The following is a 109,789-nucleotide window of genomic DNA, read 5'->3' as shown; positions in this document are numbered from 1 at the left end:
CCGATCCACTGCCGCCGGAAGCCCCGTTCCCGCGCATCAGCCTGACCCTGCCGCGCCTGCTGCACGCAGGCGACGTGCACCTGGTGGTCGGCGGGCAGGACAAGCGCGCGGTGCTGCGGCGCGCGCAGCAGGATCCGCATGCCCCCTTCCCGGTCGCCGCGCTGCTGCATGCCGCGCAGGCTCACCCCATCCACATCCACTGGAGCCCCTGATGCCCAACGTCGCGCTGCATCCCGTCGTCGAACGCGTCACCGCCCGCATCGTGCTGCGCAGCCAGGCCACGCGCAGCGCCTATCTGGCGCGCATGGACGCGGCGCAGCAGGCCGGCCCCTACCGCTACAAACTGTCCTGCGGCAACCAGGCGCACGGCTTCGCCGCCGCCGGTGACGACAAGCCGGCGCTGCGCTGGGGCAAGGGCGGCAACATCGGCATCGTGACCGCCTACAACGACATGCTCAGCGCGCACCAGCCGATGGAGCAGTACCCCACGCTGATCCGCATGGCCGCGCGCAATGCCGGCGGCAGTGCGCAGGTGGCCGGCGGGGTGCCGGCGATGTGCGACGGCATCACCCAGGGCCGTGCCGGCATGGAGCTGTCGCTGTTCTCGCGCGACGTCATCGCCATGGCCACCGCGGTATCGCTGTCGCACGACAGTTTCGATGCGGTGCTGTGCCTGGGCGTGTGCGACAAGATCGTGCCGGGCCTGCTGATCGGCGCGCTCAGCTTCGGCCACCTGCCGGTGATCTTCGTGCCGGCCGGGCCGATGGGGTCCGGCATTCCCAACCCGGAGAAGGCCAAAGTGCGGCAGCGCCATGCGCTGGGCCAGGCCACGCAGGACGAGCTGATGGATGCGGAAGCGGCGTCCTACCACGCCCCCGGCACCTGCACCTTCTACGGCACCGCCAATTCCAACCAGATGCTGATGGAAGTGATGGGCCTGCACCTGCCCGGCACCGCCTTCGTGCCGCCGAACACGCCGCTGCGCAGCGCGCTGACCGTGGCCGCCGCCGAACAGGTGCTGCGCAATACCGCATTGGGTGATCGCTACCGTCCACTGGCGCAGACCGTCGACGAGAAAGCCATCGTCAACGCGATGGTGGGCCTGGCCGCCACCGGCGGTTCCACCAACCATGCCCTGCACCTGGTGGCGATCGCGCGCGCCGCCGGCGTGATCATCGACTGGAACGACCTCGATGACCTGTCGAAGGCCACCCCGCTGCTGGCGCGCGTGTACCCCAACGGCTCGGCCGACGTGAACCATTTCGAAGCCGCCGGCGGCATCGGCTTCGTGATCCGTGAACTGCTGGATGCCGGCCTGCTGCACGAGGACATCGCCTGCGTGCACGGCGGCAGCCTGCGCCAGCAGGCGCAGCAACCGTATCTGGACGACCTGCAACTGCGCTGGTGCGACCCGCCCACCACCTCGCGCAACACCGACATCGTGCGCCCGGTCGCCGCGCCGTTCGACGACGAAGGCGGGCTGCGCTGCCTGAGCGGCAACCTGGGCCGCGCGGTGGTGAAGATCTCCGCGGTGGCCCCGCAGTTTCGCCGCCACCAAGCGCCGGCACGGATCTTCGCGTCGCAGGACGCGCTGCTGGCCGCGTTCAAGGCCGGCTCGCTGGAGGGGGATTTCATCGCCGTGGTGCGCGGCCAGGGCCCGCGCGCCAACGGCATGCCGGAGCTGCACAAACTCACTCCCACGCTGGCGGCCTTGCAGGACCGTGGCCAGCGCGTGGCGCTGCTCACCGACGGCCGCATGTCCGGCGCGTCCGGCAAGGTGCTGGCCGCCATCCACGTGACCCCGGAGGCGGCCGACGGCGGTGCGCTGGCGAAGCTGTGCGAAGGCGACATCGTGCGCATCGACGCCGAAGCCGGCAGCATGGACGTGCTGGTGGACGCCGCCGAATGGCAGGCGCGCGAGGCAGTGCTGCCGGACCTGGCCGGCAACCGGCACGGCATGGGGCGCGAGCTGTTCGGGTTGCTGCGCGGCAGTGTCGGCTCCGCCGAGCACGGTGCCTGCGCACTGTTCGGGAACGACGCATGAGCCACGACACCCTGGCCCTGGTGGGTGACATCGGCGGCACCAATGCGCGCTTCGCACTGGTCGACCTGGCCGCACCGACGCTTGAACTGCGCGAGTCGAAATCGCTGGCCAATGCCGATTTCGCCAGCCTCCAGCACGCCATCGAACACTATCTCGCCACCGTGTCCGCGCGCCCCGCGCGCGCCGCGCTGGCGGTGGCCTGCCCGGTGGGCAGCGATGAAATCCGCCTGACCAATCGCGCCTGGGCGTTTTCCCGCAGCGAGCTGCAAGCCACGCTGGGGCTGGCGCAATTGCGCATGCTCAACGATTTCGGCGCGGTGGCGTGGGCGGTTCCCGCGCTGGGCGATGCCGACATCGTGACGTTGCACGGCGCCTTGCAGACACCGCTGCGCGGGCCGGTCAGCGTGCTGGGCCCCGGCACCGGGCTGGGCGTGGCGCTGCTGGTGGGCGCGGCGGACAGCGGCTGGCAGGTGGTGGAAACCGAAGGCGGCCACATCGGCTTCTCGCCGGTGGGCGATGAAGAGCAGGCCATCGCTGCGTGGATGACCGCACGCCACGGCCGCACCTCCACCGAACGCCTGCTGTGCGGCAAGGGCTTGTCGGAAATCGATGCGGTGCTGCGCGGCGAGGATGCCCTGCACACCCCGCACCTGCGTGACCCGGCCGACATCGTGCAGTTGGCGCTGGACGGCCATGACCACACCGCGCGCCGCACGCTGGCCCGCTTCTGCGCCGCACTGGGCAGCGTGGCAGGCGACTGCGCGCTGATCCAAGGCGCACGCAACGTGGTCATCGCCGGCGGCATCATCCCGCGCTTCCTGCCGTTCCTGCGCAGCAGCGCGTTCCGCGAACGCTTCCTCGCCAAGGGCCGGATGGCGGCATTGCTGGAAGCGGTGCCCATCCACGTCATCACCCACCCGCACCCCGGCCTGCTGGGGGCCGCCTGCGCATTGCGCGCCACGGAGCGTTGAAGATGTTCGAGACCCACCGCCACAACCACCTGGTCGATGCCGTGTTCGCCCGCGCGCCGGTGGTGCCGGTCATCACCATCGAACGCATCGAGGACGCACTGCCGCTGTGCCGCGCACTCGCCGACAACGGCCTGCCGGTGCTGGAAGTGACCCTGCGCACCGCCTGCGCGCTGGAGGCCATCGCCCTGCTGGCGCGCGAACTGCCGCAGGCCTGCGTGGGTGCCGGCACCGTGCTGAACGCCACTGACCTGCGCATGGTCGCAGCGGCCGGCGCACGGTTTGCCATCTCGCCCGGCTGCACCGATGCGCTGTATGAAGCCGCGAAGGCGTGCGCAACGCCGCTGATCCCCGGAATAGCGACGGCCTCCGAGCTGATGCGCGGGCTGGAACATGGCTGGCAGCGCTTCAAGTTCTTCCCCGCCGAAGCCAGCGGCGGCGTGGCCGCCCTCAAGGGCTTCGCCGGCCCGCTGCCGATGGCACGCTTCTGCCCCACCGGCGGCATCGACCTCGTGAAGGCACCAGCCTATCTGGCCCTGCCCAACGTCGCCTGCGTGGGTGGCTCGTGGATGCTGCCCAATGACGCCATCAAGGCCGGCGATTGGGAACGCATCGGCCAGCTTGCGCGCGAAGCGGCGGCACTGAAGCGCTGACCGACGGGCCGCGCACAATCCACGCCACAGGCCACACCGATACCGCGCTGCATCGCGATGCCCGAAAAAGAAAACCCCCGCCATCACTGGCGGGGGCAAAGGGAGTTACGCATTGGAAATCGATCAGAACTTGTAGCTGGCGCCCAGCAGCAGGGTGCGGCCCCACTTGATGTACTCCAGCGGGCGGTCCTTGGTGCCGGCATAGGTGCGGTAGGCGGCATCGTTCAGGTTGCCGAGTTGCAACAGCAGGCTCAGGCCCTTGAGGCTGGAACCTTCGGCGAAGGAGTAGCTGACCTGCGCGTCGGTGATGTTCTCGCCGACCACGTAGCGCAGGGTGCGGTTGCCGTCGAAATTGCCGATCTCGCCGATGAAGTCGGAGCGGCGGCGGTTGTTGACGCGGAACTCGAAGCCGCTGCGCTCGTAATAGGCGGTGAAGTTGTAGACCTGCTTGGACAGGCCCGGCAGGGCGATCGGCCCGCTGCCCACGCTGCTGGCGCTGTCCGGGTCCACGATCTTGATGCTGCTGTCGGCAAAGCTGGCGCTGGCCACCACGCCGAAGCCCTGGAACGCATCCCCGAACACCATGTCCAGCGGAATCGAGGCGGTCAGCTCCAGGCCCTGCAGCTTGCCGCCCTTGCCGTTGAACGGGGCGCTCATGGTGCCCGTGGTCAGTACCGGCACGGTCATGCCTGCCGGCTTCACCCAGCCCTGCAGCAGCGCGGTGAAGTCATAACCGTCGCGGGTCTGGGTATAGATGTAGCTGGTCAGTTCCTTGTAGTAGTAGGCGGCGGAGATGTAGGCCTTGTTGCCGAAGTACTTCTCCCACGAAATGTCGAAGGCATTGGCGCGCCACGGATCAAGCAGGGGGTTGCCACCGCCCGCACCCGGCTTGCCGGTGGCGGTGTCCACGCCGAACTCCACCGACGCGCGCAACTGGTCCACGCGTGCACGTGCCACCTGGCGGGCCAGCGCCACGCGCAGCACCTGGTCGTTGGCCAGCGAGAACGCCAGGTTCAGGCTGGGCAGCACGTCGGTATAGGTCTTGCCATTGCTGTACGGGCGGATTTCATGCCCGGCCGCCTGCGAGTTGTCCCACACGCGCGAGTCGGACGACTGGTCGGTGTGCTGCACCTGCACGCCGACATTGCCGCGCACCGGCACCGAGCCCCAGACCGTGTCGATGTTGCCCTGCACGAAGAAGGTGCCGATCTTCTCGTTCACCGTCCATGCCTTCGGGATCAGCCACGGCTGGTTGTCCACCGGGTTGAAGGTCATGTACTTGCCGACCGCGCCCGGCACGTTCCACGACGGGATGTAGCCCACGCCGGCAAAGCCCAGGTCCACCAGCCCGTACTGGAATTCGCTGCCCACCGGGGTGATGCCCTGCGCACCGAGGTTGATGTTGCCTTCAGGCTGCCATTTCTGCTTGCTGCGGTCGGCGTAGTTGGCGCCCACGCGGATGCTGCTGAAGGCGTTCCCCAGTGCGGCCGGGGCCGGGAAGTCGGCATCCAGGCGGAAGCTCCTGAGTTCATCCACCACCTTGGGCACCTTGCCGTAGCCGGAGCCGTAGATGGTGTTGGCGAGGAACAGCTTGCTGGGATCGGAATAGTCCAACCCCGGGTGCAGCTGCGAGAACCCGTTGGAGTTGAACGACAGCGCCACCGAATCGAGCTGCGGCGCCGGCATCAGCTGGGTGTTGTTTTCCAGGTTCAGCTCGTCGCGCTTGGCCCGCGACCAGCTGGCATCGGCGGTCAGCTTGACCCCATTGCCGAAGAAGAACTCATTGCGCCAGCCGGCCGCGTCGATGGTGTCCTTGCGGTTGTTGTACATGCCGCGCACCAGCGGATAGACGTTCTGCGCGGTGCCGCCGGTGAAGGTGGTGTTGCCATTGATCTGGGTACCCACCACATTCAGAGAACCATAGCCACCGTTGTAGTTGCCGAGGTTGACTTCGAACTGGTTCGCGGTGTTTTCCTGCCGCGCCTGCGAATGGAACACGTCCAGCGTGCTGATCCACGCATCGCTGGCGCGCACTTCCAGCGTGCCCATGACACCGTCGCGCTTGGTGTAGCCGGTGCGGCGCAGCGCCTTGATGCCGTCGGAGAAGTAGGTGCAGTTCACATGCGAGTCGGGGCAACCAGCGCCTGAAGGCACGCCAGGACGCCAACTCGCACCAATCTCACGCCACGGCTCGTACAGGCCCACCTGCTCTTCCTGCACCGGGGTGTAGGAATGCGCATAGCCGAGCACGAAGCCCACCTTGTGGTCCGCGGTCTGCCCGATGTAGCTCAGGTTGATGCGGTTGCCGTCGGCACTTGCGTTGGCCGCCGAGCCCAGCGAGTTGCGCTGCCAGCGTCCGCTGATCGCGAACACCGGCTTGTCGTAGTCCAGCGGGCGCACGGTACGCATGTCCATGGTGCCGGACAGGCCCTGCCCCACCAGCGCGGCGTCGGGCGTCTTGTACACGGTCACGCCGGCCATCAGCTCGGACGGATATTGGTCGAACTCCACGCTGCGGTTGTCGCCGGTGCTGACCAACTCGCGACCGTTCAAGGTGGATGTGGAGAAATCCGGAGACAGGCCGCGCACGCTGAGCACCTGCGCGCGACCGGCAACCCGCTGCGCCGCCAAGCCGGGCAGGCGCGCCAGCGATTCGGCGATGCTGACATCGGGCAGCTTGCCGATGTCTTCGGCGGACACCGCCTCGACGATGGATGTAGCGTCCTTCTTGATGTCGATGGCGCGCTCGATGCCGCCGCGGATGCCGGTGACCACCACGGCATCGAGGTTCCTGGCATCGTCCTTCTTCTTGCCCTTGGCCGGCGCATCCTGCGCTGTCTGTTGCGCGTCCTGCGCATGCACTTGCATGGTCAACATCAGCGCGGCAGACGCCAGCGCCACGCTCAACAGATTTCGCTTCAACTGCACCATTTTCCCCTCCAGAAAAATTCGGAATGTGTCAGCCGGCCGGTTCTCCGCCGCCAGCGCCGTCATGCATCGCAACGTGAAAAAAGCATGAACGCGACGATGGTGTGACAGCGCCCGTGCAAACGAAAGGGCCTGCATACGTATTCATTGCAGGGCTTTTGAAATATCCGTGAAACACGCGCCACAACACGCTTTCATGGCTTCCAAAGGTGCCCGCTGGAGGCGCTCCCGGCGCATCCGCGGAGGTCGACGGGTGGCCCCGCCGCGGGGCGTCAATGCGCCAGCGGCAGCAACCGCACCGCCGCGCCACCACCACCGGCCAGCCACAGCGACAGCTGGTCGCCACGGGCCACCGTCTTCACTTCGTGCACGAAGCGGAAACGCGCCGCACCGTGCCAATCGGCACCGTCGCCATCGCGGTAGATCTCGGCGCGATAGCGCTTGCCTGGCTCGAGGAAATCCAGCGTGAGCGACAGCGTGCGCGGATGCTCGTCGTTCATCGCGCCCAGGAACCACACCGGCGCGCCGCGCTGCTTGCGTGCGATGGCAACGTACTCGCCCACCGCGCCCGCCAGCACATGGCTTTCGTCCCAGTCCACCGCCACGTCCTTGATGAACTGGAACGCCTCCGGGTGCGCGGCGTAATGCTCCGGCAGGTCTGGCACCATCTGGATGGGGCTGTAGATGCCCACGTACAGCGCCAGCTGGCGTGCCAGCGTGCTCTGGATTTCCTGCCCATTGCGGCCGGTGAGGCTGAGGATGCCGGGGGTGTAGTCCATCGGCCCCGACAACATGCGCGTGAACACCAGCGTGACCTCGTGCGCGGGCGGGTTGGGCGGGTTGCCCCAGGCGTTGTATTCCATCCCGCGCGCGCCTTCGCGCGACACCCAGTTGGGATAGGTGCGGCGCAGGCCGGTGTCCTTGATCGGCTCGTGCGCGTCGATCGCCACGTGGCGCCTGGCGGCTTCCTGCACCACGCGCAGGTGGTGGTTGCTCATCCACTGGCCTTCGTGCCATTCACGCAGGACGGGGCCGTCGGGGCTGTCCTGGCGCTCGATCTGCCCGGCATCGCAGACATAGCCGGTCTTCACCACGTCGATCCCGTTGCGCGCATCCAGATCCAGCGCCGCGCCGAGTTGCGATTCGTAGTGGCTGACCGCGCAGCCTGTTTCGTGATGGCCGATCAGGTGCACGCCCTTGCCGGCGGCGTATTTCGCCAATCCGGCCAGGTCGAAATCGGCAGCCGACCGGGTGTAGTCGAACCCCCAGCCATTGGCGAACCAATCACCGTCCCAGCCGGGGTTCCAGCCTTCCACCAGCACGCCGCGCAAACCGTTGCGCGCGGCGAAATCGATCGCCTTGCGCGTGTTGGCGGTGGTGGCACCGTGTTTGCCGCCGGTGGCCCAGCTTTGCAGGTCCAGGTGCAGCGACCACCACACGCCCGCATATTTGCCCGGCGTGAACCAGCTCACGTCGCCCAGCGCATTGGGGGCGTTGAGGTTGAGGATCAGGTTGGATTCCACCAGCGCGCCGGCGGTGTCGCCAAGGGTGATGGTGCGCCACGGTGTGACGAACGGCGTTGGCCGCACCACCGGCACGGGGCTGCCGGGTGTCAACATGGCGCGCAGCACGCCGTTCTCGCCATGCAGCAGGTTCATGCCGGCGTAATCCACCAGCGCCGCTTCGTGCAGGCTGATGTGCAGGCCATCGTCGGTGCGCAGGGTCAACGGCGTTTGTGCGATGCCCACTTCAGCCAGCGGGGTGCGGTGGTACAGGTATTCCTCGCGGTTCCATTCCAGCGCCGGGATCCACCAGGCGGTGGCCGGCCGGGCGATGGCAAATTCGGTGAGTTCCTGCACGATCTGCGCCTCGCGCAAGGCGGGTTGCGCGGGCACGTCGTAGCGGAAACCGACACCGTCGTCGAACACCCGGAACACCACGTCGAAGCGCCGGTGGTCCATGTCTTTTTCCACCAGGGTCGCGCGCAGTTCGTTGTAGTGGTCGCGCACGAAGCGACGCTCGCCCCACGGCTGTTCCCAGGTGTCGTCCTGGCTGCGCGACTGCTGCGCATCCAGTCGCAGGTTGCGCAGCAGCTGGCGGCCGTTGCGGAAGATGAAGCCCAGCCGCGAATCGTTGATCACCGGCTTGCCGTCGCGCAGCACACGATAGGCCAGTCTTCCCTCGCCATTGATGTCCAGCTGCACCACGGTGCGCCCGTCGGGCGACGCCACCTGCGCCACCTGTTCCGCCAGTGCCGGACCCGGCAACACCCAGGCCAGCCACAACGCGGCCACCCATGCACCCGACATCACTTTCCGCATGCCCCCCTCCTTGTCCATGACGGGCACGTTCATGCCGCCAGCACGGCACAGGCCACGCCACGCGCGGGCACGTGCAGGGTGCCGTCGGCCTGCGTGGCGGCCACCACACCCGGCACGGCCAGCCAGTCCACCGCGGCCGGCAACGGCCATGTACAGGCATCGGGTGACAGGTTGAACACCAGCAGCAAGCGCTGCCCCGCGTGCTCGCGCTCGAACGCCAGCAGCTGCGGTGGCGCATCGACAAAGCGGATGCTGCCGTGCACCAGCGCTGGCAGCGCCTTGCGCCAATGCAGGAACGCGCGGGTCGCCTGCAACACCGAGCCCGGGTCGTTTTCCTGCACCGCCACGCTGCGCAGGCGATGCGCCTCCGGCACCGGCAACCACGGCGGCGCGGCACTGAAGCCGGCATGGACATCGGTATTCCACGGCATCGGCGTGCGGCACCCGTCGCGGCCCTTGAAATTCGGCCAGAACGCCTTGCCATACGGGTCCTGCAATGCCTCGAACGGCACCTCCGCTTCCGGCAAGCCCAGCTCTTCGCCCTGGTACAGGCACACGGACCCACGCAGGCTGCACACCAGCGCCACCAATTGCCTGGCCAGGGGATCATCGGCCTGCGCGCCGCCCCAGCGCGTCACCGCACGCACCACGTCGTGGTTGGAAATGGCCCAGCACGGCCAGCCTTCGGTCATCTTCGCTTCCAGTGCCTCCACCGTGCCGCGGATGTAGGCCGGGCTGCATTCCTCGGTCAGCAGCTCGAAGCTGTAGCCCATGTGCAGGCGCTGCGGCGTGCAGTATTCGGCGGTGGTGGCCAGCGAATCCTCCGAGGAAATCTCGCCCAGCGCGCCCACGTCCGGATAGCGGTCCAGCACCGCGCGCAGGTCCTCCAGGAAGCCCAGGTTTTCCGGCTGGGTATTGTTGAAATGGTGGTACTGGAAGGCGTAGGGATTGTCCGGGCTGAAGCCGCGGCCGGTGCGCAGCTCCTCCGGCTTGGCGGGGTTGTCGCGCAACAGCGCGTCGTGGAAGCAGAAATTGATCGCGTCGAGGCGGAAGCCATCCACGCCGCGGTCGAGCCAGAAGCGCACGTTGTCCAGTTGCGCGCGGCGCACCTCGGGGTTGTGGAAATTCAGGTCCGGCTGCGACGGCAGGAAGTTGTGCAGGTAGTACTGCCCGCGTCGCGGCTCCCATTGCCAGGCACCGCCGCCGAACAGCGACAGCCAGTTGTTGGGTGGGGTGCCGTCAGGCTTGGCATCGGCCCACACGAACCAGTCCGCCTTCGGGTTGTCGCGGCTTTGCCGGCTTTCACGGAACCACGGGTGCTGGTCGGAGCAGTGGCTGAGCACCTGGTCGATCATCACCTTCAGGCCCAGGCCATGGGCGCGTTGCAGCAGGCGGTCGAAATCGGCCAGGGTGCCGAACAGCGGGTCGACGCCGCGATAGTCGGCGATGTCATAACCGAAATCGGCCATCGGCGAGGTGAAGAAGGGCGAAATCCAGATCGCGTCCACGCCCAGCGACGCGATGTGGTCCAGCCGCGCCAGGATGCCGGTCAGGTCACCCACGCCGTTGCCGTCGGTATCGAGAAAACTGCGTGGGTAGATCTGGTAGACCACCGCGCCGCGCCACCAATTCTGCACTGCCTTCCCCTGCCGTTGCTGCATGCTCGAAACCGACTATGCCGTCCCTCGCGCGTGTTGCAGAGGCCTTGCGGCGTGAATACGTTTACATGCGGATGCCCGCGCATGCAGTGCGGTATATCTAGCCCGCCGCCCGCACGGGGCGGCCATCGCGCGCCCAGGGGACTGCATGCACACGACCGCCAAACCGCCGCTTTCGTTCTGGCAGATCTGGAACATGTGCTTCGGCTTCCTCGGCATCCAGTTCGGCTTCGCGCTGCAGAACGCCAACGTCAGCCGCATCTTCCAGACCCTGGGCGCGGGTATCGACGACATCCCCATCCTGTGGGTGGCCGCGCCACTGACCGGCTTGCTGGTGCAGCCGCTGATCGGCTATCTCTCCGACCGCACCTGGACGCGGCTGGGGCGGCGGCGGCCGTTTTTCCTGATCGGCGCGGTGTTGGCATCGCTGGCGCTGTTCGCCTTCCCCAACGTGCCCACCCTGTGGGTCGCAGCCGGCATGTTGTGGGTGCTGGATGCGTCCATCAACGTGTCGATGGAGCCGTTCCGCGCCTTCGTCGGCGACCAGCTGCCGCCCGCGCAACGGCCGACCGGCTTCGCGATGCAGAGCTTCTTCATCGGCGTGGGCTCGGTGGTGGCCAGCGCGTTGCCGTTCGTGCTGGAACACGTCGGGGTGGCCAATACCGCCGCCACCGGACAGATCCCGGACACCGTGCGCTATGCCTTCTACGCAGGCGGCGTGGCGCTGCTGGGGGCGATCGGCTGGACCGTGCTGCGTACCCGCGAATATCCACCCGAGGTCTTGCAGGCCTGGGACGAAGCGCCCGTGCAAACGGTGCGCAGCCAGCACGCACCCATGCTGCGGCTGCTGGCCGGCGGCGCGGTGCTGGTGGGCGGCGCGCTGGCGCTGTGGGTCTGGCGACAGGGCCTGGACAAGGCGCTGTTCATCCTCGCCGGCCTGCTGGTCGGCTTTGGCATGGCGTTCCTGGTGCGCGGCATGTTGCGCGGCGACAACGCCTTCACCCGCATCCTCGACGACATCCGCGACATGCCCCCGGCGATGGCGCAACTGGCGGTGGTGCAATTCTTCTCCTGGTTCGCGCTGTTCGCGATGTGGATCTACACCACCGCCGCCGTCACCGAAGTCCACTACGGCAGCACCGACCCGGCCTCGGCCGCGTACAACACCGGCGCCAATTGGGTGGGCGTGCTGTTTGCCGCCTACAACGGGTTTGCCGCGCTGGCCGCGCTGGCCATTCCGGCGATGGTGCGCCGGCTGGGCCTGCGTGGCAGCCATCTGCTCAATGCGGTGCTGGGCGGGCTGGGCCTGCTGTCGATCGGCTGGATCCACGACCCGCGCTGGCTGCTGCTGTCGATGCTGGGCGTGGGCTTTGCCTGGGCCTCGATCCTGTCGCTGCCCTACGCGATGCTATCGGACACGGTGCCGGCGGCGAAGATGGGCACCTACATGGGCATCTTCAACTTCTTCATCGTGATCCCGCAGCTGGTGGCAGCCAGCCTGCTGGGGTTCCTGTTGAAGTCGCTGCTGGGCGGCCACCCCATCCACGCACTGAGCATCGGCGGCATCAGCCTGCTGGTGGCCGGTGCCTGCGTGCTGCTGGTGCGCCTGCCCACCCCCCGCCACGCCTGAAGGATTTCCCATGCGCCGCATTCCCGTTTCGCTGCTCGCGCTGTCGCTGCTGGGCACACTCACCGCCCATGCCGGCACCGGCACGCCGCCGCCCGCCCGGGAGTACTACGGCACGCTGGAGCCGTTCGCGCGCGAAGCCGTGTACTTCGTGATGACCGACCGCTTCGTCAACGGCGACCCCGGCAACGACCACCGCGACCAGGGCGGCGCGCACCGCACCTTCGACATCCCGCTGGCGCCGTGCAACGGCGTGGCCGGCAACATCGGCTACCTGGGCGGCGACTTCAAGGGACTGGCGGATCACCTGGACTACATCCGCGAGATGGGCTTCACCTCGGTGTGGATCACCCCGATCGTGGACAACCCCGACGAGGCCTTCACCGGCGGCACCGCCCCCAGCTGCAAGGGCTTCCTCTCCGACAAGGGCAAGACCGGCTACCACGGCTACTGGGGCGTGAATTTCTACAAGGTGGACGAACACCTGCCCAGCCCCGGCCTGGACTTCAAGGGCCTGGCCGACGCCGTGCACGGCAAGGGCATGAAGCTGGTGCTGGACATCGTCGGCAACCACGGCTCGCCGGCGTGGGACATGGCCTTCGACCAGCCCAAGTTCGGCAAGCTCTACGACAAGGACGGCACGCTGGTCGCCGACCACCAGAACCTGCCGCCGCAGCGACTGGACCCGGCCCACAACCCGCTGCACCGGTTCTACAACACGGTCGGCCCGGTCGATGGCGCCAAGGGGTCGATCTTCGACGGCAACCTGGCCCAGCTGTCCGACCTCAATGAACGCAACCCCGCGGTGCTGGACTACCTGGCCGGCGCCTACGAGCAGTGGATCGACCAGGGCGCGGACGCATTCCGCATCGACACCATCGCGTGGATGCCGGACAGCTTCTGGCAGGCATTCACCACCCGCATCCGCGCCCGCCACCCGGGCTTCTTCATGTTCGGCGAGGCGTTCGATTACAACGCCAACACCATCGCCCGCCACACCCTGCCCGGCCACGGCGAGACCAGCGTGCTGGACTTCCCGATGAAGCAGGCGATGGAGGAGGTCTTCGGCCACAAGCAGGCCGGGTTCGAACGGATGGCACCTGCGCTGCACCTGACCGGCGGGCCATACGCGAACCCTTACGATCTCACCACCTTCTACGACAACCACGACATGCCGCGCCTGGACGCCAGCGACGCCGGCTTCATCGACGCGCACAACTGGCTGTTCACCGCGCGCGGCATCCCGGTGGTCTATTACGGCTCCGAGATGGGTTTCATGCGCGGCCGCCCCGAGCACGGCGGCAACCGCAACTACTTCGGCATCGCGGGCATCGCCGCGGCCAAGGCCAGCCCGATCCGCACGGCGCTGGCCCGCATCGCGCAGGTGCGCGCCGCCTCGCCCGCGCTGCAGCGCGGCCTGCAGGTGAATATCGAATTGCAGGGCCAGCGCGCCGCGTTCTACCGGGTGGTGCAGCACGCCGGCCAGCATCAGCTCGCGCTGGTGCTGCTGAACAAGGGCGATGCGCCGGAGCGCTTCGAACTTGGCGCACTGCGCCAGCCCGGGCAGTGGCGCAATGCCTTCGGCGGCAGCTCGCTGGTGGTGACGGTGGGCAACACCCCTGCCATCGAGGTGCCGGCGCACGGCGTGCAGGTCTACCTGCTGGATGCCGAGGTCACCGCGCCGGCACTGGCCAACGCGCTGGATGCGGCGATGGCCGGCGCACGGCTGCCGCACTGACCGTCCCCCTCCCCGCCGTGCGGGGAGAAGGCTGATTCAACCACCGCTGGAAGCGCGCACTTCCAGCGTGGGTTGCAGCATCAGGCCCTGCGCCGGTTGGCCGCGCACCTGCTGCAACAGTGCCTGCACCAGCAATTCGCCGGCCTTGGACGTGTCCTGCACCACGGTGGACAGTGGCGGGTTGGCCGAACGTGCCATCGAGGTGCCATCGAACCCCACCACCGCCACGTCTTCGGGAATGCGCAGGCCGGCGTCCTGCAACGCATGCATCGCCCCGATCGCGATCAGGTCGCTGGCCGCGAACAGGGCATCGAACCGCAGCCCCCGCGCCAGCAGCGCGCAGGTGGCGTCGTACCCGGCCTGCTCGGTGCTGTCGGCATCCACCTGCAACTCCGGCCGCATGCCTGCCCCGGTTTCGCGCAGGGCCGCATCGCAACCACGGTAGCGGGCGTAGAACTCGGGGAAACGCTCCGACGCATGGCCGACGAAGGCCACCCGCTGCCGCCCGGCCTCGCGAAGATGCCGGCCGACCAACAGGCCGCCGGCGTGGTTGTCGCAGCCGATGGTCACCCCCGGCTGGTCCGGCCACACATGCCCCCAGCGCACGAAGTGGGTCCCCTGCGCCACCAGTTGCGCCAGCTTGGCCTCGTAGGCCAGATAGTCGCCATAGCCCAGCAGGATCAGGCCATCGGCCTTCATGCTGTCCTCGTAGTCGGCGTGCCAGTCGTCCGAGAGCTGCTGGAACGACACCAGCAGGTCATGCCCATGGCGCGCGCAGGCACGGGTGATCGAGCCCAGCATCGACAGGAAGAACGGGTTGATGTGCGAATCGTCGGAGGTGGGGTCTTCGAACAGCAGCAGTGCCAGCGTGCCGGCGCGCTGGGTGCGCAGGCTGGACGCATGGCGGTCGACCTTGTAGTTCAGTTCCTTGACCGCATGCTCCACCCGGCGCCGGGTCTCGGCGTTGACCAGCGGGCTTCCCGCCAGCACCCGCGACACGGTGGCCTGCGACACCCCCGCGCGATGGGCGATGTCCAGCGAGGTGATGCGGGATTTTTTCCGGGAGCGGCTGGGTTCCTGCATGACCGGAGTGTAGCAACCGCGAGGGGCGGTCATTCGTCGCGGCGGCGACGCGCCAACTGGTCGCGGTCGAGCTGCAGCAAATAGCGGAACAACTTGCGTTGCACGACCGGGGACAGGTTGACGAACTCGCAGCCGGCCTGCAGCGCATCGTGGCCTATGTGGCCGCGGTTGAGGATATGGCGGATCTGCAAATCCACTTCCACCTCGCCGATGTCCGGCAGCTCGATGCGGCAGCCCATCAATACGTCACCCACCTGGAAACGCACCATCGAACGAATTGCCACTACTGCCAGGCCGCCCCCGCCGATGTCGCGGATGGTGGCATCCACCTCCTGCCCGTCGATCAGGTGCAGATGGCAGGCCAGCGTGCCCGCCGGCGGCTCGCGCCGCATGAACTCGCGCCGTTGCAGGTAAAGCACCCGGGTGGGGATCGGCACCTGCAAGGCCGGACGGTCGCCGTGCACGCCCAGTCGGGCCGGACCACTGGGGAACCGCAGTGCAGCGCGATTCAGCGAGCCCTCGAAGCGCAGGGTGGTGGCCGCCATCCACGCATCCAGCAACGCGCGGTTGTTGGGCACGTCGATCCAGAACCCGCTGGTATCCACCCGCAGCAGCATCGTCGCCATGCTGTCGTTGCTGCCCTCCGCATGCACGGTCAGCGCGCAATGTTCACCTACCAGCCGTTGCAGGTGGTGGCGGATTTCATCGGCATCGTGGACGTAGAACTTGTCGTAGTAGCCGTCGATGTCGGCCACGTCCGCGGCGGAATGAGCAGGAGAGTCGTTCATCTATGCCAGCTTAACGGCTAACGGGGGGCACTGCTTGAAGTCTTCGGCTCAGCCGGCTTGGCCGGCATCGCGGTCGGCCGCGTCACCGTCGACCACCCCCACGTTGCTGGAGGCCGCATCGAACACGCCCTTGTCCAGCAGGCCGGTCTCGCGCGCCACCAGCACCGGCACCAGCATCTGCCCGGTCACGTTGGTCATCGTCCGCATCATGTCCAGTACCCTGTCGATGGCGTACAGGTAGCCGATGACCTCCAGCGGCAGCCCCGCCGCACTCAGCACCACCGTGGCCATGATCACCGCGGTGCCCGGCACCCCGGCGGTGCCGAAGCTGCCCAGCACCGAGGCCAGCGCGATGATCAGGTATTGCGTCAGTGACAGCTCGATGCCGGCGTACTGCGAAATGAACACCGCCGCCAACGCCGGATAGATGGCGCCGCAGCCGTCCATCTTGATGGTCGCACCCAGCGGCACCGCGAACGCGGCGTAGTCCTTGTCCACGCCCAGGTTGTGGGTGGCACTGCGCAGCGACACCGGCAACGCCGCGAAACTGCTGGACGCCACGAACCCCACCTGCATGCCGGGCGCGGCACCACGGAAGAACTTCAACGGATTCAGCCCGTGCGCCAGCAGCAGGCCGCCGTACACCACCACGATGTGGAAGGCGCAAGCCAAATACAACGCCACCACGAAGTTGAGCAAGGGCCGCAGCTGCTCGAAACCGTAGCCGCCCACCAGCGCCGCGATCAGGCCGAAGGTGCCGAAGGGCGTGAACTCCAGCACGTAGCGGGTGACCTGGATCATCACCTCGCTGGCCTCGCCCACCAGCTTGCGCACGCCGGCCACCTTCTCGCCCAGCTTCACCATCGCGAAGCCCACCAGCCCGGCGAAGAAGATCACCTGCAACACCGTCCCGCTGCGCGGCACCAGCACCTTGGTGCCGTCGGCCAGCTTCGCGCTCGCCGCCCCGCCCAGTGCCTGGAACGGATTGGCCGGCACCAGGTTCAGCAGCATGTCCAGCGCGCCCGGCACGTCCTTCGGGGTGTAGTCGGAAGCCACCTTGAGCACGCCGACACCCGCTCCCGGCTGCACCAGCCAGCCAAACAGCAGGCCCACGCCCACCGCCAGCACGGCGGTAAGGGCAAACCAGAGGAAGGTGCGCCCGGCCAGCGCGGCGATCGACTTCTGCCCGCTCAGCGACGCCACCGCGTTGATGACGGCGAAGAACACCAGCGGCACCGCGATCATCATGATCAAGGTGACGTACAGATCACCGATCGGCCCGAACCAGCGCTCGGCGTCCGCACCGAACCGCCAGCCCGCCAACGCGCCCAGCACGAAGCCAAGCACCACACGCTTCCAGAACCTGATGCGGAACCACCAATCGAACATGCGGACCATTTCCACGGCAAACCGTGCGCCACGATACCCGAGCCGCCACCGCCGCGTCAGTGCCATGCGCAGGCGCATCCCGCCATGCCCAGCCGGCATAATGACGCCATGACCATCACGCCTGCCCTTCCCCGCTGGCTGCCGCTGGCCGGCAGCGTCCTGCTGGCCGCCTGCGCCAGCCTGGCCCCCGTGCCGCCTGCCGCCGCACTGCACGTGGATGTCCCCGTCGTGGCCCATCCCGCTGGCGAAACCCCCGCATGGTGGTACCGCGACGGTGCCGCGCAGGCCGCCGGACGCGGCGCGATGGCCGGGCGGGCGAAGAACATCATCGTCTTCCTCGGCGACGGCATGAGCCTGACCACGGTGGCCGCCGCACGCATCCTCGAAGGCCAGCGCAATGGCAGCAGCGGCGAAGAGCATCTGCTCGCCTGGGAAACCTTCCCCGCCACCGCCTTCAGCAAAACCTACAACACCGACTCGCAGACCCCCGATTCGGCCGGCACCATGAGCGCCATCACCACCGGCGTGAAAACCCACATGGGGGCCATTGCGGTGTATGCCGGCAGCGAAAACGACTGCACCGACAGCCTGGGCAAGCATGCGCAGACCTGGCTGGAACTGGCCGATGCCGCCGGCATGGCCACCGGCGTGGTCAGCACCGCCCGCATCACCCACGCCACTCCCGCCGCCACCTATGCGCACGTTCCCAATCGCGGCTGGGAAAACAACGCCGCGCTGCCGGCAGCGGCGGTGGCCGCAGGCTGCAAGGACATCGCCCTGCAATTGATCGAAGCCGGCCGCGCCGGCCACGGCCCCGGCATCGTGCTGGGGGGTGGCCGCAAGGAGTTCCTGACCCGCGACCAGAGCGACCCGCAGCAACCCGGCCAGCGCGGCCTGCGCAGCGACGGCCGCGACCTGATCGCCGAATGGCAACGCGACCATCCGCAAGGGGCCTACGTCACCGACGCCGCCGGACTGGCGGCTGCGGCCGGCGCACCCAGCGTGCTGGGCCTGTTCAACTACGACCACATGCAATACGACCACGACCGCATCGCCACCGGCAGCGGCGAACCCAGCCTGGCCGCCATGACCCGCGCCGCGATCGCCCATCTGGCCCGCAATCCCAACGGCTATGTGCTGATGGTGGAAGGCGCGAAGATCGACATGGCCCACCACGACGGCAACGCCTACCGCGCGCTGGATGAAACCATCGCGTTTTCGGATGCCGTGCGGGCGGCAATGGAGGCCACCTCCAGCGAGGACACGCTGATCCTGGTCACCGCCGACCATTCGCACACACTCAACTTCGTCGGCTATCCCACGCGTGGCAACCCCATCCTCGGCAAGGTGCGCGGCCGCAGCAGTTTCGATGGCGAACCCGGCGCACTGGCCAAGGGTCTCGACGGCCTGCCTTACACCACCCTGGGCTATGCCAATGGCCCCGGCAACACCGGTGCCAGCGATGCGCAGCCCACCGGCTCGAAGCGCTATCCACACGGGCCGAAAAAACTGCTCGCCCCCGCCACCGGCCGCCCCGACCTGACCGCTGTCGACACCTCCGCCCCGGACTACATGCAGGAAGCCCTGGTGCCGCTGGCGGCCGAATCCCACGGCGGCGAAGACGTCGGCATCTGGGCGCGCGGCCCCGGCAGTGGCGCGGTGCGCGGCACGCTGGAGCAGAACGCGATCTACCACATCCTCGTGCAGGCCGCCCCGCGCCTGCGGGCAGCCCTGTGCGGCAAGGGACTGTGCGACGGCAACGGCGTGCCGGTGGAATTGCCAGGCGGCAACCCGTAGCGCGACAAGCGCCTCAGAACGGCTTCGCCAGCACCAGCCAGACGACCATCACCAGCAGCGGCAACGGCAATTCGTTGAACCAGCGCAGTGCCCGCGGCGACGGCAACGGCCTGCCCGCAGCCACGGCCTGCAATATCCGCCCGTTGAGGATGTAGTAGGCCAGCAGCATCCCCACCAGCAGCAGCTTGGCATGCAGCCACCCGCCCGTGATGTGGAAATGCAGCCACAGCGCCATGCCCAGCGCCAATGCGATGCCGAACATCACATGCCCGAAGCGGTACAACCGCCGCCCCATCAGCAGCAGCCGTTCGCGCACGGCGGGCACCTCGCCCGCTTCGGCCAGGTTGACCAGGATGCGCGGCAGGTAGAACACCGAGGCCATCCAGGCGATCACGAACACCAGATGGAAGGTCTTGATCAGCAGGTAAGCCATGCGGTCGTTCCGTGGATGTTGCAGCCTGTCATTCCCGCGAAGGCGGGCATCTTTTCACAGACGAATGTCGGTGTATCCATGGACTTTGATTTTAAATGGACTAACGTCCAGGGATCCCCGCCTTCGCGGGGATGACGATTTGTTCAGGGGTGCCTAGGATGCCACGATGACCAAGACCTACGACCGCGCCTATTTCGACAAGTGGTACCGCCGCGGCGGCATCGGCCACGCCGCACGGCTGGCGCGCAAGGTGCAGCTTGCGGTGGCAACCGCCGAATACCATCTGGAGCGGCCGCTCCGCAGCGTGCTGGACATCGGCTGCGGCGAAGGCGCCTGGCGCGCGCCGCTGCTGAAGCTGCGCCCGCACGTCCAATATCTCGGCTTCGACAGCAGCGACTACGCCATCGCCCGCTATGGCAAATCCCGCAACCTGCACCACGCCCGCTTCGCCGATTTCCAGCACCTGCGCCCCTGCGCGCCGGTCGACCTGCTGGTCTGCAGCGACGTGCTGCATTACCTGGACACCCGCGAACTCGACCGCGGCCTGCCCGCACTGGCCGAGCTGTGCGGCGGCGTGGCCTTCATCGAGGCGTTCGCCCGCGGTGACGGCGCCGAGGGCGACGAACACGACTTCAAGCAGCGCCGCGCCGCGTTCTACCGCGACCGCCTGCGTGCGCTCGGCCTGCGCCCGCTGGGTTCGCATTGCTGGCTGTCGCCGGCACTGGTGGCACACGCCACCGCACTGGAACTGCCGGACTGATGTGAAAACCGCGACCGCCGTCACAGCCGCGCACCTTCCATCCGGTATGCTGCATTGCCGCAAAACGGGTTGACCTTCAGCAATGCTGCTCTATCAATGGCACGAACTCTGGCGCGCCAGCCTGGCGCCCTGCACCTATTGGGCGGATGCCGGGGCCAAGATGTTTTCCGGCAGCGACAGCTGGCTGTCCAGCCTGCCCGGTGCCCAGCGCACCGCCGCCGGCTATGAGCTGCTGTACCGGCTGGGCAAGGACTACGAAAAGCCCGCATTCGGCATCCACCAGATCGAGGTGGAAGGCCTGTCGATCCCGGTGGTCGAGCGCGTCGCCCTGGAGAAGCCCTTCTGCCGCCTGCTGCGCTTCAAGCGCTACCACGACCAGGCCGACGGCCTGGCGCGGATGAAGGACGACCCCACCGTGCTAGTGGTCGCCCCGCTGTCCGGCCACCACGCCACGTTGCTGCGCGACACCGTGCGCACCCTGCTGGCCGACCACAAGGTCTACATTACCGACTGGACCGACGCGCGGATGGTGCCGGCCAGCGTCGGCGCGTTCACCCTCGACGATTACGTCGGCTACGTGCAGGACTTCATCCGCCACATCGGCTGCGACAACCTGCACGTGATCAGCGTCTGCCAACCCACCGTGCCGGTGTTGGCCGCGATCTCGCTGATGGCTGCGCGCGGCGAGGCGTTGCCGAAGTCGATGACGATGATGGGCGGGCCGATCGACACCCGGCAGTCGCCCACCGCGGTCAACAACCTCGCCACCCGCCAGCCGCTGTGGTGGTTCGAAAGCAACGTCATCCACACCGTGCCGGCCAACTACCCCGGTGCCGGCCGCCGCGTGTATCCCGGCTTCCTGCAACACCTGGGCTTCGTGGCGATGAACCCGGAACGCCACGGCCAATCGCACTGGGACTTCTACCAGGACCTGGTCAAGGGCGACCTCAGCTCCGCGCAGTCGCACCGCAAGTTCTACGACGAATACAACGCGGTGCTGGACATGCCCGCCGAGTACTACCTCGACACCATCCGCACCGTGTTCCAGGACCACCTGCTGCCGCGCGGCCTGTGGGACGTGGCCGGCGAGCGCGTGGATCCTTCCAGCATCACCGGCTGCGGCCTGCTCACCATCGAAGGCGAGCTGGACGACATCTCCGGCCAAGGCCAGACCCGCGCCGCCCACGACTTGTGCAGCGGCATCCCCACCCGCCACCGCCAACACCTCACCGCCCAGGGTGCCGGCCATTACGGCATCTTCAGCGGCCGCCGCTGGCGCACCGAGATCTACCCGCAGGTGCGCGCGTTCATCGCCGCCCACGCCGGGTAACGGCCAACCTCCGGCACCGCGAGCGCCGGCCTCAATCGTGTGCCGGCAGGCTCCGGGTGGCCTGCGCCACCGCCACCTGCAATACACCCAGGTAGACCTTGCGCGCCGGCGTGGCCTCGCGCACCACGGTCTCCAACCCCTGCACATACGCCCGCAGCAGTTCCCCGGCATTGAACTGCTGGCCAAGGTCATGCACCGTCCGGGCCACGGCATCGCGCAGATGCAACTCCACGCTGACGCCGGTCTCGGCCTGCCGGGCAAGGTCCATGACGCGCAGGACATGCGGGGTGACAAGACCGACGACGGTGGGCTTCATGGCTTCATCCTGATGCACGCTGGACGGCGAAGATAGCGCAATCGGCCGGAAGCCGGGCTGACTGCGGCCTCCCTTCGCCCTGGTCATGCCGACATGCCCAACCTTCATGCCCACGCCACGGTGGCCGAGGGATGATGGCGCATCCCCCCAATTCCCCACCGCCATGGCCGAATTCATCCCGCCCGGCACCCGCTGGTTCGATCTGCCCTCGCCGTTTCCGATGAAGCGCGGCGGCGCGCTGCATGGCGCACGGCTGGCGTATGAAACCTGGGGCACGCTGGATGCCGCCGCCGGCAACGCCATCCTGATCCTCACCGGCATGTCGCCGGATGCGCACGCCGCCAGCAACCCGGCCAACCCCGCGCCGGGCTGGTGGGAATGGATGATCGGCCCCGGCAAGCCCATCGACACCCAGCGCTGGTTCGTGGTGTGCGTGAACGCGCTGGGCAGCTGCAAGGGCAGCACCGGCCCGGCCTCGCGCAACCCGCAGACCGGTGACACCTATCGGCTGGAGTTTCCCGAGCTGTCCATCGAAGACGGTGCCGACGCCGCCGCCCTGCTGGTGCAGGGCCTCGGCATCGAGCGCCTGGCCTGCGTGGTCGGCAACTCGATGGGCGGCATGACCGCGCTGTCCCTGCTGGCACGCCACCCCGGCATCGCCCGCAGCCACGTCAACATCTGCGGCGCGGCGCGCGCATTGCCGTTCTCGATCGCCATCCGCTCCCTGCAACGGGAAGCCATCCGCCTCGACCCGCACTGGGACGAAGGTCGCTACAGCGAGGCGTCCTACCCTGAAAACGGCATGCGCATGGCACGCAAGCTGGGGGTGGTCACCTATCGTTCGGCGCTGGAATGGGATGGCCGCTTCGGCCGCGTGCGGCTGGATTCGGAGCGCCGCGAGGATGACGATCCGTTCGGGCTGGAATTCGAGGTCGAAAGCTACCTGGAAGCCCACGCCCGCCGCTTCGTGCGCAAGTACGACCCCAACTGCTACCTCTACCTCAGCCGTTCGATGGACTGGTTCGACCTGGGCGAAGCGCATGCCGGCGACACCGCCCACGGGCTGGCCGCCATCACTGGCGTGCAATCGGCACTGGTGATCGGGGTGAGGACCGACATCCTGTTCCCGCTCCAGCAGCAGGAGGAGATCGCCGCCGGTTTGCGCAACGCCGGTTGCGACACCCGCTTCCTGCCGATGCCGTCGCCGCAGGGGCACGATGCCTTCCTGGTCGACGAAACCCGCTTCGGCCCGGCAGTTGCCAGCTTCCTGCGCACGCTGCCAGCCACGCATTTCATCGCCGGCATGGTGGCATGAGCGCGACTTGACGCTATACTTCGCGCTTCCGTGCCGGAGTGGCGGAATCGGTAGACGCAGCGGACTCAAAATCCGCCGCCCTTAAAAGCGTGTGGGTTCGAGTCCCACCTCCGGCACCAATTGCGATTCCGCACAGCCCGCCACCCTTGGCGGGCTTTGTTTTTTGGACCTTGCGGCAACAGGCCGAAGTGCAACGCGCTAAAATCGCCGGATGAAGAAAGAACTCGCAACCTTGCTGCGCAACAATCAGGATTGGGCCGACCGCGTCACCCTCGAAGACCCGACCTTCTTCGAACGCCTCTCCAGGCAGCAGGCCCCGGAGTACCTGTGGATCGGCTGCTCCGATTCGCGCGTACCGGCGAACCAGATCATGGGGCTGGCACCCGGCGAAGTATTCGTCCACCGCAACATCGCCAACGTGATGGTGCATACCGACCTCAACTGCATGTCCACCATCCAGTTCGCGGTGGACGTGCTGAAGGTGCGGCACATCCTCGTCGTCGGCCACTACGGCTGCGGCGGCGTCGGTGCGGCCTTGCACGGCACCCGGCTGGGACTGGCCGACAACTGGATTCGCCATGTCGGCGACGTGGCGCAGAAGCACGCCGCCCTGCTGGACAAGCTGCCGGAAGCCGATCGCCACGACGCGCTCTGCGAGCTCAACGCCATCGAGCAGGCCGAGAACGTATGCCTGACCACGGTGATCCAGGATGCCTGGGCACGTGGCCAGCAACTGGCCATCCATGGCTGGGTCTACAGTTTGAAGGACGGCAAGGTGCGCGAGCTGGGCATGGACGTGGATGCTCCCGATACCCTCGAAGCGGTCTACGCCTGGGCGGTGTCCGGCGTGAGCGAGCGCCGCGCCATCCCGATCTGATTCCCCTTCGCTGCCCGGCCCGGCACGCGCATCAAGCCGGCATCCGCGACTCAAAAAAAACGGGCCTTGCGGCCCGTTTTTTTCATGCCGTGTGGCAGGCGAACGCTTACGCGCCCTCGCCTTCGGTCACCGCCTTGATCGACAGGCGGATGCGGCCCTGCTTGTCGACTTCCAGCACCTTGACCTTGACCAGATCGCCTTCCTTCAGCACATCGGAGACCTTCTCCACGCGCTCGCTGGAGATCTGCGAGACGTGCACCAGGCCGTCCTTGCCGGGGGCGATGGTCACGAACGCGCCGAAGTCCATGATCTTGGCGACCTTGCCTTCGTAGATGCGGCCCGGCTCGACGTCCGAGGTGATCTGCTCGATGCGCGACTTGGCGGCCTGGCCGGCAGCGGCATTCACCGATGCAATGGTGATGGTGCCATCGTCCTGGATGTCGATCTGGGTGCCGGTTTCCTTGGTGATCGCCTGGATCACCGAGCCGCCCTTGCCGATCACTTCGCGGATCTTGTCGGGGTGGATCTTGATGGTCAGCAGACGCGGCGCGAACTCGGACAGCTCGCCGCGCGGCGCGGTCAGCGCATTGGCCATTTCGCCGAGGATGTGCAGACGGCCGGCCTTGGCCTGCGCCAGCGCGACCTTCATGATTTCCTCGGTGATGCCCTGGATCTTGATGTCCATCTGCAGCGCGGACACGCCGTTGCTGGTGCCGGCGACCTTGAAGTCCATGTCGCCGAGGTGATCCTCGTCACCGAGGATGTCGGACAGCACCACGAAGTCGTTGCCTTCCTTGACCAGGCCCATGGCGATGCCCGCGACCGGCGCCTTCACCGGCACGCCCGCGTCCATCAGCGCCAGCGAGCTGCCGCAGACCGAGGCCATCGAGGAGGAGCCGTTCGACTCGGTGATCTCGGAGACCACGCGGATGGTGTACGGGAACGCTTCCATGGTCGGCATCACCGCCAGCACGCCGCGCTTGGCAAGGCGGCCGTGGCCGATTTCGCGGCGCTTCGGGCCCATCATGCGGCCGGCTTCACCCACCGAGTAGGGAGGGAAGTTGTAATGGAACAGGAAGTGTTCCTTGTACTCGCCGGCGACGGCATCGATGACCTGGCCGTCACGCGCCGTGCCGAGGGTCACGGCGACGATCGCCTGGGTTTCACCACGGGTGAACAGCGAGGAGCCGTGCACGCGCGGCAGCACGCCGACCTTGGAGGTGATCGGGCGCACGGTGTCCAGCGCGCGGCCGTCGATGCGCACCTTGGTGGCCAGCACCGAGCCGCGCATGGTCTGGTACTCCAGCTCGCCGAATTCCTTCGAGGCTTCGCCCGCGCTCCAGCCATTGGCTTCGATCTGCGGGGCCAGCTCGGCCAGCACCGCCTTCTTCAGCGCGGAGATGGCGTCCTTGCGCTCCAGCTTGTCGCGCACCTGGAAGGCGGCGGCGAGCTTGTCACCGATCGCGGTCTTCAATGCGGCGATCAGGGCATCGTTCTTGGCCGGGGCAACCCAGTCCCACTTCGGCTTGCCGGCGTCGGCAACCAGCGCATTGATGGCGTCGATGGCGGCCTGCATCTGCTGGTGACCGAACATCACCGCACCCAGCATCACGTCTTCCGACAGCTCGGCGGCTTCGGATTCCACCATCAGCACGGCGTCACGGGTACCGGCAACCACCAGTTCCAGCTGCGAATCCTTCAGCTCGCTGACGGTCGGGTTGAGCAGGTACTGGCCATTCTTGTAGCCGACCTTGGCGGCACCGATCGGGCCCTGGAACGGGGCACCGGTGAGCGCAACGGCGGCGGAGCAGCCAATCAGCGCCAGGATGTCGCCATCCACTTCCGGGTTCAGCGACATGACGGTCGCGATGACCTGCACTTCGTTCTTGAACTCTTCCGGGAACAGCGGGCGCAGCGGACGATCGATCAGGCGGCTGGTCAGGGTTTCCTTTTCAGTGGCGCGGCCTTCGCGCTTGAAGAAGCCACCCGGGATGCGGCCACCGGCGTAGAACTTCTCCTGGTAGTCAACGGTCAGCGGGAAGAAATCCTGCCCTTCGCGCTGGGTCTTGGCCGCCACCGCCGTGCACAGCACCACGGTGCCGTCGCAGGAGACCATGACCGCACCGCCGGCCTGGCGGGCAATTTCGCCGGTTTCCAGCGTGACCTGCTGCGTGCCGAACTGGAATGACTTGGTGATTTTCGCCACTGTGGGAATCCTTGGTTTGTCTTGATTTCGTCAACGCAGGCAAGCCCCGCTTGCTGCGCTGCATCGCGCATTGCGATGCGGGAATGCGGCATGGCCGCGAGCATGGGAAACAACTACCGCAAAAACGAACCGCGGCGCATTCCTGCGCCGCGGTGGGTGTTCAATCAGCGACGCAGGCCGAGTTTGCCGATCAGCGCCTTGTAACGCTCCGCATCCTTGCGGTGCAGGTAGTCGAGCAGGCTGCGACGACGGTTGACCATCATCAACAGGCCGCGACGGCTGTGGTGGTCCTGCTTGTGCGCCTTGAAGTGCTCGGTGAGCATTTCGATGCGGGCGGTGAGCAGGGCGACCTGCACTTCCGGCGAACCGGTATCGTTGTCGCCGCGCTTGTGTTCGTTGATGACTTTCTGGGAATCGATGGACATGGTTGCCTCGTAGTCGCGTGACCGGCAGGAACGGGCGTATCAGGCCGCACCGCGCGGTTCGTCGGATGATGGAAAGAAAAAACTGCCCGAGTGAGCAGCGGAATTATAGCGCGCTTGCGTGATGACCGGCAATGCAGGCGTTCAGGTGGCCGCGGTGCCGGCGGGCCCACCCGTGACTGCCGCCCAGCGGAACAGCCGCGACGGACGCAGCGCGCCATCGGCGTCCACCTCCCCCAGCCCCAGGCCACGGCCATGCTCGTCCAGCATCGCCACCTGCCGGCCACGCGGCGGATACGGCCCGCGCAGGCCCTGGCCGCTGCCCAGCCGCTGCGCCTGCGCGGCATTCACCTGCACCGACGGCCACGAGGCCATGCCGGCCTCGATCGGCAGCAGGCAGGCGTCCAGCACGCGCTCGCCGGCGTGCTCCAGCAGGTCGGCCAGTGCCTCCAGCGTCCACATCCGCGGCTCACGGAACGGATCCACCCACAGCCGGCGCAGCTCGGCGACGTGCGCGCCGCAGCCCAGCAACTCGCCAAGATCGCGCACCAGGCTGCGCACATAGGTGCCGGAACCGCATTCCACATGCAGGCGCAGGTTGGGGGTGCCGGCATCCAGCAAGTCGGCGGCATTGAGCAGGTCGAACGCGTGGATCTCCACCTCGCGCGGCTCCACCTCGATGGTTTCGCCGCGCCGCGCCTTGGCGTACAGCGGCTCGCCGCCACGCTTGAGTGCGGAATAGATCGGCGGGCGTTGCCGGATGCGGCCAGTCAGCGACTTCAGGGCCGCGTCGATCGTTTCGATGGACAGCGCCGGCACCTGGCGCTCGCGCAATGGCTGGCCTTCGGCATCGTCGGTATCGGTAACGATGCCCAGCCGCGCCACGGTTTCATAGGCCTTGCGCGCACCCAGCAGGCCACCGGCGATCTTGGTGGCCTCGCCGAAGCAGACCGGCAGCAAGCCGGTGGCCAGCGGGTCCAGGCTGCCGGTGTGGCCACCTTTTTCGGCGCGGAACATGTGCCGCACGCGTTGCAACGCCTGGTTCGAAGACAAGCCCTGCGGTTTGTCCAGCAGCAGGATGCCGTCCAGGCGACGGAACACGGTGCGCGGGCGGCGCGGCTGGTTATTCGCCGTCGCCACTGGGCTGCAGATCCGGCAGGTCGCGCAGCAGGTTGTCGATGCGTTCGCCGCGATCCACCGATTCGTCGTAGTGGAAATGCAGTTCCGGTACGTGGCGCAGCTTCACCGCACGCGCCAGTTGGTAGCGGATCTCCGGTGCCAGCGCCTTCAGCGCCTTCACCGTTTCGACGGCACGTTCCGGCTGCAACACGGTGACGAACACCTTGGCGTGCGCCATGTCGCGGGTGACTTCGACGTCGGACACGCTGGCCGACGCCAGCCCGTGTTCGCGCACGAAGGCGTGCACCAGCGTGCCCAACTCGCGACGGAGCTGGGCGGACACGCGGTCGGTGCGATGGAAGGATTTCTGCGCCATGGGGGAAGGCACGCCTTACAGCGTGCGCTGCACCTCGATGCGCTCGAAGCATTCGATCTTGTCGCCGGGCTTGACCTGGTCGTAGCCCTTCACGCCGATGCCGCATTCGGTGCCGTTGCGCACTTCGTCCACGTTCTCCTGGAAGCGACGCAGCGAATCCAGTTCACCCGAGAAGATGACGGTGTCGTCGCGGAGCACGCGGATCGGCTTGCCACGGCGGATGACGCCCTCGACCACCACCGAGCCGGCGATCGCGCCGAACTTGGAATGGCGGAACACCTGCTGCACTTCGGCGGTGCCGATGATTTCCTCGCGTACTTCCTTGCCCAGCACGCCAGAGGCAATTTGCTTCACCTGGTCGATCACGTCGTAGATGATCGAGAAATAGCGCAGGTCGACGCCATTGCCTTCGATCACCTTGCGCGCGGACGCGTCCGCACGCACGTTGAAGCCGATGACGGTGGCCTTGGACGTGGCCGCCAACTGGGCGTCGGACTCGGTGATGCCGCCCACGCCGGAGCCGATCACGCTGATCTTGATCTGCTCGTTGGACAAGCCCACCAGCGCCTCGCGCAGCGCCTGCATGGTACCGTGCACGTCGGCCTTGACCACCAGGTTGAGCGAGAGCTGCTGGGTGCTGCCTTCGCCCATCTGCGCCAGGATGTCCTCCATGCGGTTGCCGGCCGACGCCACCAGGCGCAGCTCGCGGCGCTTGGTGTCGCGCTGCTGGGCCACGTCCTTGGCCAGGCGCTCGTCGGCGACGACGACGAAATCATCGCCCGCTTCCGGCACCCCGGACAGGCCGAGGATCTGCACCGGGATCGACGGGCCGGCGGCTTGCACCTGCGCGCCATTTTCGTCGAACAGTGCACGCACGCGGCCGTACTGGATGCCGCACACCAGGTAGTCGCCCTTCGCCAGCATGCCCTGCTGCACCAGCACCGTGGCCACCGGGCCACGGCCCTTGTCCAGCGCGGACTCGATGACCACGCCGGTGGCGCGGCCTTCGAACACCGCCTGCAGGTCCAGCACCTCGGATTGCAGCAGGATGGCATCGAGCAGGTCATCCACGCCCTGCCCGGTCTTGGCAGACAGCTCCACCATCTGGATGTCGCCACCGAACTCCTCGGCCACCACTTCGTGCGCCAGCAGGTCGTTCTTGACCCGCGACGGGTCGGCGGAGGGCTTGTCGATCTTGTTGATCGCCACGATCAGCGGCACCTTGGCCGCCTTCGCGTGCTGGATGGCCTCCGCGGTCTGCGGCATGACGCCGTCGTCGGCCGCGACCACCAGCACCACGATGTCGGTGAGCTTGGCGCCGCGCTGGCGCATCTGGGTGAACGCCGCGTGGCCGGGGGTGTCGAGGAAGCTGATCACGCCCTTCGGCGTGGTCACGTGGTAGGCACCGATGTGCTGGGTGATGCCGCCGGCTTCGCCGGTGGCGACCTTGGTGCGTCGAATGTAGTCCAGCAACGAGGTCTTGCCGTGGTCGACGTGGCCCATGATGGTGACCACCGGCGGACGCGGGGCCTTGTCGCCCTGCACTTCCTCGGCGTGCGCCAGCAGTTCGGACTCGGCGTCACCCGCATCGGCATGCACGACCTTGTGGCCGAGTTCCTCGGTGACCAGCGCCGCGGTGTCGTGGTCGATGGTCTGGGTGATGGTGGCCATCACGCCCATCTTGAACAGCGCCTTGACCACTTCGCCGCCCTTCAGTGCCAGCTTCTGGGCAAGGTCGCCGACGGTGATCGCGTCGCCAATCGCCACCTCGCGCACCACCGGCGCGGTGGGCCTGTTGAAGCCGGTGCCCGTGCGCGACTGGTCCATGCCGCGCTTGGCCGGCTTGGCCTTGCCGCCGCGTGGCGCGCTGCTGCGGCGCGCCCGATCGGAGGCGGACAGGTGCAGCTGGCCGGCAAAGCGCGCGGTGCTGTCGTCGTCCTCGACGCCGGTCTGCATCACATGGGAGCCGCGATGCGTCTTGCCCTTGGCTGCGCCACCCTTGTCGGCTTCGCGCACCGGCGCCGCCGCAGGCTTGGGATGGGGATGGGCGTGGCCATGCCCCTTCGCCTTGCCCGCGTCCTCCTGCGCGACCTCGGCGGCCGCCGCTGCGGCTGCCGCCGCGCGATTCGCATTTTCCAGCTCCTGGCGCTTGCGCTCGGCAATCTCCTCCGCTCGCTGGCGATCTTTTTCCGCCAGCGCCTGCTGCTCGGCCAGGTTGCGTGCGCGCGACTCTTCCAGCTTGCGCAGCGCATCGGCGCGCTCGGCGTCCAGGTTGTCGGCACCGCCGGCAGCCCCCGGCTTCAGGGTGATTTTCTTGCGCGTCACCACCTCGATGGTGCTGCCGCCGCGCCCCGTCTTGCCGGCACCACCCACGGTGATTTCCTGCTTGCGGCTGCGGTTCAGGGTGATCTTGCTCGGCGCGATGGCTTCATCGGCAGGCTTGTCGGCCTTGCCGTGGGCACGCCGGAGAAACCCGTGCAGCTTCAATTTCTCTGCACTGGTGATGACCTGATCGGGGCCGCTGAATTTCATGCCGGCCTCGGCCAGCTGCTCCAGCAATTTTTCGACCGGGGTATTCACCAGTTCGGCCAACTTGCGGATGGTGGTTTGCTGCGACATTCGGGTTCCGGTGTCATGGGCCACCTAGCGGTGGCCGAATTGGTGGATTGTAGGACGGGGACGAACCCGCCCGCCAACCAGGCATACGCTTCAAGCCACGGTCATTCGAACCAGTGCTTGCGCGCCTCCATGATCAGGGCCGCCGCACGCGCCGCGTCCATGCCGTCGATGTCGGCGATTTCGTCGGTGGCGGCCTCCGCCAACGCCTCGCGGTCATGGATGCCGCGTTCGGCGAGTGCGTAGGCCGTGGCCTCGTCCATCCCGGCCAGGCCCAGCAGGTCCGCCGCCGGCTGGTGTTCCTCCAGCCCTTCCTCGGCGGCCAGCGCCTCGTTCAGCAGGGCGTCGCGCGCGCGCGAGCGCAGCTCCTCGACGATGTCCTCGTCGAAGCCCTCGACCGCCAGCAGTTCGGCCATCGGCACGTAGGCGACCTCCTCGACCGTATTGAAGCCCTCGCTGACCAGGATGCCGGCGATTTCCTCGTCCACTTCCAGCTTGTCCATGAACAGCTTGCGCGCCGCACCCTGCTCGGCCTCGGACTTGGCCTGCACCTGGTCGGCGGTCATCACGTTGAGCTGCCAGCCGGTCAGGCGGCTGGCCAGGCGCACGTTCTGGCCACCGCGGCCGATCGCCTTGGCGAGGTTCTCCTCGGCCACGGCCAGGTCCATCGAGTGCTTGTCTTCATCGACGATGATCGACTGCACCTCGGCCGGCGCCATCGCGTTGATGACGAACTGGGCGGGGTTGTCGCTCCACAGGATGATGTCCACGCGCTCGCCGTTGAGCTCGTTGGTCACTGCCTGCACGCGCGAGCCGCGCATGCCGATGCAGGCACCGATCGGATCGGTGCGGTTGTCGTGCGCCAGCACCGCGATCTTGGCGCGGTCGCCGGGGTCGCGGGCGCAGCCCATGATCGACACCAAGCCCTGGCCGACTTCCGGCACTTCCAGCTTGAACAGCTCCATCATGAATTCCGGCGCGGCACGGCTGATGAACAGCTGCGGGCCGCGCGGCTCGCTGCGCACGTCGAACAGATAGCCGCGGACGCGGTCGCCGGTGCGCAGCACGTCGCGCGGAATGCCCTTGTCCTTGGCGATGATCGCCTCGGCGTTGCCCCCCAGGTCGACGTAGATGTTGCCGCGCTCGACACGCTTGACCACGCCGGTGATCAGCTCGCCCACGCGGTCCTTCCACGCATCCACCACCTGCTGGCGCTCGGCCTCGCGCACGCGCTGCACGATCACCTGCTTGGCGGCCTGCGCGGCGATGCGCCCGAATTCGGGGTTCTCGATCTGCTCCTCGATGTAGTCGCCCACCTCGGCATCGTCGCTCTCGTCCAGCGCGTCCATCAGGCGCACCTGGCGGTCCGGGGATTCCATCACCACATCGTCGGCCACCACTTCCCAGCGGCGGAACGTCTCGTAGCTGCCGTCCTTGGGGTCGATCTGCACGCGCACCAGCACGTCCTGGTCGACGTAGCGCTTCTTCGCCGCCGACGCCAGCGCGGCCTCGATGGCCTCCAGGATCACCGATTCCGGCACACCCTTCTCGGCAGCCACCGCATCGACGACCAGCAACAGTTCCTTGCTCATGCCCGCTTACTCCGCATCGGACGGCTTGCCCGCCGCCTTGTTGGTTGAATGTCGCTCGACCGCACCCGGCTTGCCCGCGGCGTCGGCTTTCCTGTTCGATTTCTGCTTGCCCGGGCGCGCATCGCGCCCGGACTTGTCCTGCGCGGGTGCCAGCCCCAGTGCCACCCAATCGGGTACCAGCCGGGCCTTGTCCACGTTGGCGGCATCCACGCCGAACTCGGCGCCATCCACCTCGAATGCGATGTGGGTGCCTTCCACCCGCAAAATCCTGCCCTGCAGCCGGCGGCGCCCGTCCTGCGGCAGCTTCAGCGCGACCTTCGCGGTTTCACCCACGAAGCGCGCGAACTGCGCCGCGCCGAACAAGGGGCGATCCAACCCCGGCGAAGACACTTCCAGCGTGTAATTGCCGGCAACCGGATCCTCCACGTCGAGCTGCGCCGACACCTCGCGGCTGACCGCCTCGCAGTCCTCGATGCCGACTGCGCGCACTTCGCTCTCCGCCTGCGGCACGTCGATGTACAGGCGCAGCGTGGCACCGCCTGCCGCCGGCAGGTACTCGATGCCCAGCAGCTCCAGCCCCATCGAGGACACGGTGGGGGCAAGCAATGCGGCGATGTCGTCGGCCTTGTCAGTCACGTGGTACCCGTCGAGCACACTTTGGAAAAGGAACCGGCAGCGAAAAAATCGACGCCCGGAAACGAAAAAAGGACCCGGCGGGCCCTTTTCCGATGACACTGGATTGCGAAAGCCCTGGAGATGCTTTCACGGCCCGAGCCCGGTGTTGCTTGCACAACACTGAAACTTGGTAGCGGGGGCAGGCTACGTGCGTTCTCTGACAGCCGCGCCGTTCAGCATCGCCCTACGCTAGAGCCGCGCAGTCTAGTCCAGACTTGCCCAATTTTCAACAAATATCAGGCTCAACATCCATCGTTGTCAGGCCGGCGAGCATCCGCGCCCACTCCAGACTCCGCCCATCCGTGGGTAGCCAGCCCGTCGCCAGATCCCAAGCCCAACGGCAGTCCAGCAGGTAACGGCCACGCCTGCCAGCACCACTATAGCCCCACATTTTTCGACCTTCGGAAAAAGGTGATTTGATGGTAACCAGATTACCTTTCACTTTTTCAGAAAATCACCGTAGATCACCATGAAATCACCGTGGAATCACCCCCTGTGGTGATCCCGGAAACGTAGCTGTGATAAGGCCTACAGCGATTTCGCCAGGCACTGGTTACCAAGATCACCTTTTTCCGGCACCCAATGAATTGTCAGGGGGCTATGGCGTTTCTGGCGCGCACCTCCGGTGCCGACATCACCATGAGCCCTGCGGGCATTTGCGGGTAGCCCGCCGCCACCGCGTCCATCCCCGCAAAGCCTGCTGCGCAGCGGCCTGCCGTCCCCGGCGGGCCGTTGTCGTGGCTGGGCGAAATGCATCCTATGAAGCGGGCAGGCGTGGAGTGGGGACAAGCGCGCGCGCCTTCGCCAGCCAGCCTGGCCTTCGGCCCACTCGGTTGTACGGGCTCTGATGGTGGGGTGCCACCAAGCGGCAGGCACAAAAAAGGCCGCGCTGGGCGGCCTTCAGGACAGCGCTGCGGTGGGGCGCTATGGACTGGGGGTCTGGGCTGGCGTGGCAAACCGCACCACCTCTACACCCAGCCAGTCGTTGAGCTCGCACAGGCGAGCCTGCAGTGGCTCGATCTCATGACGGAAGAACACCGCCGCTGCCTGCTCGATGGAACCGAACCCTCCCGCATTCTTCGGCACGATGCCCAGCAGCGGCGGCGGTATCCACGCCAACGCCTACGAACTGCAACTGATCGCGCTGGCAGACGCCAAGCGCGCACTGAAGCAGGTGCAGTCGGTGGAGCGCAAGGCGGATGTCAAGCGCCGCGTGCTGCCGCAGTTCCAGGACTGGATCGCAGGCGTGCTGGAAGCCGGAAAGCCCGGGCAGGACGATGTGCTGATGACCTGCATGGTCTGGCAGATCGATGTGGGGGACTTCGATGCCGCCCTCAAGAGTGCCGCCCACGCCCTGGCGCACGGCCTCACCCTGCCCGACCAATACAAACGCGACGTGGCCACCCTGGTGGCCGAGGAAATCGCCGAGCAGTCATTGACCGCGCTGGTCAGTGGCCGCCAGGTTGGCCAACCCGGACAACCGCGACAAGATCACGTTCGAAGCTGACATCCTGGCCAACGATGCCGTGGACCTGTCCATCAAGATTCCGCTGACAGAACGCGTGGGCGTGCACCCGCGCACCGCTGGCCATGGCCACGATGTCCAGCACTACCCGGAGCCCGTCATGGACGCCGACGGGGCCGCCAGCACCCCGCGCGAACTGTGGTTGGACGGCGTGCTGATCGCCAGCTGGTGACATGGCCGACGACCTCACCCGCTTGGAGACATGGGCCGCCCCGCTGCTGGCCAAGCTGGGCCCGCAGGCGCGCAGCAAAGTGGCACGCACCATTGCCCGCCAACTGCGCCAATCGCAGGCTCGGCGCATCGCCATGCAGCAGAACCCCGACGGCAGCGGCTACGAACCCCGCAAGCCCCGTGCCCGCGCCAAGAAAGGCCGCATCCGCAACAGATTGATGTTCGGCAAGCTGCGCACCAACAAGTTCCTGCGCATCAAGTTCAACCCCAACGAAGCCGCCGTGGAATTCACCGCCCGCGTGCAGCGGCTGGCCGGCATCCATCAGGAAGGCGGCGTGGACCGGGTCAGCAAAACCGGCCCCAAAGTGCGCTACCCGCAGCGCCAACTGCTGGGCTTCAGCCCGGCGGATGTGCGGATGATTCAGGATGTGCTGGTGGAGATGTTGGCGCCGTAGCGGCTCACGCCGCCTGTGCCATCGCCTGCTGCGCCGCCTTGGCCAGAAAGCCGCTGCGGCTCATATGCGCCGCTTCGGCGGCGCGGTCGATGCGCTGCACCAAGTGCGCCGGCAGCGAGATGTTCAACCGCACCGGCTTCGCGTTGACCTGCGCAAGGTCAATGTCCACCAGCATCCAGAAGCCGCCTTGATAGTCCGGGTGATCCGTCCACTGGTCGATGTTGCTGGGTTCCGGCACGTCCATGTCCTCGCCCTCGAAGAAGGCCTCCACCGCTTCCTGCGCCATGGCGGGAAGATCGGCCAGCTCGTCGGCTGCGGTGAAGCAGCCCGGAACGTCCGGGAAGATGCCGCCGTAGGCGCTGCCAGGTTCGTGATGTACGTAGAGGGGATACAGCATGGCGGTCTCCTATTTCCAGTCCCAACCGGCTTGCCGGTAGATGCCGCGCACCGTGCCGGTGGGCAAGTCGCGCTTCGGGTGAGGCACCACAACATGGCCTTGCTTGGCGGGGTGCTTGAACTTGTGGTGCGAGCCGTTCACGTGCGCTTGCTTCCAGCCCTCGGCTTTCAATCGGCGTATCAGGGCTGCGCTGTCCATGGGCCAATTATACACACAAATACACAATAACGCCAGCATTGCACAGCCGCGGCAGCCGTGTGCGCCCCCCAAGCCCCGCGCTACTTCCGCTGGTAGCTCTTGTCCCCGCAGGCGTCAGGCAATGGCCTGCATGAAGCGCTCCCAGCGGCTCAGTGGCAGCGTGTAGCTGTAGCGGCCCGCGCTGCGCACCACGGCGTTGTAGGCGGGTTTGTGCAGGCCGTTGATGGTGGTGGGTGCATCCGCATCGATGGCATGCGCGCGGCTGTCGATGGCGTCCAGCGCCAACGCATCGGCCTGCGCCAACAGGGTCGCGCACTGCTGCATCGCCCCGCGTGCGGCACGGGCCCGTGCGGAAAAGTCGAACACCAGCCCGGCCAGTGCCGCCGCAGCCACCGCCAGCGCGCAACCTTGGCTGAGCGCCAGATGCCCGGCAGTCACCGCGTAGAACGCGCCGCTGCCGGTGAACACCTCCAGAAAGCGCACGCCCTTGTCCAGCCGCCCGTACAGGCGTTCGTGCAGGGCGTGCAAGCGAGCGCGATACGCAACATCCAGCTTGGCTTCGTACACCGTGCGTGGGTAGTTGGCATCGTCGGTCATGGCGTCACTTCTTTTCAGGCGGGGGTGGTGGCGGTGGCGGCGGCATCCGCGCCGGTAGCGATTCATGTCCGTGCTTGTGCACCTCGCCCGCATTGTCGCGCTTGTCTTCCTGCTCGCCCATTGCCGCCCCCTGCCCGTGTTGTTGTTGTGCGCGCTACAGCGGGCACGCCGCTGCCCAGGTATTCGGCACCGCCCTACTTGCGCATCCAACACTGGCGGTCAACATGCACCGGCATCCACGCCTTGCCGTCCTTGGGTGCCCGCCACGGGTCGCCAAAGGCGCGGGTGGGCGGCACCGCAGCGTCATCGCCCGTACTGCCCAGCGTTTGCCGTACCGCACTGCGCTCGCGCCGGTGTTCCGCTGCCTTGAACGGCTTGTCACTGCGCGCTGTGGTCATGCCCATTGCCGGGCTTTTTCGGTGGCTGCGGCTCATGGGTCAGGCCACCGCAACGTCCAACCTGCGCCCAAGCGCGTGCAGTGCAGTTTCCGCATGTTCCAACCGGCTGGCGTGGTGCAGATCAAGCAGCCGGTCAACCTGCGGCATATGCCAGCCCAAGCGACGCGCCAGCTCGCTTTTGCGCACGCCTTGCACGCGCATGGCTTCGTAGATGCCCAGCTTGATGCAGGCTTGCGCGCACGGACGCACGGTGTGCTGGCCGCGCTTGGGTTTGCTGGCCTTCGGCAGCGCCTTCCCGGCGGCGGTGTAGAACTCCAGCGCGGTTTCCAGCGCATCGGCTGCACGCAACAGGGCTTCATCCAGATCATCGCCTTCGGTAATGGCTTCGGGGACATCCGGAAAGGTGACGGTGTAGCCGCCGGCCTTCTTGTCCGGGATCAGTTCAATGGGGTAATTCAGGTTCATGGTGTGCCTCACTTCAAGCCCAGTTGCTTTTTGATGCCTTCGACGGTGCCGGTTTTCATCTCGCCGGAACTCATCGGCAGCACCGATTGTTTGTCCTTCAAGAACACTTTCAGGTGGCCGCCCTTGCCGGGAGCGAAAGTTGCGCCTTGTTCGGCGAGCCACTTCTTGAATTGCTTGCTGTTCATGTCGTTAATTATAACACAAGTGTTGTGCCTTGTAAACACTTCTGTTGTTTTCTTTCCGTTGGATCACTCTCCGGCCATCCCGCCACGCATGGCGAAACATTCGCCACATTGCACAACTTTGGATAACCGTGTACAGTCCACCCCAAGGAGCTTCAAAACTCCGATCCAGCGGTGCCGCACCCGACAGCCTTGCGGTTTTTTTGCGCCTGTCGTTTACGCTACCGGAACACCGGTGCAGGTTTCTGCGCCGGGAGGCAGCCGAATACAACACCCGCAAGGGGAATCAGGCTGGCCGACTGGATCGGTTTTGAACCTCCCGGCATCCCCTGCGCAGGCGCATCAAAACGTCTCCGCCGGGGTCATTCCTCAATCCAGGAGACACCCCATGCACACCACCACCCAAGCCGCGCCTACGCCCACCGATGCCCTGCGCACTGCCATGCAGCGCGCCTGGGGGATCAGCGTCGATTGCAGCCCTGAAGAACACGCCGCCCACCTGCTGATGTGCGCGCTTGAGCCCCTGACCGACCGCGACGACGACGCCAGCATCACCCTGCCCGCTGTCGCGTTGCAGTCCGTGCTGGAAGGGCTGGTGAACACCCTGTACGGCCAGCGCGCCGCCATGCAGGGCGTGTGCGATGTCATCAACACCGCCCTGCGCGCCACCCCGGCGGAGGTGCAGCCATGAGCCGCTTCATCATCGAGGAAGACCAGCTGGCCAAACTGGAAATCGTCCGCGGGCTGGCCAGCCTGCAAGCGTGGATCTTCGAGGAGATCGAAACCACCCCCGGCGGGCGCGGCCTGCCCGGCGTGGAAATCAGCGCCCTGGGCCAGGCCATGCACCACCTGCTGAGCCAGGCACTGGACTCCGCGCAGTTCAGCGCAGGGGCGGCCACGGGCTGACCACTGGCGAACCTGCAAGGCACCCATTGGCGAACCCGCGCGAAACTCCGGGTTCGCCAATGGCCTCACGCCGCCTTGCGTGCTTGCTCCAGCACGATGCGGCAGCCCAGCGCCACGGCGATGCGTTGCAGCGTCTCCATGCGCGGCTGCGCACCCGCGGCCAGCGCCTTGTAGATGCCGGCGCGGGTCAGCCCGGCATCCCGCGCCAGCTGCGCCACCGGTACCTGTTGCGCCCGTTCCGCCAGCGCCGCACGCAGGTCTTGCTGGGCCGCCATCACGCGGCCTGCTGCTGCAACGGCCACGCACCGGTGGCGCGGGCGTCCAGAATCACCACCTCCACCACGCTGCCGTCGGCGGCGTAGCTGATGCAGGTGTTCCAGTCCTGCGACACCTCCCGCACGATGGGCTTGTCGCTCATGCGCAGGGTCAGGATGTCGTCGGCTTCATCGTAGATGGTGCGCATGCTCAATCCTCCAGCGCGAAGTGGTGCATCACGGTCTTGACCACCAGCAGCGTCTCCAGCACCACGGCGGCACACAGCAGGTTGTCGTTGCGCTCGGCATACGCCTTGAACACCCACAGGCGGGCGTCGTCCTTGTGCTTCACCGTGCCGGTGTCCAGCAGATCAAGCAGCAGCACATCGTCCATGCCGCGTTCTGCCATCCGCTGCGCGGCATGGCGGGTGATGTGGACGGTGCGCTGGAAGCGTTCGCTGAACATGGGGAAAGTGTAAACAATCGTTTCCACACTGTCAACGATCGTTTGCACATGGCCGCGCCGCGCGCCGGGCTTTCCCATGCCCGGCATGTAACCGCCTCCGCAACACCAGCCGCCACCTACCCGCGCGCACGGTCGGCCATGACCATGCCTGCATGCCTGGCACCTTCACCGCCGTTGACCTCTCCCGCCTGCCGTTCCCGGCGGTGGTAGAGCCGCTGGACTTTGAAATCATCTTCGCGGCCATGCTGGCCGACTTGCGCGCCCGCGCGCCGGAGTTCGATGCACTGGTGGAATCCGACCCCGCCTACAAGCTGCTGGAAGTAGCCGCCTACCGCGAGCTGATCCTGCGCCAGCGCGTGAACGAGGCCGCCAAGGCGGTGACGCTGGCCTACGCCGCCGGCACCGATCTGGATCATCTGGCCGCCAACGTCAACGTGGCGCGGCTGCTGATCACCCCCGCCAATCCAGACGCCCTGCCACCGCTGGCAGCGGTGTACGAAACGGATGCCGACCTGCGCCGCCGCGTGCAGCTGGCCTTCGAGGGGCTGAGCACTGCCGGCCCGGTGGGCGCTTACTTGTTCCATGCCCTGGGTGCGCACGGGGATGTGCTGGACGCCAGCGTGGAAAGCCCCACCCCGGGCGTGGTGGTGGTGGCGGTGCTGTCCCGCGTGGGGGACGGCACGGCCAGCCCGGCGCTGCTGGATGCGGTGGGTGCCGCGCTGAACGCCGAAGACGTGCGCCCGCTCACCGATTTGGTGCAGGTGCAAAGCGCCAGCATCGTGCCCTATGCCGTGGATGCCGCGCTCACCCTGTACCCAGGCCCCGATGCCGCCGTGGTGCTGGCCGACGCGCAAGCCCGGCTGGCCGCCTACACCGCCTCCAACCACCGGCTGGGCCGCGACATCACTCGCGCCGGCCTGATTGCTGCGCTATGCACCGCTGGGGTGCAGAACGTGGCGCTGGCCACGCCCATCACCGACATCCCCATCACCCCGGCGCAAGCGCCGTGGTGCACGGCGGCCACCGTGGCCATCGGCGGCTACGGTGAGTGACCCCGTGCACCTGTTGCCCCCCAACGCCAGCGCGGCGGAGCGCGCCATCGCCGCCGCCACGGCCAGGCTGGCAGACCCCGCGCCGCACTGCCGGCAGCTGTGGAGCCCCACCGCCTGCCCGGATGCGCACCTGCCGTGGCTGGCGTGGGCATTTTCCGTGGACGAATGGGACACGACGTGGAGCCCTGCGCAAAAGCGCGCCGTCACCGCGTCGGCCTTCGCCGTGCACCAGCACAAGGGCACCGTGGCCTCGATGCGCACTGCGCTGGGTGCGCTGGGTTACAGCATGGACATCACCGAGTGGTTCCAGGAGGCCCCACCCGCTGCGCCCTACACCTTCGCACTGACCGCCGACGTGAGCGGGGAAGGCTTGCCGGCAGGCCTGTGGGACAGCATCGAGGCCGTGGCACTGGCCGCCAAGAATGCCCGCAGCCACCTGCGCACCATCCGCCTGCGCAGCGGTGTTGCGGGGACGCTGTATCTGGGTGGCGTGGCGATGGCGGCGGAGGTCACCACCCTCGAGCCCTATCACCTGGGCCTTGCCAGCGTAGTCGGCACGCTGCATCTGGGGGCCGCTGCGTGGGGCTACGAGACGGTGGAGCTGCGCCCCTTCGACCCCAACCAAATGGCCGTACTGGCACTGACCGACGGCACCCCCCTGCAACTCGCCAACGGCGCACCCCTGCGCCTGATGAATTGACCCATGACCACGCCGATCTTTCTGGAAGACCTGCCACCCCTGTCCGCCGCCTCCGCGCCATGGGTGTATGCCAAGACCCTGGGTGCGCCCGAGTCGCAGCAGGATGGCCGCCTGTCGGTGGCCATGCCGGAGGGTCTTGCCCCGTTGGATGCCAACGGCGTCGTGCCGCCGGAACACCTGCCGCCTCCGGCGTTCGTGCCCACGCTGATCCCGGCCGGCACCACCTTCACCGTGCCCGCAAACACGCAGGCGCTGTATTTCATCCCCATCCGCATCGACGGCGATCTGGTCGTTGACGGCACCCTTGTGGAGATTCGCTGATGAGCATCCTGTTGAAACTGGACGATGGCACCAACCCGCCGGAGCAACCCGGTTACCTGGCGCTGGTGGCCGATGACACCGGCCCGGACCCTGTGCTGGCGGTGGTGGATCCAGCCGGGAAAAGGACCGTGCTGGGTGCTGCCCCGGAGGTTGACATTGCATCCGGCGGCTCGCAGCGGGCAGTCAACGGGCCTTTCGAGGGGGCCACAAACGTTGAGCTGTGCGTGGCGTGGGATGTCGTTGAGCCCCCTGCCCCGGACGCGGTTGATTCGTGCATCGTGTGGAGCAGGGTTGGGCGGGCTGTCAGCGTGTCCGGATATTCGGACATCGTCGCCACCGCCGCTGCTGCTGGCCGAATTCTGTCCCATCCGACAGCCGCGCCCGCCGGCGGCTTTGCACCCATCATTGGCCTGCAACTAGGGGAATCCCCAGCTGCTTTCGGCACCGTCGTTGTTGAAGATGCTGATGCGTCATCCCCCACGTTTGGCCAGGTGGTAGCACACGGCTACATGCACGCGGATATCCATTTCTCGGTGCCGGCAGCTGGCACGTACCGCGTGCATTTTTCCGGCCATCTGTCGGTGACGGCAGAGCCCTATGTGCCGGGGGCATGACCATGACAACCTACTGCATGCTGCCGACCCAGACCGGGCAGGCGAAATTGGCGGCGTTCCTTGCGGGGGGTGACCCGTTGGCGCTGGTGGCCATGGCCGTGGGCGATGGCGGCGGGGTGCCGGTGGTGCCCACCGACACCGTGGCGGCGCTGGTGCGCGAGGTGCACCGGCAGCCATTGAGCAGCCTGACCACGCACCCGGTGAACACCAACTGGGTGACGGCAGAAACCGTGCTGGCCCCCGCTATCGGGGGCTGGACGATCCGGGAGTTGGGGGTGTTCGATGCCGATGGCGACCTGATCGCCTACGGCAACTTCCCGGAGAGTTACAAGCCCATCCTGAGCGAGGGCAGCGGCAAAGAGCTTGTCATCCGCGCGATCCTGGAGGTCTCCGACACCGCTGCCATCACCCTGACCGTGGACAGCAGCGTGCTGTGGGCCACGCAGGCATGGGTGGATGCCAAGGGGTATGCCACGCAAACATGGGTGACCTCGCAGGCCTTCGCCACACAGGCGTGGGTGAGCTTGCAGGGCTATGCCACGCAGGCATGGGTGAACACGCAGGGGTTTGCCGTCACCGCCGGCAACCTGGGTGCGGGCGGTGGGCAACTGTTTTCCACCAAGGCGGGCAGCACGCTGCAATTTCGCAGCATCAAGGCGGGCAGCAACGTCACCGTGTCGCAGACCGGCACCGAGATCACCATTGCCGCCGCCAACGGCGTGGACAACACCGCCAGCAACCTTGGCGCGGGTGCGGGGCAGGTGTATGCAGCCAAATCCGGTGCCGACCTGCAATTCCGCTCACTCAAGGCGGGCAGCAACGTCACCGTGTCGCAGACCGGCACCGAGATCACCATTGCCGCCACCAACGGCGTGGACAACACCGCCAGCAACCTGGGCGCGGGTGCGGGGCAGGTGTATGCCGACAAGGTGGGTGCGGACCTGCGCTTTCGCAGCATCAAGGCGGGCAGCAATGTCACGGTGTCGCAAGCCGGCAACGAGATCACCATTGCCGCACAGACCCCGCCCGCCTACACCAGCGCCGCGCATGTGCGCATCCCCGGACAGGCGGGCAATGACTGGATGATCCAGACCGGCACGGCCACAGCGCCGGCCTCCGGCACCTATTCCACCAGCAAGGCAGTGACATACCCGTTCCCGTTCAAACCCGGCGCATCGCCCAACGTGTGCATCACACCGGTGGCGGCCAGCACATCTGGCGGGCCACCCGTGCCCGTGCTGGCCGCGCCACCCAGCGCCACCGGCTTCATGGTGCTGTTCGACATCGCTGAAGGCGGTGGAGATTCGGCCAACATCGGCACCCCCATCGCATTCCAATGGGTTGCCCAGGGGGTCGTGGACGGCAGCGGGTGGCTGTCCGGTGCAGCCATCACCTACACCGCTGCTGCGGGCACGCCCGCCACGGCCACGGTGTCGGTGACGGCGGGGACCTACACCAACGGCGTCACGTCGAAGGCGTATGACGCCAGCACTGCGGCGTTGAGCGGAACAGGCGGCAGCTCCATCACCTACTACTTGTACTACGAAGACCCTGCGTTCTCCGGCGGGGCCAAGACGCTGAAAACCACCACGGATTCAGGGGTGCCGTTTGCAACCGCCGGCAACATCGTGGTGGGCCAGGTGACCGTGGCCTACCCATCCAGCGGTACCGGCAGCGGCGGCGGCGACCCAGGCGGCGGTGGCGGTGGCGGTAGTTGCCCCAGTGTGGATGCGTTCGTGATTGGCCGTTCCGGCCTTCTGCGTGCTGGCGATGTGCGCGTGGGCGATGAGCTGCTGCTGTGTGACCCTGCCAACGGGGAGGAGTGCTTCGGCGTGGTGACGTACAGCGCGCCCGCCATTGCCGACGGCTGCCGCCTCGCGTTCGGCGCTGGCTCGCTGACCTGCTCCACCACGGCCCCCATCCCCACCGAGCTGGGCTACCTGCCCGCCCCGCAAACGCCTGGCCACATTGTCCCCACGCGCACCATCCACGGTACCCGCGCAGATTCCACGGTGGCAGACGCCATATCGCTGGGAGCGATCACCGTGCAGCACATCACCGTGGGCGATCGGTGTTTCTGGGCCGGCGATGATGGCGTCGCCTTCGTGCTGCATCACAACATCAAAATGGCACCGTACTGATGACCATCACCATGGTGCCCGTGATTGGCGCGTTCGCGTATCGCGATGCTGCTGCACCGCCCCCTGCTGGCGACGTGCATTTCCTGCCGCGTACGCCGGTGGTGGTGGATGGAGCCACCATCACTCTGCCGGCAAAACTGAGCACCACGCTGGTGGGTGGGGCCATCCCGTCCGGATTTGCGCTGCCAACGCTGGCGGGCGGCGTGTACTACACCGTGCGCGAACTGGTTGCTGGCGGGCGCGACGCCTACACCATCCAGGTGCTGCCAACGGATGCCGTGATTGATCTGTCCACGGCGGCCCCAGCAGAGCCACAGGACGTGCTGGTGCCGCGTCAACCGGCGATGACGTGGCTGCACGCATCCACTGCCATGGCGGCGGCGGGCGGAGTGACATCCGTCAACGTCACCGGCCCGGGCGTCGAGGCGTCGATCGCCGGCACGGCGTTGACGCTGGCGTTCACCGGCGGCGCAGGCGGTTTGTCCGCCGACCCGGCGCAGCCGCTCGGCACGGCATCCGCCGGTGCCTCGCCCTACGCCGCGCGTGCAGACCACGTCCACCCGCTGCCACCGCCGCCAGCACCACCGACGGCAGCCGACATCGGGCTGGGCAGCGTTGACAACACCGCCGACGCGGACAAACCGGTCAGCACGGCGCAGGCAGCGGCCATTGCCGCAGCCATCACCACGTGCGACCCCGCCGGTGCCGCCGCTGCCGCCCAGGCGGCCAGTGACCCGGCCGGCACCGCAGCCGCAGCGATGGCCGCGCTGGGCAGCGCCGCGATGGCGAGCACCAGCGCGTTTGCGACTGCCGCGCAGGGGGCGAAAGCGGACGCCGCCGTGCCGCAGACCGCTGTCGGCACCAGCGTGGCCTCGCTGGTCGGTGGCGTGGTGCCCACGTCGCAGATACCGGCCATCGCCGTGACAGAGTTCCTCGGGCGGGTGGCCTCGCAGGCCGCGATGCTGGCGCTCGACGGACAGCCTGGCGACTGGGCGATCCGCACAGACCTGGGCACGACGTGGTTCGTGACTGCCGCAGACCCCACGCAGCTGTCCAGTTGGACGCAGCTCGAATACCCCACCGGCACCGCTGCCGTGGCTTCCGTCAACGGGCAGACGGGCACGATCGTGCTGGGCCCTGCCGACGTCGGCGCGGACGCAGCCGGCGCGGCAGCGGCAGCGCAAGCGGCGTCCGCGCCGGCCAGCCACACCCACACCGCCAGCGCGATCAGCGACAGCACGGCCACCGGGCGCAGCGTGCTGACCGCCACCGACGCGGCGGCGGCGCGTACGGCAATCGGTGCGGGCACGTCGTCGTTCGACGGCACCTACGGCGCGCTGACCGGCAAACCGACACTGGGCACGGCGGCGGCCACGGACTCCAGCGCCTACGCCACGGCAGCGCAGGGCAGCAAAGCAGACACCGCCTACGGCTGGGGGAATCACGCCGCCGCCGGCTACGTCGGCACCAGCGACAGCCGCCTGGCCGACGCGCGCGAGTGGACGGCCAGCACGGTCTCGCAGGCCGCCGCCGAGGCCGGCACCAGCACCACGCGCTACGCCTGGACACCGCAGCGGGTCAAACAGGCCATCGTGGCACTAGGGGGCGCTACGTCGCCAGCGGTCAGTACGCGGCTGTTCGATGATTTTCTGACCGGCTACGCGACGACGACCGCAACGAACATGGCGACCGTTTTCCCGGCGTCGCGCAGCGTCGTCGCGTGCCTCAGCGCCACGACCGGCGCGTCGGTCACACAGACCGTCGAGGCGGGGGCCCCCGGGCTGCTGACGCTCAGTACAGGTACTGCATCGAATGGTTACGCGCGCCTGTGCAGCACCAACGGCGCGGTGGTGAAACTGGGCGGCGGAGAAGTGAGGTTCAAACAGCGGTTCAAAATACCGACGCTGCCCGATGTCACGGATGATTTTTTCGTGCAGGTCGGGCTGTTCAACACATTTGTCGGAGCCGCCGACGTAGTGCGTGTGTTTTGCCAGGCGTCCGGGGCCTATGGACAGTGGCAGGTCGCGGCGGCTGTGGGCGGGGTTGGATCGCCGGCAATCAGTACGCCCATCACACCGGTAGCCGGTACCTACACCACCATTGAGGGGGTCATCAATGCGGCTGGCACGGAGTGCAAAATCTATATCGACGGCACGTTGGTTGCCACCATGACAGATCCGCTACCAACTGCCGCGCTCGCGCACATGACGCTGCTGATCAAACTGGCGGGAACAACGGCGCGCACGCTGGTTGTGGACTACCACGAGCTGGTGATGACGCAGGCGCGGTGAGGGTGGTGTTACGCCCGGCGCTACATCCGCGACGTGCTGCGCGGGCGCGCCGCATGGCCCAGCATCGCGGGCATGCATGCTGCCGCTGAACAACGCCGCCTAACCGGCAACTTGATCCGCCTGGGCACTGTCGCCGAGGTGGATCATGCCGATGCACGGTGCCGGGTGACCACGGGCGCGCTCACCACGGGGTGGGTGCCGTGGCTGGTGCCGCGCGTGGGCACCACCATCGAGTGGAGCGCCCCGAGCGTTGGCGAGCAGGGCGTCGTGTTGTGCCCCGATGGCGACACCAGTGGCGCGGTGTTCCTGCGCGGGATGTATTCCGATGCGCTGCCGCCGCCAGCAGCGGATGCTGCTGTGCACCTGGTGCGCTATCCGGATGGCACCACGCTGCGCTATGACGCCACGGCCCACGCGCTGGATGCCGTGCTGTGCAGCGGCGGCAGCGCATCCATCACCGCCAGTGGCGGCGTGACGATCAATGCCGACACCACCATCAACGGCAACGTGCAGGTCAATGGCGATATCCAGGCAACCGGCACCGCCACGGTGGCCACCGATGTCATCGGGGGCGGCATCAGTCTGAAATCCCACACCCACGGCGGCGTGGACGCCGGCACGGACAGCACGGGTGCGCCGCAATGATCGGCATCGACGCCACCACTGGCCGCGCGCTGTCGGGAATGCAGCACCTGGCGCAATCCGTTGCCGACATCCTGACCACCCCGCTGGGCAGCCGCGTGATGCGGCGCGACTACGGCAGCCTGCTGCCGGAGCTGATCGACCAGCCGTTCAACGACGCCACCCGACTGCGCCTGTACGGCGCGGCGACGCTGGCGCTGATGCGCTGGGAACCGCGCATCCGCCTGATCCGCGTGCAGCTGCACCAGGGCGATGCCCCGGGGCGCTGCGTGCTGGAACTGGAGGGCGTGTTGCTGGATGCCAGCCGCGCCACCGACCGCACCCGCCTGACCATCCCCCTGCTCTACCGCACCCACTGACCCCGGAGCCGCCCCCATGCCTACCGACTACCACCACGGCGTACGCGTCATCGAAATCAACTCGGGCAGCCGCCCCATCCGCACCGTCGCCACCGCCATCATCGGCCTGGTGTGCACGGCCAGCGATGCCGACGTGGCACTGTTCCCGCTTGACAAGCCCGTGCTGCTGACCAACGTCCGCCAAGCCATCGCCAAAGCGGGCACGCAGGGCACCCTGCGCAACAGCCTGCTGGCCATCGTGGATCAGTGCGACCCGCTGGTGGTGGTGGTGCGCGTTGCCGACGGTGCTGGTGCAGACCCGGAGGCCATTGCCGCCGACCAAACCAGCAAGGCCATTGGCGGCGGCAGTGGCGGCACGTACACCGGCATGCAGGCTCTGCTGGCGGCGCAGGCGCAGCTGGGCGTGAAGCCGCGCATCCTGGGCGCACCCGGCCTGGACAACCAGGCGGTGACCACCGCGCTGGTCGCCGTTGCGCAGAAACTGCGGGCGATGGTGTACGCCAACGCATTTGACTGTGCCGACGTGAGCGCGGCGGCGCTGTACCGCGACGAATTCGGTGCACGCGAGCTGATGCTGATCTGGCCGGACTTCGTGGCATGGAACTCCACCACCAGCGCCAGCGAGCCCGCCAGCGCGGTGGCGCGGGCACTGGGCCTGCGCGCGAAGATCGACGAAGAGATCGGCTGGCACAAGACGCTGTCGAACATCGCCGTCAACGGCGTCACCGGCCTGTCGAAGGACGTGTTCTGGGATCTGCAGGATCCCGGCACCGATGCCGGCATGCTCAACGCGGCAGCGGTCACCACCCTGGTGAAGGCCAACGGCTACCGCTTCTGGGGCAGCCGCACATGCAGCGATGACCCGCTGTTTGCATTCGAGAGCGCCGCGCGCACGGCGCAGGTGCTGGCAGACAGCATTGCCGACGCCATGTTGTGGGCCATCGACAAGCCGATGCAGCCATCGCTGATCCGCGACATCGTGGAAACCATCAACGCCAAATTCCGCGAGCTGAAAGCGCTGGGTTACATCATCGACGGCAGTGCCTGGTACGACGCCGACGCCAACACCAGCACCACATTGGCCGACGGCAAGCTGTACATCGACTACGACTACACCCCTGTGCCGCCGCTGGAAAACCTGCAACTGCGCCAGCGCATCACCGACCGCTACCTGGCCGACTTCGCCACCCGCGTGAACGGCTGACCCGCCCCTGACATATCGAGGATGCCCCCATGGCCCTGCCCCGCAAGCTCAAGAACCTGAACCTGTTCAACGACGGCCAGACCTACATTGGCCAAGTGGGCGAAGTGACGCTGCCCAAACTCACCCGCAAAATGGAAGACTGGCGCGGCGGCGGCATGAACGCGCCGATCAAGATCGACCAGGGCATGGAAGGCCTGGAATTCGAAGTGGTCTGCGGAGGCCTGATGCGCGATGTGTTCGCGCAGTTCGGCATCGCCCGCCATGACGGCGTGATGCTGCGCTTTGCCGGGGCCTATCAGCGCGACGACACCGGCCAGGTGGACGCGGTGGAGGTGGTGGTGCGTGGCCGTCACGAGGAGATCGAGGCCGGCAAGGCCAAGGCTGGCGATGACACCGAGTTCAAGTTCAAGACGGTGGCCAGCTATTACAAGCTGTCGGTCAATGGCCAGACACTGGTGGAGATCGACATCCCCAACTTCGTTGAAGTCATCGATGGCGTTGACCGCATGATGCAGCAGCGCATGGCCATCGGTGCCTGACCCGTCCAACACCCCGCAAAGGAGCCCCCATGAAGCAACCAACCACCCCTGCCGGCATCACCCTGGAAACCCCCATCACCCGGGGTGAGCAGAGCATTGCCGCCGTCGCCCTGCGCAAGCCCGCCGCCGGCGAGCTGCGCGGTATCGCCCTGGCCGACCTGCTGCGGCTGGACGTGGCTGCACTGATCGCCGTGCTGCCGCGCATCACCACCCCCACGCTGACCGCACAGGACGTGCAGCAACTCGACCTGGTGGACATCACCGCCCTGGGCACGGAACTGCTGGGTTTTTTCATGAGCAAGGCGGACAGGGCGAACCTGCCGGCCTCCCAAACCACGTAGAAGACGCCATGGCCGACATCGCGGCGGTGTTTCACTGGCCCCCCGCCGCGATGCAAGACATGGATTTGATGGAGCTGATGGCATGGCGCGAACGGGCACGGCAACGGTGCGAAGCGGAGTAGTGGTAGGATCGGCGCATGGACGTTCTGGTCTTCATCGCGGCGTTGCTGTTGGCCATTGGCGCACTGTCGGCCATCGGCAATATCCTGCGCTCGGTCACGAACTGGCTGGCACCGCCTCCGCTGGATGTGCCGGAGCCACAGCATGCCGAGCCCGCAGACAGCGAAATCCTGCGCCACATGGACGACGGCACCGTGATGACATGGGGCCAAGCACGCCAACTGGGGCGCGCAATGAAGCGCATTTCTGTGAAGCCCACACCGCCGCCAGCGCAACGCGCATTGCCGGATGGACTGCGCGCCGTGCGCGAGCTGCTGGAAGCGCAGGGCCGCACTGCCAAGCCACAGTAACCCCGCCCGGGGGGGGCGCGCATGGGCGCTAATTCCCTCAAGTTGCAGGTGATACTGGACACGGTTGACAAGGTGACCGGCAAGTTCAAGGCCATCAACGAAAGCAGCACCAGGCTGTCAAGAACCCTGCGCGCAACACGCGACAACCTCAAGGCGCTGGAAGCCCAGCAAGGGCAGCTGGCCAAACATCGCGACCTGGAAACCCGCACGGCAGCCACCGCACAGAAAATGCTGGCACAGCAACGCGCTCTGCGCGCACTGCAAAACGCCTACAACGCCACCGAAAACCCGACGAAGAAACTCACCAAGGAGCTGCGGGAGCAGTCCGCAGCAACGGCAAAACTGGTGCGGCTGGAGCAAGCCCAGCGCGGCGAGCTAGTACAGTCACGCGCCGCATTGGCTGCTGCCGGCTTGGGCACTGACAAGCTGGCACACCATCAGGATAGGCTGGCGCACGAAATCACGGCATCCACCCGCCAGATCGACAAGCAGAAGGCCGCACTGGACAAGCTGGGAGCGGCGCAAAAGCGCGCGGCAGGTTGGCAGAGCAGCGGCGCGGCGATGACAGTCAAGGGTGCCGCCGCATTCGCTGGCGGAAGCATGGCACTGCAACGCATGGGCGAGGCCACAATGCCAGGCGTGCAACTGCAATCGCAGGTGCGCGACATCGCTATTACGGGCGGATTCAACCCCCAGCAAGAAGCCGCACTCAATGCGCAGATTCGCGGCGATGCGGTGAAATTCGGCCAAACTACAGAGGTTATTTCGCAAGGACTGCAAGTGCTGGTGGCCAATGGCGTTTCCTCCGCTGAGGATCTGCGCTACTACTCTGGCCTGCTGGCCAAAAGCAGCGTAGCAAGCGGCGCGGAGGTGGAAGACCTCAGCAACCTGATGGTGAGCCTGCAGCAAAACCTTGGGCTTACCCGCGAGCAGATGCCTGGGGCCATCGATGCGCTGGCCTATGCAGGCAAGCAGGGCAGCTTCGAACTGCGCGATATGGCCAAATGGATGCCGACACTGACCCCGATGATGGCCTCGCTGGGCGTACATGGGCGCGATGCCGTCAACCAATTGGGTGCAGCCTTGCAGGTGGCGAAACTTGGTGCCGGCAGCACCGATGAGGCGGGCAACAACCTGAAAAACTTCCTCATGAAAATCAGCTCGCCGGAAACGCTTGGCAACTTCAAGCGGGTCGGAATCGATCTGAAAAAGCGCCTGATGGAGCTGCAAGCGCAAGGCATCGCACCAATGGAGGGCTCGCTTCAGTTGATCACAGAGTACATGGGCAAGAAGGGTCCGGAGGCATTGAAGTCCCTGCGGGCGGCAATGTCACTCAAGGATGACGAAGAGCGCCAACAGGCATTGCAGCGGGTGGCAGAGGCATACGCGCTTGGCGATTTGTTCCGGGATCAGCAGGCTGCGGCGTTCATTCGGCCAGCCCTGGAACACGGCGACCAGCTGAAAAGCATCCAGCAAGGTGCGGCGGGAGCTTCTGGCGTGCTGGATGCCGACTACATCAAGCGCATGAAGTCCGCGCAGAAGAAGCTGGATATGTTCCAGATCAAGCTCACGGAATTGAAACTCAAGGCATTCGACGCACTTGAACCAAGCCTGACGACCCTGGCCGACAAGGCCGGGGTGCTGTTCGACAAGATCGGCGCGTTTGTTGCCGACAACCCGGAGCTGGCCTCGTTGATCATCAAGGTGGCTGCCGGCTTTGCACTGCTGCTGGTTGCGGCAGGGTCCGTGCTGGTGCCGCTGGGTTTCCTGGCCAGCACCATCGGCACCATCATGGAGGTGGCCGGTACCCTGTCCGGCGCGCTGGAAGGGGCCGGCATCGCCGCCAGCAGCATCGCCGCACCATTGCTGTTGGTTGCCGGCATTGGCCTGCTGATCTGGAAATACTGGGACTACGTGAAAGCTCTGTTATCCGGATTTTGGGATGGCTTCGTCGAGGCGATGCAGCCGGTCATGCCGGCCCTGGACATGCTGGCGGACACATTCAACAAGATCATGGCCCCTGCCAGCGCCAGCAAGGAAACGCTGGCCAAATTTGCAGCCGTTGGGAAATTCATCGGCAAGGTCTTCGGGGCGCAGCTGAGTGTGGTGCTGGTGGTGTTGGCCATCGCCCTGCAAACGGTTGCAAACGTGTTCAAGTGGGTTGGCGAATTCATTGGCAACACCATCGGGTTCATCGTCACCGGCCTGGGGAACCTGTGGGATGTCATCTCTGGCATCTTCTCCGGTGACTGGGGCCAGGTCATGGCCGGCCTGCGTGGGAATTGGGAAAACATCAACCAGTATTTCGGCGGGCTGCCGGCAAAATTCCTGCAATACGGCATCGACATCGTGAAGGGCCTGATCAATGGCATCACCTCGATGTACGGCGCAGCCAAGAAAGCGATCGGCGGGCTTGGTGATGCGGTGATCGGGTTCTTCACCGGCCCCAAGCAACTGGACATCCACAGCCCTTCGCGCACGTTTGCGCGCTTCGGTCACTTCACCATTGCCGGCTTCACCCAAGGCCTGCTGGGCGGCGAATCCGGCGCGCAACAGGCGCTGGGCCGCATCGGCAATGGCTTGCGCACCACGGCAGCCGGCATCGCCATCGGTACCGCCGGCATGGCCACCGCCGGCAATGCAGTGCCGCTGGACATGCGGCCCGCCATGGCAGCGGGCACGCAGGCGGGCGGTGCACCAACCTACAACATCACCATCAACGCGCCGGCAGGCGCACAGGCGCAGGACATCGCGGCGCTGGTGCGCGCGGAGATCGAGCGCCTGGAGCACCGCCGCGCCACGGGCCGGCGCGCGGCGCTGAGCGATTACGACTGAGGCCACCGCCATGCCGATGATGACCCTGGGCACCTTCGTGTTCGCGCTGCCCACCCTGGCCTACGAAAAGCTGGCGCGCAGCAACGAGTGGCGGCACGCCAGCAGTGAGCGGGTGGGCGTGCGGGCGGCGCACCAGTATGTGGGGCCCGGGGAGGAAACCATTGAGCTGACCGGCACCGCGATGCAGGAATTGACGGGCGGTGAGGTCAGCCTGAACACCCTGCGCGACCTGGCGGAAGATGGCCGCCCGCTGCCATTGGTGGACGGTCGCGGCTACGTGTACGGGGCGTACGTCATCAAGAGCCTGAGCGAGGGCAAGACCCTGTTTTTCCCGGACGGCGCGGCGCGGCAGATCGAGTTCGGTATTTCGCTGCTGCGGGTGGATGAAACATCGCTGCAACAGCACGCGTCATGACCGCCGCCTACCCCATCCCCGCATGGCGTGTCTCGCTGGACGGCACCGACCTGACCGCACGCATGGCCCCGCGCCTGCTGGAATTGACGCTGGAAGAAGCGCGCGGCGATGAGGCGGACCAACTGGACATCCGCATCCATGACCACGACGGCCGCATGGCCATCCCGGCGCGCGGGGCTGTTTTGCAGGTGGCCATCGGCTGGGCAGGCAGCGGGCTGGTGGACAAGGGGCAGTTCACCGTGGATGAGGTGGAGCACAGCGGCTCACCCGACATCATCAGCATCCGTGCGCGCAGTGCGGATTTCACCAAGGCCATGCGCACGCGGAAGGAAAAGAGCTGGCACAAGACCACCCTGGGCGCGATCCTCAAGGCGATCGCCGGCAAGCACGGCCTGAAGGCGAAGATCGACGCGGCGCTTGCGGCCATCAAGATCAGCCACCTGGACCAGACCAACGAAAGCGATGTGCACTTCCTGACCCGGCTGGCCAAGCGCTTTGATGCCATCGCCACGGTGAAGGCGGGCGCATTGCTGTTCTCTCCGGTCGGGAAGGGCCAGACCGCCGATGGCACGCCGCTGCCCGATGTCACCCTGGCCAGGCGCGACGGCGACCAGCACCGCTACAGCATTGCAGGGCGCGACAGCTACACCGGCGTGCGCGCATTCTGGGCCGACAAGAAGGGAGCCACGCAGCACGACGTGCTGGTGGGCGACGACGAAAATGCCAAGCGCCTGCCGGGCACCTACCACAGCGAACAAGAGGCCCGCGAGCAAGCCGAAGCCGCCAACAAACGCATCCAGCGCGGTAGCGCTACCATGAGCTACACCATGGCTCTGGGCCGCGCCGACCTGTACCCGGAGCAGCGCGCAACGGTAACAGGCTTCAAGCCGGAGATCGATGCCACCGAATGGCTGATCGTCAAAGCCCGCCACCAGATCACCGGCAGCGGCGGCTTCACCACGCAGGTGGAGCTGGAGACGGCGTTGGATGGCCCTGGGGACGACAGTCAGCCTGAGGGCTGATCAGGCCACAGCACGCAGCTCGAACTGCACCTTGACCCGGTCGAACGGGAACACGTATTTCCCGTCGTCGGCGCGATCGACCACGCCGGCCACCACCAGCGCATTGACGTCGTTATGCACGCCCTTCACATCACGCCCCACGCGGCGGGCAAGCTCGCGCACCCCCAACGGGCCGGCGCCGGTCATCACCTCGATCACCCGCCAGCGCGATGGCGTCATGGTACGCGCCATGCTTTCGGCAGATTCAAACGACATGTGCGCGTAGCGATCCGGCTTGCCGGAGGCCAACACCGCCTGCACGCGCGCAAACACATCGTCTGCGGTGGCCACTTCAAACAAGACCGTTTTCATCTTTCCACCTCTGGATGTCGGTGCGGAAATCCGCAATCAACGCGGCAATGCTGGTGAAGGCGTACGGCAGCTCGGCACCACCAAGATGCTTGTGGTCGCCCTTGCCGGTTTCGTTGTCGTAACGCAGCACGCATTCATCGGCCACCACGTACACCAGCCGGTACTTGAACAAATGGGTGCTGCCCGGAACAGGCTGCGGCACCTGCCAGATCACCATTTGCAAAAACGCGGTTTCACCGTCGTTTTTGCGTTCGTTGATGAGTTGCGCGGCCTTCATGTTGTACAGGTTACAACATGCGGCAATGCTGTCAAGCGTTCAACACTTGAGCCAGCCAGCAAGGCCGAGTCATGCCACGCCCGCAGCCTTGGTCACTTCCGCGCGGACGATGTCCGGCATCCTGCGCTGCGGCGAATGCGGTGGCCCAATGGTCGCCGTTGACCGCTACCGCTATGGCTGTGCGCGCGCCAAGGAATCCGGGATCTGCAAGAGCCGCCTGCGCATCGTCCGTAGTGATGCCGAGCGCGCCCTGGTGGCTGGCATCACCCGCGAACTGCTATCCGAAGAAGCATTCAGCGCCTTCCACAGGGCGGCGCTGGACGCGCTCAAGCGCAACGCCCCAGACCTCGCCGGCCTGCAGCGCGACTTGGCCAAGGCGAAGGCCGAACACGCCAACCTGATGAAGGCGATCAAGGCCGGCATCTTCACCGCATCCACCAAGGCCGAGCTGGAAACCTGCGAGCGAGCAGTCGATGCCGCAGAAGACGCCTTCAGTGCCGCAAAGGCAACCGCACCCGTCCGGATCCTCCCGGCGGCTCGCACAGTGTGGGATCGGTACGCCCGCGACCTGTCCAACTACACCCGCGACATCCACGCCGCACGCACAGCGTTGCGCGGCCTGCTGGGCCGCGACATCCCCGTGCGCCAGAACGAAAAAGGCGACCCCGTTGCCGAGATCGCCAATTCGTCTGTGCAGATAAATGTGGTAGCGGGGGCAGGATTTGAACCTGCGACCTTCGGGTTATGAGCCCGACGAGCTGCCAGACTGCTCCACCCCGCAGCAGAGTCGCGCATTGTATGGAACCCGCGGCCACATTGCAACTGCAATTTGCAGGGAGGGCAGCATGACGTCCAAACCGGCATAGACCATGCGGGCTACGCCGTGCAGCTTCCGTGCAGCATCGCGATGGGTATAGTGCGTCAGGTAAGGCCGGCGCGGTGCCTGGCCACGAATCACGGAGCGATGCCATGGGTCTGATACAGGCGGTGAAAGGCGCAGTGGGCGGCATGCTGGGCGACCAGTGGAAGGACTTCTACACCATCCCCGACGGCCTGCCGCCAACCGCGGCGCTGTTCGCGGCGGTAGCGCACGGCACCAATGCCGGCCGCGGCTCCAACACCCACGGCTCCTCGAACATCATCAGCAACGGCTCGAAGATCATCGTGCCGGAAGGCTATGGCCTGCTGCTGTTCCAGGACGGCAAGATCACCGGCTTCGCCGCCGAGGCCGGCGCCTACGAATGGAAGTCGGACGACCTCAACTCGAAGTCGATCTTCGCCGGCGACGGCCTGGTCGATTCGCTCATCATGCAAAGCTGGGAGCGCTTCAAGTTCGGCGGCCAGCCGGGCTCGCAGCAGGCGGCCTTCTTCGTCTCGCTGAAGGAGCTGCCGGACAACCGCTTCGGCACCCAGTCGGAAATCTACTGGGATGACGGCTTCCTCAACACCCAGGTCGGCGCGATGACGCGCGGCTCGTACACGATGAAGATCGTGGATCCGATCCTGTTCGTGAAGAACTTCGTGCCGGCCACCTACCTGCAGCCCGGCCAGGTGTTCGACTTCACCGACATCGACAACGCCGCCGCCAGCCAGTTGTTCAACGAAGTGGTGGGCTCGCTGGCACCGGCGTTCAGCCTGTACACCAACGACCCGTCCAAGGGCAACCGCATCACCAAGATCCAGCAGGATTCGATCGGTTTTGCCAAGAGCCTGTCGGATGCGGTGGAAAACGCCTACCAGTGGAAGTCCGATCGCGGCCTGGTGATCGCCAAGACCGCGATCGTCTCGATCGAGTACGACGCCAACACCAAGGAGCTGCTGAAGACCGTGCAGCGCGCCGACGCGCTGTCGGGTGCGCGCGGCAATTCCAACTTGCAGGCCAGCGTGGCCGCGGGCATGCAGGCGGCCGGCGAGAACGGCGGCGCGGCGGGCATGATGGGGATCGGCATGGCCTCCGGGATGATGGGCGGGATGGCCGGCCTGCAGCAGCCGGTGGCACCGCCCGCCCCGGCGGCCGACGACCCGGTTGCCAAACTGAAGAAGGCCAAGGAAATGCTCGACCTCGGGCTGATTTCGCAGGCCGATTACGACGCGCTGAAGAACAAGGCCCTGGGCCTGTAACCCGCCACCCGCAGGCCCCCGATGTCAAACACGATGCCACCGCCACTCCCGCCCTCCGGGGCGGGAACACCGCCGCCGTTGCCCACCGGCCCGGGGTCGCCCCGCGACGTGCCGCCCTTGCCGGGCAGCTTCCCGATCGACCCGGGCACCCTGCCCAAGCCCATCCGCGACGAGCTCACAGCGCCCGATCCGGTCGCCATCGACACCTCGGCGCAGGAGCTCAAGGATGGCCAGAACCATTGCCCGAAATGCGGCTCCACCGAGATCAAGCAGCGCCCCGGCACCGACCAGCTGATCTGCCTGTACTGCCGCAACGAATGGACGGCGGAACGGGTGGAAGAAGCCTTCGGGCTGGGCGAGAACATCGACCAGCTGGAAGGCACGGTGGTGGCGTCGGGCGCGCAGGACATCGCCGCCGACGTGAGCAGCATGGTGACCTTCAAGTGCACCGGCTGCGGCGCCGAAGTCACGGTGAATACCGAAAACGCGATGACCGCGCGCTGCCATTGGTGCCGGCATGTGTTCGGCGTGAACGAACAGGTGGCCAATGGCGCGGTGCCGGATGCGGTGCTGCCTTTCCATATCAAGAAAGACGACGCCGTGGCGCGCATCCGGCAGTTCGTGGACAAGCGCCGGCTGTTCGCATTGGAAGCGTTCAAGAACCAGTTCACCCCCGAGAACGTGGTGGGTGTGTATCTGCCCTACATGATCGTGGATGCCAAGGCCAGCGCCGATGTCGCCGGCTGCGGCGAAATCGAGACCCGCCGCTACACGCAGGGCAGCGGCGACAACAAGAAGACCTATTACGACGCCGACGTGTACGCGGTGGAGCGGCACGTGGACTTCACCGTCGACGACTTGCCGATGGAATCCTCGTCGATGCGCGGCAACCTCGATACCCGCCACAACACCAACAACATCATCAACGCCATCCTGCCGTTCGACACCAAGAACGCGGTGAAGTGGAACGCCTCCTATCTGTCCGGCTTCAGCTCCGAAAAACGCGACCAGAACGTGCAGCAACTGATGCCGCACCTGGAAGACCAACTGCTGTCGATCACCCGCGCACAGGTGGAAAGCTCGGTCAGCCGCTACGACCGCGGCGTGCGCTGGGAACAGGAGCAACTGGAAGTGCACGGCTCGCGCTGGGTGGCGATGTACCTGCCGGTGTGGCTGTATTCCTACCACCAACCCGGCAGCAACGGCGGCATGCTGCACTACATCGCGGTCAACGGCCGCACCGGCGAGACCATGGGCAGCATCCCGATCCAGCAGTGGAAACTGCTGCTCGCTGCGCTGACCGTGGGCACCATCCTCGAAACCCTTGCCATCTTCATCTTGAGGTGACCATGAGCGACCACGGCACCTGGCTCCTGTTGCTTGGCCCGGCTGGTAGCGCCGGTTTCTACTGGGCGATGTACCGGTACTACCGCAACACCGACAAATCCCACGCCTTCGAGCGCGAAACCGCCGTCGACGCCAAGCCCGTCACCGGCATGCAAGACGACCACAAGATCGACGAAGTGCACGGCACCCGCGAAACCCGCATCGACGGCGACAACGTGCGGGAATATCGCAAGCGGGTTCAGCGCATCCGCAGCAACTCATCCTGAGTGCCGCAAGCCTCAGCCGGAAGCCGAAGCCGCGTGCCCGTCGTCGCGCTCTTCGCGGTCCAGCGAGTCGTACACGACGGTGCCGAACAGGTACATCTCGCCCGGCTTGATGACTTTCGGGAAACGCTCGTTGCCGCGCCACCACGGACGGTAGACGTGGACTGCCAGCTCGCTGCAGTAATACCGGTCGGGCTGGTTGAAGCCGATGGTGCCGAGGAAGTCGTAACTTTTCCCCACCAGCGCATCCGCCGCATCCCAGGCCTTGCCGGCATTGTCGTCGCTGCGCCAGCGCGGACGGATCACCAGCACCCGGTCGGCGCGCGCGACGAAATCGGCCAGCGCCTCCCGCTGCACGCCCTTGCCTTCCGCGCCCACCACGACACGCAAGTCGGCGTTGTACACCGCCACATGGCTCAGCGGAATGCCGGTGGCATTGGCCACCAGCGCGTCGGTGGCGTGGTAACCGCGGATCACCAGCCAGTCCCCCGTCTTCGCGGTGGCCAGCACGGCCTGCGCGATCGCCTGCGTCTGCACCTCGCGCGCCGCGTCCCGCGCCGGTCGCACCAGCGGCCGCGCCAGGCAACCGGCCAACGCCATGGCGATGCAGGCACAGCCCAGCAACCGCGCACCGCTGCGCCATCCGATCATGGTCATCCGCTTGCCTCTCGTCCGGTCCAGGGCCCGGCATCCGACCCCGGGGCCGCGGGAAAGTTCCGGCATGCCGCGCCCGCGGAAACCCGAGGCGCGCTTCGGTGTCCGACCCGATCGGTACTCAACCGGCAGCCAGGCCCGCCTTCCGCTGCGTGCGGGTCATCCTTGCGCGGGCGATGATGCGCCCGGTACCGGCGCGCAAATCGTCCAGCAACGCATAGATGGTGGGCAGGAACAGCAGGCTGACCACGGTGGAGAACGCCAACCCGCCGGCGATGGCACGCGCCATCGGATAGTACGGCGGGCCGTCGCCGGCCACCTGGGTGGTGGACAGCGCGATCGGCACCATCGCCAGGATGGCGGTCCCCATGGTCATCATGATCGGGCGCAGGCGCTCGCGGCTGCCCTCCACCAGCGCCTCGATGCGCGGCAGGCCGCGCCGACGCAGGTTGTTGATGTGCTCGATCATCACGATCCCGTTGTTCACCACCACGCCCATCAACACCAGGATGCCGATGAAGGCCATGATGTTGAACTCGGTGCCGGTCAGCCACAGCGCCCAGTACACGCCGAAGATCGAGAACACCACGCAGCTCATGATGGCCAGCGGGAACAGCAGCGACTCGAACACCGCGGCCATGACGATGAACATCAGCGCCAGCGCGATGAACACGTTGCGCAGCATCTGCTGGTTCATGTCCATGTTCATGCCGAAGCCGCCGCCTTCGAAGGTGGAACCGTAGCCGGGCGGAAAGTCGATCCGCTTCAGGGTTTCCTCGATTTCCTTGCGCGCGCCCGGCATCGATGCCCCGGGGGCCAGGCTGGCCTGCACCTTCAGCATGGTCTGCCGGTTCATCCGCTGGATGGTGTTGGCCGAAGGCTTGATGCCAACGTCCACCATCGCCAGCAACGGTACGCTGCGGCCATCGGCGGCGCGCACGGTGAATGATTGCAGGTCGGCGGTGCCGTAATGCTCCGCGTCCTTGAAGCGCACGCTGACCGGCACTTCCACTTCCTCGCGGTGGAACGCCTGCAACGAAGCCCCGCGCAAGGCCATGCCCACGAATTGCGCCACCTGCTGCGCGCTGAAACCGTAGGCGGCGGCGCGCTCGCGGTTCACCCGCACGTTGAGCTCGCTGTTGGCGTCGCCGGTGTCCACGCGCACGTCGCGCAGGTTCTTGCTGCGGGCCAGGATGGGCAGGATGTCGTCTGCCAACTCACGCAGCACCTGGGTGGAATCGCCAGTCAGGCTGAAGGAAATGCTCTTGTCATCCGCACCCATGCCTCCTTGCCGGCCCATGCCGATGTTGGCACGCGCGGACTTCGGCAGGCCCTTGCGGATCTCGTCGGCGATGGCCTTGGCCTTGGTCGGGTCGTGCGTGTCCAGCGTCACCTGGGTCATCGCCCAACCCTGCTCGGCGTAGCGCGAATACACCTGCTTGACCGCGAAGCGCTTGCGGTTGGCGTTGATGTATTTCTCGACCTCCGCCACCACCTGGCCCATCTGCTCCTTCGAATAGGACCCCTGCCACTGGTAGAACAGCCCCACCTGGGTGGGGTCGCTCTCGTCGCCGCCGTCGTCCTTGGAGAAATGGATCGGCACGAAGCTCAGCGCGATGATCAGCAGGATGCCGGCCACGCTCCAGCCGCGGTGCTCCAGGCTCCAGCGCAGCACGCGGGCGTAACGCGATTGCAGGCGGGTGATGAACGGCGACTTCAACGCCGGCGGGGTTCGCATGCGCGCCGACAGCATCGGGATCAGGCTGATGGCCACCAGCCACGACGCCAGCAGCGACACCGAAATGGTCACCGCCAACTGGGCGAGGAAGATGGTCAGCATGTTCTTCTCGCCGAACATCATCGGCAGGAACACGATGCAATGGCACAAGGTGCCCGCGGACAGCGCGATGGCGACATGGCGGGTGCCGATCACCGACGCCAGGCGCGGCTGGCCCGGATATTTCTCGCGCTCCTGGTAGATGCTTTCCACCACCACCACGGCGTTGTCCACCAGCATGCCCACCGCCAGCAACAAGCCCATCATCGACAGGATGTTGAGGGTGATGCCGGCGAAGTACATGAAGCCCAGCGTCATGATGAAGCAGATCGGGATCGCCAGCGTCACCATCAACGTCGACGGCCAGTGGCGCAGGAAGAAATACAGCACCGCCACCGACAGCAGCAAGCCGATCGCGCCAGCCTCCGCCAGCGCCGTCAGCGAACTGATGACCTGCTCGCCCTGGTCTTCGGTGACCTCGATGTCGATCCCGCGCATCGCCGGATCACGCTTCAACACTTCCAACTCGGCATGCACCGCCTTCGACAGGTCCACCAGGTTCGCCGCACGCTCCTTGTAGATGTCCACCCCGACGCTGGGGCGGCCGTCCATCTGCCGCACGTAGGTCATGCGCTGCGGTTGCAGGGCGACGCCGGCGATGTCGCCCAGCCGCACGCCGCGCGCGTTGATCGGCAGGCCACGCAGTTGGTCGAGGTTGAGCAACTCACCCTTGGGCTGGATGCGCAGGCGGCGGCCGTCATCGGTGATCTGCCCGCCGGAGACGGAGAAGTTGGCCGATTGCAGGCGACTGACCAATTCGTTGAGCACCACGCCATTGGCATTCAGGCGGTCAGGCTCGATCGCCACCACCACCTCCTGCACCGGCACGCCTTCCACTTCGATGCGGGCCACGCCGGGCAAGCGTTCCAGCCGGCGCTTGATGCTCTGGTCGATCAGTTCGCCGCGCGAGGTCAGGTCTTCCTTGCTGCTCAGGCGCAGGCTGATCGCCTCCTGGTCGCCGGTACTCCAGCGGCGCACGAAGTAGCGGCGGAAATCATCGGGCAACTGGTCGCGGATCGCATCGATGCGTTCGCGGGCCTCCGATGCCGCCACCGCGACGTCGCGGCCCCAGTCGCTGAACTGCACGAACACGCCACCCCCATCGGCGCTGGCGTTGGCGTTCATCGACTTGATGCCGGTCATGGTGGCCAGCGCCTCTTCCACCGGCCGCACCAGGTTGCGTTCGGTCTCCTCCGGGGTGGAGCCCTGGTAGGGCAGCTGCACGAAGAAGAACGGCGCCGAGGCCTCCGGCTGCGATTCCAGCGGCAGCCGGAAACCGGCGATCAGGCCGATCACCACCATCGACACGAACAGCATGATGGTGGTGACGGGACGACGGATGGACAGCTCGGTGATGTTCATCGCATCAACCCTTCACGCCACCGTTCAAGGGGTCATGCTCATGCGAGACCACGCTTGCCACCGCCTCGGCGTCCTTGCGCGCGCGGCGGCCGCGTTCGACGTAGAACGCGTCGGGCTTGCGGTCCAGCAGGTCGTACACCACCGGAATCACCACCAGGGTCAGCAGGGTGGACACCAGCAGGCCACCGATCACCGTCACCGCCATCGGGCTGCGCACCTCGGCACCGTCGCCGAAGGCCAGTGCCAGCGGCATGAAGCCGAACACGGCGCACAGCGTGGTCATCATGATCGGGCGCAGGCGCGAACGCGCGCCTTCCACCAGCGCCACGCGCTTGGCCACGCCCTCCTCGCGCAACTGGTTGACCTTGTCCACCAGGATGATGGCGTTCTTCACCACCAGCCCCACCAGCAGGATCAGGCCGATGAACACCACCACCGACACCGGCGAACGGGTCAGCACCAGCGCGGCCACCGCACCCACCAGCGCCAGCGGGATGGTGAACAGGATGACAAACGGGTGCAGCAAGGATTCGAACTGCGAGGCCATCACCAGGTAGACCATGAACACCGCCAGCGCGAAGGCGAACAAGAGCGAGCGCAGCGACTCGTCCAGCTCCTGGCCCTGCCCGCCGATCTGCATGCCGATGTTCACGCCCAGCGGTTCCCTGGCCACCAGCGTTTCCACTTCGCGGATGGCCGCGCCCAGGTCGATGTCGCGCAGGTTGGCCGACACGATCGCCACGCGCCGATGGTCGGCGCGGTGGATTTCACTGGGGCCGCTGGTGGCGATCACCTGCGCCACCGCCTGCAATTCCACCGGCGCCCCCTTGGCCGAACTGACGATCAGGTGGCGGATGTCATCCACCGAGGCGCGGTCGCTTTCGCGGGTGCGCACCAGCACGTCGATCTTGCGGTCGCGGAAGCTGTAGCGGGTGGCCACCTCGCCGGCCACCTTCTTGGTCACCGCATCCGCGACTTGCCGGGTGGTCAGGCCCAGTGCGGCGGCGCGATCCTGGTCGAACACGATCTGGATCTCGGGGAAGCCCTGCTCCACCGTGGACTTCACGTCGGCGTAGTGCGGGTTGGCGCGCAGCATCCGTGCCAGCTTGTTGCCGGCGGTGCGGATGACGTCGAGGTCATTGCCCTCCACTTCGATTTCCAGCGGTGGCGACAGCGAGAACAGTTCCGGCCTGGCGAAGTCCACCTGCACGCCGGGATGCTCGCGCAAGGTCTTGCGCAGCGCCTCGGTCAACGGTCCCTCGGCGTCGTTGCCGGTCATCACGATATCGAGCTTGCCGATGTTCTCGCCGCTCTCGGTGGGGTTGGCGTCCAGTCGCGTGCCGGTACCGGACACGCCGTACAGCAGGCGCGCGCCGGCATCCTTCGCGTGCGCCGCCTGCACCTGCCGGATCAGCGCATCGGTCTTCGCCAACGGCGTGCCCGGGGCCAGCTTGGCGGTCATCTCGAACCGGTCCTGCGCCAGCTGCGGGATCAGGTCGGTCCCCAGCAACGGCAACACCGCCAGGGTGGCCGCGAACGCCGTGCCCGCCACCAGCAAGACCGGCACCGGACGCGCCAGCGCGATCGGCAGGATGCGCAGATACCCGCGCTCGGCGCGTGCATAGGGGGCCATCGCCAGATCGCTGGCACGCCGCATCACCGGCCCGACCACGGCCCCCATGCCACGCCAGACGCGGACGATGGCCCACACCACGCCGAAGAACCCGTAGCGGAACAACGCACCCACGCCGCGCCCGGCATACATGGCCGGCATCTGCCAGGTGCTTGCCGCCTGCCAGCGCGGCTGCAGTGCCTCCTCGGGGAAGCCCATCGGCGCGCGCCCCTTCAGCGCACTGAGCATCGGGATCAACGTCATCGCCACCACCAGCGAGACCGCGATGGCAATCGCCACCGTCAGCGCCTGGTCGCGGAACAGCTGCCCGGCGATGCCCTGCACGAACACCAGCGGCAGGAATACCGCGATGGTGGTCAGCGTGGACGCCACCACCGCCATGCTGACCTCGCGGGTGCCGGCGATCGCGGCGTCGAGGATGCCCAGCCCGCGCTCACGGGCTTTGGCAATCGATTCCAGCACCACGATCGAGTCGTCCACCACCAGCCCGGTGGCCAGCGCCAGGCCACCCAGCGACATCACGTTCAGCGACAAATCCAGCCGCCCCATGAAGAAGAAGGTGGCAATGATCGACACCGGCAGCGACAGCGAGATGACGAACGTGCTCCAGCCGTCGCGCAGGAACAGGAAGATGATGAGGATCGACAGCAGGCCGCCGATCACGCCATCCACCTTCACGTCATGGATGGCGTTGCGGATGAAGATCGACTGATCTTCAATGGTGGTCAGCTCCACCCCGCGCGGCAACGTCTCGCGGATGTCCTTGAGCTTTTTCTCCAGGGCATCGGCGGTGGCCACGGTATTGGCATCACCTTCCTTGTAGATGGCCAGCTCCACCGCCTCGCGGCCGTCGAGGCGGATGATCGACTCGCGTTCCTTGTACGCCTGCCGCACCGTGGCCACGTCGCCCAACCGCAGCGCTTCGGTCCCGGCGCCGGCATTGTTGCCGCCACCTTGCGCAAGCGCCGCCATCACGCTGGCATTGCCGCTGGCCGCCGCCACCCGCATCGCCTGCTGGGTACCACTGTTGCTGCTGGCCGCGGCGCGGGTGGTCAGCAACATGTTGCGGATTTCATCGACATTGGCGAACTGGTTGACGGTGCGCACCAGGTAACGCTGCGACCCCTCTTCCAGGCGGCCGCCGGAGATGTTCACGTTCTCCTGCTGCAAGCGCTGGATCACGGCATCGATGGTCAGGCCCAACTGCGCCAGCTTGCGCTGGTCCACGTCCACCTGCACCTCGTCTTCAAGCCCCCCCCCGACCTTCACCGCCGCCACCCCGGTGACCGGCTCGAGCTTGCGCTTGAGGTCTTCGTCGGCGTACCGGCGCAGCTCCATCAACCGGCGGATGTCATCCCCGCCACCGCCGGCCTGCTTGGGCGACAGCGCCAGCCGCATGATCGGCTGGGTGGACGGGTTGAAACGCAGCAACACCGGTGCCTTGGCTTCCAGCGGGAACTGCAGCGATTCCATCTTGTCGCGCACGTCCAGGCTGGCCTGGTCCATGTCGGTGCCCCAGGCGAACTCCAGCACCACGTCGGACTGGCCGGTGCGCGACACCGACTTCAGCTTGCGCAGGCCCTTCACCACGCCCAGCGCTTCTTCCGCCGGCTGCGAGATCAGGGTTTCCACCTCGGCCGGCGCGGCACCCGGGTAATCGGTACGGACGGTCAGGGTGGGATAACTGAGGTCCGGCAGCAGGTTCACCTTCAGGCTGCCCAGCGCGATCAGGCCGAACAGCACCAGGGTGACGGTCATCATCGCGATGGTGACGCGGCGGCGGGTGGCGAACTCCACCAGGCTGAAACCGCCGTCGGGTGCCACCAGCGGGTCGTGGCTGTCGTTCGGGCTCATCGTGCCGCCTGCGCCGCCGGGGCCGCGTCCATTTGCAGTACCTTCACCGCCGTGCCCTCGCGCAGCGCGGCCTTGCCCGCCACCACCACCTGGTCACCGGCCCGCAGGCCGTTGCGCACTTCCACCCATGGGCCATCGTCGTAGCCCAGCTTCACCGTGACCCGCGCCGCCTTGCTGCCGCGCGCCACGAACACCGCCGGCTCGCCGCCATCCTCCAGTAACGCCGCCCGCGGAATCACCAGTGCATCGGCACGCTGGTCGTAGCGGATGCGGATGCGGCCGAACATGCCCGGTTGCAGCAGGTCGTCGCCGGCAAACGCGCACACCACCCGGAAGGTGCCGCTGCCGGCATCCACCACCGGCGACACGCGATCGATGCGGCCGGCGAAGGTCTTGCCCGGCAGCGCGTCGGCCGCCAGCTCCACCGCCTGGCCGGGCTTGAGCGTCTCGATCTCGCGCTCCGGCACGTTCAACGTGGCCTCCAGCCACGAGGTATCGACGATGGTGAAGATCGGCGTGTTGATCTGCACGAAGTTGCCGGGCTTGATGTCACGCGTGGAAATCACCCCGGAAATCGGCGCGGTGACATTGCCGTAGGACAGCTCCAGTCGCGCCATGCGCAACTGGGCACGGGCGTTGTCGAGGTCATAGCGCAACTGGTCGACGTCATTGGCACTGACCATTTTCTGCTCGGCCAGCTGGGTGGCGCGCCGGTAATTGGCTTCCAGCTTGCGCACCTGCGCATCGGCCTGCGCCTCCTGCAACACCGCGCGGTCGCGGTCGATGCTCACCAACGTCTGTCCGGCGACGACATGCTGGCCCACGTCGGCCAGCACCTTCAGCGCGATGCCGGAGGTTTTCGAGACCACCTGTGCATCCCCGCGTGCTTCCAGCGCGGCGGTGCCGTTGTAGCTGGCGGAAATCGAGCGCCGCGCCGCCTTGGCCACTTCCACCGGGATGGCCTCGTCGGCCTTGTCGCCTTTCTTGTCGGGCATGCCCGTGCCCTGGCCGCCCTTGCAGGCCACCAGGCCGAACGCGAGCAGCGCACCGAGACAGGCGATGGGAAGGGTGCGACCGAAGCGGAAAGCGGGGGTCGGGACGAAATCGTGCATGGGGGAGGCGCCAATGACTGGTGTTGTAGTCAAGTATATCAGTAGGCAATTTGCCGATTGCATCCGCCGAAGGTCATGCCTGCCATCGGTCATGCCTGCCGTCGGTCATGTCGGAACTCCTACGCACCCCGGCACCCTGTGGATGCGGATGAGACGCATATGAAGCAAAGCGAAACCGCCGCTATACTCTTGGGCACGCCGTGCCGCCCCACCGGCATTCACCCCTTCTCCACCCGGAACCGCCCGATGATGCGACCGTTGCCGATTGCCGCAAGCTTGGCCCTGCTGCTCATGGCCTTTGCCGTCACTGCCCAGGACCCGCCCGCCGCGCCCGCCGCGGCACCGTCCCCCGCCGCCGCGCCCTCCGCACCCGCGGTGGCCGCCACCGGCGACGCCGCCCGCGGCAAGGGGCTCACCTACACCTGCCGTGGCTGCCATGGCCTGACCGGTTACAAGAACGCCTATCCCAGCTACCACGTGCCGAAGATCGGCGGGCAATCGGAAACCTACCTGCGCAACGCGCTGGGCGAATACCGCACCGGCAAGCGCAAGCACCCGACGATGCAGGCACAGGCGGAGAGCTTCTCCGAGCAGGACATCGCCGACATCGCCGCCTACCTGTCCAGCATCAAGTGAGCCGCGCCATGACCAAGACTTCCGTGACCCTGCTCGCCCTCACCTGCGCCTTCACCCTTGCCGCCTGCGGCGGCAACCAGGCGGAAGGCGAACACGCCGCCGGGGCCGCGCAGGCCTCTTCCTCGGCCGGCCTGCCCGCAGGCCACATCGAAGCCGGCATGACGCTGGCCAGCAAGGGGGGCACCGGCATCGCCGCATGCGCGTCCTGCCATGGCGCGGAAGGCAATGCCCCGATCGACGGCATGTACCCGAAGCTGGGCGGCCAGTACGCCGACTACATCGCCCATTCCCTGCAAGCCTATCGCGGCGGCACTCGCGCCGGCGGCAATGCCGACATCATGGCTGCGCAGGCGAAGGCGCTGAGCGACCAGCAGATCGCCGACCTCGCGGCGTATTTCGCCAGCGTCCCCACCCAGCTGCGCGACCTGCAAAACGCCAACTGAGCCGGCCATCTGCCGGATCATCACGAAAGGGGCCACCAGGCCCCTTTCGCACGTCTGCGCAATGCAAACGGCACGCCCCACCCGAATCGCGGCCCCGGTTGACCCGGGTCATGGCAGGCCGGCACCCTCGCATCGACACTGGCGGCGTTCCCCCGCCACATCGCACGCATGGCCAAGCCCATCCACCTTGCACTCAATCCGACGTTCGAAATCGAGATCGATGCCGGCCCGATCGCAGACGCCCTCGGGGTGACGCAGGACATCTTCTTCACCCTGCTGGAGCAACGCCGGATCAGCCAGTTGTGCGAACGCGGCACCGGCGAGGACGCAGGCAGCTACCGTGCCTCCTTCTACCTCGATGACAAGCGCGCGCGCGTGGTGGTGGATCGCAATGGACGGATGCTGGGCACGGTGGAACGCCGGCCCTGACGGCAGCCCGAAGCGCCGCCGCGACGGCACCCGGATGCCATCGTGTTCACATCGCGCACGCTGCAAAAAAACAAAGGCCAGCAATTGCTTGCTGGCCTTCGAAAGTGGCGCCCGAAGTTGGACTCGAACCAACGACCCCCTGATTAACAGTCAAGTGCTCTAACCGGCTGAGCTATTCGGGCGAAGTCGCGCATTTTAGGGGGTGATGAGCGCGGTTGCAACATCGAATCGAAAACAATGCATGGTTCTCACCACGCCCTGCCCGTCGCGCGGCATCAATCCGCGGGCCGCGGGGTGATGGAGATGCGGATGCGCAGCCGGTTGCCCGGGTCGGCGTCCATGCGGGTGCGGAACTTGCTGCCGCGATACATGTAGTCGACGTCATAGGCGATGGCGCGGCGGTATTCCCGGGCCACCGGCTCCATCCGGCAATTCTGCACGGGCGCGGCGGCCTTGTCGGCGCCGGAAAGATGGTCCTTCACCGCGGTCACGACCCGCGACAACGGGTTGCCACTGCCGCCGTCACAGACGCGCTCCATGCCGGTGGTGCGCAAGACCTGGTAGACCGGTCGCACCGCCAGCACCTGCGCATAGTCGTAGCGCACGTTTTCAACCGGCAACACGACCTCGCGTGAAGAGTCCTGCGCGAACGCGGCTGCGCACGCCAGCAACCCGGCTGGCAGGCACAACACGGTCGGGATTCTGGACACAGGCATGACCGCAGTTTATCGACGCATGCCCGCCAGCGGCTGAATCGCCGCTGTCGCAGAGATGCGCTGCCTTCGCCCGCTACAATGGATCACCCCACGCATCCATCGCCATGAGCCTGCATCTCTACAACACGCTGAGTCGTCGACCGGAGCCTTTCGTGCCACTGGTCACACATTGCCCCACGATGTACGTGTGCGGGCCCACCGTCTACAACTACGTGCACATCGGCAACGCCCGCGGGCCGGTGGTGTTCGGGGTGCTGGCCGCGCTGCTGCGGCGCCGCTACGGTGGCCTGCGCTACGCCCGCAACATCACCGACGTGGACGACAAGATCAACGCGGCGGCAAAGGACCTGGGCACGCCCATTTCCACGATCACCGACAAGTACGCCGCCGCCTATCGCGAGGACATGGCGGCGCTTGGCGTGGCCGGTGACTTCGCCCCCGACATCGAGCCGGCGGCCACCGCGCACATGCCGCAGATGATCGCGATGATCGAGCGCCTGATCGCCGACGGCCACGCCTACGCGGCGGAAGGCCACGTGCTGTTCGCGGTGGCAAGCTTCCCCGGCTACGGCAAACTCTCGCGCCGCGACACCGAGGAAATGCTGGCCGGTGCGCGGGTGGAAGTGGCACCGTACAAGCGCGATGCCGGGGATTTCGTGCTGTGGAAGCCGAGCACGGACGACCTGCCGGGCTGGGATTCGCCCTGGGGGCGCGGCCGTCCCGGCTGGCACATCGAATGCTCGGCGATGGCCGAGGCCCACCTGGGCGAGACCATCGACATCCATGCCGGCGGCGTGGATCTCGCGTTCCCGCATCACGAGAACGAAGTGGCACAAAGCGAGTGCGCGCACGGCGGCCAGCCGTTTGCGCGGTTCTGGCTGCACAACGGCATGCTGAATTTCGGCGGTGCCAAGATGGCCAAGTCGGTCGGCAACATCCAGCGCGTGCACGACCTGGTGCGGCAGCACCCGCCGGAAGCACTGCGTTACGCGCTGCTCTCCGCGCATTACCGGCAGCCACTGGAATGGTCGGACGGGCTGATCGAGCAGTGCGTGCGCACGCTCGACCGGCTGTACGGCACCCTGCGCGATCTGGCGGATGTCGACGCCGGGCCGGCCACCCCGGCCAGCATCGAAGCGGCGCTGGACGACGATCTCAACACCCCGGCGGCGCTGGCGGAGGTCGCCCGCATCGCCGGCGAAGCGCGCAAGGCCACCTCGACGCAAGACAAGGCTGCATTGAAGGCGCAACTGCTGGGTGCCGGCAAGGTGCTGGGTCTGTTGCAGCAATCGCCGACGGACTGGTTCGCGCGCGGTGCCGGCAATGACGACGACGCCCGCATCCAGGCGCTGATCGACGAACGCATCGAAGCCAAGAAATCGCGCGACTTCGCCCGCGCCGACGCCATCCGCCAGCAACTGGCCGACGAAGGCATCCTGCTGGAAGACACGCCGCAGGGCGTCAGATGGGTGAGGAAGCGCGCATAGCCGGTGCCCTATCGGCACCGGCTGCGCTTCCGAACGCCCGGCCACGGATGGCCGGGCCGAACGATCCGAATCATGGATGCAGCGCCACGGATGGCAGCCAGCAAGTTCCCAGGAACGACATGACCAATTCCCCCTTCCCGCTCGAATCCACCGCCGCCGACGCCCAGGCCGCCATTGCCGATGAATTCGGCTTCTTCGGCGACTGGTCGGAGCGCTATCAATACCTGATCGACCTTGGCCGCAAGCTGCCGGACTTCCCGGAAGCGTGGAAGACCGAGGAGCACCGCCTGCAGGGCTGCCAGTCGCTGGTCTGGATCGTGGCCGAAGGCGACGCCCATCGGCTCGATTTCCATTCGGTCAGCGACTCGGCCATCGTCTCCGGGCTGGTCTACCTCGCGCTGCGGGTGTACTCCGGGCGCAGTGCCGCCGAGATCGTCGCCACCGCACCGGACTACATCGCCGCCATCGGCCTGTCCAAACACCTCTCGCCCACCCGCAGCAACGGCCATGCAGCACTGCTGGCCTTCATCCGCGAACGCGCGCAGGCCGCCTGCGCGGGATGAGCCCGGCCCTGCCCTCGCCGCTGCGCAGCGTCGGCTTCCGCTGGCTGATGCTCTACCGGATCTGCACGCTGCTGTCCTACCAGGTGGTGGCGGTGACGGTGGGCTGGCACGTCTACGAGATCACCCACAGCACGCTGTCGCTGGGGCTGGTGGGGCTGGCCGAGGTGCTGCCCTATTTCTGCGTGGCCCCGTTTTCCGGCTATCTGGTCGATCACCTGCCACGCCGCCGGCTGGGTGCCGCCGCCTGCACCCTGCTGGCGGTCAATGCCGGCGTGCTGGCACTGATCGCATCCGGCACATTGGCGACGCAGGGCACTTGGCCAATCTACCTTGCCGTCGCGGTGGGCGGGGCCGGCCGTTCGTTCCTAGGCCCCATCTACAACGCGCTGTTCGCCCGCGTGCTGCAACGCGAACAATTCCCCACCGGGGCCAGCATGGGCAGCGTGGTGTTCCAGATGGGGCTGGTGCTGGGGCCGGCACTGGGCGGGGTGCTGGTGGGGGCGTTCGGCAAATCCTTGTCGTACGCCGCGGCCACGGTGGTGGCACTGGCGGCGGCCGGTACCTTGCTGGCGATGCCGGTCACCGAGCCGGCCAGGACGCTGCAACGCGGGCCGATCTTCGCCAGCATCGCCGAAGGCGCACGCTTCGTCGCCGGCAACCAGATCATGCTGGGGGCGATGGCGCTGGACATGTTCTCGGTGCTGCTGGGGGGCGCAGTCTCCATGCTGCCGGCCTTCATCAAGGACATCCTGCACCAAGGCCCCGAGGCGCTGGGCATCCTGCGTGCGGCACCGGCGATCGGCTCGATCGTCATCGCGTTGTGGCTGACGCGCCACCCCCTGCAACGCCATGCCGGCCGCGTGCTGCTGCTGGCGGTCGCGGCCTTCGGCGCGTGCACGATCGCCTTCGCGCTGTCGCGGCACCTGTGGCTGTCCTGCACCCTGCTGGTGCTGTACGGGATGTGCGACGGGGTGTCGGTGGTGATGCGTTCCACCATCATGCAGTTGGTGACACCCGACGAGATGCGCGGGCGGGTCTCGTCGATCAACGGCATCTTCGTCAGCTCGTCGAACGAGCTGGGGGCGTTCTACGACGGCGTGATGGCCCGCCTGCTGGGGTTGATCCCGGCGATGGTGCTGGGTGGTTTCGTCACCCTCGGGGTGGTGGGGGCCACCGCGAAACTGGCACCGCGCCTGCGCCGGCTGGACCTGCGCGAGCTGCAGTAACGCGAAACCCCGCCGCAGCGGGGTTTCGGGCCATGCGCGCGGGGCAGACGCCCTTCAATCGCCCATCAGCTTCTGCGAGTGCTCCCAGCGCTCCTGCGCATCGATGGTGCGCTCGGCGGTCAGCCGCGCCTCCATCCGCTCCAGGCCGATCTCTTCGCCGGTATCGACGCAGAAGCCGTACTCGCCGCTGTCCACACGCTTGAGCGTGCTGTCGATCTTGCCGATCAGCTTGCGGTAGCGGTCGCGGGTGCGCAGTTCCAGCGAGTTCTCGGTCTCGCGGGTGGCGCGCTCGGCCTCGTCGCCGATGTCGCGCACTTCTTCCTTCAGGTTCTCGATGGTCTGCTTGGACTCCTCCACCAGGTCGGCGCGCCATTGCAGCAGCCGCTGGCGGAAGTACTCCAGTTGCAGCGGGCTCATGTATTCCTCTTCCGGCGACGGCTTGTAGCCTGCCGGCAGGATCGGCCGGCCGGTCGCCTCGTCGGTCTTGTATGCAACCACTTTGTGCTTGCCCTTGGGTGCGGGCTGCCCTTCGGTTTTCTTCTTTACTGCCACTACAACTTTTCCTGTGGGTTTGGGTGCAACGAAACCCGGCTTCTTGACCGGGTTGGCCGCAGACTTCGCGGCGTCCTGTTTGGATGCAGCCATTTTGGTGGGTGCGGGCTTGGCGGGTGCGGGCTTGGTGGCCGGCTTCGCCGCCGCAACGGGCTTGGCCGGTGCCGCTGCCTTCGCCGGTGCGGGTGCCTTCGTGGCAACGGGCTTGGCAACGGGCTTGGCAGCCGCCGGCTTCTTCACAACGGGCTTGGCCACCGATTTGGCGACGGGCTTCGTTGCCGGCTTCGTTGCCGGCTTCGTTGCGGGCTTGGCGGCCGCTTTTGCGACCGGCTTGGCCGCCGGTTTGACGACCTTGCCAGCCGCGGGCTTCTTGGCGGCAACCGCCTTTTTCACTGGCGCAGCCTTCTTCACGACCGGCTTGGCAACCGCTTTCCTGGCAGCTGCCGGCTGTTTTGCGGGGGCGGCCTTTTTGGCCGGCTTGGCGGCCTTTTTCGCTGGTTTCTTCGCTGCCACGTCGAGGTATCCCTTCAGTCATCCCTTGAGGCGGGAAGGCGCGCTGTTATACCCTGCCACGCGCAAGGCGGCAACCTCACCACGCCGCCGCACCCCCGTCTCGTGACCGGTCCGTGATCGACAGACTCCTCATCGCGCTGCTGCGCGGCTACAAGCGCTGGATCAGCCCCCTGCTGGGGACGCGCTGCCGGTTCGTCCCGACCTGTTCGGAATACGCGATGGACGCCATCGGCCGCTTCGGCGCGTTCAAGGGCGGCTGGCTGGCGATCCGTCGCATCGGCCGCTGCCATCCCCTCCATCCCGGCGGGCACGATCCCGTGCCGCCCCCCTAAGGAAGCCCCCATGTCCTCCACCCTGATCGTCAACGCCCGGCTGGTGAACGAAGGTCGCGAATTCGACGGCGACCTGCGCTTCGGCAACGGCCGCATCGAAGCCATCGGCAGCAGCCTGGCCACCAGGCCCGGCGACACCGTGATCGACGCCAACGGCCGCCGGCTGCTGCCGGGCATGATCGACGACCAGGTGCATTTCCGCGAACCCGGCATGGAATACAAGGCCGACATGGCCACCGAGTCGGCGGCGGCGGTCGCCGGCGGCCTGACCAGCTTCATGGACATGCCCAATACCCGCCCGCCGACGCTGGACAGCGCCGCGCTGGAGGACAAGTACCGCCGCGCCGCCGGCCGCGTCTGGGGCAACTACGGCTTCTACCACGGCGCCTCCAACGACAATCTGGAAGCGATCCGCGCGCTCGACCCGAAGGCCGCGCCGGGCATCAAGGTGTTCATGGGCGCGTCCACCGGCAACATGCTGGTGGACGATCCGGACACCCTGGACGCGATCTTCCGCGACACCCCGGTACCGATCATCACCCACTGCGAAGACACCCCGATGATCGACGCCACCTTCGCCGAGTACCGGGCGAAGTACGGCGACGCCATCCCGGTGGAATGCCACCCGGACATCCGCTCGCGCGAGGCATGCATCAAGTCCACGCGGCTGGCGATGGAGCTGGCGCGCCGCCACGGCACCCGCCTGCACGTGCTGCACATCAGCACCGCCGACGAACTGGCGCTGTTCGAGAAGGGCCCGCTGATCCGTGCTGATGGCAGCCGCAAGCAAATCACCGCCGAGACCTGCGTGCACTTCCTGCACTTCGCCCGCCCCGACTACGCGCGGCTGGGCAACCTGATCAAGTGCAACCCGGCGATCAAGGACGTCTCCGACCGCGACGCCATCCTGCGCGCGCTGGCCGACGACGTGCTGGACGTGCTCGCCACCGACCACGCGCCGCATACGCTGGAAGAAAAGAACAAGCCCTACATCGACGCACCCAGCGGCCTGCCGCTGGTGCAGTACGCGCTGAACCTGGCGCTGGAGAAGGTACACGATGGCCTGCTGACCACCGCGCAGGTGGTGCAGAAGTTCGCCCATGCGCCGGCCCAGCTGTTCGATGTCGAACGCCGCGGCTTCCTGCGCGAAGGGTATGCCGCCGATCTGGTGCTGGTGGAGGACGCGCCGCTGACCGTCCGCCGCGAGGACGTGCTCAGCAAGTGCGGCTGGTCGCCGTTCGAGGGCATGACCTTCCGCTCGCGCATCGCCTCCACCTGGGTCAACGGCGTACTGGCGTGGGACGGCGACAAGCTGGTCGGCAGCCCGCAGGGACAGCGGCTGACGTTCGACCGCTGAGGGTCCTCGAACGGCTCACCTCCCCTGTCGTGCAGGGGAGGACAGGCACGGCCTCAGGTATTCCTGCCGCTGACGCTGGCGACGGCGTCGTGCGGGTGCAGGCTCTCGAAATGCGCCACACGGGCGCTCCACGCGGCGATGCGGGAATCACTGGCAAGCACCGATGCCACCCGGCGTGCGGCATCTTCGCAAAACATCAGATTGGCCGCATTGGCCAGCGCGAAGGCTTGCTCGTCTTCGCGCTTGACCGCCGTCTGCACCGGCGTGCCCAGCGCGGTTTCCAGCGCGTCCACCAGCGATGCCAGCGGCAGCTCGTCGAACGCCGGCCGCAGTTCCACGCGCACGTCGGCGCGGCTGCGCTGGGCGTGCGGGGTGGCGGCCATGCCGCGCTCGCCGGCCAGCCAGTCGTGCACGGCGGCCACCGACAGCGACTGTGCGGCGGCGAAATCCTCGGCGAAGCGCTGCGCATTGGCCTGCCGCGACAGCGCAGCAGACGCCGGACAGGTGCTGGAGTATTCGACCGAAAAGCCCAGGGTCAGCCGCAGGTGGCCGTCGGCAAGCTCCGCCTCGATCTCCACCGGGTACCGCTTCCAGCCGGCGTTGTCGCTCAGCAGGGCGCGGCGCAACAGCAGGTGGTCGAAGCGCAGGCGCAGGCGCGCGCGTTCGGCCAGGCCCTTCTGCGAGGCGATGCAGGCGTCCAGCAGCCGCCGCAGCGAGGGCGCGCCCAGGGTTTCGTTCGCAAGGCCTTCCTGCAGCTGCAGGTACAGCCGCGACATGTGGATGCCGCGGGCATCGGGATCACGCAGGTTGACCGCCACGTCCACACTGGCGGGCACCAGCAGCGGTGTACCGCCCTCGCCAGGCAGGCGGATGGGCAGGGCCATGCCGTCCATGCCCACCCAGTCCAGCGGGCGCGCCAGCGCCACCGCGTCAAAAGCGACATCGGGCAGGGGGGCGGGGGAAACGGTCTTGTGCATCGCGGCATTGTAACGGGCCAGATGTGAGTACCCGTGCAACGCTGTGGTTCAGCCGCGCGCGGCACGCCAACTGGCCAGCAGCACGCGCCAACGCGACCTCGCGCCTTCGCGCCCTGCGGCACGCCGCTGCAAGCGCATGCGCAGCAAGCTGGCATGCAGGCGCTCGGGACGGGAAGCATCGGCCAGCGGCGGCAACCGCAACAGCCCCCGGGCCCCCAGAGCCCCCTGCACGCCACTGGGAGGCAGGCGCAACGCGCGCTCGGCCAGCAGGGTCACGGCCACGTCCTGGGGCTCGGCGGGAACGCCGCCGAACAACGCCGCCGCCACCTCGGCCAACCCCAGTGCTGCGGACTCCAGGCCGCGCACCGCGCTGCCCAGATCGCCCTGCACGCTGCGGCTGGCGGCCAACTGCGGCAATGCATCCGCCAGCGCCGCCCAGGCGGCCGGTTGCTTCTGCAACAGCTGGCCCAGCGGATGCCGGTAGGCACCGCGCGCCCAGCCGCGCAACTCTTCCTGCCACCACGCCAGCTTGGCCATGCCCGGCGTGGGATCTTCGCCGGCCCAGGCGGCGTCGGCCCATTCCCCGCGCAATGCCAGCCAGCCACGCGCCAGCTCGCGCTGCGCGACCGGAATGAACGCCTCGGCCACCGTCCACTCCGGCCAGTGGGCCTGCCATTTGTCGAGCACGTCCCGGTACGGTGCGCGCGCGCTCATCGCAATGCGTCCCAAAACGCCGGCCGACGCAGCTCGGACACCGATCCCGCCAGCACATCCGCACCCCACTCCCGCGGGTCGTCGCCGTCCGGCCGATAGCCCCACAGGGCGGCGATCGCGCGCATCCCGGCAGCGCGGGCGGATTCGATGTCGCGCCGGTCATCCCCCACGTACGCGCAATCGGCAATCGCCGTGTCCAGCACCTGCGCGGCGTGCAGCAGCGGCAGCGGATGCGGCTTGCGTTCGGGAAGGGTGTCGCCGCCGATCAGGAGCGCGCAGCGCGCTTCCCAGCCCAGCCCCGGCAGCACCTGCCGCGCCAGGTATTCCGGCTTGTTGGTAACGATGCCCCAGCGGCTGCCGGCGGCTTCGATGGCCTCCAGCAACTCGGCCACGCCCTCGAACAACACGCCGTGCTGGCCCAGCACCTGTTCGTAGGTATCGAGGAACTCGCGCACCATCGCGCCCGGCACCTCGCCGCCCAGCTCCGGGAACGCCACCGCACTCATCGCCCGCGAGCCCTTGGACACGTGCGGGCGCAACGCCTCCAGCGCCATCGGCCCCTGCCCGCGCGCCGCGCGCATGCGGTTGACCGTGGCCAGCATGTCCGGCGCGCTGTCGAGCAGGGTGCCGTCGAGGTCGAACAGCACCAGCTTCGGAAACACTGCGCTCATTCCGGCTTGCGCGCGCAGGCGAGGTAATTGACGTCGGTGCGCCGCACCACCCGCGCGGCGTTGCGCCACGGCTCGTACAGCAGGCCGCTGACGTCTTCCAGCACCAGCCCGGCCTCGCGCAGCAGCCGCGCCAGCTCCGACGGCTTGATGAAGTCGCGGTACTGGTGGGTGCCCTTGGGCAGCAGGCGGGCGATGTATTCCGCGCCGACGATGGCCAGTGCGAACGCGGCCGGGGTGCGGTTGAGGGTGGACAGGAACAGGCGTCCACCCGGCTTCAGCAGGGTCGCGCAGGCGCGCACGACGGACGCCGGATCGGGCACGTGCTCCAGCATTTCCATGCAGGTGACGACATCGAACGAGGCCGGCGCCTCTTCGGCCAGTGCTTCCACCACCATCTGCCGGTATTCGACCTTCACCCCCGGCTGTTGCTGGGCAAGTTCCAGGCCGTGCAGACGCGCGACCTTCAGCAGGCTGGGGGCCAGATCGATGGCAGTGACGCGGGCGCCGGCCTTGGCCAGCGCCTCGCTGAGCAGGCCGCCGCCGCAGCCCACGTCCAGCACGGCCGCATCGCGCAGCGCCGCCCGCTCCGCCACGTAGCCCAGCCGCGCCGGGTTCAGCGCGTGCAACGCCTTCTGCGGGCCGTCGGGGTCCCACCAGCGCTGGGCCAGCTCGTCAAACTTGTCGAGCTCGGGCTGATGGAAATTGGCGTGGGGTGTTGCAGTCATGGCGTTTTCACCTTGGCGATCCGCTGCCGCCACTGCCGCGCGTTGGCAACGATGGCATCGCAATCCATGCCCACCAGCACGCGCTGACGCAGCTTGGCCACGCCGTCGATCCAGACGTCACTGACCTGCTGGCGGCCGGTGGCGTAGATCAGCTGCGAGACCACGTGGTGCAGCGGCTGGGTTTCCAGCTGGGACAAGTCCACGCACACCAGGTCGGCGCGCTTGCCGACCTCGAGACTGCCGATGGCGGCATCGAAGCCCAGCGCCCTGGCACCGCCCAGCGTGGCCGCATGCAACGCCTCGAAAGCATCGAAGCCGGCGGCATCGTGGGCCACCGCCTTGGCCAGCAGTGCGGCGGTGCGGGTTTCGCCGAACATGTCGAGGTCGTTGTTGCTGGCGCAGCCATCGGTACCGATGGCGAGGTTCACGCCCGCCTTCAGCAAGGCGCACACCGGGCTGAAGCCGGAGGCCAGCTTGAGGTTGGATTCCGGGCAATGCACCACGCTGACGCCGCGTTCGGCGCACAGGGCGATCTCGCCATCCGTGAGCTGGGTCATGTGCACGGCGATCAGGCGGTCGTTCATCAGCCCCAGGCGCTCGATGCGGGCGATCGGGCGCTGGCCGTGCAGCTGGATCGAGTCGCTCACCTCTTGCGCGGTTTCGTGCAGGTGCAGGTGCACCGGCACGTCCAGCTGGTCGGCCAGCATGCGGAGGCGTTCGAAATTGGCGTCGCTGACCGTGTAGGGCGCGTGCGGCGCGAACGCGGTGCGCACCAGCGCATCATCGCGCCAGTTGTCGTGCAGCTCGCAGGCGCGGTCGAAGTACTCGTCGTCGCTCTTCGCCCAGGCGCTGGGAAAGTCGATGATCACCGCACCCACCCGCGCGCGGAAGCCGTACTTCCTGTACACGGCGGCCTGCACGTCGGGGAAGAAATAGTTCTCGTTGGCGCAGGTGGTGCCGCCGCGCAGCATCTCGGCGATCGACAGCGCGGTGCCGTCGGCCACGAATTCCGGCCCGATCACCGCCGCCTCCACCGGCCAGATGTGCTCGCGCAGCCAGGTCATCAGCGGCAGGTCGTCGGCGATCCCGCGCAGCAGGGTCATCGGGTTGTGGGTGTGGGCGTTGATCAGGCCGGGGATCAGCGCGGCATCCGGGCGCGACACGGTGTCCTTCGCTGCGAAGCGCGCGCGCGCTTCGGAAATCGGCAGCACGGCGACGATGGCCCCGGCAGAAACGGCAACGGCGTGATCCGGGAGGACCACGCCGTGCGGCACCACCGGGACCACCCAGCCGGCTTCGATCAGCAGATCGCAGGGCTGCGGGGCGGCATCCGTCATGGCTTACTTCACCCGGCTGACGTATTCGCCGCTGCGGGTGTCGACCTTGATGATTTCGTCCTGGCCGACGAACAGCGGCACGCGCACCACCGCGCCGGTTTCCAGCGTGGCCGGCTTGCCACCGGTACCGGCGGTGTCGCCCTTCACGCCCGGGTCGGTCTCGACGATCTTCAGCTCGACGAAGTTCGGCGGGGTCACCTGGATCGGGTTGCCGTTGAACAGGGTGACCACGCAGTCTTCCTCACCCTTGATCCACTTGGCGGCATCACCGACGCCGGCCTTGTCGGCCTGCACCTGCTCGAAGGTCTCCTGGTTCATGAAGTGCCAGTACTCGCCATCGGTGTACAGGTACTGCATGTCGGTGTCGACGACGTCGGCGGCTTCCACCGAATCGGTGGACTTCATGGTGATTTCCTGCACGCGGCCGGTACGGATCTGGCGGTAGCGCACGCGGGTGAAGGCCTGGCCCTTGCCCGGCTTCACGTAATCGGTTTCGAAAATGACCGCGGGCTCGTTGTTGACCAGGATTTTCTGGCCGGATTTGACGTCGTTCATGCCCAGAGTGGCCATGGGTGCTCCTTGGGGCCACCCGGCAGGGCGGCTAAACTGTTGGGATTCAAGTATTCCGGGGCCACCGGAACCGTGTAATTGCAGCCGCCTATGATACCCGCAGCCCCCACTCCAATGCAGCAAGCCACCCCGCCCAGCTGGCAGTCGCTATGGCGGCAGGCCGTGCGCGACCCGCGCGAGCTGCTGGCGCTGCTGGGGCTGCAGGCGCTGGCGGCCGGCCAGTCCGAGACCGCCGCCACCCAGTTCCCGCTGCGGGTGCCGCGCGGCTTCATCGCGCGCATGCGCCACGGCGACCCGCTTGATCCGCTGCTGCGGCAAGTGCTGCCGGTGCTGGACGAAGAGCGCATCGTGCCCGGCTTCGCCCTGGACGCGGTGGGCGATGGTGCCGCCCGCAGCGGCCACGGCGTGATCCAGAAGTACGACGGCCGCGCCTTGCTGATCGCCACCGGCAGTTGCGCGGTGAACTGCCGCTACTGCTTCCGCCGCCACTATCCCTATGCCGAGGACACCGCAACGGTCGATGGCTGGCGTGAAGCGGTGGCGCTGGTCGCGGCCGACCCGTCCGTGCACGAGGTGATCCTGTCCGGCGGCGATCCGCTGTCGCTCGCCGACCACAAGCTGGCCGAGCTGACCGATGCACTGCGCGGCATTCCGCATATCCGCCGCCTGCGCATCCATACCCGCCTGCCGATCGTGCTGCCGGAACGGGTGGATGCCGGCCTGCTGGCGTGGCTGCGCAGCCTGCCGTGGCCGGTGGCGGTGGTGGTGCACGCCAACCACGCCCACGAATTCGATGCATCGGTGGATGCGGCGCTGGCGGCGCTGCGGGCGGCGGGCGTCACGCTGCTGAATCAGGCGGTGCTGCTGCGCGGGGTCAACGATTCGGTAGCCGCACTGGCCGCACTGTGCGAACGCGGCTTTGCGGCCGGCGTGCTGCCCTACTACCTGCACCAGCTCGACCGGGTGGCGGGTGCCGCCCACTTCGAGATCGACGACGCCACCGCGTTGGCCCTGCACGCGGCCCTGTCCGCCCGCCTGCCCGGTTACCTGGTTCCCAGGCTGGTGCGGGAAATCCCCGGCCAACCCGGCAAGACCCCGCTGGCGCAAGCCGTTGCGACGGGCGCAGGATGATGTAGCCTTTCCCCATCCCTCCGCATTCCTCCCCCGACGCATGGCCACAAGCAAGGACACCGCACTGCGACTGATGCTTGTTGCCGATCTGGTCAACGAGGCCGAGGCCATGGTCAGTCGCCTGCGCAACGCCGGCACCGCGGTGCGCCCGCTGCGCCCGGAATCGCTGGACGAGCTGGTCGAAATCCTGGCCCGGCAACCCGTCGACATGGTGCTGGCCGACTACCGCGCCGTGATCATTCCGTTCGACCAGGTGGCGAAGGCGGTGATGGGCTGCGGCAAGGACGTTCCCTTGCTGGCCGTGCTGGACGGCGTCAGCGACGACATCCTCGAAAACGTGCAGGCGCTCGGAGCGCAGACGGTGGCCCTGCGCGATCGCGCGCAGCAGTTCCTCAAGAGCGTGCAGACCGAATGGAACGACCTCGAGGCCCGGCGCTCGCAGCGCCGGCTGGAGGCGCAGATGCGCGAAACCCAACGCCGCTGCGACATGCTGATCGACTCCTCGCGCGAGCCGATCGCCTACATCCACGAGGGCATGCACATCCGCGCCAACCAGGCTTACCTGGAGATGTTCGGCTTCGAGTCGTTCGAGGACATCGAAGGCATGTCGCTGCTGGATCTGGTGGCCCCCGCCGATGTCGATGCGTTCAAGGCGCTGCTCAAGAGCCTGTCCAAGGGCGAGGAGGCACCCCCGCGCCACGAACTCACCGCCCATGACATCGATGGCAACCAGTTCCCGGCAGTGATGGAGTTCACCGCCGCGCAATACCAGGGCGAGCATTGCCAGCAGGTGATCTTCCGCCACCAGGCCCCCGAGGTCGACCCGGAGCTGGCGCTGGAACTGGAAAAGCTGCGCGAACGCGACCAGGCGACCGGGCTGCTCAACCGGCCCACCTTCATGCGCGTGCTGGAAGACGCGGTGGTGGATGCCGGGCAGCGCCAGGCCCAGTACGGCTTCCTGCTGCTGGAGCCGGACAACTACCAGCGCATCCTGCACGAGATCGGGCTGGACAATGCAGACGCCCTGCTAGCGGCGATCGCCGATTGCATCCGCGGGGTGCTGGGCGAGCAATTGACCGACGGCGGCGCACACGCGGCCCGCTTCAGCGAGCACAGTTTCGCGGTGCTCATCCGTGGCGACCACGCCAGCACCAACGCGCTGGCCGAACGCCTGCGCGCCGGATTCGCCGCGCAGGTGTTCGAAGTCGGCGGCAAGTCCAGCGCCATCACCACCAGTGTGGGCGGCGTGCAGATTGGCGAAAAGATCGCCAGCGTTTCGCAGGTGCTGGCCAAGGCCAACCACTGCGTGCAGTCCTCGCAGGGCGTGGGCGGCAACCATTTCGAGGTCTTCGACCCCAGCGCCGTCGACCGCGCCGAGGAAGAACGCATCCAGGCCTGGGTGGAGCGCCTGCGCGACGCGCTGGCCAACGACCGCTTCCTGCTGCACTACCAGCCCATCATCCACCTGCTGGGCGAACCGCGGGCGATGTACGAGGCCTATCTGCGGCTGGAAACCGGCAGCGGCGAAACCGTCACCCCGATGAGTTTCCTGCAGATCGCCGAGGAACACGGTCTGCTGGGCCAGATCGACCGCTGGGTGATCGGCCATGCCATCGCCGCGATCGGCGCGCGCGCGCGCGCCGGCAAACCGGTGACGCTACTGGTCAAGATCACCCAGTCGTCGTTGCAGGACAACGACCTGCCCGCCTTCATCGCCGAGCAGCTTGCCGCACACGACGCCAAGGGCGAACACCTGCTGTTGCAACTGCCGGAATCCAAGGTGTTCATCAACCTGCGCGCGGCGCAGGAGTTCGGCGCTGCCGTCGGCAAGTGCGGCTGCAAGCTGGTGCTGGAGCAGTTCGGCGCCGGGCTGGACTCGTTCCAGCTGCTGACCCATTTCGTGCCCGGCTACATCAAGCTGGACCGCAGTTTCATGGAAGACCTGCCGAAGAACGCGGCCAACCAGCGCAGGATCCGCGAACTGGCGCAAAAAGGGCGCGAGCTGGGCTGCCTGACCATTGCCGAATACATCCAGGATGCAGCCAGCATGAGCATCCTGTTCGGCTGCGGGATCGACTATGCCGAGGGGGATTTCCTGGCCGTGGCCACGCCGGACATGCACTACGACTTCGACGCCTGAGACGCCACGGCCCGCCACGGGGCGGGCCGCGTGCGGGCCATCCCGGGTGGCCCGGTCAGCCGCCCTGCCGCAACGCGGCGATGCGCACCTCCAGCGGCGGGTGGCTGCTGAGCAGGCCGCGCATGCCGCCACTGATGCCGAACGCGGCCACCTGCTTGGGCAGGGTGCTTTCGCCGTGCATCTGCGCCAGCCGTTCCAGTGCGGCGATCATTTTCTGCCGGCCGGCCAGATGGGCACCACCGGCGTCGGCACGGAACTCGCGATGGCGCGAGAACCACATCGCGATCATCGAGGCGAAGATGCCGAACACCATTTCCAGCACGAACACGATGATGTAGTAACCGAAACCCGGGCCACGGTCGCGGTCACCGCTGATCGCGCCATCCACCACCCGCCCCACCACCCGCGCCAGCACGATCACGAAGGTATTGAGCACCCCCTGCAGCAGCGCCATGGTCACCATGTCGCCGTTGGCGACGTGGCTGACCTCATGCCCCAGCACCGCCTCCGCTTCGTCGCGGCCCATCGACCGCAGCAGGCCGGTGGACACCGCCACCAGGGCGTTGTTGCGGTTGGCGCCGGTGGCGAAGGCGTTGATCTCCGGGGCATCGTAGATCGCCACCTCGGGCATGCCGATCCCGGCGGCCTGCGCCTGCCGCTGCACCGTGGCCAGCAGCCAGCGTTCGGTTTCGTTGCGCGGCTGCTCGATCACCTGCGCACCGGTGGTGCGCTTGGCGATCCACTTCGACATCAGCAGCGACACGATCGAGCCGCCGAAGCCGAACAAGGCCGCCATCACCAGCAGGCCGCCGGTTTGTTGCGGGTTCACCCCGAGGACCGACATCACGATACTGACCAGCGCCAGCACGGCGAGGTTGGTGGCCAGGAACAGGAACATGCGCTTGAACATGGATACTCTTGCCTCGTGCACGGGATGTGCCTTCCATCCGGTAGTGTGGTCTGCCACCCGGGAATTCAATCCGGCATCCTGAACGCATGTTGATTCCGCGCTACCAAGGCCGCTTCGCCCCTTCGCCCAGCGGCCCGCTGCATGCCGGTTCCATGCTGGCGGCGCTGGGCAGCTGGTTGCTGGCCAGACAGGCCGGCGGCAGCTGGCGGGTACGGATCGAGGACATCGACCCGCCACGCGAAATCGCCGGCATGGCGGCGGCGCAACTGGCCACGCTGGATGCCTTCGGCCTGCACCCGGACGGCGCGGTGGTGTACCAAAGCCAGCGCCATCGGCGGTACCAGCAAGCGCTCGACACGCTGCTGGCGCAAGGACTGGCGTTCGAATGCCATTGCAGTCGCCGTGCGCTGGCCGCCACCGGCGGCATCCACCGCCACTGCGTCGCCACCCGCAAGCGCCCGGACCCGGCCATCCGCCTGCGCGTGGCCGACGGCTGCCAGGTGGCTTTCGACGACGCCGTGCACGGCCGCATCGTGCAACGCGTGGATGTCGAGGCGGGGGATTTCGTCCTGCGCCGCAGCGATGGCCTGTGGGCCTATCAGCTGGCGGTGGTGGTGGACGATGCCGCGCAGGGCATCACTGATGTGGTGCGTGGCGCTGACCTGCTGGACTCCACCCCGCGCCAGATGTTGCTGCAACAGGCATTGGGACTGCCCGCGCCCGCCTATGCGCACCTGCCGCTGCTGCTGGGCGAGGATGGGCGGAAACTGTCCAAATCCGCTGCCGCCCTGCCGGTCGACCGCCAGCACCCGGTCCGCGTGCTGGCCATGCTGTGGGCCTGCCTCGGACAGGCGGCGCTGCCGCAGGAGGCGTTGCGCTCGTTGCCGCACTTCCTCGAGGCCACCGTCGCAGGTTTCCGTCTGGCCGACGTGCCGGTCCAGGCCATCCCGCTATCCGCCGCGCTGCACAACACAAATTCAGCACGGCATGCCTAGAATCAAACCCGACCCTCTTCCATCGCAAGGAGCACCACCATGACGTCCCGAGTTGCATTGGTCACCGGCGGCACCGGCGGCATCGGCACCGCCATCGTCAAGCGTCTGGCCGACATGGGCCACAAGGTCGCCACCAACTACCGCAATGAGGAAAAAGCGCGGGCATGGCAGGACCGGATGAAGGCCGCAGGCTACGAGGTGGTCCTGGCCCGGGGCGACGTCACCTCGCCGCAGGACGCCGAGGCGATGGTGCGTGAAGTCGAAGCCCGGCTCGGGCCGGTCGAGATCCTGGTCAACAACGCCGGCATCACCCGCGACGGCACCTTCCACCGGATGAAGGCCGACCAGTGGACGGACGTGATCAACACCAACCTCAACTCCTGCTTCAACGTCACCCGCCCGGTGATCGAGGGCATGCGCGAGCGCAAATGGGGACGGATCATCCAGATCAGTTCGATCAACGGGCTCAAGGGCCAGTACGGGCAGGCCAACTACGCGGCGGCCAAGGCCGGCATGCATGGCTTCACCATTTCGCTGGCGCGTGAAAACGCCAGGAACGGCGTCACCGTCAACACCATTTCGCCCGGCTACATCGCCACCGACATGGTGATGGCGGTGCCGGAAGAGGTGCGCGCCAAGATCATCGCCGACATCCCCACCGGCCGCCTCGGCACGCCGGAGGAAATCGCTTATGGCGTGGGCTTCCTGGCCGACGAGCAGGCCGGCTGGATCACCGGTTCCAACCTCGACATCAACGGCGGCCATCACATGGGCTGGTAAGGTAATCTGCCGCCACGCAGCCCCGCATCCCTTTCCGGAGAACGCATGTCCACACCCGACCCCACCCCCCGCACGTCCAACGCCGGCCGCTACCTGTTCATGGCCATCGTCGGCCTGACCGTGGGCGTCGGGGCCACGATCGCGATGCCGCGCATCTGGAGTGCGCTGGTGGGCGAAGCCGATCCGTTCCCGCATGCGCTGATGGAGGTGCAGGGCTGGCACATGGGCCAACTGAGGGCCGCCATGGATCAGAACCGTTGCACCGCCAGCGACGTGATGCCGCACCTGCAAGCGCTGCGCGCGATGTCCGGCGACCTCGAGCCGGGCTTCCCCAAGCTGCGCGACGATGAACGCTTCAAGAGCGCCGCCGCCGCCATGCGCGGCGCGGTGGACAAGGCCATCGCCGCACCGCCGCTCAGCTGCGAAAGCCTGGCCGGGACGATGAAGGCGATCGGCGACACCTGCAAGGGCTGCCACCGCGACTTCAAGAATTGAGCTTTTCCGGCATCCACGACCAAGGCCACCCTTGCGGTGGCCTTTGTTTTTCGCCTCCGTCCCCCACATGCTGCTGACATGGACTGGAATCTGCTGCTGTATCTGCTGGCGGTGATGTGCGTATTGGCTGGCTTGGCCGGCGTGCTGCTGCCGGTGCTGCCGGGGGCACCGCTGGTCTTCGTCGGCCTGCTGCTGGCCGCCTGGGCCGATGGCTTTGCGCATGTCGGCTGGCCGGCGCTGGCCCTGCTGTCCGTGTTGACGGTGCTGGCGCTGGTCGTCGATGTCTGGGCCACCGCCCACGGGGCCAAGCGCGTGGGGGCCAGCCGGCTTGCCATGCTGGGGGCCACGCTGGGCACGGTGGCCGGGCTGTTCTTTGCCCTGCCCGGCCTGCTGCTGGGCCCGTTCATCGGTGCCGTGGCCGGCGAGTTGCTGCACCGGCGCAGCCTGCATCCGGGTACGCTGGGCCACGCCGGCAAAGTCGGGGCCGGTACCTGGCTGGGCTTGCTGCTGGGCACCGCCTTCAAGCTCGCGCTGGCCTTCACCATGCTGGGAACGTTCGCCCTTGCGTGGTGGCTGTGATCCCCGACTTCCCGCCTGTCTCGATTGCCATGCTGCTGACAACCCATATCGCGCCCTCCCCTCCCCTGCCCCAGCGTTTCCTCGAAGCGATGGAACAGGTGCAGGACAAACTGCTGCACCTGCTGGCCAGCGCGCCTTTGCTGCTGCTGGCCATCCTGATCGTGCTGGGCGCGGTCTGGCTGGGCGGCTTCGTCAGCCGACGCATGCGCGTGCTGACCCACATCAGCCGCAGCAATCCGTACATGGACGGGCTGCTGCGCAATACCGTGCAGGTGCTGATCGGGCTGGCCGGCGTGCTGGTGGCGCTGGACTTGCTGGGTGCCACGTCGCTGGTGGGCGCGGTACTGGGCTCGGCCGGCGTGGTCGGGCTGGTGCTGGGCTTCGCCTTCAAGGACATCGCCGAAAACTACATCGCCGGGGTGTTGTTGAGCCTGCGCCAGCCCTTCGCGCCCGGCGACAGCGTGCGCATCGACCACCATGAGGGCAAGGTCATCGCGCTCAATTCCCGCGCTACTTACCTGATGACCGCCGAAGGCAACCACCTGCAATTGCCCAACAGCCTGGTGTTCAAATCGGTCCTGCTGAACTATTCGCGCAACCCGCAGCGCCGGTTCGATTTCCAGATCGCAGTGGGCAACCGCGCTTCGCTGCACAGGACGATGGACCTGGGGATTGCGACCCTGTCCGGGATCGACGGCGTGCTGGACAAGCCCGCTCCCAACGCATTGATCCTGAGCCTCGGCAACGACGGTGCCACCCTGCAATTCACCGGCTGGATCGACCAGACGCGGAACGACCTCTCGCGCATCCGCAGCGAGGCGATGCGCAGTCTGCGCAGGGCACTGTGGGAAGCCGGCATCCCGGCCCCGGAAACGGTGCAGCACGTGGCGCTGGTCCGCAACGAAGCGGAACCGGCACCGCTGCCGGACAACGGGCATCCACGCGACACCTCGGTGGATCGCGCGCTGGACGCGCAACTGGGGCGCGCACGCGCGCTGGAAGACGGCAGCGATTTGCTGGAAACCCCCGCCCGGAATCAATCCCCGTAAAGCAACCAGCGGCGTGCCTCGTCCTCGTCCGAGAACACGCGATTGGTCAGGCCGCGCTCGCGGCTGTAGATTTCGGCCAACTCGCTGCCCTGGATGTCATCGCGCAATTCCACGAAAGCGACACGCACCGCCGCGAAGCCGGCTTCCACCTGCACATCGACGACCGCGCCGATGTCGGGCACGTCCACGGTGGACAGCAGATCTTCCACCACCAGCAACCGGGTGACGGCACGTGCCCGGCATTCCTCGCCGAGCATCCGCCACATCGCGGAGGACACCGCCAGCGAATCGGTGCCATCGAAGACCAGCGCGCGCAGATACCCCGTCTCGCCGTCGTAACGAATCCGGAAACCCGGCCCGTCGACGAGACGGGAAGCGCTCACGCGAGCACCGCCAGCGGGATCTTGCCGATCTTCGCCTGCCATTCGCGCGGGCCGGTCTGGTGCACCGAGGTGCCGGTGCTGTCCACCGCCACGGTCACCGGCATGTCCTTGACCTCGAACTCGTAGATCGCCTCCATGCCCAGGTCGGCGAAGCCAACGACCTTGGCCGCCTTGATCGCCTTCGACACCAGATAGGCCGAACCGCCGACCGCCATCAGGTACACCGACTGGTGCTTCTTGATCGCTTCCAGCGCCGCCGGGCCGCGCTCGGCCTTGCCGATCATGCCCAGCAGGCCGGTCTGCGCCAGCACCTGTTCGGTGAACTTGTCCATGCGGGTGGCGGTGGTGGGGCCGGCCGGGCCGACCGCCTCGTCGCGCACCGGATCGACCGGACCGACGTAGTAGATGAAGCGCCCGGCCAGATCGACCGGCAGCGCCTCGCCCTTGTTCAGCATGTCGACCATCCGCTTGTGCGCGGCGTCCCGACCAGTGAGCATCCTGCCGCTCAGCAGCAGCACCTCACCCGGCTTGAAGGTCTGCACTTCCTCGCGGGTGATCGTGTCCAGGTTCACCCGGCGCGCGTTCTGCGGGCTGTAGGTGAGCTTGGGCCAGTCTTCCAGCGAGGGCGGGTCCAGCATCACCGGGCCGCTGCCGTCGAGGGTGAAATGCGCATGGCGGGTGGCCGCGCAGTTGGGGATCAGCGCCACCGGCAGGTTGGCGGCATGGGTCGGGAAGTCCTTGATCTTGACGTCCAGCACCGTGGTCAGCCCACCCAGGCCCTGCGCGCCGATGCCCAGCGCATTGACCTTCTCGAACAGCTCGATGCGCAGCTCTTCGACGCGATTGGACGGCCCGCGCGCGATCAGCTCCTGAATGTCGATTTCCTCCATCAGCGACTCTTTCGCCAGCAGCATCGCCTTCTCGGCGGTGCCGCCGATGCCGATGCCGAGCATGCCCGGCGGGCACCAGCCGGCGCCCATGGTCGGCACCGTCTTGAGCACCCAGTCGACGATGGAATCGGACGGGTTGAGCATCGCGAACTTGCTCTTGGCTTCGCTGCCGCCACCCTTCGCGGCCACGATCACGTCGAGCTTGTCGCCGGCGACGATCTTGACGTTGATGACGCAGGGCGTGTTGTCCCTGGTGTTGATGCGCTTGCCGGCCGGATCGGCCAGCACGCTGGCGCGCAGCTTGTTGTCGGGATCGAGGTAGGCGCGGCGCACGCCCTCGTTGACCGCATCCTCGAGCGAACCGGTGAAGCCCTCCCAGCGCACGTCCATGCCCACTTCCAGGAAAACGGTGACGATGCCGGTGTCCTGGCAGATCGGGCGGTGGCCTTCGGCGCACATGCGCGAATTGATCAGGATCTGCGCCATCGCGTCCTTGGCCGCGGGCGACTCCTCGCGTTCCCAGGCGGCGGTGACGGCCTTGATGAAATCGACCGGGTGGTAGTAGCTGATGTACTGCAGCGCGTCGGCGACGGACTGGATCAGGTGGTCTTGCTGGATGACGGTCACGGGCGGGGGCATCGGTGGATCGGGGATGCGCATGATAACGCGCCCCCTTTTCAGCGGCGTCCGGCAGGCGCAGGATACGGACACGCCAATTCCGGGGAGGGGATCATGGGCAACGACAGCACGGCTTCCGGCAAATTCGAAGGCATTCGCGGCATCCTCAATGACATCCGCCTGCTGCTGGGCGACTTGCTGGGGCTGGGCAAGCCCGATGCCGAAGAACGGATGGTGATCGAAGTGTTCTTCGGCCTGATGGGCTATCTGGCCAAGGCCGACCGCCTGGTCAGCAGCCACGAGTCCAACCTCGCCAACACGGTGATGGATGAGAACGATCTGTCGATGGCCGGCCGCGAGCTGGCGATGGCGGCTTTCGAACGCGGCATGACCCGCAACATCAACGTGAAGGCCGAGCTGCTGCGCTTCACCGATACCCATCCGGCCGGCTCGGAGACGGCCAACCGGCTGTACGACGTGCTGCTGCGGCTGGCCGCCGCCGATGGCCGCCTCGACCCGCGCGAGTACGCCACCATGCAGGATGTCACCCAGGCCCTCGGGTTGCCGGCGGTCACCCTGGACAACAAGCTGGCGCTGTTCACGCTGAAACGCTGAAGCCGGCCACCACGGGGCGACGCCGTGCTGCGTTGCGGCGTAAAATGCAGGCTGTCCCGCTGCATTCGACCCCCGCATGGCCTCGCCCTTCGGCACTGAAACGGTGCTCGACGTCCGTCACTGGACGGACGCCTACTTCAGCTTCACCCTCACCCGCGACGACGGTTTCCGCTTCGACAACGGCCAGTTCGTGATGATCGGGCTGGAGGTCGAGCAGGACGATGGCACGCGCAAACCGCTGCTGCGCGCCTATTCGATCGCCAGTGCGAACTGGGAAGAGCAGTTGGAGTTCTTCAGCATCAAGGTGCAGAACGGCCCGCTGACCTCCCGCCTGCAACATATCCAGCCGGGCGACACAGTGCTGCTGGGGCGCAAACCCACCGGCACCCTGCTGGTGTCCGACCTGCATCCCGGCCGCAACCTCTATTTGCTGGGCACCGGCACCGGGCTGGCGCCGTGGCTGTCGATCATCAAGGACCCCGCCACCTACGACCGCTTCGAGCGCGTGGTGCTCTGCCACGGCGTGCGCGGCGCGGCGGACCTGGCCTATCGGGACTACATCGAAAACGACCTGCTGGTCCACGACCTGCTGGGCGACATGCTGCGGGGCCGCCTGCTGTACTACCCGGCCGTCTCGCGCGAGCCGTTCATGGTGCGCGGCCACGACCACCACGGCCGCATCACCGACCATCTTGCGCAAGGGCGGATCGCCGCGGCGCTGGGGCTGGATGCGCTGGACCCGGCCTTTGATCGCGCGATGATCTGCGGCAGCCCGCAGATGCTGGCCGACTTCCGCGCCCTCCTCGACGCGCGCGGCTTCACCGCATCGCCGCGCATCGGCACCGCCGGCGAGTACGTGTTCGAGCGTGCGTTCGTGGAAAAGTGAAGCTCAGGCGCCACCGTAGCGCAGCCATAGCCGCGCATCGGACTCGTTGCTGAACACCCGCACCTGGTAGCCGCGCTCCAGCGCCAGCAGCTCGACATATTCGATCCGCGGCACCTGGTCGGTGCGGCCCTCGACATAGGCAATCCGCACCGCCTCGAGGCCCAGCCCGGCCACGTCGTCGAAAAAGCGCAGCAGGTCGGCATCGCTCATCACCTCCCCCGGCAATGCGTCCAGCACCAGCAGTTGCGCGGCACCGCACGCCGCCACCCGGGCGGCAATGCGCTGCCAGTAATCGCGGGTGCGCTCCAGCGTGGTGTCCGCATCGCCTTGCAGGTGGACCACCAGCAACGGGGCCCGGTATTCGAACACCAGCCGGTAGCCATTGCCCTCGAGCACGTCGTCGCTCATGCCAGCGCCGCCTCGATGTCGCGGGCCAGGGATTCCGGGCGATCGGTCGGCGCATGGCGCTGCAGCACCTGCCCGTCGCGCCCGATCAGGAACTTGGTGAAGTTCCACTTGATCGCATCGATGCCCAGCACCCCACCCTTTTGCCGCTTCAACCAGATCCATAGCGGATGCGCCCCCTTGCCGTTGACTTCGACCTTGGCAGCCAGTGGAAACGTCACGTCGTAGTGCAGCGTGCAGAACGTGCGGATCTCATCGGCATCCCCAGGCTCCTGGTGGCCGAACTGGTCGCAGGGGAAACCCAGCACCACCAGCCCGCGCGGGCCATACGCGCGCCACAGCGCTTCCAGCCCGGCATATTGCGGGGTGAAACCGCACTTGCTGGCCACGTTGACCACCAGCAGCACCTTGCCGCGCCATTGCGACAACGGCAGCGGGGTCCCATCAAGGGCGAGGACTTCGAAGTCGAATGCGCATTCAGCCATGGCCACGATTCTGCGCTACGCCAGCAGTTGCCGACCACTCTTGACAACGCGGCAAACCCGGCAATCCGGACATCGCCCCCTCCGGCCCGCCCCGTCGGCCACCATGCGTTACGCTATGCGGCTGTTGTCGCCACTTCCGGAATCCGCATGAAGCATCCCCTTGCCTGCGCCCTTGCGCTTGCCCTTGCCACCTCGCTGGGCGGTCACGCCACCGCCGCCGGCCACGCCCCGAAACCCGCCATGCCCGCCATTTCCTACAGCGGCCCGTTCGCCGCGCCCAGCCCGCTGGACCTGCACTATCCGCGCTTCGACCAGATCAAGGACAGCGACTTCGCCCCCGCCTTCGACGCCGGCATGGCCCTGCAACTGCAGGAAATCGATGCCATCGCCAACAACCCGGCCGCACCGACCTTCCAGAACACCATCGTGGCGATGGAAAAAAGCGGCCAGGTGCTGAACCGCGCCACCAGCGTGTTCTTCAACCTCGTGGCCACCGACAAGAACGATGCCCGCGAGAAGCTGGAAACCGACTACGCGCCGAAGTTTTCCGCGCACGCCGACGCCATCGCCCTGAACCCCAGGCTGTTCGCCCGCATCAAGGCGCTTTACGACACCCGCGACAGCCTCGGGCTGGATGCCGTGGACCGCCGCCTGCTGGAAAAGCGCTACCACGACTTCGTGCGTTCCGGTGCCGCCCTCGATGCCAGCCAGCAGGCCCGCATCCGCGCCATCAACACCGAGCTGTCCACGCTGGGCACCCGCTTCGACCAGAACGTGCTGGCGGAAGTGAACGGCTCCGCCATCGTGGTGGACGACCGTGCGCAGCTGGCCGGCATGACCGACGAGCAAATCACCGCCGCCGCCGAAGCCGCCAAGACCCGCGGGCTGGAAGGCAAGTACGTGATCGCGCTGGTCAATACCACCGGCCAGCCGCCGGAAACCCAGCTGCAGGACCGCACCCTGCGCCAGCGCCTGCACGAGGCATCGGTGGCGCGCGGCAGCCGCGGCAACCAGTGGGACAACACCGGCGTGATCGCGCAGGTGCTCAAGCTGCGCGCCGAACGCGCGCGCCTGTTGGGTTACGACACCTACGCCAATTACGTGCTGGCCGATGAAACCGCCGTCAACCAGGACAACGTCAATGCCATGCTGCGCCAGCTGGCACCGAAGGCGGTGGCCAATGCCCGTCGCGAAGGCGCCGATTTGCAGGCGATGATCGATGCTTCGCAGAAGCAGGCCGGGCAGCCGTCGTTCCAGCTGCAGCCCTGGGACTGGGCCTTCTACAGCGAAAAGGTGCGGCAGGCGAAGTTCAATTTCGACGAAAGCCAGCTCAAACCCTACTTCGAAATGAAGAACGTGCTGGAGAACGGCGTGTTCTACGCCGCCCATCGCCTGTACGGGATCAGCTTCAAGGAACGCACCGACCTGCCGAAGTACCGCCAGGACACCTGGACCTACGACGTGTTCGACAAGGACGGCAAGCGGCTGGCGATCTTCATCTTCGACCCCTACGCGCGCGCGTCCAAGCGCGGCGGCGCGTGGATGAACACCTACGTGGCGGAAAACGCCCTGCTGGGCGAACAGCCGGTGGTGGCCAACCACCTCAACATCCCCAAGCCCGGCGACGGCAAGCCCACCCTGCTGACCTGGGATGAAGTGACCACCGCCTTCCACGAGTTCGGCCATGCCCTGCACGGCTTCTTCCAGGACGTGCGCTACCCGTACTTCTCGATGAACGTGCCGCGCGACTTCGTGGAATATCCGTCGCAGGTCAACGAGATGTGGGCCGACTGGCCGGAAGTGCTGGCGCACTACGCCAAGCACTACCAGACCGGCGAGGCGATGCCGAAGGCGCTGCTGGACAAGGTGATCGCGGCGTCGAAGTTCAACCAGGGCTTCGCCACCACCGAATACCTGGAAGCAGCGATGCTGGACCAGCGCTGGCACCAGCTGCCGCTGGAGAACATCCCGGAAGCCAGCGGCGTGATGGCGTTCGAAGCGCAGGCGCTGAAGGCCGACGGCTTCGACTACGCACCGGTGCCGCCGCGCTACAAGACGCCCTACTTCAGCCACATCATGGGCGGCTATGCGGCCGGCTACTACGCCTACATCTGGTCGGAAGTCCTGGCCGCCAACACCAGCAAGTGGATCCGCGACAATGGCGGCCTGACCCTGGAAAACGGCGACCGGGTGCGGGCCAAGGTGCTGGCACCGGGCGGCGAGATCGAGCCGGGCCAACTGTTCCCGAACCTGTCCGGCTACCCGGCGAAGATCGAGCCGTTGCTGGAGCAGCGCGGCCTGGACAGCAAGTAAGCAACGGTCGCTCCCCGCATGCAACAACGCCGCCCTCGGGCGGCGTTGTTGTTCGTGCGCCCCCGCAGGCCGCGCTCAGCCGGCGCGGAACAAGGGCTGGTAGGCCGGCGCCACCAGCGGCAACAGGACTTTCGCCGGCACCTCGACCACCTGGGTCCCGTCGGAATACGGCCCCACCCGGGACGGCGGAAACACGAACCGGATCGACCGGATGCTGCCATCGGCATTCATCACCGGCTCGAGCACGGAGAAATTTTTCGGATCCGGGGAGATCCCGCCATCGATCATCGCCATGCCTTCCCGCAGTGCGGTGGCCCGGGCATCCCCTTCCAGCCCGCCGTCGTCCAGACGCCCGGACAGCCGGGTGACCAGCTGCTCGCGCACATAGGCAGCCACCGGCACCCAGTGGCCCGCCTCCGGAATCAATTGCTCCGCCGCCAGCATCTGCTGCAACTGCGGCAGCCACACGAACCGTTCCACCAGCGGCAGTCCGTGCGCACCGCCCAGGTAGGTGCTGCCCTCGGCCTTCGCCACCACCACCCGCGGTGTCTCCACCGGCAGCGTGACGTCCAGGCTGAGGTCGTACGGAACATCCGGCTTGTGCCCCTTGAGCGCGCCCACGGCCTGCATCAGTTGGTCCTGCGCGGCATCGGCATAGGTACGCAGCGCCAGCGCCAGCGTGGGGTATTTCAGTGCCGCCTGCGGATAGCTGATGCCGACGATGTAGGACGGGGTGGTTTCGATCACGTCCTTGAGTTCCACCGGACCACCGGCCACCACGGCCGGGGCCGGGGCCACCATGGCCGGGGCGGAAGGTGCCGGCGCCGGTGGGCGGGCGGGCTTGCATGCAGGCAGCAGGGCGATGCCCAGCAGCAAGGGCAGCAAACGCGGGGAAACGGTGGCAACGACAGGCATGGGGGAGGCAAGCGACGGAAGCGGGAACCGGCACCGCAAAGTGTGACACGGACTGCAAAAAAACAAAGCCCGGCCGAAGCCGGGCTTTGCAATGCGCGAATGCGCGACCGAATTACATCGGCTGCACTTCGTCGGCCTGCAGGCCCTTCTGGCCCTGCACGACCTTGAAGGAGACCTTCTGGCCTTCCTGCAGGGACTTGAAGCCGGTGCCCTGGATCGAGCGGAAGTGGACGAAAACGTCCGGGCCGCTTTCCGGGGTGATGAAGCCGAAGCCCTTGGCGTCGTTGAACCACTTGACGGTACCGGTCTGACGATCCGACATGTTGCTACTCCTGAATAACAGTTGGAAATGGAAACACGGCAAGCAAGGCCGGCCGCGACTGTCGAGCAAGGGGTAACGCACACGATGAGCGGATCACGATGGATCTACCGCATCGGGTCACGATGTACCGTGATCCCGCTTGAAACAGTGAGCGCACCTTAACCTGTTTTTGACGGCAAATGTGCAAACCGGCGAAGATTTTTTTCAGGCGGGCGTTTTTGTTCACCAGTCGGCATGTTCGGGCAGCAGCCCGCGCAGCTCGGCATCGGTCAGATTGCGCCACTGGCCGGGCTTCAGGTGGCCCAGCTTGACGTTGCCGATCCGGGCCCGGTGCAGCTGCTTGACCCGGTAGCCGAAATGGGCGGCCATCAGCCGGATCTGCCGGTTCAACCCCTGCACCAGCACGATCCGGAAGCCGAACCGGCCCAGTTTTCCGGTCTTGCAGGGCAGCGTGGGCTGGCCGTGCACCGGCACCCCGCCCTTGGCCATGCCGCGCAGGAAGTCATCGGTGACCGCGTTGTTCACGGCCACCAGGTATTCCTTCTCCAGCTTGTTCTCGGCCCGCAGGATGCGGTTGACGATGTCGCCGTTGCTGGTCAGCAGGATCAGCCCCTCGGAATCCTTGTCCAGGCGGCCGATCGGGAAGATCCGCTGCTCGTGGCCCACGAACTCGACGATGTTGCCTTTGACCGATTCGTCGGTGGTGCAGGTGATGCCCACCGGCTTGTTCAGCGCGATGTAGACGTGCCGACGCTTGCCCTTGGCCGCCGTGCGCGCCTCCAACTTGTTGCCGTCCACCCGGACGTCATCGCCCTCGCCTACCTCGGTACCGATGCGGGCGCGCACGCCGTTGACGGCAACACGCCCCTCGGCGATCAGGCGGTCGGCTTCGCGACGGGAACAGAACCCGGTGTCGGCGATGTGGCGGTTCAGGCGCATGGGCGCGCATTCTACGCGGCTTGCACGCTCACGGCCGGGCGACAGGTGGCGCGGGCATGATTACGCGATGTTGCCGCGCATCGTCCAGCCTTTCCAGGAAATGCGCCTGCATGGGGTCCGCGCGATCGGCATGCTGCTCGAAATCCTTGATGAATTGATCCGGGACGACGCCCTTCATCGCGCCTTCCGCCTGGATGCGATAGAGCCAGGCTCGCCCGTCTTGCGGATACTCGCGCAACAACCTTTGCAGATAGGGAGCAGCCTTGGTGCTGCCGTCCTTGGGCGACAGGCCGGCATTGAACATCCACATCGACACCAGTTCGCGCAGGGATGCATGCCGCTGCTCCGGGTCTTCGATCGCCTTCAGGTAGTGGGCTTCCGCCTGCCCGGGCTGGCGGGTGTTGTGGAACGCCGCGCCGGCGATGTAATGCAGCAAGGCGCTGTCGGGGTCCTGCTGCAAGGCGATGCCGACATGGCGCACGCTGACATCGGGGGCGTCATGCAGCAATCGCCATGCAACCCAGCGGTGCGCCCATTCCGTGCGGTTGCCGAAGCGCACCGCCTGCAAGGTGTAGGCCAGCGACTTCCAGCCATCGCCACTGCCGTCCTTGGCGTTTGCGGCCACGTTGGCGGCATCGATCAGGGGCTCTTCCGCCGAACTCATGTGCACGGCAAGGTCGAGGACGTCGGCGGTTTCCGCCGTGAGCACGTCATCGGCGATCAAACGGTCGCCTCGGTCCGCATAAGGTGCGGCCAGCATCTGGGCGAGGTTCGGGTGCGCCGCAAGCTGGCCTTGCAGGCTGGCCGCATACGACAGCATGGCATCGTACGAGCCACCCCAGCGCGGTTGCAGCGATGTCATCCGGGTATCCGCCAGCTCCATGCAGCCAGGGTCGATGGCGCGGGCGGCGACGAATGCTTCCTGCTCCAATGCGGGGCGCGAGTCGCGATAGGCCATGCCCAGCATCCCGATCCAGGGCACGATGAAACCGGGAGCCAGCGCCACCGCCTTGCGATACAGCGGCAATGCCTGGTCGTACAGCGCAGTCATCCGCCGCAGGTCCTGCGGTGGCGTCTCCGCCACGAACCGGCCACCACGCGCGCGCCTTGCCGCCCCCGACAGGTATTCCGCACGCGCCGTCAGCGCGTACGGGCTTTCCGGCTGCAATCGCAACCAGTCTGCGGTGAAGGCATCGGCACCTTCCACGGCGAATTGGTTGAAGAAGTAATGCAGCTCCTCGCTGGCGTCCTGCTTGTTCGCGTGCAGCGCCAGGACCTTACGCAGGTAGGCTTCAAGGGCCTCGACGCGGCCGGCAGCCAGCTGCGGCCGGAAATCCGCGATATCCGTGGCGCGCACGACGTGATCCAGGCAATGCGCGCGCACGTGCCCGGCCGGCCATTGATTGCCCGGCAAATCCGGGTACGCCAGGCACCGCTGCCCCGGGTCTTCGATCCGTTCGGCACGCACTGCCGCCAGCAGGTAGTCGCGCCAGACGGCCGGGGCCGCCTTGAACATCTCCGCCTCCGGCAGCAGTGGCACAGCCGCCGCCGCAGGTGCCGGCTCCGCCGCTGCGACCGGGCCGGCCAGCCCCCCAAATCCACAGGCCAGCCCGCAGGCCAACCCGCACACCCGTTCCCACGTCCACTTGCGCATCCATGCCTCCGGCATCCCGACGTTCGTCGCCGGCATCATGCCATCGATCGGCACCGGCCAAGCCGTGCCCTTCCCTCGCGTGGCGGCGGCGGCTACGCTCGCGGCATCCGCCTGGAGCGCCCCGTGAACACGCCCACCGACCCGCTTGCCGCCCTGTGGCGTCCACCTGCCCTGATGGGGGTGCTGCTGGGGGGCGAGGCGCTGGCTGCCATCATGGCGCTGTCGCCACCGACCGGCGGCGACCGGCTGGTGCATTTCGGGCTGGCCTCGCTGGGCATCCAGTGGGTGGCGCTGGGCACGCTGTGCGCATTGTTCCTGCTGCGCAGGCAACTGGGACGGTTGCCAGCGCTGCGGCTGGCCTGGGCCTGCCTGGTGTTGTTCCTGGGCATGAGCCTGCTGGTGGCCGCAGCCGCCTGGAGCGTGCTGTCGCTGGCGGGGGACGCGGACGGCTCCCGGGATGCGTTCGTGCTGCGGATGCTGGCACTGGCGCTGGTGGTGGGCTTGATCGGCCTGCTCACCTACCAGAACTACTGGCGCTCGCGGCAATTGGCGGTACGTACCAAGCAATTGCAACTGGAAGCGCTGCAGGCACGGATTCGCCCACATTTCCTGTTCAACACCCTCAATACCGGCGCGGCGCTGGTGCATGCCCGCCCCGACGAGGCCGAACGGCTGCTGCTGGACCTGGCGGATCTGTTCCGCAGCGCCTTGCGCGGGCCGCAATCCATTCCGCTGGAGGAAGAATTGGCACTGACCCGGCGCTATCTGGAGATCGAGGCCCTGCGCTTCGGCCCGCGCCTGCAACTGGTCTGGCAGATTCCGGACACCCTGCCCGACGTGCAGGTGCCGTCGCTGTCGATCCAGCCATTGGCCGAAAATGCGATCCGCCACGGCATCGAACGCCTGCCGCAGGGCGGGGCGGTGGACGTCGCCGTGCACGTGCACATGGCCGCCATCGAAGTGGTGATCGGCAACGATGTGCCGACGGCGGCAGGCCGCAGCGCGGGGTACGCGGTCGGGCTGGCCTCGGCGCGCGAGCGCGTGCACGCGCTGACCGACGGCCGCGGCGAGCTTGCGGCCGGCCTCGCGGAGGGACGCTACGTGGTGCGATTGCGGCTGCCGCTGCCGGTGGCCTGACTGCGGCCGGCCACCGCCGCCACCCGCGCCAGCAACGCCTGCCAGAACGCCGGCGGCAACTGCGCCTGCACCGGCACCGCGTGCCAGCCCGGCTGCGCGAAGGCTGCGCACTTCACTGCATCCTTTTCGGTCATCAACACCGGCAGCGGGCTGCCGAAATCGAAATCCTCGGCCACGTAAGCGTGGTGGTCGGGGAATGCGTGCGGCACCACCGCCAGCCCGGCGGCACGCAGCATCGCGAAGAACCGCTCCGGCTCGCCGATACCCGCCACCGCATGCACGCGCTGCCCCGCGAAGGCCGCCAATGCCAGCGCACGTCCCCCCGCCAGCGGGCGCACGGCGCGGGTGTCCAGCGCCATCGGCCATTCACCGCCCCCCGCAGTGCTGCCGGTGACGGGCGTTGCCCCGACATTGAGCACGCGGAAGTCGCAATCGGCCGCACGTTCCACCGGCTCGCGCAAGGGGCCGGCCGGCAGCAGGCACCCGTTGCCGTAGCGACGGCGCGCATCCTGCACCTCGATCTCGATGTCGCGGGCCAGCCGGTAGTGCTGCAAGCCGTCATCGCAGACCACGATGTCGCAACCGGCGGCCACCAACGCGCGCGCCGCCGCCACCCGATCGCGGTCCACCCGCACGCGGACGCCGGTCGCGGTGGCGATCAGCAACGGCTCGTCGCCGGTCGACATCGCCGGCATCCACGCCTCCACCCAGCGTGCATGGCCGGCATCCTTGCGGCCATGGCCGCGACTGGCCACACCCGGCGCGTAGCCTTCGGCGCGCAGGCGTTCCACCAGCGCGATCACCAGCGGGGTCTTGCCGCTGCCACCGGCCACCAGGTTGCCCACCACCAGCACCGGCACGCCGGGATGCCGGCGTCGCAACCAGCCCTGCCGGTACAGGGCGCGGCGCAGCGCCACCACGGCGCCATACAGCGGCGTCACCGCGCGCGTCCACGCCGGTGGCGAACCTCCGTCGAACCACCATGCGGGCGTCTGCGGCAAGCGCGGTGCGCTCAAGCCCCCTGCTCCCGGAACTGCGCCGCATGCAGACGCGCATACACCCCGCCCTGCGCCAACAACTGCGCATGGGTGCCCTGTTCCACCAGCCGGCCCTCATCCAGCACCAGGATCTGGTCGGCATGTTCCACCGTGGACAGGCGATGGGCGATGACCAGCGTGGTGCGATCCGGGATCAGCTGCGCCAACGCGTCCTGCACCAGCCGTTCGGAAGCGTTGTCGAGCGCGGCGGTGGCCTCGTCGAGGATGAGGATCGGCGCGTCCTTCAGCATCGCGCGGGCGATGGCCAGGCGCTGGCGCTGGCCACCGGACAGCTTGCCGCCCTTGACGCCGATCTGCGCCTGCACGCCTTCGGGCAGCCGCTCCACGAACTCCATCGCATTGGCCGCGCGCACCGCCTGTTCCACTTGCCCCGGCGTGGCGTCGCGCAATTCGCCATAGGCCACGTTCGCGGCCACGCTGCCATCGAACAGCATCACCTGCTGGCCCACCATCGCCACTTGCCGACGCAAGTCGGCCAACGGGTAGTCGGCCAGCGGATGGCCGTCCAGCAGGACCTGGCCCGCGTCCGGTTCGTAGAAGCGTGGAATCAGTTTGATCAGGGTGGACTTGCCGCTGCCGGAGCGCCCCACCAACGCGGTGACCGTGCCCGGGCGCGCGACGAAGCTGATGCCCTCCAGCGCCGGCGTTTCGCGCCCATCGTACTGCACGCGGACGTTGCGGAACTCCAACCGCCCTTCGGCCCGCACCAGCGGCAGCGTGCCGGCATCAACCTCATCCTCGGCATCGAGCACGTGGAAGAGTCGCTCGGCCGATGCGATGCCGCGCTGGAGCATGCCCTGTACGTTGGTCAACTGCTTGAGCGCCGGAATGATCGCCAGCATCGAAATCATCAGCTGCACGAAGCCGCCCGCACTCAAGCGCCCCTCCAGCGCCTCGCGGCCGGCGAAGAACAGCAACAGGGCCAAGCCGACCGCGCCGGTGAGCTGCACCACCGCCGATGAGATGCTGCGGGTGGCCTCCACCTTGAGGCTCAGGTCCAGATTGTGGTCGGCCAGCGCGGCGTAGCGCTCCATTTCAGCGGCCCGCGCGCCGTACAACTTCACTTCCTGTTGCCCGGCCAGGGCCTGGTCGGCCGCCAGCATCATCTGCGCCGAGGTTTCCTGCACGCGGTGGCCGTAGCGCCGGTAACGCCGGCCCACCTTGTCCATCACCCAGGCGATCAACGGGCCCAGCAGCAGCACGATCAGGGTCACCCGCCAGCTGGCATAGAGCATCACCGCCAGCATCGCCACCACTTGCAACGATTGTTGCAGCATGACCTTGGCCGAATCGATGACCGCCTGTGCCACCTGGTCGCTGTCGGAGCCCAGCCGCACCAGCATCGAGGGCACCGGCTCGGCATCGAAACGCAGGCCCGGCAGCCGCAGGTACTTGTCCATCGCCTGCACGCGCATGTCGCGGGCGATGCCACGCGCGGCCCGCGCCATGAACACGTCGGTGACGTAGCCCGCCACCCCGCGCACCACGAAGATGGCGATGATGGCCAGCGGCAACAACCAGCCGGACTGCTGGTTGCGGGCGACGAAGGTCTCGTCGACCATGGGTTTGGTCAGCAGGCCGAACGCACCGGCAGCCCCCCCCTCCAGCGCCAGCCCCAACGCCGCCACCAGCAACACGTTGCGGTAGCCGGTTGCCAGCCGCAACAGGCGTCGGTAAATCCCCCACGGCGTCACCGCCACACTCACGGGGTGCCCACCTGCGGAGTCACCTGCGGCGCGGTGGCATTGGCCACCTTGCGGAAACCCAATTGGGCCAGCGCTTCGTAGGCGGTGACCACCGCCTGCCACGGCGTGCGCGCATCCGCACGCACCAGCACCACGCGCTCGCGGTCGTTGCCGGCGACATCACGCAGGGCCTGCTTGAGCGATTCGACATCGGTGCGCAGCACTTCGCGGTCACCGACGAAATAGCGCCCCTGCGCGTTGATCAGGATGCCCAGCGGCTGCGCCTGCGGGTCGGCTGGCTGGCCGTTGGCGCGCGGCAATTCCAGCTTCAGCACCGAGCGGGCGTCGAAGGTGGTGGTGACGACGAAGAAGATCAGCAGGCACAGGACCACGTCGATCAGCGGCACCAGGTTGATCTCGGGGGTGTCATCCTCGCGGAAATCGCGGATCCGCATGGCCGGCCATCACTCCTGCGCGGGGCCGGCATCGCCGGCAACGGTGGTATCCAGCACGTCCTGCAGGCGCATGGCCTCGTGCTCCATGTCCACGATGTAGCCGGCGATCAGGCCGCGGAAATAGCGGTGGAACGCCAGTGCCGGAATCGCCACGATCATGCCGGTGGCGGTGCACACCAGCGCCTTGCCGATGCCGCCGGCCAGCTGGCTGGCGTCGCCGATGCCGTGATCGAGGATGCCGAGGAACATCTGGATCATGCCCACCACGGTGCCGAACAGGCCCAGCAGCGGGCCGGCCGCGGCAATGGTGCCCAGTGCATTGAGGAAGCGCTCCATCCGATGCACGAGGTGGCGGCCCACGTCCTCGACCCTTTCGCGGACCACCTCGCGGCCGCGTTGGCGCACGTCCAGCAGCGCCGCCAGCAACGCACCCAGGGGCGAGGTGGCGCGCAGCGATTCGATGTGGGCCGGTTCCAGTGGCTTGCCGCGCGCCACCCAGGCGCGGACTTCATCACCCAGGCCGGGCGGCAACACGCGCTCGCGGCGCAGGCTCCAGAAACGCTCCACCACGATGGCCAACGCCGCCACCGTGAGCAGCAGCAGCGGAATCATCGGCCAACCGCCGGCCTTGATCAGTTCCAGCACGAATAGAACCCTCCGGCCCTCATGGCCGTGCAAACTCCGGCGCGTAGCATAGCCCAGCCACCTGCCCACGCCGGCGCACCGCATCCCATGGCCGCATCCGGTCGGTGCGCTGCTCGCGCAGTTGCAGGCCCGTGCGCCCCAGCCACACCCGCAACGCACCGGAGCGTGCCGTATCCAGCACTTCCGCCCCCGCCGCGCACCAGCGCCGCACCACCCGTTCGCGCGGATGCCGGAAGCGGTTGTCGGCCCCGGAGGACACCAGCGCCAGCCGTGCGCCCACGGCGGCCACGAATTCCGGGGTGGACGCGCCGTCACTGCCATGATGGGGCATCAACACCACGTCGCTGCGCAGCAGCGCCGGCATGGCGTGCACCAGCTTGCGCTCGGCGTAGCCGCCGATGTCACCCGGCAGCAGCACGCTGCCGTACGCGGTCTCGATGCGCAGCACGCAGCTGACCTCGTTGCCCAGATAGGGAACGTCGAGATCGGGATTGAGCACGCGGAAGCGCACGCCTTCCCACACCCAGGATTGCCCGGCAACGCAGTGCATGCTGCCCGGGGAAGGGCTGCCGGCCGGTGCCAGCACCACCGGCATCGGAAAGGCCAACGCCACCGATTGCCGGCCACCGGCGTGGTCCATGTCGCCATGGCTGACCACCGCCGCGTCCAACCGGGACACCCCAAGGGCGTGCAACGCCGGCACCACCGCGCGCTCGCCGGCATCGTACCCGTCGGGAACTGCCGGCCCCATGTCGAACAGCAGGCTGTGGCGGGCGGTGCGCACCAGCACCGACAACCCCTGCCCGACATCGATGACGGTCAATTCCACCTCCCCCATGGCCGGCAATTCGCGTGGCGGATACAGCAGCGGCAGCCACAACAGCAAGGCCAGCGGCCGTCCCGGCAGGCCGCGCGGCAACAGCAGCCAGAACGCGCCACAGAGCGCCAGCGGCAGGGCATGCCAACGCGCCTGCGGCAACCAGCACATGGCCAGCGGGCTGTCGGCAAGGGCGGACAGCACAGGCCAGCTCAAGTCGAAGCAGCTGCCCGCCGCCTGCCAGCACCAGTGCCCGGCACCCGCATGCACGGTCTCCAGCAGCACGCCCAGCAGGCTCAGCGGCACCACCACCAGGCTCCACCACGGCACCGCCAGCAGGTTGGCCAGCGGGCCTGCCAGCGAAGCCTGGCCGAACAGCAGCACGCACAACGGCAACAACCCGAGGCTGGCCACCGCCTGCGCCCCCAGGAACCCGCGCACGCGGCCCCACGCACCCTTGCCGTCACCCTCCGGCAAGCACCACAGCAGCCACGCCACACCCGCGAAGCTGAGCCAGAAACCAGCACCCAGCACCGCCAGCGGATCCAGCAGCAGCAACACGCCGGCTCCCAGTGCCAACGTGTCGGCCAGCCGCAAGCGCCGCCGCAGGCAGCGCGCACCCACCAGCGTGGCGATCATCACCGCCGTGCGCAGGGTGGGCACCGACATCCCGGTCAGCACCGCATAACCGAAGCCCCCCGCCACCGCGCCCAGACCGGCGGCGAAGGGGCGTGGCAGGCGCCGGCACAGCGGCGGCCACAACCACCCCGGCAGGCCCGCCAACAAGGCGCAGAAGCCGGCCACCAGCCCGACGTGGAAACCGGAAATCGCGATCAGGTGGGTCAACCCCGCCGCCCGCAGGCGCGCCCAGTCCAGTGGCGTCAGGAAGCGCGTATCGCCCAGCGCCAGCGCCCGCACGTACCGTGACGTCGCGGTCCGCATCGCGGCGGCGATCCGACCGCTCATGCGTTCCCGCCAGGCATCCACCCCCGCGGCCCCTTCCATGCGCCGGGCCTGCGCGGGCCTGGTCACGAACCCGGTGGCGGCGATCCGCCCGGCCAGCGCATACATCTCCGCATCATTGCCGCCGGGGTTGCGCAACCCGCGCGGGGCGCGCAACTTCACCGGCAGCTCCCAACGGCTGCCGGCCTGCAATTGCCGCCGCGACTGCGGATCGTCCTCATACCACGCCAATTGCAGGATGCGCCCACGCAGGGCCGCTGGCAGTCCCGCCGCAGCGTCCACTTCGAACTGGAAGCGGGTGCGCCGCGGCTCGTGCACCGGCAATTCCACGATCCGCCCCTGCACGCGCAACGGCTTGCCCTGCAAGGCCGACGGCAGTTGCGCGTCCAGTGCCGCACCGGCCTGCAAGGCGGCCAGGACGAACCCGAGCAACCCGGCCCCCAGCAATCGCCCGGAACCGTTGCGCACCAGCAACATCAACGCGGGCAGCAGCAAGGCCCAGGCGAGCATGCGGGGCGGGAAGCCCGGCAATCCCAGGCATGCCCCGATCCCGGCCAGCAACGCCACCACGCAGGCCGGGCCGAACAGCGGCCAGCACCGCGATGGCCGCAACGGCAGCACCGCAGGGCGGGGGTGGAATGGACACCTGAGTGCGCTTGCAGCCATGCCACCAGCATCGGGGGCTGCGCCACCCCACGCCATCGGCGCTTGCAGCGCCGCCGGGTGGGAATACTCCGATCAGATCGCCGTCATTCGCGACACACCCAACCCTGCCACCCGGGCAGCGGCAGGTGTCATACCTCGCTGGCGGCCAAGGCGTGCAGCCGGCCCTCGCGCAACTCCAGTACCCGGTCGAGTTTGCGCGCCAACCGACGGTCGTGGGTCACCAGCACCAGGCTGGTGCCCTGTGCGCGGTTGAGCTCCAGCATCTGCGTAAACACGATTGCGGCGGTTTTCTCGTCGAGATTGCCGGTGGGCTCGTCACCCAGCACGCAGGCGGGGTTGTTGACCAGTGCCCGCGCCACCGCCGCGCGCTGGCGCTCGCCGCCGGACAACTCGCCGGGCTTGTGCGCCAGACGCTGCCCCAGCCCCACCGCTTCCAGCAATGCCTGCGCGCGCTGCCGCGCCTCCGCCGTGGGCTGTCCGGCCAGCAGCACCGGCATCATCACGTTTTCCAGCGCGGTGAACTCCGGCAGCAGGTGGTGGAACTGGTAGATGAAACCCAGTGCACGGTTGCGCAGGCGTCCGCGCGCGGCATCCGACAATTGGCTCATCCGCTGTCCGGCCACGAACACTTCGCCCGCCGAAGGCACGTCCAGACCGCCCAGCAGGTGCAGCAAGGTGCTCTTGCCAGCCCCGGACGCACCGAGGATGGCCACGGTTTCGCCGGCCTGCACGGCGAAATCCAGCCCGTCGAACACCGGTGTGTGCAGGGCGCCTTCGGCGTAGGTCTTGCCGAGGCGCTCGGCGCGGATCACGTCATTCATAGCGCAATGCCTCCGCAGGGGCCGTGCGCGCCGCGCGCCACGCGGGGTACAGGGTGGCGAGGAACGCCATCAGCAACGCGGCACCCACGATGGCGGCCACGTCGCCGGTCTGCATGTCGGTGGGCAGGCCGGTGATGTAGTACACGTCCTCGGGCAACAACTGCACGCCGAACAGCCTTTCGATGCCTTGCAGGATGCCGTTGAGGTTGAGCGTGAGGGTGATGCCGCCCACCAGCCCGACCACGGTGCCGATGACCCCGATGACGCAGCCCTGCACCATGAAGGTTTGCATCACCTGCCCCGGCGTCAGCCCCAGCGTGCGCAGGATGGCGATGTCGGCCTGCTTGTCGATCACCAGCATCACCTGCGAGTTCACCAGCGTGAAAGCCCCCATCAGGATGATCAGCGACAGCAGGATGGCCATCACCGTCTTTTCCATCTTCAGCGCACGGAACAGGTTGGCGTTGTCCTGGCTCCAGTCGCTGACCTGGTATGGCCCTTTCAGGTGCAGCGCCAGGTCGCGCGCCACCGCATAGGCCTGGTCCATGTCGTGCAGCTTCAGGCGCACACCGGTCACGCCCTCGCCCATCCGCAACACACGCTGCAGATCCGCCAGGTTGACCACCGCCAGACCCTTGTCGAATTCGTTGTAGCCGGCTTCGAAAATCCCGCTGACCTTGAACCGCTTCATGGTCTGCACGCCACCCACCGGCGTGCTGCGGAAATCCGCCAAGGTGACGATCACATCGTCGCCCACGCCCACCCCCAGCCACAGCGCCAGTTCGCGTCCCAGCACGATGTTGAAGCTGCCGGGCGTGAGCTGGGCCAGCGTGCCCTGCACCATCTTGCGCGGCAGCACCGACACCTTGCCTTCCTCGTCGGGCAACACGCCACGCAGCAGCGCCGGCTGGTTGTTGGGGCCGGACACCAACGCTTCCTTTTCGATGTAGGGGGCGGCACCCGCCACCCGTGGGTCACGCAGCGCCACCTGCACCGCATGCCGCCACTCCGGCAACGGCTCGCCATAGCCACTGACGGTGGCGTGCGCAGCCATGCCCAGCATGCGATCACGGATTTCCTTCTGGAAGCCGCTCATCACCGCCAGCGTGGTGATCAGCGCGGTGACGCCCAGTGCGATGCCGAGGATCGACGCCAGCGAAATGAACGAAATGAAGCCGTTGCGGCGTTTGGCGCGCAGGTAGCGCAGGCCGATGGCGACAGAGACGGGTTTGAACATCGCAAGCCTTTCCAAGTGACCGCCTATCCTGCCACCGATGTCCCCCCGGGCGCAGCTTCCCGCTGCAACATGGCCAGTCGCAGTTCACGTCGCTGCGCGGCATCCAGCGTGTCCGGCCAGAACACCCGCCGCTGCGTGCGGCCTTCCGGCGTGCGCCAGCAAAGGAACGCCCACGGCCCGCGCCAGCGGACCTGCAGTGCCCGGATGCACGCGCCATCGCATTGCGCGGGCGCGCCGGATGCGGGTATCCACACGGCACAGCCCTCCTGCCGCGCATAACGGCGCGCATCGCCGATACCCCACGCCCATGCAGCCACGGCCAATGGCGCTGCCAAACCGAAGGACAGGTCACAGGCAAGCAACGCCCACGCCGCCAACGGGCCAAGCAACAGCAACACCCCCTCGCACAGGCGCGAGGGCCGCCACTCAAGGCGGCAGGCTGCGGATGCGTTCGACGAGCGCTGCGATTTCGACATCCTCCGACACCTCATGGCCCAGGAACCAGCGCCAGAGTTTGTCGTCTTCGGTGTCCAGCAGCCGCAGGAAAACCGCCCGCTCGCAGATAGGGCTTTGCCGCCATGCGCGTTCCAGCCAGCGGTCCAGCAACTGGTCGAGTTCACGCATGCCGCGCCGGCAGCGCCAGCGGAGTTTCTTCAGTTCGGTCTCGTCCTGGGTCTGCATCGCCACTCGCAACATCGCCACCCCGCGACGGCGGGGATGGCGGGAACAGTCTCCTGAAGAGGCTTCGTCAGACCTTGCGGGCCACCATCAGCTTCTTGATTTCCGCAATCGCCTTGGCCGGGTTCAAACCCTTCGGGCAGGTGCGCGCGCAGTTCATGATGGTGTGGCAGCGGTACAGCTTGAACGGGTCTTCCAACTCGTCCAAGCGTGCACCGGTGTCTTCATCGCGGGAGTCGACGATCCACCGATAGGCCTGCAGCAGGATCGCCGGGCCCAGGTAGCGGTCGCCGTTCCACCAGTAGCTGGGGCAGGACGTGGAGCAGCAGGCGCACAGGATGCACTCGTACAGGCCGTCGAGCTTCTTGCGGTCTTCCGGCGACTGCAGGCGCTCGCGATCCGGCGGCGCCGGGGTCTGCGTGCGCAGCCACGGGCGGATGCTGGCGTGCTGGGCGTAGAAATGGCTGAGATCGGGCACCAAGTCCTTGACCACCGGCATGTGCGGCAGCGGGTAGATCGGCACTTCGCCCTTGCCGCCGCAACTGTCGATGGCGCAGATGCAGGCCAGCGTGTTGGTGCCGTCGATGTTCATCGCGCACGAACCGCAGATACCCTCGCGGCAGGAGCGGCGGAAGGTCAGGGTGGGGTCGATCTCGTTCTTGATCTTGATCAGCGCGTCCAGCACCATCGGCCCGCATTTGTCGAGGTCGATTTCGTAGGTGTCGGTACGCGGGTTGTGGTCGTCGTCCGGGCTCCAGCGATAGATCTTGAAGGTGCGGGTGTTCTTCGCATCCTTCGCCGGGAAGTGCTTGCCCTTGGTGATCTTCGAGTTCTTCGGGAGGGTGAATTCAGCCATGGTCGTGTTCGCTCCCGGTCAGTAAACGCGCGGCTTGGGCGGCACCACCGCCACATCGCTGCTCAGTGTGTACATGTGCACCGGGCGGAAGTCGAAGCTGCAATTCCCCTTCTCGTCCACGGTCACCAGCGTGTGCTTCTGCCAGTTGGCGTCGTCGCGCTCGGGGAAGTCTTCGTGCGCGTGCGCGCCACGGCTTTCCTTGCGCTGCTCGGCCGAA

At 67.2% G+C, this 109,789-nt stretch carries 112 protein-coding genes, 3 tRNA genes and 1 pseudogene (2 of these 116 running past the window's edge); 56 read left to right on the top strand and 60 right to left on the bottom strand.

Annotated elements, in window-relative coordinates; all coding sequences use genetic code 11:
• The 4 genes in view from ACE3OK_RS03285 to ACE3OK_RS03270 are tightly spaced (at most 2 nt apart) and all read left to right on the top strand, a layout consistent with a single transcriptional unit that may run on beyond the window.
• On the top strand, nucleotides 1–212 hold the 3' portion of the coding sequence (locus ACE3OK_RS03285; RefSeq protein WP_374248106.1) for a 6-phosphogluconolactonase. The gene continues 637 nt to the left of window position 1, outside the view; the window shows 212 of its 849 coding nt (coding positions 638–849); its start codon lies beyond the left edge, outside the window; the stop codon is at nucleotides 210–212.
• A complete protein-coding gene (gene edd, locus ACE3OK_RS03280) occupies nucleotides 212–2,044 on the top strand; it encodes a phosphogluconate dehydratase (RefSeq protein ID WP_374248105.1) in 1,833 nt (610 codons plus the stop codon). The genes ACE3OK_RS03285 and edd overlap by 1 nt, the downstream gene beginning before the upstream one ends.
• Entirely contained in the window at nucleotides 2,041–3,015 is a 975-nt protein-coding gene (gene glk / locus ACE3OK_RS03275; protein WP_374248104.1) for a glucokinase, read from the top strand. Before edd ends, glk begins: the two co-directional genes overlap by 4 nt.
• 2 nt (nucleotides 3,016–3,017) lie before the next feature.
• Entirely contained in the window at nucleotides 3,018–3,665 is a 648-nt protein-coding gene (locus ACE3OK_RS03270) for a bifunctional 4-hydroxy-2-oxoglutarate aldolase/2-dehydro-3-deoxy-phosphogluconate aldolase (protein WP_374248103.1), read from the top strand.
• 123 nt (nucleotides 3,666–3,788) lie between these two features.
• On the opposite strand, the gene ACE3OK_RS03265 is transcribed toward ACE3OK_RS03270, so the two are convergent.
• The 3 genes from ACE3OK_RS03265 to ACE3OK_RS03255 form a co-directional block, all read right to left on the bottom strand.
• Nucleotides 3,789–6,596, bottom strand: coding sequence for a TonB-dependent receptor (locus ACE3OK_RS03265; RefSeq protein ID WP_374248102.1), 2,808 nt, complete (start codon nucleotides 6,594–6,596; stop codon nucleotides 3,789–3,791).
• Between the two features lie 269 nt (nucleotides 6,597–6,865).
• A complete protein-coding gene (locus ACE3OK_RS03260; RefSeq protein WP_374248294.1) occupies nucleotides 6,866–8,941 on the bottom strand; it encodes a glycoside hydrolase family 97 protein in 2,076 nt (691 codons plus the stop codon).
• Nucleotides 8,942–8,943: 2 nt separating this feature from the next.
• The gene (locus tag ACE3OK_RS03255) at nucleotides 8,944–10,551 is read right to left on the bottom strand and encodes an alpha-glucosidase family protein (protein WP_374248101.1); all 1,608 of its coding nucleotides are present in this window, start codon (nucleotides 10,549–10,551) and stop codon (nucleotides 8,944–8,946) included.
• Between the two features lie 169 nt (nucleotides 10,552–10,720).
• Between ACE3OK_RS03255 and ACE3OK_RS03250 the strand changes: the two genes are divergently transcribed.
• A complete protein-coding gene (locus ACE3OK_RS03250) occupies nucleotides 10,721–12,202 on the top strand; it encodes an MFS transporter (protein ID WP_374248100.1) in 1,482 nt (493 codons plus the stop codon).
• Between the two features lie 10 nt (nucleotides 12,203–12,212).
• The gene (locus ACE3OK_RS03245; protein WP_374248099.1) at nucleotides 12,213–13,937 is read left to right on the top strand and encodes an alpha-amylase family glycosyl hydrolase; all 1,725 of its coding nucleotides are present in this window, start codon (nucleotides 12,213–12,215) and stop codon (nucleotides 13,935–13,937) included.
• Between the two features lie 36 nt (nucleotides 13,938–13,973).
• On the opposite strand, the gene ACE3OK_RS03240 is transcribed toward ACE3OK_RS03245, so the two are convergent.
• From ACE3OK_RS03240 to ACE3OK_RS03230, 3 genes are read right to left on the bottom strand one after another with little or no spacing between them, the layout of a single operon-like run.
• Nucleotides 13,974–15,020, bottom strand: coding sequence for a LacI family DNA-binding transcriptional regulator (locus ACE3OK_RS03240; RefSeq protein ID WP_374248098.1), 1,047 nt, complete (start codon nucleotides 15,018–15,020; stop codon nucleotides 13,974–13,976).
• Nucleotides 15,021–15,049: 29 nt separating this feature from the next.
• On the bottom strand, nucleotides 15,050–15,808 hold the full coding sequence (locus tag ACE3OK_RS03235; RefSeq protein ID WP_374248097.1) for a flagellar brake protein: 759 nt from the start codon (nucleotides 15,806–15,808) through the stop codon (nucleotides 15,050–15,052).
• A 48-nt stretch (nucleotides 15,809–15,856) separates the two neighbouring features.
• Nucleotides 15,857–17,206 carry a dicarboxylate/amino acid:cation symporter gene (locus ACE3OK_RS03230; RefSeq protein ID WP_374248293.1) on the bottom strand — a complete coding sequence of 450 codons (1,350 nt, stop codon included), beginning with the start codon at nucleotides 17,204–17,206 and terminating at the stop codon, nucleotides 15,857–15,859.
• Nucleotides 17,207–17,305: 99 nt separating this feature from the next.
• Here ACE3OK_RS03230 and ACE3OK_RS03225 point away from each other — a divergent pair, with 99 nt between their 5' ends.
• Nucleotides 17,306–18,994, top strand: coding sequence for an alkaline phosphatase (locus ACE3OK_RS03225; protein ID WP_374248096.1), 1,689 nt, complete (start codon nucleotides 17,306–17,308; stop codon nucleotides 18,992–18,994).
• A gap of 13 nt (nucleotides 18,995–19,007) precedes the next feature.
• On the opposite strand, the gene ACE3OK_RS03220 is transcribed toward ACE3OK_RS03225, so the two are convergent.
• Complete coding sequence (locus tag ACE3OK_RS03220; RefSeq protein WP_374248095.1) at nucleotides 19,008–19,427, bottom strand: CopD family protein; 420 nt, start codon at nucleotides 19,425–19,427, stop codon at nucleotides 19,008–19,010.
• Between the two features lie 166 nt (nucleotides 19,428–19,593).
• On the opposite strand from ACE3OK_RS03220, the gene ACE3OK_RS03215 reads away from it, so the two are divergent.
• On the top strand, nucleotides 19,594–20,187 hold the full coding sequence (locus ACE3OK_RS03215) for a class I SAM-dependent methyltransferase (RefSeq protein WP_374248094.1): 594 nt from the start codon (nucleotides 19,594–19,596) through the stop codon (nucleotides 20,185–20,187).
• 85 nt (nucleotides 20,188–20,272) lie between these two features.
• Entirely contained in the window at nucleotides 20,273–21,517 is a 1,245-nt protein-coding gene (locus ACE3OK_RS03210; RefSeq protein WP_374248292.1) for a polyhydroxyalkanoate depolymerase, read from the top strand.
• 31 nt (nucleotides 21,518–21,548) lie between these two features.
• Here the strand turns inward: ACE3OK_RS03210 and ACE3OK_RS03205 are convergent, their stop codons facing one another.
• Entirely contained in the window at nucleotides 21,549–21,833 is a 285-nt protein-coding gene (locus ACE3OK_RS03205) for a hypothetical protein (RefSeq protein WP_374248093.1), read from the bottom strand.
• Nucleotides 21,834–21,996: 163 nt separating this feature from the next.
• Here ACE3OK_RS03205 and ACE3OK_RS03200 point away from each other — a divergent pair, with 163 nt between their 5' ends.
• The 3 genes from ACE3OK_RS03200 (at nucleotide 21,997) to can (ending at nucleotide 24,025) form a co-directional block, all read left to right on the top strand.
• Nucleotides 21,997–23,148: a homoserine O-acetyltransferase gene (locus ACE3OK_RS03200; protein WP_374248092.1), complete on the top strand. Its 1,152-nt coding sequence runs from the start codon at nucleotides 21,997–21,999 to the stop codon at nucleotides 23,146–23,148.
• Between the two features lie 32 nt (nucleotides 23,149–23,180).
• A tRNA-Leu gene (locus ACE3OK_RS03195) sits at nucleotides 23,181–23,267 on the top strand.
• 92 nt (nucleotides 23,268–23,359) lie between these two features.
• Nucleotides 23,360–24,025, top strand: a complete 666-nt coding sequence (gene can, locus ACE3OK_RS03190) for a carbonate dehydratase (protein ID WP_374248091.1) — start codon at nucleotides 23,360–23,362, stop codon at nucleotides 24,023–24,025.
• A gap of 106 nt (nucleotides 24,026–24,131) precedes the next feature.
• Here can and pnp read toward each other — a convergent pair whose 3' ends face one another.
• From pnp to ACE3OK_RS03150, 8 genes and pseudogenes are all read right to left on the bottom strand, one after another.
• On the bottom strand, nucleotides 24,132–26,231 hold the full coding sequence (gene pnp, locus ACE3OK_RS03185; RefSeq protein WP_374248090.1) for a polyribonucleotide nucleotidyltransferase: 2,100 nt from the start codon (nucleotides 26,229–26,231) through the stop codon (nucleotides 24,132–24,134).
• Nucleotides 26,232–26,395: 164 nt separating this feature from the next.
• Nucleotides 26,396–26,656: a 30S ribosomal protein S15 gene (gene rpsO / locus ACE3OK_RS03180; RefSeq protein WP_374248089.1), complete on the bottom strand. Its 261-nt coding sequence runs from the start codon at nucleotides 26,654–26,656 to the stop codon at nucleotides 26,396–26,398.
• Between the two features lie 141 nt (nucleotides 26,657–26,797).
• Entirely contained in the window at nucleotides 26,798–27,793 is a 996-nt protein-coding gene (gene truB, locus ACE3OK_RS03175) for a tRNA pseudouridine(55) synthase TruB (RefSeq protein WP_374248088.1), read from the bottom strand.
• Nucleotides 27,777–28,148, bottom strand: a complete 372-nt coding sequence (rbfA, locus tag ACE3OK_RS03170) for a 30S ribosome-binding factor RbfA (protein ID WP_374248087.1) — start codon at nucleotides 28,146–28,148, stop codon at nucleotides 27,777–27,779. The genes truB and rbfA overlap by 17 nt, the downstream gene beginning before the upstream one ends.
• A 15-nt stretch (nucleotides 28,149–28,163) precedes the next feature.
• Complete coding sequence (gene infB / locus ACE3OK_RS03165) at nucleotides 28,164–30,767, bottom strand: translation initiation factor IF-2 (protein ID WP_374248086.1); 2,604 nt, start codon at nucleotides 30,765–30,767, stop codon at nucleotides 28,164–28,166.
• Nucleotides 30,768–30,868: 101 nt separating this feature from the next.
• Nucleotides 30,869–32,356 (bottom strand): transcription termination factor NusA, encoded by a 1,488-nt coding sequence (gene nusA / locus ACE3OK_RS03160; protein ID WP_374248085.1) that lies wholly within the window; start codon nucleotides 32,354–32,356, stop codon nucleotides 30,869–30,871.
• A gap of 6 nt (nucleotides 32,357–32,362) precedes the next feature.
• A complete protein-coding gene (gene rimP / locus ACE3OK_RS03155; RefSeq protein ID WP_374248084.1) occupies nucleotides 32,363–32,992 on the bottom strand; it encodes a ribosome maturation factor RimP in 630 nt (209 codons plus the stop codon).
• A 963-nt stretch (nucleotides 32,993–33,955) separates the two neighbouring features.
• Nucleotides 33,956–34,141 (bottom strand): annotated as a pseudogene (locus tag ACE3OK_RS03150) (Presumed portal vertex protein); the annotation flags it as partial.
• Between ACE3OK_RS03150 and gpM the strand changes: the two are divergent.
• The 3 genes from gpM to ACE3OK_RS03135 are packed head-to-tail and all read left to right on the top strand — an operon-like array spanning nucleotide 34,086 to nucleotide 35,182.
• Entirely contained in the window at nucleotides 34,086–34,538 is a 453-nt protein-coding gene (gene gpM / locus ACE3OK_RS03145; protein ID WP_374248083.1) for a phage terminase small subunit, read from the top strand. The pseudogene ACE3OK_RS03150 and the gene gpM sit on opposite strands and share 56 nt — an antisense overlap.
• On the top strand, nucleotides 34,495–34,728 hold the full coding sequence (locus tag ACE3OK_RS03140) for a phage tail protein (RefSeq protein WP_374248082.1): 234 nt from the start codon (nucleotides 34,495–34,497) through the stop codon (nucleotides 34,726–34,728). Before gpM ends, ACE3OK_RS03140 begins: the two co-directional genes overlap by 44 nt.
• Before the next feature lies 1 nt (nucleotide 34,729).
• Nucleotides 34,730–35,182, top strand: coding sequence for a phage virion morphogenesis protein (locus ACE3OK_RS03135; protein ID WP_374248081.1), 453 nt, complete (start codon nucleotides 34,730–34,732; stop codon nucleotides 35,180–35,182).
• Nucleotides 35,183–35,186: 4 nt separating this feature from the next.
• Here ACE3OK_RS03135 and ACE3OK_RS03130 read toward each other — a convergent pair whose 3' ends face one another.
• The 6 genes from ACE3OK_RS03130 to ACE3OK_RS03105 all read right to left on the bottom strand — a co-directional run bounded on the left by ACE3OK_RS03130 (nucleotide 35,187) and on the right by ACE3OK_RS03105 (nucleotide 37,422).
• Nucleotides 35,187–35,579 carry a type II toxin-antitoxin system HicB family antitoxin gene (locus ACE3OK_RS03130; protein ID WP_374248080.1) on the bottom strand — a complete coding sequence of 131 codons (393 nt, stop codon included), beginning with the start codon at nucleotides 35,577–35,579 and terminating at the stop codon, nucleotides 35,187–35,189.
• Between the two features lie 9 nt (nucleotides 35,580–35,588).
• A complete protein-coding gene (locus ACE3OK_RS03125) occupies nucleotides 35,589–35,777 on the bottom strand; it encodes a type II toxin-antitoxin system HicA family toxin (protein WP_374248079.1) in 189 nt (62 codons plus the stop codon).
• Nucleotides 35,778–35,891: 114 nt separating this feature from the next.
• Nucleotides 35,892–36,374: a hypothetical protein gene (locus ACE3OK_RS03120; RefSeq protein ID WP_374248078.1), complete on the bottom strand. Its 483-nt coding sequence runs from the start codon at nucleotides 36,372–36,374 to the stop codon at nucleotides 35,892–35,894.
• Nucleotides 36,375–36,568: 194 nt separating this feature from the next.
• Nucleotides 36,569–36,772: a hypothetical protein gene (locus tag ACE3OK_RS03115; protein WP_374248077.1), complete on the bottom strand. Its 204-nt coding sequence runs from the start codon at nucleotides 36,770–36,772 to the stop codon at nucleotides 36,569–36,571.
• 39 nt (nucleotides 36,773–36,811) lie between these two features.
• Nucleotides 36,812–37,237: a type II toxin-antitoxin system HicB family antitoxin gene (locus ACE3OK_RS03110; protein ID WP_374248076.1), complete on the bottom strand. Its 426-nt coding sequence runs from the start codon at nucleotides 37,235–37,237 to the stop codon at nucleotides 36,812–36,814.
• Nucleotides 37,238–37,245: 8 nt separating this feature from the next.
• Nucleotides 37,246–37,422, bottom strand: a complete 177-nt coding sequence (locus ACE3OK_RS03105; protein WP_374248075.1) for a type II toxin-antitoxin system HicA family toxin — start codon at nucleotides 37,420–37,422, stop codon at nucleotides 37,246–37,248.
• A 385-nt stretch (nucleotides 37,423–37,807) separates the two neighbouring features.
• On the opposite strand from ACE3OK_RS03105, the gene ACE3OK_RS03100 reads away from it, so the two are divergent.
• Nucleotides 37,808–38,110 (top strand): hypothetical protein, encoded by a 303-nt coding sequence (locus ACE3OK_RS03100; RefSeq protein WP_374248074.1) that lies wholly within the window; start codon nucleotides 37,808–37,810, stop codon nucleotides 38,108–38,110.
• Nucleotides 38,107–38,325, top strand: a complete 219-nt coding sequence (locus ACE3OK_RS03095) for a hypothetical protein (RefSeq protein ID WP_374248073.1) — start codon at nucleotides 38,107–38,109, stop codon at nucleotides 38,323–38,325. The genes ACE3OK_RS03100 and ACE3OK_RS03095 overlap by 4 nt, the downstream gene beginning before the upstream one ends.
• A 65-nt stretch (nucleotides 38,326–38,390) precedes the next feature.
• Here ACE3OK_RS03095 and ACE3OK_RS03090 read toward each other — a convergent pair whose 3' ends face one another.
• The 3 genes from ACE3OK_RS03090 to ACE3OK_RS03080 are packed head-to-tail and all read right to left on the bottom strand — an operon-like array spanning nucleotide 38,391 to nucleotide 39,045.
• Nucleotides 38,391–38,600 (bottom strand): DNA-binding protein, encoded by a 210-nt coding sequence (locus ACE3OK_RS03090; RefSeq protein ID WP_374248072.1) that lies wholly within the window; start codon nucleotides 38,598–38,600, stop codon nucleotides 38,391–38,393.
• Nucleotides 38,600–38,788, bottom strand: coding sequence for a DUF2283 domain-containing protein (locus ACE3OK_RS03085; protein ID WP_374248071.1), 189 nt, complete (start codon nucleotides 38,786–38,788; stop codon nucleotides 38,600–38,602). Before ACE3OK_RS03085 ends, ACE3OK_RS03090 begins: the two co-directional genes overlap by 1 nt.
• Before the next feature lie 2 nt (nucleotides 38,789–38,790).
• The gene (locus tag ACE3OK_RS03080) at nucleotides 38,791–39,045 is read right to left on the bottom strand and encodes a DUF4258 domain-containing protein (RefSeq protein WP_374248070.1); all 255 of its coding nucleotides are present in this window, start codon (nucleotides 39,043–39,045) and stop codon (nucleotides 38,791–38,793) included.
• 152 nt (nucleotides 39,046–39,197) lie between these two features.
• Here ACE3OK_RS03080 and ACE3OK_RS03075 point away from each other — a divergent pair, with 152 nt between their 5' ends.
• The 16 genes from ACE3OK_RS03075 (at nucleotide 39,198) to ACE3OK_RS03000 (ending at nucleotide 53,991) form a co-directional block, all read left to right on the top strand.
• Nucleotides 39,198–40,097, top strand: a complete 900-nt coding sequence (locus ACE3OK_RS03075; protein ID WP_374248069.1) for a baseplate J/gp47 family protein — start codon at nucleotides 39,198–39,200, stop codon at nucleotides 40,095–40,097.
• Nucleotides 40,090–40,797 carry a phage tail protein I gene (locus ACE3OK_RS03070; protein WP_374248068.1) on the top strand — a complete coding sequence of 236 codons (708 nt, stop codon included), beginning with the start codon at nucleotides 40,090–40,092 and terminating at the stop codon, nucleotides 40,795–40,797. Before ACE3OK_RS03075 ends, ACE3OK_RS03070 begins: the two co-directional genes overlap by 8 nt.
• A gap of 3 nt (nucleotides 40,798–40,800) precedes the next feature.
• Nucleotides 40,801–41,118, top strand: a complete 318-nt coding sequence (locus tag ACE3OK_RS03065; protein ID WP_374248067.1) for a hypothetical protein — start codon at nucleotides 40,801–40,803, stop codon at nucleotides 41,116–41,118.
• On the top strand, nucleotides 41,118–41,732 hold the full coding sequence (locus ACE3OK_RS03060; protein ID WP_374248066.1) for a hypothetical protein: 615 nt from the start codon (nucleotides 41,118–41,120) through the stop codon (nucleotides 41,730–41,732). The genes ACE3OK_RS03065 and ACE3OK_RS03060 overlap by 1 nt, the downstream gene beginning before the upstream one ends.
• Entirely contained in the window at nucleotides 41,729–43,873 is a 2,145-nt protein-coding gene (locus ACE3OK_RS03055; protein WP_374248065.1) for a phage tail protein, read from the top strand. The genes ACE3OK_RS03060 and ACE3OK_RS03055 overlap by 4 nt, the downstream gene beginning before the upstream one ends.
• On the top strand, nucleotides 43,873–46,164 hold the full coding sequence (locus ACE3OK_RS03050; RefSeq protein ID WP_374248064.1) for a hypothetical protein: 2,292 nt from the start codon (nucleotides 43,873–43,875) through the stop codon (nucleotides 46,162–46,164). The genes ACE3OK_RS03055 and ACE3OK_RS03050 overlap by 1 nt, the downstream gene beginning before the upstream one ends.
• Before the next feature lie 72 nt (nucleotides 46,165–46,236).
• Nucleotides 46,237–46,809, top strand: a complete 573-nt coding sequence (locus tag ACE3OK_RS03045; protein ID WP_374248063.1) for a phage baseplate assembly protein V — start codon at nucleotides 46,237–46,239, stop codon at nucleotides 46,807–46,809.
• A complete protein-coding gene (locus ACE3OK_RS03040; protein WP_374248061.1) occupies nucleotides 46,806–47,165 on the top strand; it encodes a GPW/gp25 family protein in 360 nt (119 codons plus the stop codon). The genes ACE3OK_RS03045 and ACE3OK_RS03040 overlap by 4 nt, the downstream gene beginning before the upstream one ends.
• 16 nt (nucleotides 47,166–47,181) lie before the next feature.
• Nucleotides 47,182–48,369, top strand: a complete 1,188-nt coding sequence (locus tag ACE3OK_RS03035) for a phage tail sheath protein (protein ID WP_374248060.1) — start codon at nucleotides 47,182–47,184, stop codon at nucleotides 48,367–48,369.
• Between the two features lie 29 nt (nucleotides 48,370–48,398).
• On the top strand, nucleotides 48,399–48,908 hold the full coding sequence (locus tag ACE3OK_RS03030; RefSeq protein WP_374248059.1) for a phage major tail tube protein: 510 nt from the start codon (nucleotides 48,399–48,401) through the stop codon (nucleotides 48,906–48,908).
• A 29-nt stretch (nucleotides 48,909–48,937) separates the two neighbouring features.
• Nucleotides 48,938–49,249 (top strand): phage tail assembly protein, encoded by a 312-nt coding sequence (locus tag ACE3OK_RS03025; RefSeq protein ID WP_374248058.1) that lies wholly within the window; start codon nucleotides 48,938–48,940, stop codon nucleotides 49,247–49,249.
• Nucleotides 49,250–49,257: 8 nt separating this feature from the next.
• A complete protein-coding gene (locus ACE3OK_RS03020) occupies nucleotides 49,258–49,371 on the top strand; it encodes a GpE family phage tail protein (protein WP_374248057.1) in 114 nt (37 codons plus the stop codon).
• 15 nt (nucleotides 49,372–49,386) lie between these two features.
• Nucleotides 49,387–49,719, top strand: a complete 333-nt coding sequence (locus ACE3OK_RS03015; RefSeq protein ID WP_374248056.1) for a hypothetical protein — start codon at nucleotides 49,387–49,389, stop codon at nucleotides 49,717–49,719.
• A gap of 21 nt (nucleotides 49,720–49,740) precedes the next feature.
• Nucleotides 49,741–52,554: a phage tail tape measure protein gene (locus ACE3OK_RS03010; RefSeq protein ID WP_374248055.1), complete on the top strand. Its 2,814-nt coding sequence runs from the start codon at nucleotides 49,741–49,743 to the stop codon at nucleotides 52,552–52,554.
• A gap of 10 nt (nucleotides 52,555–52,564) precedes the next feature.
• Nucleotides 52,565–52,969: a phage tail protein gene (locus ACE3OK_RS03005; protein ID WP_374248054.1), complete on the top strand. Its 405-nt coding sequence runs from the start codon at nucleotides 52,565–52,567 to the stop codon at nucleotides 52,967–52,969.
• Entirely contained in the window at nucleotides 52,966–53,991 is a 1,026-nt protein-coding gene (locus tag ACE3OK_RS03000; RefSeq protein ID WP_374248053.1) for a phage late control D family protein, read from the top strand. Before ACE3OK_RS03005 ends, ACE3OK_RS03000 begins: the two co-directional genes overlap by 4 nt.
• Here the strand turns inward: ACE3OK_RS03000 and ACE3OK_RS02995 are convergent, their stop codons facing one another.
• Complete coding sequence (locus tag ACE3OK_RS02995; RefSeq protein ID WP_374248052.1) at nucleotides 53,992–54,342, bottom strand: transcriptional regulator; 351 nt, start codon at nucleotides 54,340–54,342, stop codon at nucleotides 53,992–53,994.
• A complete protein-coding gene (locus tag ACE3OK_RS02990; RefSeq protein WP_374248051.1) occupies nucleotides 54,323–54,619 on the bottom strand; it encodes a DUF6516 family protein in 297 nt (98 codons plus the stop codon). The genes ACE3OK_RS02995 and ACE3OK_RS02990 overlap by 20 nt, the downstream gene beginning before the upstream one ends.
• Here ACE3OK_RS02990 and ACE3OK_RS02985 point away from each other — a divergent pair.
• Nucleotides 54,600–55,367 (top strand): recombinase zinc beta ribbon domain-containing protein, encoded by a 768-nt coding sequence (locus ACE3OK_RS02985; RefSeq protein WP_374248291.1) that lies wholly within the window; start codon nucleotides 54,600–54,602, stop codon nucleotides 55,365–55,367. The two genes, ACE3OK_RS02990 and ACE3OK_RS02985, sit on opposite strands and share 20 nt — an antisense overlap.
• Here the strand turns inward: ACE3OK_RS02985 and ACE3OK_RS02980 are convergent.
• A tRNA-Met gene (locus ACE3OK_RS02980) sits at nucleotides 55,324–55,400 on the bottom strand. The two genes, ACE3OK_RS02985 and ACE3OK_RS02980, sit on opposite strands and share 44 nt — an antisense overlap.
• A gap of 188 nt (nucleotides 55,401–55,588) precedes the next feature.
• On the opposite strand from ACE3OK_RS02980, the gene ACE3OK_RS02975 reads away from it, so the two are divergent.
• The 3 genes from ACE3OK_RS02975 to ACE3OK_RS02965 are packed head-to-tail and all read left to right on the top strand — an operon-like array spanning nucleotide 55,589 to nucleotide 58,353.
• On the top strand, nucleotides 55,589–56,740 hold the full coding sequence (locus tag ACE3OK_RS02975; RefSeq protein ID WP_374248050.1) for an SPFH domain-containing protein: 1,152 nt from the start codon (nucleotides 55,589–55,591) through the stop codon (nucleotides 56,738–56,740).
• 33 nt (nucleotides 56,741–56,773) lie between these two features.
• Nucleotides 56,774–58,087 (top strand): TFIIB-type zinc ribbon-containing protein, encoded by a 1,314-nt coding sequence (locus ACE3OK_RS02970; protein WP_374248049.1) that lies wholly within the window; start codon nucleotides 56,774–56,776, stop codon nucleotides 58,085–58,087.
• 2 nt (nucleotides 58,088–58,089) lie between these two features.
• Nucleotides 58,090–58,353, top strand: a complete 264-nt coding sequence (locus ACE3OK_RS02965; protein WP_374248048.1) for a hypothetical protein — start codon at nucleotides 58,090–58,092, stop codon at nucleotides 58,351–58,353.
• A 12-nt stretch (nucleotides 58,354–58,365) separates the two neighbouring features.
• On the opposite strand, the gene ACE3OK_RS02960 is transcribed toward ACE3OK_RS02965, so the two are convergent.
• From ACE3OK_RS02960 to ACE3OK_RS02945, 4 genes are all read right to left on the bottom strand, one after another.
• On the bottom strand, nucleotides 58,366–59,007 hold the full coding sequence (locus ACE3OK_RS02960; protein WP_374248047.1) for a YiiX/YebB-like N1pC/P60 family cysteine hydrolase: 642 nt from the start codon (nucleotides 59,005–59,007) through the stop codon (nucleotides 58,366–58,368).
• A gap of 118 nt (nucleotides 59,008–59,125) precedes the next feature.
• Nucleotides 59,126–62,203, bottom strand: a complete 3,078-nt coding sequence (locus tag ACE3OK_RS02955) for an efflux RND transporter permease subunit (protein ID WP_374248046.1) — start codon at nucleotides 62,201–62,203, stop codon at nucleotides 59,126–59,128.
• A 4-nt stretch (nucleotides 62,204–62,207) separates the two neighbouring features.
• Complete coding sequence (locus ACE3OK_RS02950) at nucleotides 62,208–65,690, bottom strand: efflux RND transporter permease subunit (RefSeq protein ID WP_374248045.1); 3,483 nt, start codon at nucleotides 65,688–65,690, stop codon at nucleotides 62,208–62,210.
• Entirely contained in the window at nucleotides 65,687–66,802 is a 1,116-nt protein-coding gene (locus ACE3OK_RS02945; protein ID WP_374248044.1) for an efflux RND transporter periplasmic adaptor subunit, read from the bottom strand. The genes ACE3OK_RS02950 and ACE3OK_RS02945 overlap by 4 nt, the downstream gene beginning before the upstream one ends.
• A gap of 249 nt (nucleotides 66,803–67,051) precedes the next feature.
• Between ACE3OK_RS02945 and ACE3OK_RS02940 the strand changes: the two genes are divergently transcribed.
• The 3 genes from ACE3OK_RS02940 to ACE3OK_RS02930 all read left to right on the top strand — a co-directional run bounded on the left by ACE3OK_RS02940 (nucleotide 67,052) and on the right by ACE3OK_RS02930 (nucleotide 68,310).
• Nucleotides 67,052–67,438 carry a cytochrome c gene (locus ACE3OK_RS02940; protein ID WP_374248290.1) on the top strand — a complete coding sequence of 129 codons (387 nt, stop codon included), beginning with the start codon at nucleotides 67,052–67,054 and terminating at the stop codon, nucleotides 67,436–67,438.
• Nucleotides 67,439–67,446: 8 nt separating this feature from the next.
• Nucleotides 67,447–67,881, top strand: a complete 435-nt coding sequence (locus ACE3OK_RS02935; RefSeq protein ID WP_374248043.1) for a cytochrome c — start codon at nucleotides 67,447–67,449, stop codon at nucleotides 67,879–67,881.
• A 168-nt stretch (nucleotides 67,882–68,049) separates the two neighbouring features.
• Entirely contained in the window at nucleotides 68,050–68,310 is a 261-nt protein-coding gene (locus ACE3OK_RS02930; protein WP_374248042.1) for a DUF6522 family protein, read from the top strand.
• 105 nt (nucleotides 68,311–68,415) lie between these two features.
• Here ACE3OK_RS02930 and ACE3OK_RS02925 read toward each other — a convergent pair.
• A tRNA-Asn gene (locus ACE3OK_RS02925) sits at nucleotides 68,416–68,492 on the bottom strand.
• 93 nt (nucleotides 68,493–68,585) lie between these two features.
• Nucleotides 68,586–69,026 carry a hypothetical protein gene (locus tag ACE3OK_RS02920; protein ID WP_374248041.1) on the bottom strand — a complete coding sequence of 147 codons (441 nt, stop codon included), beginning with the start codon at nucleotides 69,024–69,026 and terminating at the stop codon, nucleotides 68,586–68,588.
• A 104-nt stretch (nucleotides 69,027–69,130) separates the two neighbouring features.
• On the opposite strand from ACE3OK_RS02920, the gene cysS reads away from it, so the two are divergent.
• From cysS to ACE3OK_RS02905, 3 genes are all read left to right on the top strand, one after another.
• The gene (gene cysS / locus ACE3OK_RS02915) at nucleotides 69,131–70,513 is read left to right on the top strand and encodes a cysteine--tRNA ligase (protein ID WP_374248040.1); all 1,383 of its coding nucleotides are present in this window, start codon (nucleotides 69,131–69,133) and stop codon (nucleotides 70,511–70,513) included.
• A gap of 119 nt (nucleotides 70,514–70,632) precedes the next feature.
• Nucleotides 70,633–71,076 (top strand): SufE family protein, encoded by a 444-nt coding sequence (locus tag ACE3OK_RS02910; protein WP_374248039.1) that lies wholly within the window; start codon nucleotides 70,633–70,635, stop codon nucleotides 71,074–71,076.
• A complete protein-coding gene (locus ACE3OK_RS02905) occupies nucleotides 71,073–72,302 on the top strand; it encodes an MFS transporter (protein WP_374248038.1) in 1,230 nt (409 codons plus the stop codon). Before ACE3OK_RS02910 ends, ACE3OK_RS02905 begins: the two co-directional genes overlap by 4 nt.
• 54 nt (nucleotides 72,303–72,356) lie before the next feature.
• Here the strand turns inward: ACE3OK_RS02905 and dksA are convergent, their stop codons facing one another.
• The gene (gene dksA, locus ACE3OK_RS02900; protein ID WP_374248037.1) at nucleotides 72,357–73,367 is read right to left on the bottom strand and encodes an RNA polymerase-binding protein DksA; all 1,011 of its coding nucleotides are present in this window, start codon (nucleotides 73,365–73,367) and stop codon (nucleotides 72,357–72,359) included.
• 113 nt (nucleotides 73,368–73,480) lie between these two features.
• On the opposite strand from dksA, the gene yidD reads away from it, so the two are divergent.
• Both yidD and ACE3OK_RS02890 read left to right on the top strand, forming a co-directional pair.
• Nucleotides 73,481–73,699: a membrane protein insertion efficiency factor YidD gene (gene yidD, locus ACE3OK_RS02895; protein WP_374248036.1), complete on the top strand. Its 219-nt coding sequence runs from the start codon at nucleotides 73,481–73,483 to the stop codon at nucleotides 73,697–73,699.
• Nucleotides 73,700–73,709: 10 nt separating this feature from the next.
• Nucleotides 73,710–75,056 carry a dihydroorotase gene (locus ACE3OK_RS02890; RefSeq protein WP_374248035.1) on the top strand — a complete coding sequence of 449 codons (1,347 nt, stop codon included), beginning with the start codon at nucleotides 73,710–73,712 and terminating at the stop codon, nucleotides 75,054–75,056.
• 53 nt (nucleotides 75,057–75,109) lie between these two features.
• Here ACE3OK_RS02890 and folE2 read toward each other — a convergent pair whose 3' ends face one another.
• The 6 genes from folE2 to efp are packed head-to-tail and all read right to left on the bottom strand — an operon-like array spanning nucleotide 75,110 to nucleotide 80,050.
• Complete coding sequence (folE2, locus tag ACE3OK_RS02885; protein ID WP_374248034.1) at nucleotides 75,110–76,033, bottom strand: GTP cyclohydrolase FolE2; 924 nt, start codon at nucleotides 76,031–76,033, stop codon at nucleotides 75,110–75,112.
• A gap of 48 nt (nucleotides 76,034–76,081) precedes the next feature.
• The gene (locus ACE3OK_RS02880) at nucleotides 76,082–76,747 is read right to left on the bottom strand and encodes a phytoene/squalene synthase family protein (RefSeq protein WP_374248033.1); all 666 of its coding nucleotides are present in this window, start codon (nucleotides 76,745–76,747) and stop codon (nucleotides 76,082–76,084) included.
• A complete protein-coding gene (gph, locus tag ACE3OK_RS02875; protein WP_374248289.1) occupies nucleotides 76,744–77,436 on the bottom strand; it encodes a phosphoglycolate phosphatase in 693 nt (230 codons plus the stop codon). The genes ACE3OK_RS02880 and gph overlap by 4 nt, the downstream gene beginning before the upstream one ends.
• Nucleotides 77,415–78,143 (bottom strand): bifunctional 2-polyprenyl-6-hydroxyphenol methylase/3-demethylubiquinol 3-O-methyltransferase UbiG, encoded by a 729-nt coding sequence (gene ubiG / locus ACE3OK_RS02870; protein WP_374248032.1) that lies wholly within the window; start codon nucleotides 78,141–78,143, stop codon nucleotides 77,415–77,417. Before ubiG ends, gph begins: the two co-directional genes overlap by 22 nt.
• Nucleotides 78,140–79,480: a TRZ/ATZ family hydrolase gene (locus ACE3OK_RS02865; RefSeq protein WP_374248031.1), complete on the bottom strand. Its 1,341-nt coding sequence runs from the start codon at nucleotides 79,478–79,480 to the stop codon at nucleotides 78,140–78,142. The genes ubiG and ACE3OK_RS02865 overlap by 4 nt, the downstream gene beginning before the upstream one ends.
• A 3-nt stretch (nucleotides 79,481–79,483) precedes the next feature.
• Nucleotides 79,484–80,050: an elongation factor P gene (efp, locus tag ACE3OK_RS02860; RefSeq protein WP_374248030.1), complete on the bottom strand. Its 567-nt coding sequence runs from the start codon at nucleotides 80,048–80,050 to the stop codon at nucleotides 79,484–79,486.
• A gap of 90 nt (nucleotides 80,051–80,140) precedes the next feature.
• Here efp and epmB point away from each other — a divergent pair, with 90 nt between their 5' ends.
• Nucleotides 80,141–81,181 (top strand): EF-P beta-lysylation protein EpmB, encoded by a 1,041-nt coding sequence (gene epmB / locus ACE3OK_RS02855; protein WP_374248029.1) that lies wholly within the window; start codon nucleotides 80,141–80,143, stop codon nucleotides 81,179–81,181.
• 40 nt (nucleotides 81,182–81,221) lie between these two features.
• Nucleotides 81,222–83,321 (top strand): EAL domain-containing protein, encoded by a 2,100-nt coding sequence (locus tag ACE3OK_RS02850; protein WP_374248028.1) that lies wholly within the window; start codon nucleotides 81,222–81,224, stop codon nucleotides 83,319–83,321.
• Nucleotides 83,322–83,376: 55 nt separating this feature from the next.
• On the opposite strand, the gene htpX is transcribed toward ACE3OK_RS02850, so the two are convergent.
• On the bottom strand, nucleotides 83,377–84,231 hold the full coding sequence (gene htpX / locus ACE3OK_RS02845; RefSeq protein WP_374248027.1) for a protease HtpX: 855 nt from the start codon (nucleotides 84,229–84,231) through the stop codon (nucleotides 83,377–83,379).
• Nucleotides 84,232–84,317: 86 nt separating this feature from the next.
• Here htpX and gluQRS point away from each other — a divergent pair, with 86 nt between their 5' ends.
• From gluQRS to ACE3OK_RS02820, 5 genes are all read left to right on the top strand, one after another.
• On the top strand, nucleotides 84,318–85,226 hold the full coding sequence (gene gluQRS / locus ACE3OK_RS02840) for a tRNA glutamyl-Q(34) synthetase GluQRS (protein ID WP_374248026.1): 909 nt from the start codon (nucleotides 84,318–84,320) through the stop codon (nucleotides 85,224–85,226).
• Nucleotides 85,227–85,265: 39 nt separating this feature from the next.
• The gene (gene phbB / locus ACE3OK_RS02835) at nucleotides 85,266–86,006 is read left to right on the top strand and encodes an acetoacetyl-CoA reductase (RefSeq protein WP_374248025.1); all 741 of its coding nucleotides are present in this window, start codon (nucleotides 85,266–85,268) and stop codon (nucleotides 86,004–86,006) included.
• Between the two features lie 45 nt (nucleotides 86,007–86,051).
• Nucleotides 86,052–86,501 carry a cytochrome c gene (locus ACE3OK_RS02830; RefSeq protein WP_374248024.1) on the top strand — a complete coding sequence of 150 codons (450 nt, stop codon included), beginning with the start codon at nucleotides 86,052–86,054 and terminating at the stop codon, nucleotides 86,499–86,501.
• Nucleotides 86,502–86,579: 78 nt separating this feature from the next.
• Nucleotides 86,580–87,080 (top strand): DUF456 domain-containing protein, encoded by a 501-nt coding sequence (locus tag ACE3OK_RS02825; protein ID WP_374248023.1) that lies wholly within the window; start codon nucleotides 86,580–86,582, stop codon nucleotides 87,078–87,080.
• 29 nt (nucleotides 87,081–87,109) lie between these two features.
• The gene (locus ACE3OK_RS02820) at nucleotides 87,110–88,129 is read left to right on the top strand and encodes a mechanosensitive ion channel family protein (RefSeq protein WP_374248022.1); all 1,020 of its coding nucleotides are present in this window, start codon (nucleotides 87,110–87,112) and stop codon (nucleotides 88,127–88,129) included.
• Here ACE3OK_RS02820 and ACE3OK_RS02815 read toward each other — a convergent pair.
• Both ACE3OK_RS02815 and ACE3OK_RS02810 read right to left on the bottom strand, forming a co-directional pair.
• The gene (locus ACE3OK_RS02815) at nucleotides 88,117–88,512 is read right to left on the bottom strand and encodes a hypothetical protein (RefSeq protein WP_374248021.1); all 396 of its coding nucleotides are present in this window, start codon (nucleotides 88,510–88,512) and stop codon (nucleotides 88,117–88,119) included. The genes ACE3OK_RS02820 and ACE3OK_RS02815 overlap by 13 nt on opposite strands.
• Nucleotides 88,509–90,029, bottom strand: a complete 1,521-nt coding sequence (locus ACE3OK_RS02810) for a fumarate hydratase (protein WP_374248288.1) — start codon at nucleotides 90,027–90,029, stop codon at nucleotides 88,509–88,511. Before ACE3OK_RS02810 ends, ACE3OK_RS02815 begins: the two co-directional genes overlap by 4 nt.
• 105 nt (nucleotides 90,030–90,134) lie before the next feature.
• Between ACE3OK_RS02810 and ACE3OK_RS02805 the strand changes: the two genes are divergently transcribed.
• Together ACE3OK_RS02805 and ACE3OK_RS02800 are read left to right on the top strand one after the other, a co-directional pair.
• On the top strand, nucleotides 90,135–90,635 hold the full coding sequence (locus ACE3OK_RS02805; protein ID WP_374248020.1) for a TerB family tellurite resistance protein: 501 nt from the start codon (nucleotides 90,135–90,137) through the stop codon (nucleotides 90,633–90,635).
• Nucleotides 90,636–90,711: 76 nt separating this feature from the next.
• Entirely contained in the window at nucleotides 90,712–91,521 is an 810-nt protein-coding gene (locus tag ACE3OK_RS02800) for a ferredoxin--NADP reductase (protein ID WP_374248018.1), read from the top strand.
• Nucleotides 91,522–91,524: 3 nt separating this feature from the next.
• Here ACE3OK_RS02800 and ACE3OK_RS02795 read toward each other — a convergent pair whose 3' ends face one another.
• A complete protein-coding gene (locus ACE3OK_RS02795; protein WP_374248017.1) occupies nucleotides 91,525–91,929 on the bottom strand; it encodes a hypothetical protein in 405 nt (134 codons plus the stop codon).
• Nucleotides 91,926–92,411 carry a glutathione peroxidase gene (locus ACE3OK_RS02790; protein ID WP_374248016.1) on the bottom strand — a complete coding sequence of 162 codons (486 nt, stop codon included), beginning with the start codon at nucleotides 92,409–92,411 and terminating at the stop codon, nucleotides 91,926–91,928. The genes ACE3OK_RS02795 and ACE3OK_RS02790 overlap by 4 nt, the downstream gene beginning before the upstream one ends.
• A 147-nt stretch (nucleotides 92,412–92,558) precedes the next feature.
• Between ACE3OK_RS02790 and ACE3OK_RS02785 the strand changes: the two genes are divergently transcribed.
• Entirely contained in the window at nucleotides 92,559–94,724 is a 2,166-nt protein-coding gene (locus ACE3OK_RS02785; RefSeq protein ID WP_374248015.1) for a M3 family metallopeptidase, read from the top strand.
• A 75-nt stretch (nucleotides 94,725–94,799) separates the two neighbouring features.
• Here ACE3OK_RS02785 and ACE3OK_RS02780 read toward each other — a convergent pair whose 3' ends face one another.
• The 4 genes from ACE3OK_RS02780 to ACE3OK_RS02765 all read right to left on the bottom strand — a co-directional run bounded on the left by ACE3OK_RS02780 (nucleotide 94,800) and on the right by ACE3OK_RS02765 (nucleotide 98,554).
• Nucleotides 94,800–95,639 (bottom strand): hypothetical protein, encoded by an 840-nt coding sequence (locus ACE3OK_RS02780; RefSeq protein ID WP_374248014.1) that lies wholly within the window; start codon nucleotides 95,637–95,639, stop codon nucleotides 94,800–94,802.
• 112 nt (nucleotides 95,640–95,751) lie between these two features.
• Nucleotides 95,752–95,961: a cold-shock protein gene (locus ACE3OK_RS02775; RefSeq protein ID WP_374248013.1), complete on the bottom strand. Its 210-nt coding sequence runs from the start codon at nucleotides 95,959–95,961 to the stop codon at nucleotides 95,752–95,754.
• A 222-nt stretch (nucleotides 95,962–96,183) separates the two neighbouring features.
• Entirely contained in the window at nucleotides 96,184–96,900 is a 717-nt protein-coding gene (locus ACE3OK_RS02770) for a pseudouridine synthase (RefSeq protein ID WP_374248012.1), read from the bottom strand.
• Nucleotides 96,901–96,928: 28 nt separating this feature from the next.
• Nucleotides 96,929–98,554 carry a hypothetical protein gene (locus ACE3OK_RS02765; protein WP_374248011.1) on the bottom strand — a complete coding sequence of 542 codons (1,626 nt, stop codon included), beginning with the start codon at nucleotides 98,552–98,554 and terminating at the stop codon, nucleotides 96,929–96,931.
• 123 nt (nucleotides 98,555–98,677) lie between these two features.
• On the opposite strand from ACE3OK_RS02765, the gene ACE3OK_RS02760 reads away from it, so the two are divergent.
• Entirely contained in the window at nucleotides 98,678–99,691 is a 1,014-nt protein-coding gene (locus tag ACE3OK_RS02760) for a sensor histidine kinase (RefSeq protein ID WP_374248010.1), read from the top strand.
• Here the strand turns inward: ACE3OK_RS02760 and lpxK are convergent.
• The 10 genes from lpxK to sdhA form a co-directional block, all read right to left on the bottom strand.
• Nucleotides 99,652–100,707: a tetraacyldisaccharide 4'-kinase gene (gene lpxK / locus ACE3OK_RS02755; protein ID WP_374248009.1), complete on the bottom strand. Its 1,056-nt coding sequence runs from the start codon at nucleotides 100,705–100,707 to the stop codon at nucleotides 99,652–99,654. The two genes, ACE3OK_RS02760 and lpxK, sit on opposite strands and share 40 nt — an antisense overlap.
• Nucleotides 100,704–102,455, bottom strand: coding sequence for a lipid A export permease/ATP-binding protein MsbA (msbA, locus tag ACE3OK_RS02750; RefSeq protein WP_374248008.1), 1,752 nt, complete (start codon nucleotides 102,453–102,455; stop codon nucleotides 100,704–100,706). The genes lpxK and msbA overlap by 4 nt, the downstream gene beginning before the upstream one ends.
• A complete protein-coding gene (locus ACE3OK_RS02745; RefSeq protein ID WP_374248007.1) occupies nucleotides 102,452–102,889 on the bottom strand; it encodes an ExbD/TolR family protein in 438 nt (145 codons plus the stop codon). Before ACE3OK_RS02745 ends, msbA begins: the two co-directional genes overlap by 4 nt.
• Before the next feature lie 9 nt (nucleotides 102,890–102,898).
• Nucleotides 102,899–103,534: a MotA/TolQ/ExbB proton channel family protein gene (locus ACE3OK_RS02740; protein ID WP_374248006.1), complete on the bottom strand. Its 636-nt coding sequence runs from the start codon at nucleotides 103,532–103,534 to the stop codon at nucleotides 102,899–102,901.
• Between the two features lie 19 nt (nucleotides 103,535–103,553).
• Nucleotides 103,554–105,824 (bottom strand): DNA internalization-related competence protein ComEC/Rec2, encoded by a 2,271-nt coding sequence (locus ACE3OK_RS02735; protein ID WP_374248005.1) that lies wholly within the window; start codon nucleotides 105,822–105,824, stop codon nucleotides 103,554–103,556.
• 284 nt (nucleotides 105,825–106,108) lie between these two features.
• Nucleotides 106,109–106,801 (bottom strand): lipoprotein-releasing ABC transporter ATP-binding protein LolD, encoded by a 693-nt coding sequence (gene lolD / locus ACE3OK_RS02730; RefSeq protein ID WP_374248004.1) that lies wholly within the window; start codon nucleotides 106,799–106,801, stop codon nucleotides 106,109–106,111.
• A complete protein-coding gene (locus ACE3OK_RS02725; RefSeq protein ID WP_374248003.1) occupies nucleotides 106,794–108,038 on the bottom strand; it encodes a lipoprotein-releasing ABC transporter permease subunit in 1,245 nt (414 codons plus the stop codon). Before ACE3OK_RS02725 ends, lolD begins: the two co-directional genes overlap by 8 nt.
• A 426-nt stretch (nucleotides 108,039–108,464) precedes the next feature.
• Complete coding sequence (locus ACE3OK_RS02720) at nucleotides 108,465–108,719, bottom strand: succinate dehydrogenase assembly factor 2 (RefSeq protein ID WP_374248287.1); 255 nt, start codon at nucleotides 108,717–108,719, stop codon at nucleotides 108,465–108,467.
• A 67-nt stretch (nucleotides 108,720–108,786) separates the two neighbouring features.
• Nucleotides 108,787–109,572 carry a succinate dehydrogenase iron-sulfur subunit gene (locus ACE3OK_RS02715; RefSeq protein WP_374248002.1) on the bottom strand — a complete coding sequence of 262 codons (786 nt, stop codon included), beginning with the start codon at nucleotides 109,570–109,572 and terminating at the stop codon, nucleotides 108,787–108,789.
• An 18-nt stretch (nucleotides 109,573–109,590) separates the two neighbouring features.
• Nucleotides 109,591–109,789, bottom strand: partial view of a succinate dehydrogenase flavoprotein subunit gene (gene sdhA, locus ACE3OK_RS02710; RefSeq protein WP_374248001.1) — the 3' portion only. It continues 1,592 nt past the right edge of the window; the window shows 199 of its 1,791 coding nt (coding positions 1,593–1,791); the start codon falls outside the window, past its right edge; it ends in the stop codon at nucleotides 109,591–109,593.

The organism is Thermomonas sp. (assembly GCF_041905325.1).
GTDB lineage: Bacteria > Pseudomonadota > Gammaproteobacteria > Xanthomonadales > Xanthomonadaceae > Thermomonas.
The sequence above is the reverse complement of the archived record's forward strand: the minus strand, read 5'-3'. Positions and strand labels throughout refer to the sequence as shown.

Excerpts from the sequence above, each read along its gene's own strand:
- edd (WP_374248105.1), top strand. The coding sequence starts at position 212 with ATGCCCAACGTCGCGCTGCATCCCGTCGTCGAACGCGTCACCGCCCGC.
- glk (WP_374248104.1), top strand. The coding sequence starts at position 2,041 with ATGAGCCACGACACCCTGGCCCTGGTGGGTGACATCGGCGGCACCAAT.
- ACE3OK_RS03270 (WP_374248103.1), top strand. The coding sequence starts at position 3,018 with ATGTTCGAGACCCACCGCCACAACCACCTGGTCGATGCCGTGTTCGCC.
- ACE3OK_RS03265 (WP_374248102.1), bottom strand. The coding sequence starts at position 6,596 with ATGGTGCAGTTGAAGCGAAATCTGTTGAGCGTGGCGCTGGCGTCTGCC.
- ACE3OK_RS03250 (WP_374248100.1), top strand. The coding sequence starts at position 10,721 with ATGCACACGACCGCCAAACCGCCGCTTTCGTTCTGGCAGATCTGGAAC.
- ACE3OK_RS03245 (WP_374248099.1), top strand. The coding sequence starts at position 12,213 with ATGCGCCGCATTCCCGTTTCGCTGCTCGCGCTGTCGCTGCTGGGCACA.
- ACE3OK_RS03240 (WP_374248098.1), bottom strand. The coding sequence starts at position 15,020 with ATGCAGGAACCCAGCCGCTCCCGGAAAAAATCCCGCATCACCTCGCTG.
- ACE3OK_RS03235 (WP_374248097.1), bottom strand. The coding sequence starts at position 15,808 with ATGAACGACTCTCCTGCTCATTCCGCCGCGGACGTGGCCGACATCGAC.
- ACE3OK_RS03230 (WP_374248293.1), bottom strand. The coding sequence starts at position 17,206 with ATGGTCCGCATGTTCGATTGGTGGTTCCGCATCAGGTTCTGGAAGCGT.
- ACE3OK_RS03225 (WP_374248096.1), top strand. The coding sequence starts at position 17,306 with ATGACCATCACGCCTGCCCTTCCCCGCTGGCTGCCGCTGGCCGGCAGC.
- ACE3OK_RS03220 (WP_374248095.1), bottom strand. The coding sequence starts at position 19,427 with ATGGCTTACCTGCTGATCAAGACCTTCCATCTGGTGTTCGTGATCGCC.
- ACE3OK_RS03215 (WP_374248094.1), top strand. The coding sequence starts at position 19,594 with ATGACCAAGACCTACGACCGCGCCTATTTCGACAAGTGGTACCGCCGC.
- ACE3OK_RS03205 (WP_374248093.1), bottom strand. The coding sequence starts at position 21,833 with ATGAAGCCCACCGTCGTCGGTCTTGTCACCCCGCATGTCCTGCGCGTC.
- ACE3OK_RS03200 (WP_374248092.1), top strand. The coding sequence starts at position 21,997 with ATGGCCGAATTCATCCCGCCCGGCACCCGCTGGTTCGATCTGCCCTCG.
- can (WP_374248091.1), top strand. The coding sequence starts at position 23,360 with ATGAAGAAAGAACTCGCAACCTTGCTGCGCAACAATCAGGATTGGGCC.
- rpsO (WP_374248089.1), bottom strand. The coding sequence starts at position 26,656 with ATGTCCATCGATTCCCAGAAAGTCATCAACGAACACAAGCGCGGCGAC.
- rbfA (WP_374248087.1), bottom strand. The coding sequence starts at position 28,148 with ATGGCGCAGAAATCCTTCCATCGCACCGACCGCGTGTCCGCCCAGCTC.
- infB (WP_374248086.1), bottom strand. The coding sequence starts at position 30,767 with ATGTCGCAGCAAACCACCATCCGCAAGTTGGCCGAACTGGTGAATACC.
- nusA (WP_374248085.1), bottom strand. The coding sequence starts at position 32,356 with ATGAGCAAGGAACTGTTGCTGGTCGTCGATGCGGTGGCTGCCGAGAAG.
- gpM (WP_374248083.1), top strand. The coding sequence starts at position 34,086 with ATGGAACCGAACCCTCCCGCATTCTTCGGCACGATGCCCAGCAGCGGC.
- ACE3OK_RS03135 (WP_374248081.1), top strand. The coding sequence starts at position 34,730 with ATGGCCGACGACCTCACCCGCTTGGAGACATGGGCCGCCCCGCTGCTG.
- ACE3OK_RS03130 (WP_374248080.1), bottom strand. The coding sequence starts at position 35,579 with ATGCTGTATCCCCTCTACGTACATCACGAACCTGGCAGCGCCTACGGC.
- ACE3OK_RS03125 (WP_374248079.1), bottom strand. The coding sequence starts at position 35,777 with ATGGACAGCGCAGCCCTGATACGCCGATTGAAAGCCGAGGGCTGGAAG.
- ACE3OK_RS03120 (WP_374248078.1), bottom strand. The coding sequence starts at position 36,374 with ATGACCGACGATGCCAACTACCCACGCACGGTGTACGAAGCCAAGCTG.
- ACE3OK_RS03115 (WP_374248077.1), bottom strand. The coding sequence starts at position 36,772 with ATGACCACAGCGCGCAGTGACAAGCCGTTCAAGGCAGCGGAACACCGG.
- ACE3OK_RS03110 (WP_374248076.1), bottom strand. The coding sequence starts at position 37,237 with ATGAACCTGAATTACCCCATTGAACTGATCCCGGACAAGAAGGCCGGC.
- ACE3OK_RS03105 (WP_374248075.1), bottom strand. The coding sequence starts at position 37,422 with ATGAACAGCAAGCAATTCAAGAAGTGGCTCGCCGAACAAGGCGCAACT.
- ACE3OK_RS03100 (WP_374248074.1), top strand. The coding sequence starts at position 37,808 with ATGCACACCACCACCCAAGCCGCGCCTACGCCCACCGATGCCCTGCGC.
- ACE3OK_RS03095 (WP_374248073.1), top strand. The coding sequence starts at position 38,107 with ATGAGCCGCTTCATCATCGAGGAAGACCAGCTGGCCAAACTGGAAATC.
- ACE3OK_RS03090 (WP_374248072.1), bottom strand. The coding sequence starts at position 38,600 with ATGGCGGCCCAGCAAGACCTGCGTGCGGCGCTGGCGGAACGGGCGCAA.
- ACE3OK_RS03085 (WP_374248071.1), bottom strand. The coding sequence starts at position 38,788 with ATGCGCACCATCTACGATGAAGCCGACGACATCCTGACCCTGCGCATG.
- ACE3OK_RS03080 (WP_374248070.1), bottom strand. The coding sequence starts at position 39,045 with ATGTTCAGCGAACGCTTCCAGCGCACCGTCCACATCACCCGCCATGCC.
- ACE3OK_RS03075 (WP_374248069.1), top strand. The coding sequence starts at position 39,198 with ATGCCTGGCACCTTCACCGCCGTTGACCTCTCCCGCCTGCCGTTCCCG.
- ACE3OK_RS03065 (WP_374248067.1), top strand. The coding sequence starts at position 40,801 with ATGACCACGCCGATCTTTCTGGAAGACCTGCCACCCCTGTCCGCCGCC.
- ACE3OK_RS03060 (WP_374248066.1), top strand. The coding sequence starts at position 41,118 with ATGAGCATCCTGTTGAAACTGGACGATGGCACCAACCCGCCGGAGCAA.
- ACE3OK_RS03055 (WP_374248065.1), top strand. The coding sequence starts at position 41,729 with ATGACCATGACAACCTACTGCATGCTGCCGACCCAGACCGGGCAGGCG.
- ACE3OK_RS03050 (WP_374248064.1), top strand. The coding sequence starts at position 43,873 with ATGACCATCACCATGGTGCCCGTGATTGGCGCGTTCGCGTATCGCGAT.
- ACE3OK_RS03045 (WP_374248063.1), top strand. The coding sequence starts at position 46,237 with ATGCATGCTGCCGCTGAACAACGCCGCCTAACCGGCAACTTGATCCGC.
- ACE3OK_RS03040 (WP_374248061.1), top strand. The coding sequence starts at position 46,806 with ATGATCGGCATCGACGCCACCACTGGCCGCGCGCTGTCGGGAATGCAG.
- ACE3OK_RS03035 (WP_374248060.1), top strand. The coding sequence starts at position 47,182 with ATGCCTACCGACTACCACCACGGCGTACGCGTCATCGAAATCAACTCG.
- ACE3OK_RS03030 (WP_374248059.1), top strand. The coding sequence starts at position 48,399 with ATGGCCCTGCCCCGCAAGCTCAAGAACCTGAACCTGTTCAACGACGGC.
- ACE3OK_RS03025 (WP_374248058.1), top strand. The coding sequence starts at position 48,938 with ATGAAGCAACCAACCACCCCTGCCGGCATCACCCTGGAAACCCCCATC.
- ACE3OK_RS03020 (WP_374248057.1), top strand. The coding sequence starts at position 49,258 with ATGGCCGACATCGCGGCGGTGTTTCACTGGCCCCCCGCCGCGATGCAA.
- ACE3OK_RS03015 (WP_374248056.1), top strand. The coding sequence starts at position 49,387 with ATGGACGTTCTGGTCTTCATCGCGGCGTTGCTGTTGGCCATTGGCGCA.
- ACE3OK_RS03010 (WP_374248055.1), top strand. The coding sequence starts at position 49,741 with ATGGGCGCTAATTCCCTCAAGTTGCAGGTGATACTGGACACGGTTGAC.
- ACE3OK_RS03005 (WP_374248054.1), top strand. The coding sequence starts at position 52,565 with ATGCCGATGATGACCCTGGGCACCTTCGTGTTCGCGCTGCCCACCCTG.
- ACE3OK_RS03000 (WP_374248053.1), top strand. The coding sequence starts at position 52,966 with ATGACCGCCGCCTACCCCATCCCCGCATGGCGTGTCTCGCTGGACGGC.
- ACE3OK_RS02995 (WP_374248052.1), bottom strand. The coding sequence starts at position 54,342 with ATGAAAACGGTCTTGTTTGAAGTGGCCACCGCAGACGATGTGTTTGCG.
- ACE3OK_RS02985 (WP_374248291.1), top strand. The coding sequence starts at position 54,600 with ATGAGTTGCGCGGCCTTCATGTTGTACAGGTTACAACATGCGGCAATG.
- ACE3OK_RS02990 (WP_374248051.1), bottom strand. The coding sequence starts at position 54,619 with ATGAAGGCCGCGCAACTCATCAACGAACGCAAAAACGACGGTGAAACC.
- ACE3OK_RS02975 (WP_374248050.1), top strand. The coding sequence starts at position 55,589 with ATGGGTCTGATACAGGCGGTGAAAGGCGCAGTGGGCGGCATGCTGGGC.
- ACE3OK_RS02970 (WP_374248049.1), top strand. The coding sequence starts at position 56,774 with ATGCCACCGCCACTCCCGCCCTCCGGGGCGGGAACACCGCCGCCGTTG.
- ACE3OK_RS02965 (WP_374248048.1), top strand. The coding sequence starts at position 58,090 with ATGAGCGACCACGGCACCTGGCTCCTGTTGCTTGGCCCGGCTGGTAGC.
- ACE3OK_RS02960 (WP_374248047.1), bottom strand. The coding sequence starts at position 59,007 with ATGACCATGATCGGATGGCGCAGCGGTGCGCGGTTGCTGGGCTGTGCC.
- ACE3OK_RS02955 (WP_374248046.1), bottom strand. The coding sequence starts at position 62,203 with ATGAACATCACCGAGCTGTCCATCCGTCGTCCCGTCACCACCATCATG.
- ACE3OK_RS02950 (WP_374248045.1), bottom strand. The coding sequence starts at position 65,690 with ATGAGCCCGAACGACAGCCACGACCCGCTGGTGGCACCCGACGGCGGT.
- ACE3OK_RS02945 (WP_374248044.1), bottom strand. The coding sequence starts at position 66,802 with ATGCACGATTTCGTCCCGACCCCCGCTTTCCGCTTCGGTCGCACCCTT.
- ACE3OK_RS02940 (WP_374248290.1), top strand. The coding sequence starts at position 67,052 with ATGCGACCGTTGCCGATTGCCGCAAGCTTGGCCCTGCTGCTCATGGCC.
- ACE3OK_RS02935 (WP_374248043.1), top strand. The coding sequence starts at position 67,447 with ATGACCAAGACTTCCGTGACCCTGCTCGCCCTCACCTGCGCCTTCACC.
- ACE3OK_RS02930 (WP_374248042.1), top strand. The coding sequence starts at position 68,050 with ATGGCCAAGCCCATCCACCTTGCACTCAATCCGACGTTCGAAATCGAG.
- ACE3OK_RS02920 (WP_374248041.1), bottom strand. The coding sequence starts at position 69,026 with ATGCCTGTGTCCAGAATCCCGACCGTGTTGTGCCTGCCAGCCGGGTTG.
- cysS (WP_374248040.1), top strand. The coding sequence starts at position 69,131 with ATGAGCCTGCATCTCTACAACACGCTGAGTCGTCGACCGGAGCCTTTC.
- ACE3OK_RS02910 (WP_374248039.1), top strand. The coding sequence starts at position 70,633 with ATGACCAATTCCCCCTTCCCGCTCGAATCCACCGCCGCCGACGCCCAG.
- ACE3OK_RS02905 (WP_374248038.1), top strand. The coding sequence starts at position 71,073 with ATGAGCCCGGCCCTGCCCTCGCCGCTGCGCAGCGTCGGCTTCCGCTGG.
- ACE3OK_RS02890 (WP_374248035.1), top strand. The coding sequence starts at position 73,710 with ATGTCCTCCACCCTGATCGTCAACGCCCGGCTGGTGAACGAAGGTCGC.
- folE2 (WP_374248034.1), bottom strand. The coding sequence starts at position 76,033 with ATGCACAAGACCGTTTCCCCCGCCCCCCTGCCCGATGTCGCTTTTGAC.
- ACE3OK_RS02880 (WP_374248033.1), bottom strand. The coding sequence starts at position 76,747 with ATGAGCGCGCGCGCACCGTACCGGGACGTGCTCGACAAATGGCAGGCC.
- ubiG (WP_374248032.1), bottom strand. The coding sequence starts at position 78,143 with ATGACTGCAACACCCCACGCCAATTTCCATCAGCCCGAGCTCGACAAG.
- ACE3OK_RS02865 (WP_374248031.1), bottom strand. The coding sequence starts at position 79,480 with ATGACGGATGCCGCCCCGCAGCCCTGCGATCTGCTGATCGAAGCCGGC.
- efp (WP_374248030.1), bottom strand. The coding sequence starts at position 80,050 with ATGGCCACTCTGGGCATGAACGACGTCAAATCCGGCCAGAAAATCCTG.
- epmB (WP_374248029.1), top strand. The coding sequence starts at position 80,141 with ATGATACCCGCAGCCCCCACTCCAATGCAGCAAGCCACCCCGCCCAGC.
- ACE3OK_RS02850 (WP_374248028.1), top strand. The coding sequence starts at position 81,222 with ATGGCCACAAGCAAGGACACCGCACTGCGACTGATGCTTGTTGCCGAT.
- htpX (WP_374248027.1), bottom strand. The coding sequence starts at position 84,231 with ATGTTCAAGCGCATGTTCCTGTTCCTGGCCACCAACCTCGCCGTGCTG.
- gluQRS (WP_374248026.1), top strand. The coding sequence starts at position 84,318 with ATGTTGATTCCGCGCTACCAAGGCCGCTTCGCCCCTTCGCCCAGCGGC.
- phbB (WP_374248025.1), top strand. The coding sequence starts at position 85,266 with ATGACGTCCCGAGTTGCATTGGTCACCGGCGGCACCGGCGGCATCGGC.
- ACE3OK_RS02830 (WP_374248024.1), top strand. The coding sequence starts at position 86,052 with ATGTCCACACCCGACCCCACCCCCCGCACGTCCAACGCCGGCCGCTAC.
- ACE3OK_RS02825 (WP_374248023.1), top strand. The coding sequence starts at position 86,580 with ATGGACTGGAATCTGCTGCTGTATCTGCTGGCGGTGATGTGCGTATTG.
- ACE3OK_RS02820 (WP_374248022.1), top strand. The coding sequence starts at position 87,110 with ATGCTGCTGACAACCCATATCGCGCCCTCCCCTCCCCTGCCCCAGCGT.
- ACE3OK_RS02805 (WP_374248020.1), top strand. The coding sequence starts at position 90,135 with ATGGGCAACGACAGCACGGCTTCCGGCAAATTCGAAGGCATTCGCGGC.
- ACE3OK_RS02800 (WP_374248018.1), top strand. The coding sequence starts at position 90,712 with ATGGCCTCGCCCTTCGGCACTGAAACGGTGCTCGACGTCCGTCACTGG.
- ACE3OK_RS02795 (WP_374248017.1), bottom strand. The coding sequence starts at position 91,929 with ATGAGCGACGACGTGCTCGAGGGCAATGGCTACCGGCTGGTGTTCGAA.
- ACE3OK_RS02790 (WP_374248016.1), bottom strand. The coding sequence starts at position 92,411 with ATGGCTGAATGCGCATTCGACTTCGAAGTCCTCGCCCTTGATGGGACC.
- ACE3OK_RS02785 (WP_374248015.1), top strand. The coding sequence starts at position 92,559 with ATGAAGCATCCCCTTGCCTGCGCCCTTGCGCTTGCCCTTGCCACCTCG.
- ACE3OK_RS02780 (WP_374248014.1), bottom strand. The coding sequence starts at position 95,639 with ATGCCTGTCGTTGCCACCGTTTCCCCGCGTTTGCTGCCCTTGCTGCTG.
- ACE3OK_RS02775 (WP_374248013.1), bottom strand. The coding sequence starts at position 95,961 with ATGTCGGATCGTCAGACCGGTACCGTCAAGTGGTTCAACGACGCCAAG.
- ACE3OK_RS02770 (WP_374248012.1), bottom strand. The coding sequence starts at position 96,900 with ATGCGCCTGAACCGCCACATCGCCGACACCGGGTTCTGTTCCCGTCGC.
- ACE3OK_RS02765 (WP_374248011.1), bottom strand. The coding sequence starts at position 98,554 with ATGCGCAAGTGGACGTGGGAACGGGTGTGCGGGTTGGCCTGCGGGCTG.
- ACE3OK_RS02745 (WP_374248007.1), bottom strand. The coding sequence starts at position 102,889 with ATGCGGATCCGCGATTTCCGCGAGGATGACACCCCCGAGATCAACCTG.
- ACE3OK_RS02735 (WP_374248005.1), bottom strand. The coding sequence starts at position 105,824 with ATGCTCGCCTGGGCCTTGCTGCTGCCCGCGTTGATGTTGCTGGTGCGC.
- lolD (WP_374248004.1), bottom strand. The coding sequence starts at position 106,801 with ATGAATGACGTGATCCGCGCCGAGCGCCTCGGCAAGACCTACGCCGAA.
- ACE3OK_RS02725 (WP_374248003.1), bottom strand. The coding sequence starts at position 108,038 with ATGTTCAAACCCGTCTCTGTCGCCATCGGCCTGCGCTACCTGCGCGCC.
- ACE3OK_RS02720 (WP_374248287.1), bottom strand. The coding sequence starts at position 108,719 with ATGCAGACCCAGGACGAGACCGAACTGAAGAAACTCCGCTGGCGCTGC.
- ACE3OK_RS02715 (WP_374248002.1), bottom strand. The coding sequence starts at position 109,572 with ATGGCTGAATTCACCCTCCCGAAGAACTCGAAGATCACCAAGGGCAAG.